We start from the raw sequence: 114,265 nt of genomic DNA, 5'->3' as shown, positions 1-114,265 counted from the left end.
CGGGACGCCCTGCCCGCACCCGACGGCGCCACCGGCGCCCTGCTGCGGTCCCTGCTCGCACCCCGCCGTGCCCGGGTCGTCCTCGCCGCGCTCCTTCTGCTGCTCCAGCAGGCCGCCGCCCAGGCCGGTCCGCTGCTCGTCGCGTACGCCATCGACAGCGGTGTTCCGGCGCTGCGCCGGGGCGACCACGGGCCGCTCGTGGCCGTCGGCGCCGGATACGCCGTGAGCGCGGTCGCCTCCGGCGCGTTCCAGTACGCCTTCATCCGCGCCGCGGCCCGCGTCAACCAGGACGTGCTGCTCGATCTGCGCGGCCGTATCTTCCGGCACGCGCAGGCCCTCAGCGTGGACTTCCACGAGCGGTACACCTCTGGCCGGCTGATCTCCCGCTCCACCACGGACGTCGAGTCCCTGCGCGAGCTCCTCAGCGAGGGGCTGCAGGAACTCGTCGCGGTGATCCTCGCCTTCGTCTACATCTCGGCGACGCTGCTGTGGCTCGACCCCGGCATCGGCGGTCTCGCGGTTCTCAGCTTCGTACCGCTGTATCTGCTCATCCGGCTCTACCAGCGCCGCGCCGCCGTGGTGTTCGCCGAGCGGTCCACCGCGATCGCCGCCGTCATCGTGAAGTTCGCGGAGACGATGAACGGCATCCGCCCGGTGCGCGCCTTCCGCCGGGAGCGCGCCAACGACGACCGCTTCCGCGCCCTCAACGACCGCCACGCCCGCAGCAACGGCGACGCGCTGCTGGAGATGGCCCGGTACGTCATCGGCTCCCGGCTGGTCGCCAACACCGCCGTGGCTGGGATCGTCCTGTGGGGCGCCTACCGTGTCACAGAGGGGACGCTCGCTCTGGGTGTGCTGGCGGCTGCCGTGCTGTATCTGCGGCGGCTGTACGACCCGATCGACCGGCTCGGCATGTTCCTGAACTCCTACCAGTCGGCGGCCGCCTCGCTGGAGAAGATCGCCGGGCTGCTGGCCCGGACGCCGTCCGTGCCGGAGCCGGACCACCCCGCAGGGCTGCCCCGGCGCGCCGGGTCCGAGCCCGGCCGGGGCGTGGTCTTCGAGGACGTCAGGTTCGCCTACCGCACCGGCGGGGAGGTGCTGCCCCGCTTCGGCCTCACGATCCCGGCCGGCCAGACCGTGGCGGTCGTCGGCTCCACCGGCGCGGGCAAGTCCACGCTCGCGAAGCTGCTCGCCCGTTTCTACGACCCCACCGAGGGCCGTGTCCTCCTCGACGGCGTCGATCTGCGCGACCTCGCCGTGCCCGAACTGCGGCGCGGGGTGGTCATGGTGACGCAGGAGGCGTTCCTGTTCTCCGGAACGGTCGCGGAGAACATCGCGATCGGCCGGCCGGACGCGAGCCGCGAGGACATCGAGCACGCCGCGAAGGCGATCGGCGCGCACGACTTCATCAGCGGACTGCCGGACGGCTACGACACGGACGTACGCAAACGGGGCGGCCGGATCTCGGCCGGCCAGCGTCAGCTCGTCGCCTTCGCGCGGGCGCTGCTGGCCGACCCGGCGGTGCTGATCCTCGACGAGGCGACGAGCTCGCTGGACATCCCGGGTGAGCGGGCGGTGCAGCGGGCGATGGAAACGGTGCTGCGCGGCCGTACGGCGGTGGTGATCGCGCACCGGCTGTCGACCGTGGAGATCGCGGACCGGGTACTGGTCATGGAGCACGGCCGGATCGTTGAGGACGGCGGCCCGGCCGAACTCATCGGCGGTGAGGGCAGGTTCGCGGACCTGCACCGGGCGTGGCGGGACAGTCTGGTCTGACTCGGCACGCGAAGTGTGCGTTGCCCTCCGGGCCCCGAGGACAACCGGTCGCCAGTGCTGTGACCGGAAAGGTTCACCGGCTCGCGACTCCCCCGGTGCTGCGCCTGGGAGGTCTCCCCTGGCAGGCACGGCACCGCACCTCGCGACGTGGGCGGTGTTGCCGTCAGTCGCCCGAGTACGCCCCGCGACCGCCCGGCGCCCGGCCCACCGCAGCTCCACGACCCCGGGCTCGGGGCGCAGCTGTGGGAGCTCGCAGAACGGCTGACGGCTCCCCGGGACACGGGGCCGCCGGAGTGCGGGTGGTCGGCGGAGTGCGGGTGACCGGCGGAGTGCGGGTGACCGGTGGCGGACCCTCTGCCCGACGGCGCCCCTCGCCCCACCAGCGGCTTCCTGTGCAAGGGAGCGCCGATCCGGGTGTGGTGGAGTGGGCCCATGACGACGACTGACGCGATCGTGGTGCCGGAGCTGTACGTCGGATACGCCGGTGTGGCCTTCGGCGGCTATGTCGCCGGGGTGCTCGCCGAGCGGACCGTGGCGAAGACCGTACGGGTGGACTTCCGGGGGCCGGTGCCGGTGGGTGTGCCGGTGCGGATCGCAGAAACGGCCGACGGGGGCGTGGAGTTGGGGCCCGGTGACCGGGCCCTGGCGACGGCGACCCCGGCCGGCGGGACTCCTGAAGCACCCGGAGCACCTTCCTGGGAGGAGGCGGTGTCCGCCGCACAGGCGTTCCGGGCGGCGCCGCCGCCGGGTCTGGTCGACTGCTTCGGCTGCGGGCTGGACCGTACGCCCGACCGGGGCCTGCGCCAGCACTGCACCCCGGTGCCGGGCCGTGAGGTCGTGGCCTCGGCCTGGGTGCCGTCCCCCGCCCTCGCCGGGCCCGACGGCCTGCTCCCGCCCGGGCTCGTGTGGGGCGCGCTCGACTGCCCCGGCAACTGGGCGGGGCGCATGCTGGGTACGCAGCGGCCTGGCGCGGTCACGGCGTCGCTGACAGGAACCCTGCTCCGCCCGGTGTTCACGGGCGAGCCGCACATCTCGTACGCGTGGCTCCTCGCGGAGTCGGGCCGTAAACACACGATGGGAGTGGCCCTGGCCAGGGCGGACGGCGAGCTGTGCGCGGTGGCGCAGGCGCTGTGGCTGGACCCCAGGGCCTGATACCCAGGCCTCGCGTGCCCCCGGCGTCGAGGGGATTCCCGGGCCGGCGCCCCGCCCTGGCGTGCCCCGGACCGCGGTGCCCGGCGTCCTGCGCGGCCAAACAACGAACCGCGCCGGATGCGGCAGAACGAGCCACACCTCGGGCGGATCGCGGAGGGTGGCGCGTACCCTCCGGTCCCTTCTCCGGCCGGCGGGGGCGACTTTGCGCGCGATCCCGGCACTCTCTTCACATTCGGCCTGGCCCGGCCGCCCGATGGCGGCCCGGGGGTGATCGGTGAAACGTCCGCTTAACGAACATGACTTTTCGGGGAACGGACGGTTTCCGGCCAATCTCTTGACGCGCTCCTGACAGGGAGCTTCTTCTCCTGCCACGCTTCCCACGATCCACGCACCACATGCTCCGTAGCTCTGCAGCTCTGCCCGGACGGCCCCACCCAGCCGCCGGTACCCCCCTCGCAGAAGGAGTTCGCGTGAGACCCACGCCCAGACGTCGCCGTGCCAGCGCGACCGGCGCTCTGCTCGCGACCGCGGCACTGCTCGCCGTCGGAGTCCAGTCCGGTTCCGCCACCGCCGGCACCCCGGCCGCCGCCCCGAAGAACCAGGCCGCTTCGGCGGCCGACCCCGGCGCCCTGCCGGTGCAGCTCAGCCCCGCCGAGCGGGCCGAGCTGCTGCGCGAGGCCAATGCCACCAAGGCCGCCACCGCGAAGGAACTCGGCCTCACCGCCCAGGAGAAGCTCGTCCCCCGAGACGTCACCCTGGACCGTGACGGCACGACCCACACGCGCTACGAGCGCACCTACGCCGGACTCCCCGTCCTCGGCGGCGACCTCGTGGTCGCAGAGACGAAGGCCGGAAGGACCGAGTCCGTCGTCAAGGCCTCCCCGGCCGCGCTCAAGAACGTCGATACCAGCGCCGAACTCGCCCCCGCCGCCGCCGAGAAGCAGGCGGTCGCCGCGGCCCGCGCCGAGGGGTCCAAGAAGACCACCGCCGACCGCGCCCCGCGCAAGGTGGTCTGGATGGCGCAGGGCAAGCCGACTCTCGCGTACGAGACGGTCGTCGGCGGAATCCAGCACGACGGCACGCCCAACGAGCTGCACGTCGTCACCGACGCCGCCACCGGCAAGAAGCTCTACGAGTGGCAGGCGATCAACGAAGGCACCGGCAACACGCAGTACAGCGGCCAGGTCACGCTCGGCACCGCGCCGTCGTACACCCTGACCGACACCGGCCGCGGCAACCACAAGACGTACAACCTCAACCGCGGCACCTCCGGCACCGGCACGCTCTTCACCGGCGCCGACGACATCTGGGGCGACGGCACCGCGGCGAACGCCGAGACGGCCGGCGCCGACGCCCACTACGGCGCCGCGCTGACCTGGGACTACTACAAGAACGTGCAGGGCCGTAGCGGGATCAAGGGCGACGGCGTCGGCGCGTACTCCCGGGTCCACTACGGCAACAACTACGTCAACGCCTTCTGGTCCGACAGCTGCTTCTGCATGACCTACGGAGACGGCTCCGGCAACAGCAAGCCGCTGACGTCGATCGACGTGGCCGCGCACGAGATGACGCACGGCGTCACCGCCGCGACAGCGAAGCTCGTCTACAGCGGCGAGTCGGGCGGTCTCAACGAGGCGACGTCCGACATCTTCGCCGCCGCCGTCGAGTTCTACGCCAACAACGCCCAGGACAAGGGCGACTACCTCGTCGGCGAGAAGATCGACATCAACGGCGACGGCACACCGCTGCGCTACATGGACAAGCCCAGCAAGGACGGCGCGTCCAAGGACTCCTGGTACTCGGGCCTCGGCGGCATCGACGTCCACTACTCCTCCGGCCCGGCCAACCACTGGTACTACCTGCTCTCCGAGGGCAGCGGCGCCAAGACCATCAACGGCGTGAACTACGACTCGCCGACCTCTGACGGTCTGCCGGTCACCGGTATCGGCCGCGACAAGGCCTCGCTGATCTGGTTCAAGGCCCTCACCACCAAGTTCAACTCGACGACCAACTACGCGGCCGCCCGCACGGGCACCATCGCCGTCGCCACGGAGCTGTACGGAGCCAGCAGCCCCGAGGTCAAGTCCGTCACCGACGCCTGGGCCGGCATCAACGTGGGCGCCCGTCCCGGCGGTCCCGACCCCGGCGGCAAGTCCTTCGAGAACACCGCCGACGTGACCATCCCGGACCTCGGTACGGTCACCTCGTCGGTCACCGTCTCCGGCATCACGGGCAACGCCCCGGCCGCCCTCAAGGTCGGCGTCGACATCGTCCACACCTGGCGCGGTGACCTGGTCATCGACCTGGTGGCCCCGGACGGCACGGCGTACCGCCTGAAGAACTCCAGCGGAAGCGACTCGGCGGACAACGTGGTCGAGACGTACACGGTGAACGCGTCGAGCGAGGTCGCCAACGGCACCTGGAAGCTGAAGGTCCAGGACGTCGCCCGCTACGACACCGGGTACATCAACAGCTTCAAGCTGACGTTCCCGTAAGCACGGACCGCATGCGCCGCCCGGGGGAACTCCGGTTCCCCCGGGCGGCTTTGCGTATCCGCGCTGCCGGGTACGCCGGTCCCTCGGCCGTCCCCGGTCACCGGGCCGCGTCCCCGGTCACCGGCCCGAGTCACCGGCCCGCGTCCCCGGCCACGGTTCTCGGTCACGGCGCGCGGGGTGTCAGCGCATCAGCACCCCGGCCCCCTCCCCCGTCGCCTCGGTCGGCAGAGCTACCAGCCCCAGCTCGGCGCCTGAGGCGAGGAGCCGGTGGGCGGGCAGCACCCGTACGGTGTAGCCGAAGGGCCCCGTGCGGTCGAGGGCGAGCGGGCCCTCGTAGACCCGGCGGCCGGCCTCGTCCGGCCCCCCGGCGACCGGCTTCAGCGGAAAGACCTGGGCGTCGGCGATCCCGTCCTCCGAGTCGACCCGGCCCGCCACCGCCTGCACCTCGACGTCGTCCGGCAGGAGTTCGCCGAGCGCGATGCTGACCCGCAGTGCGAGCGTGGAGCCCAGTTCCGCCGTGCCGAGAGCCGTGTCCGCCTCGACGTGGTCGACGGCGACGCCCGGCCATGCCGCGCGCACCCGGCGTTTCCAGGACGCGAGCTCCCGGGCCGCTTCCGGGTCCAGGCCGAGGGCCCGGTGGGCGAGCGCCGCGGGCGCGTACAGCCGGTCCACGTACTCGCGCACCATCCGGCCCGCCAGGACCTTCGGGCCGAGCGCGGTCAGGGTACGGCGGACCATCTCGATCCAGCGGCCGGGAAGTCCGTCCTCGCGACGGTCGTAGAAGAGCGGCGCGATCCGCTCCTCGATCAGCCCGTAGAGCGCGGCGGCCTCCAGGTCGTCGCGGCGGTTGTCGTCGTGGGCCGCGGACTCGTCGGCGGTGGGCACTGCCCAGCCGAAGTCCGGCTCGTACCATTCGTCCCACCAGCCGTCCAACACCGAGAGGTTGAGGCAGCCGTTGAGCGCCGCCTTCATCCCACTCGTTCCGCACGCCTCCAGCGGACGCAGCGGATTGTTGAGCCAGACGTCGCATCCCGGATAGAGCGTGCGCGCCATCGACATCCCGTAGTCGGGCAGGAAGACGATGCGGTGGCGCACCCGCGGATCGTCGGCGAACCGCACCAGCTCCTGGATCAGCCGCTTTCCGCCGTCGTCCGCCGGATGGGCCTTGCCCGCGACCACGATCTGCACCGGACGGGTGGGGTGCAGCAGCAGTTCCAGCAGCCGGTCGCGGTCGCGCAGCATCAGAGTGAGCCGCTTGTACGCCGGGACGCGCCGGGCGAAGCCGATGGTGAGGATGCCCGGGTCGAGCACCCCCTCGATCCAGCCGAGTTCCGCGGTGTCGGCGCCACGCTGGCGCCACGACGTGTACAGCCGCTGCCGTACTTCCCGCACCAGCTGTTCGCGCAGTTCCCGCCGCACGTTCCAGATCTCTGCGTCGCCGGTCTCCGCGACGGTGTCCGCGCCGCCGAGGCGGGACACTTCGGGAGCCACCCAGGTCGGGGCGTGCACCCCGTTGGTGATCGAGGCGATCGGGACCTCGTGCGCGTCGAAGCCCGGCCACAGACCGGCGAACATCTCGCGGCTGACGGCGCCGTGGAGGGTCGAGACACCGTTGGCGCGCTGGGCGAGCCGCAGGCCCATCACGGCCATGTTGAGGACGTTGGCGTCGCCGCCCGGATAGCTCTCCATGCCGAGCCGCAGCAACTGCCCGGCGTCGACCCCCGGCAGTTCGCCGTCGTCGGCGAAGTGCCGGGCGACGAGCTCGCGGTCGAAGCGGTCGATGCCGGCGGGGACGGGGGTGTGCGTGGTGAAGACGGTCCCGGCCCTGACCGCTTCCAGAGCGGCGTCGAAGTCGACTCCGTACGGGATCAGTTCACGGATGCGCTCCAGGCCGAGGAATCCGGCGTGGCCCTCGTTGGTGTGGAACACCTCGGGCTCGGGGTGACCGGTCAGTGCGCAGTACGCGCGGACCGCGCGCACCCCGCCGATGCCGAGGAGCATCTCCTGCAGCAGCCGGTGCTCGCTGCCGCCGCCGTACAGCCGGTCGGTGACATCACGCTCGCCCGGCGCGTTCTCCTCCACGTCCGAGTCGAGGAGCAGCAGCGGTACGCGGCCGACCTGGGCCTGCCAGACCCGGGCGCGCAGCGAGCGGCCCCCGGGGAGGGCGAGAGCGACCTGCGTCGCGGTGCCGTCGGCCTCCCGCAGGAGGGTGAGGGGCAGCTCGTCGGGATCGAGGACGGGGTAGTGCTCCTGTTGCCAGCCGTCGCGCGACAGGGACTGGCGGAAGTAGCCGTGGCGGTAGAGGAGTCCGACGCCGATCAGCGGAACACCGAGGTCGCTGGCCGCCTTGAGGTGGTCCCCGGCGAGTATGCCGAGGCCGCCCGAGTACTGCGGCAGTGCGCCGGTGATGCCGAACTCGGGCGAGAAGTAGGCGACCGCGGCGGGCAGTGGCCCGCCGTCCGCTTCCTGTTCCTGGTACCAGCGGCGGCCACCGAGGTAGTCGCCGAGGTCGCGGTCGGCGTCGGCCAGCCGGTGGAGGAACTGCCGGTCCCCGGCGAGCACGGCGAGCCGCCGGGCGGACACGGCGCCGAGCAGCCGTACGGGGTCGCCACCGGCTGCCCGCCACCCTTCGGGGTCGACGTCCCGGAAGAGTTCCCGGGTCCGGGTGTGCCAGGACCAGCGCAGATTGCGGGCCAGCTCGCTGAGCGGGCCGAGGGGTTCGGGGAGGACGGGGCGGACGGTGAATCGACGAATGGCCTTCACAGGTCCCACCTTCGCAGCGGAGGTACGCATCCGGGGACGCACAACGCTGGGCGCCCGATGAGGATGTTGCCTTCGCTCCCCGACGGTAGTGGTGTCCCGCCTCATCATCCACGGCGCGAGAAGGGCGCATCGTGACGGCAGTACCCCGGCGCGGCCCGGCCGGTGGAACGACGGCGGCGCAGCCCTCGCACCGTCCCCGTCCCCTCCCCGCACGACAGGTATGACCGATTCCGCCCCCTCGTGCGACCTTGTGGCGATCGAGGGTGCACGAGAGGCTGGCGGCCGGCGCGCCTGTGTCCGACGGGGTCCTCGGTTCCTTCCCGACTCCGTACGGAGCGCGCCCGGTTGAGGAGGGAAACGCAGCGCATGAGACTGGAGCGACCACACGCAGGGCGGGCGGCACTGACCGCCCTCTCCGTGGCGGCAGTCCTCTCCGCCGTCGCACTGCCCGCCGCCAGGGCCGCACCGCCCGAGGGCCGCATCGTGGGCGCCGGAGCACCCGGCGCCGTCGGCGACAGCTACATCGTGACGCTCAGACCGGGACCGGACGGCGTCAGAGCCCCGTCCGGTGTGACCAAGGACCTCGCACGCAAGTACGGGGCGAGCATCCGGCACACCTACGGCTCGGCGCTCAACGGCTGTGCGGTCCGCGCCGACGCCGCCTCCGCGAGACGCCTCGCGGCCGACCCCCGGGTCGCCTCGGTCGTCCAGGACACGGCGGTGCGTCTGGAAGGCGCCCAGCCCTCCCCGCCCTGGGGGCTGGACCGGACGGACCAGCGGACCCTTCCGCTCGACGCCTCGTACAGCTGGCCGAAGGGCGGGGGCCGGGGCACCACGGTGTACGTCATCGACACCGGTGTCCGCACCTCGCACCGCGACTTCGGGGGCCGGGCCCGCAGCGGCTGGGACTTCATCGACGGTGACGCCACCGCGCAGGACGGCAACGGCCACGGCACCCATGTCGCCTCCATAGCCGCCGGCACGTCGTACGGCGTGGCGAAAGGGGCGGACGTCGTCGGAGTGCGGGTGCTGGACCACGCGGGTGCGGGCACCACGGCGCAGGTGATCGCCGGGGTCGACTGGGTGACGAAACACGCGCGCAGGCCCGCGGTGGCGAATCTGAGCCTGGGCGGGTACGCCAACCCCCAGCTCGACGCGGCCGTCCGCAACTCCATCGCCTCGGGAGTCACGTACACCATCGCCGCCGGCAACGCGGGGCTGCCGGCCCGGCTGTTCTCCCCGGCGCGGGTCCGGGAGGCGATCACGGTCGGCGCGACGGACGGCCGGGACAGACGGGCGGGCTTCTCCAACTGGGGCGCGGGCCTTGACCTGTTCGCCCCCGGCGTCGGCATCACCGCGGCCGCGCACACCGGTGACACCGCCTCGCAGACCCTCTCCGGTACGTCGATGGCGTCCCCGCACGCGGCGGGCGCGGCCGCGCTGTATCTCGCCGGCCATGCGCGGGCCACTCCGGCCGACGTGGTCAGCGCCCTGACGGACGGCGCGTCAGAAGGCCGCGTCACACGTCCGGGACCGGGCTCCCCGAACCGGCTGCTGCAGGTGACCGGCTGACCCACCCTGCCGCAGCCGCCGAGAACCGGTCCCGCCGCACCGGCGGGGCCGGTTCTCCTTTCCGGCCCGGCGGCCACAGGCTGCACGGAGTCCCGGGGCGCGCGCGTCCTGTCCGCTCCGCCACCTCCCGGCAGTGCTGCACCCTCCGGGGGACCCCATCGGACCCCCGGCGGAGAAGCCCGGGGGCGCGCGTGTCTTGTCCGCTCCGCTACCTCCTAGTAGTTAACGAACCACCGGATTGCCCCCCGGTTGTGCGTGGGAAGGCTCCCCCGGTACCCACCGACGCTCACGCATACACACGCATCTATTCGAGTGAACGCGGACAGGAGCGGCCATGCCCGCAGCCCGCCAGTCGTCGACGGAGCAGTTACAAAGAACTCCCGCACCCCGTGAAGCGGACCCGCCCGCTCCACCCGCCGTGCCCGCTCCACCCGCCATGCCTGCTCAGCCCGCCATGCCCGCACAGCCACCAGGTGATGCCGTGAAACCGCTGATTGGCCGCATTCCCGTCCTGGACGTACGTCCGCTCGTCGACTGCGGCAGAAGGCCCGCCAAGGCGGTGACCGGCGAGACCTTCCAGGTCTCCGCCACGGTCTTCCGAGAAGGCCATGACGCGGTCGCGGCCAACGTCGTGCTCCGCGACCCCGGCGGGCGGTCCGGCCCCTGGGCACCGATGCGCGAACTCGCGCCCGGCACCGACCGCTGGGGTGCCGACGTCACTCCCGACGCCGAGGGGTCGTGGACCTACAGCGTCGAGGCGTGGAGCGATCCGCTGGCCACCTGGCGCCATCACGCCGGCATCAAGATCCCGGCCGGTATCGACACCGAGCTGGTGCTCGCCGAGGGCGCCGAGCTGTACGAGCGGGCCGCCGCGGGCGTACCGAAGCAGGACGGCCGGGAAGCGGTCCTCGCCGCCGCGGACGCGCTCCGCGACGAATCCCGGGCGCCCGGGGACCGGCTCGAGGCCGCGCTCTCCCCCGAGGCCGCCGCCGCGCTCGCGCGGCACCCGCTGCGTGAACTGGTCACCGCCTCCGACCCGTTGCCGCTCCAGGTCGAGCGCCCCCGTGCGCTGTTCGGGTCCTGGTACGAGTTCTTCCCGCGCTCCGAGGGCGCCAGGGTCAGGCGTGGCAGGCTCGTCCCCGGCACCTTCAGGACGGCGGCACAGCGGCTTCCCGCCATCGCCGCCATGGGCTTCGACGTCGTGTATCTGCCGCCGATCCACCCCATCGGCACCACCTTCCGCAAAGGCCCCAACAACTCCCTCGAAGCGGGCCGCGACGACGTCGGCGTGCCCTGGGCGATCGGCTCGCCCGAGGGCGGTCATGACGCGGTCCACCCGGATCTCGGCACGCTCGAGGACTTCGACGCGTTCGTGCGCTGCGCCCGCGATCTGCGGATGGAGGTCGCCCTCGACTTCGCGCTGCAGTGCTCGCCCGACCACCCGTGGGTCCAGAAGCACCCGGACTGGTTCCATCACCGCCCCGACGGCTCCATCGCCTACGCCGAGAATCCGCCGAAGAAGTATCAGGACATCTATCCGATCGCCTTCGACAAGGACATGGAGGGCCTGGTCAAGGAGACCTCGCGGGTGCTGCGGCACTGGATGGACCACGGCGTGCGGATCTTCCGCGTGGACAACCCGCACACCAAGCCGGTCGTCTTCTGGGAGAAGGTGATCGGCGAGATCAACAGCACGGACCCCGATGTGATCTTCCTGGCCGAGGCGTTCACCCGGCCCGCGATGATGCACACCCTGGCGGCGATCGGCTTCCAGCAGTCGTACACGTACTTCACCTGGCGCAACACCAAGCAGGAGCTCACGGAGTATCTGACCGAGCTTTCCGGCGACGCCGCCGCCTGCATGCGCCCCAATTTCTTCGTGAACACCCCGGACATCCTGCACGCCTACCTCCAGCAGGGCGGTCGCCCCGCCTTCGAGGCGCGGGCGGTGCTCGCCGCGACACTGGCCCCCACATGGGGGGTGTACGCGGGCTACGAGCTGTGCGAGAACACTCCGCTCAAGCCGGGCAGCGAGGAGTACCTGGATTCGGAGAAATACCAACTGCGGCCCCGCGACTGGGAGTCGGCCGAGCGCGAGGGGCGCAGCATCGCCCCGCTGATCAGCAAGCTCAACCGGATCAGGCGCCGCCATCCGGCGCTCCAGCAGCTGCGGAACCTCCACTTCCATCACGCCGACAACGACGCCGTGATCGTGTACAGCAAGCGATCGGGTTCGAACATCGTTCTGGTGGTCGTCAATCTCGATCCCCACCACACCCAGGAGGCGACGGTCTCGTTTGACATGCCGGTGCTCGGCCTCGACCGGCACGAGACCGTACCGGTGTGCGACGAGCTCACCGGCGAGACCTATCACTGGGGCAGGGCCGCCTATGTGCGCCTCGAGCCGGGCGTCACGCCTGCGCACATCGTGGTCCTGCGACCGTCCCCGCCGATCGGAGGGTCACCCACATCATGATCGTCAACGAGCCCGTCCACGACCTCTTCGAGGACACCCCCGCGAAGGACCGGGATCCCGACTGGTTCAAACGCGCCGTCTTCTACGAAGTGCTCGTACGGTCCTTCCAGGACAGCAACGGCGACGGCATCGGCGACCTCAAGGGCATCACCGCCAAGCTCGACTATCTGCAGTGGCTGGGCGTCGACTGTCTGTGGTTGCCACCGTTCTTCAAGTCGCCGCTGCGTGACGGTGGTTACGACGTCTCCGACTACACGTCGGTGCTTCCGGACTTCGGCGACCTGGCCGACTTCGTGGAGTTCGTCGACGCGGCGCACCAGCGCGGTATGCGGGTCATCATCGACTTCGTCATGAACCACACCAGCGATCAGCACCCGTGGTTCCAGGAGTCCCGCAAGGACCCGACCGGGCCCTACGGCGACTACTACGTCTGGGCCGACGACGACAAGCAGTTCCAGGACGCGCGGATCATCTTCGTCGACACCGAGACCTCCAACTGGACCTTCGACCCCGTCCGCAAGCAGTACTACTGGCACCGCTTCTTCTCCCACCAGCCGGATCTCAACTATGAGAACCCGGTGGTGCAGGACGAGATCATGGCCGCCCTGCGCTTCTGGCTCGACCTGGGGATCGACGGCTTCCGCCTCGACGCCGTGCCGTACCTCTACCAGGAGGAGGGCACCAACTGCGAGAACCTGCCGGCCACCCACAACTTCCTCAAGCGCGTCCGCAAGGAGATCGACGCCCACTACCCGGACACGGTGCTGCTGGCCGAAGCCAACCAGTGGCCGGAGGACGTCGTCGACTACTTCGGCGACTTCCCGGCCGGCGGCGACGAATGCCATATGGCGTTCCACTTCCCGGTGATGCCAAGGATCTTCATGGCGGTACGACGCGAGTCCCGCTATCCGGTCTCCGAGATCCTGGCCAAGACCCCGGAGATCCCGCAGAACTGTCAGTGGGGCATCTTCCTGCGCAACCACGACGAGCTCACGCTCGAGATGGTCACCGACGAAGAGCGCGACTACATGTACGCGGAGTACGCCAAGGACCCGCGGATGCGCGCCAACATCGGCATCCGGCGCCGCCTCGCGCCGCTGCTCGACAACGACCGCAACCAGATCGAGCTGTTCACCGCTCTGCTGCTGTCCCTGACGGGGTCTCCGATCCTGTACTACGGCGACGAGATCGGGATGGGCGACAACATCTGGCTGGGCGACCGGGACGCGGTACGGACGCCCATGCAGTGGACCCCCGACCGCAACGCCGGCTTCTCGTCGTGCGATCCCGGCCGTCTCTATCTGCCGACCATCATGGATCCGGTCTACGGCTACCAGGTCACGAACGTCGAGGCGTCGATGGCATCGCCGTCGTCGCTGCTGCACTGGACCCGGCGCATGATCGAGATCCGTAAGCAGAATCCCGCCTTCGGGCTCGGCTCCTACACCGAACTGCCCTCGTCGAACCCGGCGGTGCTGGCGTTCCTGCGGGAGTACAAGGACGATCTCGTCCTGTGCGTGAACAACTTCTCGCGGTTCGCCCAGCCGACGGAGCTGGATCTGCGGAGGTACAACGGCCGTCATCCGGTCGAGCTGATCGGCGGGGTGCGCTTCCCGGCCATCGGTGAGTGGCCGTATCTGCTGACTCTCGCGGGCCACGGCTTCTACTGGTTCCGGCTGCGCAAGGAGGCGGTGAAGGACGCCGTGGTGAACGAAGCCGTGGTGAACGAAGCCGCCGTGAAGGCCGCCACCGCGTCGGCCGCGTCCGGGAAGGGCGGCGACGGGGCAGGTCCCGGCGCAGGTCCCCGCGTGAAGAAACCGGCAGCGAAGAGGGCCAGGCCGAAGAAGGCCTGATTCCGGCACATGCCATGTCGTGTGCGGGGCGGTTGCATCGCCCCGCACGGGGCACGCTCCCCTTCATATCGAGTCCGTACGGACCATCCTCGCCCGACACTCCTGGTGCCTACGGCGGGGGGACCCCCATGCACAGCCCGGACAGCCTATATTTACCGCAATCCGGGACACTCTTCGCATCCTGTGGTGTGCCCGGGGAAAGGACGCGATGCCATGTCGGAGGCTGCATCCACCCGGACCCCGGTGGCTCTGCTTCCCTCGCTCACCCCGCTGCTGCTCCAATGGCTGCCCAGGCAGCGCTGGTTCGCGGGCAAGGGACGCCCCGTCGCCGGCTTCTCCCTGGTATCGGCGGCCGAGCTGCTGCCGGTCGACTCGGTGAGCCCCGGTCTGCTGCATCTGCTCGTCCGCGTCCAGCAGCCCGGACCGCCGGGCGGAAAGGGAGCCGCCGGGGAGAGTGCCGACTGCTATCAGCTGCTGATCGGCGTGCGGACCACCCTGCCGCCCCATCTCGCCCCCGCCCTGATCGGCCGCGTACAGCGCGGCCCACTGGCAGGCCGGACCGTCTACGAGGGCCTGCACGACCCCCGGCTCGCCGCCCTGCTCCTGGAGCGGCTGCGTACTCCCGGCAGGTTCGGCACGCTCCGCTTCGACGCGACCGTGCCCGTGCACGGTGGACTGCCCGCCCGGTTCCTGGACACGGAGCAGTCCAACTCCTCACTGGTGTTCGGCGATTCGTACATCCTCAAGATCTTCCGCAGGGTGTATCCGGGCACCAATCCCGATCTGGAGCTGCCGCTCGCACTCGCGCGCGCCGGCTGTGACCGGGTGCCGGCACCCGTCGCCTGGTACGAATCGGCCACCGCTCAGCCCGCGACGCTGGGTGTGCTCCAGCCCTATCTGCGCGGTTCGCGGGACGGCTGGCAGCTGGCACTGAAGGCGCTGGCCGCGGATCGCGACTTCACCGATGAGGCGAGGGCCCTCGGGCGGGCCACGGCCGAGGTGCACACCGCGCTGGCCGCGGCGCTGCCGACCATGACCCTGAGCCGGGCGCAGACCGAGCATCTGGCGACCGCCATGAACGAGCGGCTGGACGCCGCCGTACGGGCGGTTCCCACGCTGCTCCCCTACGTACGGGGCCTGCGCGCCGCCTTCGACGGGATCGCAGAGGCGGGGCTCGACGGTGACGGGCACGCCCAGCGCATCCACGGTGATCTGCACCTGGGCCAGACCCTGCGCACCCCCGACGGGGGCTGGTCGGTCATCGACTTCGAGGGCGAGCCCGCCCGCCCACTGGCCGAGCGCCGCCGGATGCAACCGCCCGTCCGGGACATCGCGGGGATACTGCGCTCGTTCGACTACGCGGCCCGCTCGCACCGCCCGTGGAACCCCGCCTGGGCCGGGCGCTGCCGGGCGGCGTACTGCGAGGGCTACGCCGAGGCCTCTGGCACCGACCCCCGTGCCCAGCCGGAGCTGCTGCGTGCCTACGAGACCGACAAGGCCGTCTACGAGGTCGTGTACGAGGCCCGGCACCGGCCGGACTGGCTGCCGGTGCCGATGGCGGCGATCCAACGGCTTGCCGGGCCGGGAGCCTGACGCCCCGAACCCCACCGCCCTTCCCCCAACACGCCAAGGAGGCCGCCCCCGTGACCCCCCGCAAGCCCGCCGCCCAGCCCCCCGACAAACGACCCGCACCCGGCACCCCTTCCACCGCCGCACCGGCGGCCTCTCCTGCCAGGAAGGCGTCGGCGGGCAGCCACGGCGTACGTCCGGCGAAGCCGCTCGGCGACACCGACCGGGAGCGACTGCTCAGCGGCACGCACCACGATCCGCACGCGCTGCTCGGCGCTCACTCGGTGCGCGGCGGGGTGGTGATCCGGGTACTGCGCCCCTATGCCGAGTCGGTAACGGTCCTGGCCAAGGGGCTGCGCGCGGAGCTGCACGAGGAGGGTGAGGGCTTCTTCTCGGGTGTGCTGCCCCTGCGTCAGGTGCCGGAGTACTCGCTGCAGGTCGCGTACGAGGACGCCACGGTCGAGTTCGCGGACCCCTACCGGTTCCTGCCCGCGCTCGGCGAACTCGATCTGCATCTGATCGGGGAGGGCCGGCACGAGGAGCTGTGGCAGGCTCTCGGCGCCCGCCCGATGACCCACCAGGGCGTGACCGGCACCCGCTTCACGGTCTGGGCGCCGAACGCCCGTGGAGTGCGGGTCGTCGGTGACTTCAACCACTGGGACGGCACGGCCTGTCCACTGCGTTCGCTGGGCTCGTCCGGGGTGTGGGAGCTGTTCGTACCGGGGGTCGGCGAGGGGGCACTGTACAAGTTCGACATCGCCCGGCCCGACGGTTCCCACACGCTGCGCGCCGACCCGATGGCGCGGCGAACCGAGGTTCCGCCCGCCAACGCCTCTGTCGTCACCGAGGCCCACCATGTGTGGCGTGACGACGAGTGGATGGCACGCCGCGATGACCGGCCGGTGCACGAGGCCCCGTTCTCCGTCTACGAGGTACACCTCCCGTCCTGGCGACCCGGACTGACCTATCGTCAGCTTGCCGCGCAACTTCCGTCGTATGTGCGTGACTTGGGTTTCACGCATGTGGAGCTGATGCCGGTCGCCGAGCATCCCTTCGGGGGTTCCTGGGGCTATCAGGTCACCGGCTTCTACGCCCCGACGGCCCGGATGGGTTCCCCCGACGACTTCCGGTATCTGGTCGACGCCCTCCACCGGTCGGGCATCGGGGTCATCGTCGACTGGGTCCCGGCACATTTCCCCAAGGACGACTGGGCGCTGGCCGAGTTCGACGGCCGGCCGGTGTACGAGCACACCGACCCGGCACGGGCCGCGCACCCGGACTGGGGCACGCTCGAGTTCGACTACGGCCGCAAGGAGGTGCGCAACTTCCTCGTCGCCAACGCCGTCTACTGGTGCCAGGAGTTCCACATCGACGGGCTGCGGGTGGACGCGGTCGCCTCCATGCTCTATCTCGACTACTCGCGTGAGCACGGCGAATGGAGCCCCAACGAGTACGGCGGCCGGGAGAATCTGGACGCCGTCGCCTTCCTGCAGGAGATGAACGCGACCGTCTACCGGCGCTGTCCCGGCGTCGTCACGATCGCCGAGGAGTCCACGGCCTGGGACGGCGTCACGCGGGCCACCCACCATGTCGGCGAAGGCGGCTTCGGCGGTCTCGGCTTCGGCCTGAAGTGGAACATGGGCTGGATGCACGACTCGCTCGGCTATGTCGAGCACGAACCGGTGCACCGCAAGTTCCACCACAACGAGATGACCTTCTCGATGGTGTACGCGTACAGCGAGAACTACGTGCTGCCGATCTCGCACGACGAGGTCGTGCACGGCAAGCGGGCACTGGTGTCGAAGATGCCCGGCGACTGGTGGCAGCAGCGCGCCGATCACCGGGCGTACCTCGGCTTCATGTGGGCGCACCCCGGCAAGCAACTCCTCTTCATGGGGCAGGAGTTCGCCCAGGGCGCCGAATGGTCGGAGGGCCACGGTCCGGACTGGTGGCTGCTCGATCCGTCGTACGACGCCGAACCGGACCACCGTGGCGTACGGGACCTGGTACGCGAGCTCAACACCGTGTACGCGGCGACCCCCGCGCTGTGGCAGCGGGACACCGTCCCCGAAGGCTTCGCCTGGGTCGACGGCGGGGCCGCCGAGGACAACGTCTTCGCCTTCCTCCGGTTCGACGCGCAGGGCACGCCGTTGCTCGCGGTGTCCAATTTCTCGCCGGTGGTCCGCCACGAGTACCGGCTGGGCGTGCCGTCCGCCGTCTCCGCGTGGGCGGAGGCGCTGAACACTGACGCCTCGCGCTTCGGCGGCAGCGATGTCCTCAACGCCGACCCGCTGAAGCCGGAGTCCGTCGCGGCCCATGGTCACCGGACCAGCATCCAGCTCACTCTGCCGCCGCTGGCGACGGTGTGGCTGAAGCCTGTGTGAGGGCGGCGACCGGCATGGCGGCTGCCGGGGCCGGCGACCGACGGCCGCCTTCGCGGACGGCTGCGCCCCAGGGCGATCCGGCGACCCTGTGCCGGCTCCGGGGGCCCGGCCTGACCCTGGGGTGCGCCCTGGCCCGCAAATAGAGGTGCCGGGGGACAGCGGCGCGGGTTAGCTTCCGCACATGCCTCCCCGTCATGCCCTGCGCCCCTTCACCGTCGGCGACATCGAGACCGCGGCCGCGCTGCTCGCGGCCCGCTGTCCCGGTCTCGCCGGCCCCGCCGACCTGCTGCGACGCGCCTGGGAGGACGGTGCGCGGGGCGCGATCACGGAGAACGGCTATCTCCTGGCCCGGCCGGGCGACGGGGAACGCGGCCGCCATGTGTGGACGGCGGCGGAGTGTTCCGCCGGGGAACCGGACGCGTTGCGCCGGCTGTACACGCATCTGGCGGCCGGCTGGCTCGCGGACGGCCGGGGCCATCACTACGTGCTGGCGCCGGTCGCGGACGTACCGGTGTGGCAGTCGCTCTGCTTCGCCTACGAGCAGGTGCACGGGGTGCGGGAGCTGAAGGCTCCGGAGGCGGGCGCCGACGGGACGGCGACCGCCGGCCCCGGGCAAGGGGCCGCCGGAGCGGGGGGATTCCGTATCCGGGCCGCCGGACCCGATGATCTCGACCGGCTTGCGCCCCTGTTCCCCCTCGTCGCGGAAGCGCACACCGCCTCCCCCGTCTTCGCGTACATCGAGAGTGACTTCCACGGGAACCTGCGCCCAGGCCATCTGGAGGCCCTCGAGGACCCGTCGATCGCGTACTGGATGGCTGAGGACCCGGGGGGCGAGGCACTGGGAATCGTCCTGATGAGGACGATCCCGGAGGCCGAGGCGTCCTGCCTCACCCCTGCCGGGTCCATCGAGCTGCTGATCGGGGCGACGGCCGTGAGGGTCCGGGGTACGGGCGTGGGCCGAGCGCTGACCGAGCACGCCCTGGCCGACGCGGCCCGCCGGGGTTTCCGGGCCTGTGTCACCGACTGGCGCGCCGCCAACCCCGAGTCCTCCGTCTTCTGGCCGAACCGCGGCTTCCGGCCGGTCGCCCACCGGATGCACCGCATTCTCGACCCCCGCCTGCTCAGCCCTTCGGCCTGAGCCCCGCGGGAAGCTCACCGGTGTGCACGAGGCCGAGGCGCTGGGTGGCCCGGGTCAACGCCACATAGAGGTCGCTCTCCCCGAACCACCCCGGCTCCACCACGATCACCGAATCGAATTCGAGCCCCTTCGCCTGACGCGGGTCGAGCAGCACGACCGCCCGGGTCAGATCGACCGTTCCCTCCCCCAGCGCCCGCAGCTTCCCGTGCAACGCCCGTGGCGCGATCACCGCCAGCCGCCCGTCCGGCGGCGTCTCGCGCTCCACCGCGGCCAGCACCGCCCGGGTCAGGTCCCGCTCCGGGACCCGCTCCGCCCATGGCTCGGTCCCGGTCGCCCGCACCGACTTCGGCGGCTCGAAGCCCGGATACGTGACCCGTCGCGCGGCCGCCGCCAGATCCATGATCTCCGCGGGCGTACGGTAGTTGACGCCGAGCCTCGCGTGCTCCCAGCGGTCACCCACGTACGGATCGAGGATCCTCTTCCAGGAACCGCACCCGGCCGCGTCGGCGGTCTGCGCCGGATCGCCGACCAGGGTCATGGAGCGGTTCGGGCTGCGCCTCATCAGCAGCCGCCAGGCCATGGCCGACAGTTCCTGCGCCTCGTCGACGATGATGTGCCCGAACGCCCACGTCCGGTCGTCGGCGGCGCGCTCCGCGGCACTGCGGTGGTCGGCCTCCTCCTGCCGCTCGGCCATGCGCTCGGCGTCGATGATGTCGTGGGCGGCGAGGACCTCCGACGCGTCCTCGTCGATGTCCTCCTTGTCCTCGAACTCATAGGTGCGGGAGGCGTAAGAGACGTCGAGAACGCCCTGCGCGTACGCGATCTGCCGGGCTCGCTCGGCCTCGGCTGCGGCCCGCGCGGCGGAGTCGTCCTCACCGAGGAGTTCGGCGGCCTCGTCGAGGAGCGGGACGTCGGCGGGTGTCCAGTCACCGTGCGGGCGCCGGATCAACTCGGCTTCGTCCTCCGCGAGATGGGTCGGGTCGGCCAGATAGTCCGCCAGGAACTCCTGCGGGGTGAGCGGGGGCCAGAGGGAGGCGATCGCCGCGTGTACGTCGGCGCTGGCGGCGATGCCCTTGCCGAGCTGGGCGATGTCGTCGGGACCGAGGAAGTTCGGACCGCCGTAGGGGTCGGCGCCGATGCGGTCGGCGAGCTGGGTGGTGAGATCGTCGATGATACGGAAGGCGAAGTAGGGACGGGCGAGATTGTGCGGCAGCCCGGTCTCCCAGGCCTTGTGCCGGGCCTCCACGGCCATGTCCCAGTCGAGGATCAGGTCCCCGTCGTCGTGCCGGACGACGATCGGCTCGCACTTGTCGGGAACCTGCTGCCGGTCGCGCACGGCCTCTGCCAGGACAGCGGCCATCTCGGCCCGGCCCTTGACGGCGACGGCCGCGGGGCTGTCGGTCCCGGTGGCGTGGACGCCGGGGAACAGTTCGCCGACGGTCGCCAGGAGTACGCCCGTCTCGCCGAGCGAGGGCAGCACCTCGCCGATGTAGCCGAGGAACGCCGGGTTGGGCCCGACGATCAGCACGGCCCGCTTGGCCAGCTGCTCGCGGTGCGCGTACAGCAGATACGCGGCCCGGTGCAGCGCGACGGCCGTCTTCCCGGTTCCCGGCCCGCCCTCCACCACGAGCACGCCGTGATGCGAGGCACGGATGATGTGGTCCTGCTCGGCCTGGATCGTCGAGACGATGTCCGCCATCCGGCCGGTGCGCGCGCTGTTGAGGGCTGCCAGCAGCACCTCGTCGGCGTCGTGCGACTCGTAGCCGGTGCGGGTGGTGTCGCTGAGATCCATGATCTCGTCGTGCAGCGCGGTGACGATGCGCCCCTGGGTGGTGATGTGCCTGCGCCGGCGCAGCCCCATGGCTTCGTATCCGGTCGCGAGATAGAACGGCCGCGCGACAGGCGCCCGCCAGTCGATGAGCAGCGGGGTGCGCTCGGTGTCGTCGCGCCGGATTCCGGCGCGGCCGATGTGGTAGGTGACGCCGTCACGCCGGTCGATCCGCCCGAAACACAGCCCGGTGTCCGCGGCATTCAGCGCGGCGAGCGTGGCGGAGTGCTCGACGACGGCGACATCCCGTTCGATGCGCGCCTGGCGCCCGGTCCCGTTCTGCCCCACGGCGGCGGACACGGCGGCTTCCGCCTCCGCTCTGAGCCGGTCCAGCCGCTCATGAACGAGGGAGACGAATTGTTGTTCCTGCCGCAATTCCTCGGTTGACAATTCAGCTCCTGACGCGATACAGTCCGCTTATTGAAGTTTCCTGCGTTTCCATTGTGCCCGCATGCGGAACCAATAAATATACGCGAAAAAATACCCCGGCCGTCAATTCGGTCCGGGGTTTCTTGTTTGCGGGCCGGTGCTCAACGCGGGACGGGTGCACCCTCGCCGAGCACGGCCCGCATCCGTGCGAGAACGACCCGCCATTCGTCGGCGTCGCCCGCGTCCACCCAGAGGTCCGCCAGTTCGGACTCGGGCGCGAGGATGCGGTCGATGGCCCGCACCGCCAACGCCTGACAGTCCGCCGGCAACGTCGGCACGGGCTCCTCCGGCCCGTACACGGGGTGGACCGGGTCTCCGCCCGGCAGCCCTGCCGCGACGAGCGCGGCGGCGGCAAGCGCCTCGTCCGCATCGGGCGCCTCGACGTACTCCGGCTCCTCCACGACCCGGAGCAGTGCGGCCCGGATGTGCCCGCCCCTGTCCTCCGGCGCGAGTTCGTCGAGATCACCTGCGAAATCCGCCGCCGTGTCGTTCTCGAACGGCCCCGTACCCCATGTGCCCATGGCGAAAATCCCCACCTTGTCGATCATCCTTGACTGCTGCATCGTGACAGGCGGCACTGACAGCGGGGGGAATCGGTCATGGCAGGGACGGTCGACGGAAGAGCGGAACGCGCGGACGCGCTGCTGCGGGCGTGCGGGGCCGGGCGAACGGACCATCCCGGCGGGACCCTGCTCGCACATCTGGAACGGGTGCGGGACCGGCTCGCCCAGTGGGGGGCGCGGCCGGAGCTGCAACTGGCGGGACTGTGCCATGCGTTCTACGGAACGGACGGGTTCGGCACGTCACTCCTGCCGCTGGAGCGGCGCGAGGAGTTGGCCGCCGCCATCGGGCAGGAGGCGGAGGAGCTCGTGTACTTCTACGCGAGCTGCGACCGCGAGGCCTCGTACGGCACGCTGACGTCGGACGACCCGGTGTTCCGGGACCGGTTCACGGGCGCGACGTCCACTCCGTCGCCGGGGCTGCGACGGGACTTCGCCGAGCTGACCGCCGCCAACGAGCTGGACCTCGCCGTGGTGAACGACGAGTTCCGCGCTCGTTGGGGCGGGCAACTCCTCATGCTGTTCGCCCGGTTCACCCCCCTGCTGAGCGAGGCGGCCCGCAAGGATCTGCGTACGGGACTGGACCCCGGCGGCGAGGCACGGGCCGCGTTTCTGCGGACCCTGGAAAAGGGCGAGGTCCGGCACGGGGTGGTGTCCGGCACCGAAAGCTTCGGCGTGTTCGTCGAACTGGGCGGCGGTGCCGACGGATTCATCAACTGCGCCGAGCTGACATGGTCCTCGGGAGGCTTCTCCCACACGTCCGAGATCGTGAGCGTCGGCCAGGAGATCACCGCCACGGTCCTGGACGTCGACCGGACACGCCTGCAGGCGCAACTGTCCCTCAAGGACCTTGAGCAGGACCCGCTGCGTGACTTCGCGCGCACGCAGCTGGGCCGGACCGTGCCCGGGGTCGTCACGCGGCTCCTGCCGATGGGAGCCTTCGTCCGCGTACATGACGGAGTCGTGGGCTTGGTCCCCGTCGCCGAACTGGCAGAGCCCTGGCCGCAGGTCGGCGACGAGGTCAGGGTCGAGGTGACCGGCGTCAACGTCACCCACCGCCGGGTCGGGCTGGCGCTGCGCCAGGCCGTGTCCTCGAACCGGTCCGTGACCGGAAAGGTCGCCGAGTAGCTCGCGGCGCCCGGTGCGGTGCATCGCAAGGCGATGGGGGCACCCCCGGCCGGAGGATGGGGGATCGCCCCCGTACGGGGCGTACTCGGGCGACTGACGACAACACCGCCGACGCAGCGAGTGCGCGTACCGGGGGCACCTCCCGGGCGAAGCTCCGGGGGAGTCGCCGGCCGGCGGGAGTTCCCGAACACGGCCCGGCCGTCAGATCACGTCCTCCAGTTCCTGCAGCAGCTTCCGCTTCGGCCGGGCGCCCACCATCGACTTCACCGGTTCGCCGCCGCGGAACACCATCAGCGTCGGCATGGACAGGACGCCGTACCGCATCGTGACCTCAGGGTTGGTGTCCACGTCGAGCTGGACGACCTTGACGCGGTCCGGCTCCTGCGCGGCCACGGCGCTCAGCACCGGGGCCAGTTGGTGGCACGGGCCGCACCAGGCGGCCGTGAACTCGACCAGGACCGGGAGCTCCGCGCCCAGCACCTCCGTGGCGAAGTCCGCGTCCGTCACCGCCGCGACGCCATCTGCCTTTGTCATCCGTCATCCTCCCCATTCGCACTGTGGGTCAGGGCCGCCCGGCACCTGGGCCTCGGCCCGCAAGAGCTGCGCTCCGACCTCCGCGCGCACCGCCTGGAGCTGGTCGATGAGCGCGTCGAGCTCCGTGAGTTTGCGCCGGTAGACGGCGAGCGAGGCGGGGCACGAGTCCCCCGCCGGGTGCCCGGCCCGCAGGCACTCCACGAAGGGTCTGGTCTCCTCCAGCTCGAACCCGAAGTCCTGCAGCGTCCTGATCTGCTGGAGCAGCCGCAGATCGTCCTCGTCGTACGTGCGGTAGCCGTTCACCGCACGCCGGGCGGGAAGCAGCCCGCGGGACTCGTAGTAGCGCAGGGTGCGGGTCGTCGTCCCGGCCCGCTCCGCCAGCTCGCCGATTCGCATGCCTTCGACCGTAAGCCTTGACGCCGGGGTCAAGGAAAGCCCGGCCGGAACGGGATAGGCCGCGGCCTCGTGCGTCGTCACAGGGCCGCTTCGGGCAGGATGCCCTCGTCATGACGCCCCACCTGGGCGGTTCGACCGCCGCAGGAACGACGGCAGCGGTCCCCGCACCGAAGCGAGGAGCAGCATCCGATCCGGCAGCGTCCGACCCCACCGCCGCAGTGACGGTCCGGCCGCCGCTCCCCTGCCGCCATCAGGGCGCGGGCTGTGCGGGCTCCGGGGCATCGGGACAGTCGCGGGGGGCGATGGTGGCGTCGGTGAGGTGCTTGAGGACGTCCGCGAGTGCCGGGACGAGGTCGGCGGGGATGTGGTCGAGGACCCGACGGCGGGCGCTGGCCAGGTGGGCGGGCTGCGCGGCCTTCACACGCCGGTCACCCGCGTCGGTCAGGACGGCGACGTTGCCGCGGGCGTCGGATCCGTGGCGTTCCTTGGACACCATGCCGTGAGAGCGCAGGGTGTCGACGACACGGGTGATGCGCGAAGGTGTCAGCCCGGTCGCGGCGGCCAGCTCGGACATGCGCATGCGCCGGTCGGGAGCCTGGCCGAGCGTGAGCAGGACGGCGAACTCGGTCATCGACATCCCGGAAGCCCGGCCCATGTCGTCCTCCAGCACCCTCGGCAGGGCGTGCACCAGTCGCCCCAGGGACTGCCACAGCAGCATCTCGTCAGGAGTCAGGGGCGGGGTGTCGTTCATGACCACCTACGATGCCCGAATTTATTTGACGAGGCAAGGAACCATGCTATTACTTGCCTGAGCAAGCAATAGTCGGGTCGGGGCGAGAACCTCAGCCGCCCGGCATGAGAGCCAGGAGGACGCCATGAGCAAGCCCCCGCTTCCCCCCGACGTGCCCGCGCCCGGCAGCGGCGTGCCCGGCATGGAGGGCTTCACCCACGAGTACGCCGTCGTGAACGGTGTGCGGCTGCACTACGTGACCGGCGGGCAGGGGCCTGCCGTCGTACTCGTCCACGGCTGGCCGTTCACCTGGATCGAGTGGCGGGCGGCGATGCCGCCGCTCGCCGAAGCCGGATTCACGGTGATCGCGCCGGACCTGCGCGGCTCGGGCGATTCCGGGAAGCCGGCCTCCCGCTGGACCAAGCGGGAGGAGGCGGAGGACCTGCACCGTCTGGTGCGGCACCTAGGTCTGTCCGAGGTCAATGTGGTGGGCACCGACATCGGCACGATGGTCGCCCACGCCTGGGCCCAGGCATACCCGGACGAGGTCCGCCGGGTGGTCCTCAGCGAGGCGTTCCTGCCCGGCTTCGGCCTGGAGAAGCACATGGACCCGGCCACCGGCGGCTCATGGCACTTCGGTTTCCACGCCCAGGTCGAGCTGGCCGCCATGCTGACAGCCGGCAAGGAGGAGCAGTACCTGGGCGGGTTCTGGTCGATGATGACCGCCGGCGGGCTGACCGGGGCGGACCGGGCCGAACTGCTGCGCGCCTACCGGGCGCCGGAGGCGATGCGCGGGGGCTTTGAGCACTACGCCACGCTCGTCGAGGACGGCCGGGCCGCCCGCACCGCCGGACGCCTCGCCATGCCGGTGCTCGTCCTCAACGGTGAGCACGGCCTGCCCCAGCAGATCCTGCTGGACGGCGCCCGCGAGGCGGCCACCGATGTGCGCGCGGACCTCGTGCCCGGCAGCGCGCACACCATCGGCGCCGACAACCCCGCCTGGCTCGCGGACCGACTGGCCCGCTTCTTCCGCCCAGGACCCCCCGCGTGACCGGGACGGGCAATCGCCCGCCACCGATCGACGCCGGATTCGTCGCCGCCCCACCGGCCAGGACGGAACACCGGGTCGCCGTGCCGTCCTGAACCACCGAAGAACCCCGAGAACACACGAGAACACAGGAGCACCACCATGAAGATCTTCGTCACCGGAGCCACTGGCTACGCCGGCTCCCGCGTGTCCGCCGCCCTCTCCCGCGCGGGCCACAGGGTGCTGGGCCTGGCCCTCGACGCCTCCTCGGAGGCCGCACAGGCCCTTTCCCGGTCCGAAGTGACCCCCGTCCAGGGGGACTTCTCCCGGCCCGAAACCTGGCGCGGCCACCTGGATGGGGTCGACGCGGTCGTCCACCTGCTCCTGGACATGGGCGACCCCCTCGGCTCGGACCAGCGCCTGTTCGCCGAACTCACCGCCGCCCAGGAGCGCGACGGGCGCCGCCGCCACCTCGTGTACACGACCGGCATCTCCTCCTACGGCCGTACCGGTCTGCCGCTGATGGACGAGAACACCCCCGGCAACCCCGACGGTCCGCTCGCCTTCCGCTTCCAGCTGGAGAAGGAGCTCGCCGCCACCGGCCTGTCCCACACGATCGTGCGCCCCGGCTTCATGTACGGCGGGGCCGCCACGACCTCGATGACCGGTCAGTGGTTCGCAGCCGCCGAGGCCGGCAAGCCCGTCTTCCACGGCGACACCGACAAGCGCTGGAGCTGGGTCCATGTCGACGACCTCGCCCGGGCGTACGTCCGCATCCTCGACAACCCCGCGGCCGTCGACGGCGAGACGTTCGTCATCGCCGACGACCAGCGTCTGCGCGCCCTCGACCTGCAGACCAGCGCGGTCCGCGCCGCCGGCTGCACCGCCGAGATCTCCCTGGAGACCGCCGAGGCCGGCGGCATGATGCAGATGGCCGCCGACCAGGACGAACTCGTCTCCAGCGCCAAGGCCCGCCGCCTGCTCGGCTGGACCCCGCACCACGCCTCCTTCACCGACGGTGCCGACATCCACTACCGCGCCTGGAAGGCGGCTCAGCCCGTCGAACGGCCCGTGTGATCGGTCGGCCGGGGCGGGGCCTCCCCCGCCCCGGCCGGCTCCCGGGACATGCCCCGCGATGCTTGGGAATAGGTTCATGACATGAGATCACCGCGGGCGGAAGTGCATCACTCGGTCTCCACCTGGCAGCAGCCGTGCCCCCCGGCGGCTTCCGCCGAACGCGGCGCCCTGGTCGAGGAGATCGCCGAGCGCGTCCAGGCTCTGGGGCGGGAACGTCTGCTGGTGGGGATCGACGGTTTCACCGCGGCGGGCAAGACGAGCTTCGGACATGAACTGGCCGAGTCGCTGAGCGCAGCGGGACGCCCCGTGCTGAGGGCGACCCTCGACGACTTCAAGAAGCCGTGGAGGGAACGGCACCTGTACGACCGGGAATCGGGCGAGGGCTACTACCGCAACGCGTACGACTACGAGGCGGTCAGGCGCCTGCTGCTCGACCCCTGCCGGTTGCCGGAGGCAGCGGCCTGTGCGCTGTGCAGCATCGATCCGCTGACGCAGCGGGATCACTCCACGGCGACCACACCCGTCCCGGCGGACGCGGTGCTGATCGTCGACGGCCTCTTCGCGTTCCGGCCCGAGATCAACGAGTACTGGGATTTCCGTGTCTGGCTGCGGGTGGACGCCGAACTGTCCGTACGGCGAGGGGCGGAGCGTGACCAGGACTGGGCCGGGTCAGAGGCGGAGTCCATCCACCGCGACAGATATCTCGTGGCGGAGGAGATCTATCTGCGGGAGGTCGACCCGCTGCCGATGGCGGACGTCGTCATCGACAACTCGGTGTTCGCCCGTCCGCGCCTCATGGCCTTGTGATGCGGTGCGGCGTCGCCGGAGCTGCAAGGTGACCGGCCCGCCGTTCGCGCGCAGGCACTCACCGGCGGGTGAACGCGCGGGTCACCGGTCTGCCGGCAGCAGAGGCTTGTGTCCGACCGGCGACGACAGCACGATCGACGTCGTCGTACGGCCGAACGCGGACGTCTGTTCCAGGACGTCCTCCAGATGCTCCGTGTCCGTCACGGCGACCTTGAGGATCCAGCAGTCCTCACCGACGACATGGTGCGCCTCGACGACCTCGGGGCGGGCAAGCAGCTCCATGGTCCTCGGGTGCTTCAGGGTGTAGCCGCCATGCGGGTTGACCCTGATGAAGGCCTGGATGCCGTAGCCGAGCCGGGCCGGGGACACATGCGCTCCGTAACCCGTGATCGCGCCGCATGCCTCCAGGCGGCGCACGCGCTCTGCGACGGCGGCGGGGCTGAGCCGTACCTGCCGGCCGAGTTCGCTCAGTTTGATCCGGCCGTCGGTCTGGACGAGCTCCAGGATCTGGCGGTCCACCCGGTCGTAGGCGGTCGCCGAGGTTTCGTCGGCGGCGGTGCGCAGATGCCGTGGTTCTTTCGGTGTGGCGGCCGGAACTCCCATGACTCCCCCTTCAGGACGCGGCCCGTCAACGTAACACTGGAGGTGCCGGCGGAAAACGCCGGGAATTCGGGGAGGAGTTGGCATGCGCGACGTGTGTGTCATCGGTGGCAACCGCTATTTCGGGAAGAGGCTGATCCAGCGGCTGCTGAATGCGGGAGTGCACGTCACCGTCGTCAATCGCGGCTCTTCCGCGCCGCCCGACGGGGCCGTCCATCTTGTGGCGGACCGCGATGTCGAGGCGGCCCTGGCGGATGCGCTCGGCTCGCGCACCTTCGATGTGGTCGTCGACCAGGTCTGCTACACCCCGCGCCAGGCGGAGATCGCCCGGCGTGTCTTCGCCGGCCGCACACGCCGTTATGTGATGACGTCGACCGTCGAGGTGTACGAGCACGAGGACTCCGCCGACCTGATCCGGGAGGACGCCGTCGACCCCCGTGACATCGCGGTCGATCTCGCGCTGCCCTGGGACGACACCGCTTTCCTCGAGTCGAACTACGGCGAGGGCAAGCGCCAGGCGGAGGCGGTCTTCGCGCGCGGGCCCGGGTTCCCCTACGCGGCGGTGCGGGTCGCCCATGTGCTGGGCGGGGACGACGACTTCACCGGCCGACTGGACCACTACGCGGAGCGTATCCGGGCGGGTGAGCCGATCGCCGTGCCTCTCGCGAATCGTTCGGCGACCTATGAGTACGTCGAGGAGATCGCCGCATTCCTGGAATGGGCGGCGGGCGCGGAATTCACCGGCCCGGTGAACGCGGCGGCCCATGGACGGCTCACCACGGCCGACATCTGCGCGGAGGTGGCTGCCCTGACCGGCGGCACGGTGGAATTCCGCCCGACGGAGTCGGGTCCGTTCTCGCCGTTCTCCTTCGACCGCTCGTACGGAATGGACAACTCCCTCGCCGAGAAGCTCGGATTCCGCTTCGGGCGCAGCAGGGAGTGGCTCGGGCGGGCCGTTGCCGAGACGGTCGGCCCGGGCACGGGGGAGGCGAAGTGACGACGGCGACACGGTCGGTCGGTGACATCCGGGTGGGTGCGATCGGGCTGGGCGCGATGCCCCTGTCCATCGAGGGACGCCCCGACGAGACACGAGCGAGGGCCACGATCCACACCGCGCTCGACGCGGGCGTCACCCTGATCGACACGGCCGACTCGTACCACCCGCCGGGCGAGGAGGCGGGCGCGGGTGAGCTGCTCGTCGCGCGGGCCCTCGCCGCGTACGGCGGCGGCACGGACGGGATCCTCGTCGCCACCAAGGGCGGCCGGGGGCGGACGGCCGACGGCGACTGGTCCGTCAACGGCGATCCACGCCATCTGAAGCGGGCCGCAGAGGCATCCGCCGGGCGCCTGGGTGTGGCGGCCATCGGGCTCTATCAGCTGCACAAGCCCGATCCGGCCGTTCCGTACGCCGATTCGCTGGGCGCGATCCGTGAACTGCTGGACGCGGGAACGGTCAGGCTGGCCGGGATCTCCAACGTCGACACCAGGCAGATCGGCCAGGCCCGGGAGATCCTGGGCGACCGGTTGGTGTCGGTGCAGAACCGCTACTCTCCTGCCGTCCGTGACAGCGAGGCAGAGCTGCGTCTCTGCGCGGAGCTGGGGCTGGCGTTCCTGCCGTGGAGCCCGCTCGGCGGGATCTCCCGCAGTTCGCTGGACGGGGCGGCGGCGCAGGGCGTGAAGCCCGCCTTCGCGGGCTTCCACCAGGTGGCGCGCGAGCGCGGGGTGAGCCCGCAGCGGGTGGCGCTCGCGTGGCTGCTGGCGAAGTCGCCCACGGTGATCCCCATTCCGGGAGCGAGCAGGCCGGAGTCGGTGAGGGACTCGGCGGCTGCGGGGGATCTCGTACTGGACGAGGCGGAACTGGCGCTCCTGGGCGCGGGGTGAGGGCCGGGCGAGGCGGAGCGAGGGACAACGCCGGGTGACGCCACGGCGGTACCGGCCGGCGTCGGCCGGTGCCGCCAACTGCTTTGCGGGTTCAGGAAGTTAAGACGGCGAAGTCATTGACGGCTGCACTGTCTCCATCTACAAAACTCTCTGAGAGCGCTCTCAAGCCCCCCTCGGCACCACCCTCACCGGAGGTGTTCCTTGAGCACGAGCCGCGTCCGAACAACTCCCCCCATCCCCCTGTTCACCGCGTTCCTCGCCATGGCCGTCGCCCTCGCCGGATTCCTCGCCCTCACCGGCGCGGGGACGGCGCGCGGCGCCGTCCCCACCCGGCCCGGCTGGAACCTGCAGTGGAGCGACGACTTCACCGGGCCGGACCGGGCCCTCCCCTCGTCCACCGAATGGCAGATCGACACCGGTCACGCCTATCCCGGCGGCCCCGGCAACTGGGGCACCGGCGAGATCCAGAACTACACGTCCAGCCCGGACAACATCTCCCTCGACGGCAACGGCAACCTCCGCATCACGCCGCTCCGCGACGGTGGGGGCAACTGGACCTCCGCCCGTGTCGAGACCCGTCGCGCCGACTTCAAGGCCCCGGCCGGCGGCACCCTGCGCATCGAGGGCCGTATCCAGATGCCGAATGTGACCGGTGACGCCGCACTCGGCTACTGGCCCGCGTTCTGGGCCCTCGGTGCGCCCTATCGGGGCAACTACTGGAACTGGCCGGGCATCGGCGAGTTCGACATCATGGAGAACGTCAACGGCATCAACTCCGTCTGGGGCGTGCTGCACTGCGGAGTGAACCCCGGCGGCCCGTGCAACGAGACGACCGGCATCGGCGCGAACCGCACCTGCCCGGGCGCGAGCTGCCAGTCCGCGTTCCACACGTACCGCTTCGAGTGGGACCGGTCCGTGTCCCCCAACGAGCTGCGTTGGTACGTGGACGACCAGCTCTTCCACAGCGTCGCCCAGAACCGCGTCGACGCCGGCACCTGGGCGAACATGACCGAGCACGCCGGGTACTTCATCCTGCTCAACGTGGCGATCGGCGGCGCGTTCCCGGACGCGCTGGCCGGGAAGACCCCGACCGCCGCGACCGTTCCGGGCCGCCCGATGCTCGTCGACTACGTCGGCGTGTGGACGCGGGGTGGTGGCACCACCCCGCCGGACCCGAGCGAGCCGCCCCCGTCCGGATCGTCGCAGCTGTATCTGCGCTCGGGCGGCGGCGCCGGTGACGCGACGGCATCGGCCTCCTCGGTCACCCTCGCCTCTGCGGGCGGCGCCAACCACGACGGCACTCCGCACGGTCCGCAGGTCTTCACATCCGGTCCGATCACCCGGACGTACAACGGAGGCCCGACGCAGTTCGACCTCTTCGTGGACGCGGGGTCGACGGTCGCCAACGGCCAGCAGGTGAGGGTGAGTTACGACCGCACCGGCGACGGCACCTGGGACCGTACGGAGACGTACCACTACTTCGCGACCGATCCCGTTCCCGGCTACGAGCACTACACGCAGGCGAGAGGTCTGCAATCCGCCACCGGGACGCACGGCGATCTGACGGGAGGCAAGGTACGGGTCGAGGTGTGGAACGCGATCGGAAACGGCGGCAGCACCCTCGGCACAGGCAATCAGTCCGTCGTCCGCATCCCGTTCGGCTGACGAGGAGAGGAAGGACACCATGTCGCCTTTCCTGCGCCGGTTGCTGGCGGGCGCCGCAGCCGCGCTGTTCCTCGCCACGGCGGGGTGCACGACCGACCGCGCCGGCGATGACGCTCACGCGGTCCACCACGCCGGGGTGAACCACAGGGCGCACGCGTACACGTACACCAAGGCCCAGGCCGCGGCGATCGCCGTCCAGGCCGCGGCCCCGCTGCGCGGGAGCGAGTTCCGCGCGGACTGCTTCTCCAGCCACCGGCGCGGCGACGATCCGATCGTCTTCCCGGGCCAGGCGGGACGCTCGCACATCCACGAGTTCTACGGGAACAGGACGGCGAACGCCTCCTCGACGCTGCAGTCACTGAGCGCAGGCACCACCAACTGCACCCCGGCGACCGACCTTTCCTCCTACTGGACGCCCACCCTCTACCGGAACGGGGCCGCCGTGGCCCCCGAGCGGGTCACCGTCTACTACCAGGGCATCACCGACCACACCCGCGCCGTGGCCCATCCGCGCGGACTGCGGTACGTCGTCGGCAACGCCCTGGCCACCTCGCCCGACCAGAATCCGGCCGCGCGCTGGTCCTGCGTCGGCAGGCCCGAATCCGGCCGGGACTTCATGAACTGTCCACCCGGCCACAAGCTGGAGAACTATCTCGACTTCCCGACCTGCTGGGACGGGAAGAACCTCGACAGCGCCAACCACCGCGACCACATGGCGTACGCCGTCGGGCAGACATGTCCGTCCAGTCACCCCGTGGTCGTACCACGCCTTGAGCTGCTGATCACCTGGCCGGTGACCGGCGGCGGGCTCACCCTGGCGGGCACCCGGGGCGGGGTGAACGTCACGGACGCGCCCGGCTACACCTTCCACGGCGACTTCTTCAACGCCTGGGACCAGGCGGAGCTGGAGCGCAGGGTGCGCGACTGCATCGTCGCGGGCTACATCTGCGGGACGGACGGACGGCCGATCCAGCAGTGATTCCCGGCCCGCACGCGGCGGGAACGCAGCGGGAGCAGCGCGGCGGGGGACCTCGGCCGGCGGCGGTGTGCGCCGGCCGAGGTCCTCTCGCCGCGCTGTGTGCTCCGGTACCCGGGGCGGGCGCGTCCGCGACCGGCCGGCTGAACCGGCCGGTCCGGCCCAGGTCCGCAGCCGGGGTCAGGCGCCCGGGGCCCGGAAGTCGACCGTCTTCCTCACCGCGGCGTCGATGTCCTCCGGGCTGAGCAGCGGAACGGCCCTGGACGTGACGGCGCCCGTGGCGCGCACCGCGATGGAGGTGGCGGCCATGGAGACGTCGTCGGGCATGTCGACGACGACGTACAGGTCGTCGTCGCCGAAGGCGAAGTACATCCACTCGAGGGTGCCCCCGCACGACCTGAGGGTCCTCTCCACGGCTTCCTTGCGGCCCGTACCGCCTTCGGCGACCAGGCCTCTGGTTCCCTCGGCTGTGTAACTGGCCTGGATCAGGTACTTCGGCATGTCCGTCTCCCGTTTCCGCTGCGCCGCCGGGTGCGACCTCGGTTTCACCCTTGGGCACCGGAGGCGGTAAGGCCATCCGGAGACCGCCGCTCGTGCACCCGGGTCCGGGGCCCGGGGTCGGTTCGCCGACCCCGCTGCCGGTCCCGCCCTATTCCGCTGCCGGTCCCGGTCCCGGCCTATTCCGCTCCCGCTCCCGCGTCCTGGTCCCGGGCCCGCCCGCGCAGGCTCGTCGCCGTCGTTCCCGCGCGGTTGCGGAGCAGAAGGCGCAGGGTGCCCGGATTCTCGTAGCCGACACGTCGGGCGATGGCGGGAAGCGACAGGGAGGTCGTCCGCAGCAGATGGCTCGCCTGCTCGACGCGCAGGTCCTGGACGAACCGGACCGGGGTGGTGCCCAGCGTGCGGGACACGGTCCGTTGCAGGGTGCGTTCGCTGATGCCCAGGGCGGCGGCGGCCTCTGACACGACGAGCGGCTCGTGCAGATGCTCGCGGGCCCACCGCTCGAAGGCCGAGACGGTCGGATCGCTCTGGGCGAGTGCGGCCGGGATGGTGTACGCGGCCTGGGACGGGCGGTCGTCGATGACGAGGTAGCGCGAGACGAGATCGGCGAGGGTGGGGCTGGCCTGGCGGACCACGGACAGGGCGAGGTCGAGATGGGAGAAGGCCGCGCCCGCCGTGGTGATGCCCCCGGACACCGTGACCATGGAGGTCTCGTCGAGCCGGACCGCCGGATAGCGTGCACGGAAGACGGGCGAGAGCCACCAGCTGGTCGTCGCCCGCTGCCCATCGAGCACCCCGGACTCGGCGAGCAGGAAAGTGCCCGTGCAGGCGGAGGCGATCGGGGTGTCCGCGGCCCGGATCGCGGCGAGCAGGCCGCGGGCCGGTCCGCTCGCGTTGCCGGAGACGTACGAGATCAGGGCTTCCGGGCGGCGCTCCGTGACGGCGGGCACGATCACCAGATCGCTGTCGTCGACGGCGCCGACCGGCTCGGTGGGCACCGTGTGGCCCACGCCGGTGGTGACCCGTCGGCGGAATCCGACGGTGCGGATGTCCCACTCGGGCGGGGGCTGCGGAAGTTCACCGCGCATGGCATTGGCGGAGTGCAGCACGTCGAGGATCGCGGACAGTCCGGAGCCGAAGACCCCGTCCAGCGCGAGAACCGCCACCTTCATGTCGGGAATCGTACCAACCACGTCGGATACGACACTCGCTCCCGCCAGGGACCGCTCCTAGATTCGGCGCATGAGCACAGACATCAGCAGCGACCGGACGCAGGCGACCCGGTCGCGTACACACACCTGGGGCGCGCCCGTGCCTCCCAGCGCCGACATCCTCAGGATGACGGGCCGGGAGATCCTCCAGGGCGGAATCGACGGCCGCTTCCCGTCCGCGCCGATCATGAGCACGCTCGGGTTCACCTTCGTGGAGGTCGGCGACGGGCTCGCGGTCTTCGAGACCGAGCACGGTGAGCACCTCTACAACCCGATGAGCAGCGTCCATGGCGGCTACATCGCGGCGGTGATGGACGCGGCGCTCGGCTCGGCCGTGATGAGCCGGCTGCCCGCGGGTTCCACGTACACGACGACGCAGCTCAATCTGAATCTGATCAGGCCCGTCTTCGCGGGCACCCCGCCGCTGCGGGTGACGGGCACGGCCCTGCACGTCGGGCGTACGACGGCGACGGCCGAGGCGCGGGTGGTGGGGATCGAGGACGGAAAGCTGTACGCGCACGGAACCACGACGTGCGCGGTGTTCTCGTTCCCGGTCGGCTGAGCGGGATTCGCCGTAGGCGGTTCGTGCGGGCCGAGCGGGGTTCGTGCGGACTGAGCGGGGGTTCGTACGGACCGAGCGGGATTTGCCGTAGGCGGTTCGTGCGGACTGATCGGGGTTCGTACGGACTGAGCGGGGGTTCCCGGCGGACCGAACAGCGCTCCCTGGGGCTGAACGGGTTCTCCGGCGGGCCGAGCAGATGAGTGCGGGGCCCCGGCCATATGGCCGGGGCCCCTCGGCGGTGGCGCTCAGACCTTCGCGGTCGTCTTCCCGTCCGCCGCGTCCTCGCGCTGTTCCGGTACGTCCACGGAGGCGCCGCCGCCCGTCGGGGCGTGGTCGTCGACGAGAGTCTTCTCGTCGAACGGAATCCGCCCGGCCAGGACCTCGTTCACCCGCTCCTTGTCGATCTCCTTCGTCCAGGTGCCGACGAGGACCGTGGCGACCGCGTTGCCCGCGAAGTTGGTGAGGGCGCGGGCCTCGCTCATGAACCGGTCGATGCCGACGATCAGACCGACACCGTCGACGAGTTCGGGCCGGTGCGACTGCAGGCCGCCGGCCAGGGTGGCCAGACCCGCGCCGGTGACACCCGCCGCGCCCTTCGACGCGACGATCATGAAGACGAGGAGCGAGATCTGCTCGCCGACCGAGAGCGGGTTGCCCATCGCCTCGGCCACGAACAGCGAGGCCATCGTCAGATAGATCGCGGTGCCGTCCAGGTTGAAGGAGTAACCGGTCGGGACGGTGATGCCGACGACGGGCTTCGAGACGCCCATGTGCTCCATCTTCGCGATGAGGCGCGGCAGCGCGGACTCGGACGACGAGGTGGAGAGGATCAACAGGAACTCGCGGCCCAGGTACTTCAGCAGCGCGAAGAGATTCACGCCCGCGACCAGGCGCAGCAGTGTGCCCAGCACGACGAAGACGAAGACGGCGCAGGTGATGTAGAAGCCGATCATGATGACCGCGAGGGACTTCAGTGCGTCCACACCGGTCTCGCCGACCACCGCCGCGATCGCTCCGAACGCGCCGACCGGAGCCGCCCACATGATCATGGCGAGGATGCGGAAGACGAGACGCTGGATGTGCCCGATGCCGCGCAGCACCGGCTCACCCGCCGTTCCCATGGCCTGCAGTGCGAAGCCCGCCAGCAGCGCCACGAGCAGCGTCTGCAGCACTTCGCCCTCGGTGAAGGCGGAGACCAGCGTCGTCGGGATGATGCCGAGGAGGAAGTCCGCGGTGCCCTCGCTCGCACCCGCCGCCTGCTTCTCGCCCGCGGCCTTCGCCGCCTCCGTGAGGTGCAGACCGGAGCCCGGGTCCAGGATGTTGCCCACGATCAGGCCGATGGCGAGCGCCACGGTGGACATCACCAGGAAGTAGCCGAGGGCGAGGCCGCCGACCGCGCCGACCTTGGCGGCCTTGCGGACCGAGCCGACGCCGAGCACGATCGTGCAGAAGATGATCGGCGAGATCATCATCTTGATCAGATTCACAAAGCCCGTGCCGATGGGCTTGAGCTCGACGGCGACCGAGGGGGCGGCGAAGCCCACGATGATGCCGAGGACGACGGCACCGATCACAGCGAGATACAGATAGTGGGTGCGGTCCCGCCTCGCGGCTGCTGTTGCGGTTGCCACAGGGATTCCTCCTCGGCCTGATGAGCGTCCACGTCCCGTGTGGACTGCCGCGACTATCCATCACCCTGTGACGCCGGTCACCCTTGCGTACGTTTCGTTCACACGAAATCGGCCAGGCAGACTTACGGCATGCACATACCGCGCCCCCGGAGCCTCGCCGGCCAGCTCTTCGCGATGCAGGTCGTGCTGGTCGCCGCGATCGTGGCCGGGTGCGCCGTCTTCGCCTATCTCACCGACCGCTCGCAGGCGGAGGAGACCGCGCGGCGGCAGTCGACGGCGACGGCCACGGCGGTGGCGGACTCGCCGTCGGTGGTGGCGGCGGCACGGTCCGGTAACCCGTCGGCGGTGCTCCAGCCGTACGCCGAGAAACTGCGGAAGGACTCGGGCGTCACCTTTGTGGTGATCATGGCTCCCGACGGGACGCGGTGGACGCATCCGGAGCCGGACGAGATCGGGCGTACCTATCTGGGGCACATCGACGAGGCGCTGCGTGGGCGTACGTTCTCCGAGACGCATCCGGGAGTGCTCGGGCCCTCCGTCCGTACGGTGGCCCCGGTGCGGGACGGTGACCGGATCGTGGCCCTCGTCAGTGCCGGCATCACCATCGACAAGATCAGTGAGCAGGTGCGCAAGCAGGTCACGGCACTGCTGGGGACGGCGGGCGCCGCGCTGCTGCTCGGCGGAGCGGGTACGTATGTGATCAACGCTCGGCTGCGGCGGCACACACACGGAATGAACGCCGGGGAGCTGAGCCGGATGCACGACTACCACCAGGCGACCCTGCACGCGGTGCGCGAAGGGCTGCTGATGCTCGACGGGCAGCGGCGCATCGCCCTGATCAACGACGGGGCACGGGAGCTGCTGGGGCTGGGCACGGACGTGGTGGGCCGCGGGGCGGACGAACTGGGCCTGCCGCCGGGGCTCACGGGCGCACTGCTGGCGAGCGAGCCGCGGGTCGACGAGCTGCATCTGACCGCGGACCGGGTGCTCGTCGTCTCCACACGGCAGGTGGTCGGCGGGGAGCGCCGGGGCACGGTCGTTACGCTGCGCGACCACACCGAACTCCAGTCACTCACGGGCGAACTGGACTCCGAACGCGGCTTCACCCAGGCCCTTCGCGCCCAGGCCCACGAGGCCGCGAACCGCCTCCACACCGTGGTCTCCCTCATCGAACTCGGCCGTACGGACGAGGCGGTCCGGTTCGCCACCGCCGAGCTGGAGCTGGCCCAGGCCCTCACGGACCGTGTGGTCAGCGCGGTTGGGGAACCCGTCCTGGCGGCACTCCTGTTGGGCAAGGCGGCGCAGGCCAACGAAAGCGGTGTGGAGCTGGTCCTTGCGGACGACAGCCGTATCGACGACGGCGTCCTGCCCGCCTGGCTTCCGCAGCGTGATCTGGTCACCGTGCTGGGCAACCTGATCGACAACGCGGTGGAGGCGGCGTCGACGCCGCCTACGGAGCAGAAGCCGGCCGGCGGGGACGTGAGGGTGCCCCACCCACGTGCGGCCGAGACCAGGCCGCGGGTCACCGTCACCGCCCGTGCGGACGACGGCGAGCTCGTCCTCCGCGTCGGCGACAGCGGACCCGGGGTGGGCCCCGGGGACATGGAGGCCGTGTTCGAGCGGGGCTGGTCGACCAGGGGGCCCGGCCGCGGGCTCGGCCTGGCACTGGTGCGCCAGGCCGCACACCGGGGACGGGGGACCGTGCAGGTGGGCCAAGGGCCCGACGGCGGAGCCGAGTTCACCGTACGGCTGCCGCTGCGTGTCCCGGAGGTGAGACGGTGACGCCGGCCGACGGCTCCGTCATCCGTGTGCTCGTCGTCGAGGACGACCCCGTCGCCGCCGACGCCCACGCCCTCTACGTCGGGCGGGTGCCCGGGTTCGCCGTCGCCGGGGTGGCGCACTCGCGGGCCGAGGCGTACCGGGCGCTGGAGCGCACACCCGTCGAGCTGATCCTGCTGGATCTCTACCTGCCCGACGGGCACGGTCTCCAGCTGCTCCGGTCGCTGCGCGCGGCCGGACACTCAGCGGACGTCATCGCCGTCACATCCGCCCGGGACCTCGCGATCGTCCGTGAGGGAGTGTCGCTCGGGGTCGTCCAGTACGTCCTCAAGCCCTTCACCTTTGCCACGCTCCGCGACCGCCTCACCCGGTACGCCGAGTTCCGCGCCACCGCGGGCGAGGCCTCGGGCCAGGACGAGGTGGACCGGGCGCTCGCCACCCTGCGCACGCCCCGGCCCGCCGCGCTGCCGAAGGGCCTCAGCGCGCCCACGCTGGAAGCCGTGACCCGTACGCTCCGCGACGCGTCCGCCGGGATCACCGCCGCCGAGGCCGGGGCCGCCGTCGGGATCTCGCGGATCACCGCGCGCCGCTATCTGGAGCATCTGGTCACCGAGGGCCGGGCCGACCGCAGCCCCCAGTACGGACAGATCGGCCGCCCCGAACTCCAGTACCGCTGGCTCCCGTCGGGCCGCTGAAAGCTACCGCCTGGTACGCTGCGCGCGCCGACCGGACGAGCCCGGCGACCGGATTCACGCCATGGCCATTTCTGGATATTCCTCCGATTTGTGACGTTGGGCAAACCCACCGTAGTCAGAACGCCCGGCCTCGCCCTACCGTGTGCGCGTGCACTCGACCCCGCCTTTCAACGCCCCTGCCGCCCGCCGTCTGCGTGAGGCGCTGGGGATGGCTCCCGGCCATGTCTCCTACGGCCTGCAGGCCCAGTACGGACTTCAGATCACCCCGGACACGGTGGTCGCCTGGGAGCGCGGGCTGCTGGCACCGAGCTCACAGGAGCTGACGGCACTGGCGGGGGTGCTGTGGTGTGCGCCGGGTGATCTGCTGGGCGCCGCCCGGACCCTGCGCGAGCACCGGATCGCCCGTGCCGTCACCGAGGAGGACCTGGCCCGCAGGGTGGGCATGGACGTGTCCGCGTACCGGCGGGTGGAGGAGTCGAACCGCTGGCGCGGCAACGAACGCCAGACCGCGGCGCTCGCCGTGGCCCTGTCGCTCTCACCGCGCGAGCTGCTCACCGCCACCGGCCGGAACGACGAGCTCGCGGACCTGCTGCGCAGCGCGGCGACGACCCGCTGGCAGGCGTATGTGCGCCCGGTCGGGAAGCTGCTGCCGATGCCGAAGGAGCGTCTCGAGAACGTACTGCAGCAGCTTCACGCCGACTATCAGGCCCGCATGGTCACGACGTCGAGCTGGGGTGACTCGGGCGGGTCGGGCGAGGCGGGCAGGGAGTTCCTGGAGCGGGTGGTCGAGCACTTCTGGGAGCTGACCATCCGCTGAGCCGCCCGTCCCACTGGGCCGCCCGTTCCGCTGAGCCTTCCGGGGCGTCCGGGACGGCGTCGGGCGGTGTCCCGGACGGGCGGCGGTCTTGTTCGATCCGGCCGGTCGACTCAACACTGGCTTCCGGCAACTACAGCCGGGAGGTGCGGCCTTGACCGTCCACGGGGGAGGCGGTCAGGGTCGCGGCCGTCTCCGGGGCGCGGCCGGTGTCGTCCCGCCGGTTCCTCGATGCCGCACACCGTCACGCAGGCCGCACACCATGTGCACGGTCGGCCGCGGGCCGCCCTGCGGTCAGAAGACGGACTCGGCCTCCAGCACCCGGTCCCCGGGCACCGTCTTGAGGCGCGTGACCGCATCCGCCAGCGGCACGAGCTTGATCTGCGTGCCGCGCAGCGCGGTCATCATGCCGAACTCACCGCGGTGCGCTGCCTCCACCGCCTGCCAGCCGAAACGGGTCGCCAGAACACGGTCGTAAGCGGTCGGAACTCCACCGCGCTGCACATGACCGAGGATGACGGGCTTGGCCTCCTTGCCGAGCCGGCGTTCGAGTTCAAGGGCGAGACGGTTGCCGATACCCAGGAACCGCTCATGGCCGTACTGGTCGATTGCGCCCTTCTTGTAGTCCATGGACCCCTCGGCAGGGTGCGCGCCCTCGGCGACGCAGATGACCGCGAACTTCTTGCCGCGGGCGAAGCGTTCCTCGACCATCTTCACCAGGTCGTCGACGTGGAAGGGCCGCTCGGGCAGGCAGATCCCGTGGGCGCCGCCCGCCATTCCGGATTCGAGGGCGATCCAGCCCGCGTGCCGTCCCATCACCTCGACGACCATGACCCGCTGGTGCGATTCGGCGGTCGTCTTGAGACGGTCGATCGCCTCGGTGGCCACCATGACCGCGGTGTCGAAGCCGAAGGTACGGTCGGTCGACGAGATGTCGTTGTCGATGGTCTTCGGTACGCCCACCACGGGCATCCCGGCATCCGCGAGCATCCGGGCGGCGGTCAGCGTGCCCTCGCCACCGATCGGGATGAGGACGTCGATGCCGTAGCGGCGCGCCAACTCGCCGCTGTTCTCGGCGGCTTCGCGCAGCCGGGAACGTTCGAGCCGGGCGGAGCCGAGGATCGTGCCGCCGCGGGCGAGGATGCCGCTCACCGCGTTGAGGTCGAGGGGGCGGTAGTGGCCGTCGAGCAGGCCCTTGAATCCGTCCTCGAAGCCGATGACTTCATCGCCGTAGCCGGTCATGGCCCGGTGCACGACCGACCGGATCACTGCGTTCAGGCCGGGGCAGTCGCCGCCTGCGGTGAGAATTCCGATACGCATCGCGCTGTGTCTCCTGCTCGCCGGTGATACATGTGAGCGCTTTCGATTCTTCCACGTGGGGACCGGGCCGCGCCCTTCCTGCCGGTCCGCGACACCTGACGGACGCAGCGGGCGCCCTACCCACCCCCAGGGGTATTGTCAAGAGGACAGCGCCACCCTATCGGGGGTTCTTCAAGCACACGAGCTGACAATGAGCAGCTCAGGGCCGGGCCCGGCACCCGGGACACTCAGCGCCGGGACCAGGGTCCGGCGGTTCGGGCACGCGCCGCAGTACGCACGGCACACGACACAGGACAGGAGAGCACGCGTGACGCGCAGCGTGTACGTGACCGGGATCGACCGCGGAGACGGTCGCCAGGTGATCGAACTGGGGGTCATGGAGCTCCTGACCCGTCAGGTCGACCGGGTGGGCGTGTTCCGGCCACTGGTCCACGACGGACCGGACCGGCTCTTCGATCTCCTCCGTGCCCGTTACCGGCTCTCCCAGGACCCGGCGTCCGTGTACGGCATGGACTACCACGAGGCCGCGGCGCTGCAGGCCGAGAAGGGCACCGACGAACTGGTGTCGCGGCTGGTCGACCGCTTCCTCGCGGTGGCGCGCGACTACGAGGTCGTCCTCGTCCTCGGCACGGACTTCCACGCGACCCAACTCCCCGACGAACTCGCCCTGAACGCCCGTCTGGCCAACGAGTTCGGCGCCTCGGTGATACCCGTGGTGGGCGGCAAGGGCCAGCCCGCCGAGTCCGTGCGCGCGGAGACCCGCAACGCGCACCGCGCCTACGAGGTACTCGGCTGCGACATCCTCGCGATGGTGGTCAACCGCGTGGCGCCGGACGACCGCGAGGTGATCGCCGAACGGCTGGCCGCCCGTGTGCCCGTCCCCTGCTACGTACTCCCCGACGAGCCCGCGCTCGCCGCGCCCACGGTCGCCCAGGTCACCCATGCCCTGGGGGCCACCGTGCTGCTCGGTGACGACGCGGGGCTCGCCAGGGACGCGCTGAACTTCGTCTTCGGCGGCGCGATGCTGCCGAACCTCCTGAAGGCCCTGACCCCCGGCTGCATGGTCGTCACGCCCGGTGACCGCGCCGATCTGGTGGTGGGCGCGCTCGCCGCGCACTCCGCGGGCACCCCGCCCATCGCCGGGCTGCTGCTCACCCTCGACGAGCGCCCCGCCGAAGCGATCCTGACCCTGGCCGACCGGCTCGCTCCCGGCACACCGGTGATCTCGGTGCCCGGCGGCTCCTTCCCCACCGCGGCGGAACTCTTCGCGATGGAGGGGAAGTTGAACGCGGCGACCCCTCGTAAGGCAGAGACGGCGATCGGCCTCTTCGAGCGCCATGTCGACACGGCCGGACTGCTCGCGCGGGTCGAGGTCGCGCGCACCGGCCGGGTCACCCCGATGATGTTCGAGCACGATCTGCTGGAGCAGGCCCGCGCCGAGCGCCGCCGTGTCGTGCTGCCCGAGGGCACCGAGGAGCGGGTGCTGCGCGCCGCCGACGTACTGCTGCGCCGTGACGTCTGCGACCTCACCCTGCTCGGCGACCCCGACGTGATCCGCAAGAAGGCCGCCGACCTCGGCATCGACCTCTCCCCCGTCCAGCTGATCGACCCGGCCACCTCGGAGCTGCGCAGTGGCTTCGCCGAGCGGTACGCGGAGCTGCGCGCGCACCGGGGAGTGACGGTGGAGCTGGCGTACGACGTCGTCGCGGACGTGAACTACTTCGGCACCCTGATGGTCCAGGAGGGCCTGGCGGACGGCATGGTCTCGGGCTCGGTCCACTCGACCGCGGCGACCATCCGCCCCGCCTTCGAGATCATCAAGACCAGGCCCTGGGGCACCTCCCAGGGCGAAGCCTCTCGGGGAGCCTCGATCGTCTCCTCGGTCTTCTTCATGTGCCTCGCCGACAAGGTGCTCGTGTACGGCGACTGCGCGGTCAACCCGGACCCGGACGCCGAGCAGCTCGCGGACATCGCCGTGCAGTCGGCCGCCACGGCGGCCCGGTTCGGCGTCGAGCCGCGGATCGCGATGCTGTCGTACTCCACCGGCACCTCGGGATCCGGAGCGGACGTGGACAAGGTGCGCGAGGCCACCAAGCTGGTGCGCGAGCGCCATCCCGAGTTCAAGATCGAGGGCCCGATCCAGTACGACGCCGCGGTCGCGCCGTCCGTCGCGGCGACCAAGCTCCCCGGCTCCGAGGTGGCGGGCCAGGCCACCGTACTGATCTTCCCCGACCTCAACACCGGCAACAACACCTACAAGGCCGTGCAGCGTTCGGCCGGCGCGGTGGCCGTGGGACCGGTGATGCAGGGGCTGCGCAAGCCGGTCAACGACCTCTCGCGCGGCGCGCTGGTCAGCGACATCGTCAACACGGTCGCCATCACCGCGATCCAGTCCCAGGGGCAGGAGCTTCCCGCATGAGCGCATCCCGCACCGGCGCCGCCCGCGCCGCCGGCCGTGTCCTCGTCCTCAACTCCGGGTCCTCGTCGCTGAAGTACCAGCTTCTCGACATGCGCGATCGCGCCCGTCTCGCCATGGGTCTCGTCGAGCGGATCGGCGAGCGGACGTCCCGGCTGGTGCACACCCCGCTGGTCGGCGGAGGCGGGAAGCGTGAGCGCACGGGCCCGGTCCCGGACCACGGCGCGGCGCTGAAGGCCGTCGCCGAGGAGCTGGCACAGGACGGCCTCGGGCTGGACTCCCCCGAACTGGCCGCGATCGGCCACCGGGTGGTGCACGGCGGGCTGAAGTTCACCACGCCCACCGTGATCACCGACGAGGTGCTGGCGGAGATCGAGCGCCTGGTCCCGGTGGCGCCCCTGCACAATCCGGCGAACATCACGGGGATCCGTACCGCCCGGGCCCTGCGCCCCGACCTGCCGCAGGTCGCGGTCTTCGACACGGCCTTCCACGCCACCATGCCGGAGTACGCGGCCCGGTACGCGATCGACGTGGAGACCGCGGACGCGCACCGCATCCGCCGCTACGGCTTCCACGGCACCTCGCACGCGTATGTCTCGCGCAAGACCGCCGAGCTGCTGGGCAAGGCTCCCGAGGACGTCAACGTCATCGTGCTGCACCTGGGCAACGGCGCCTCGGCATCGGCGGTCGCCGGCGGCCGGTGCGTCGACACCTCGATGGGACTGACCCCCTTGGAGGGGCTGGTCATGGGTACGCGCTCCGGGGACATCGATCCCGCGGTCACCTTCCACCTGAAGCGGGTGGCGGGCATGGACACCGACGAGATCGACGTACTGCTCAACAAGAAGAGCGGCCTGGTCGGGCTGTGCGGCGACAACGACATGCGCGAGATCCGGCGGCGGATCGAGGAAGGTGACGAGCGGGCACAGCTCGCCTTCGAGATCTACATCCACCGGCTGAAGAAGTACATCGGCGCCTATTACGCAGTACTCGGCCGGGTGGACGCGATCGTGTTCACGGCGGGTGTCGGTGAGAACGCCGCTCAGGTGCGGGAGGCTGCCATCGCCGGTCTGGAGGAGCTGGGAGTCGTGGTGGACGCGGACCTGAACGCCGTACGGTCGGACGAGCCACGGCTCGTCTCGCCGGACTACGCGCGGGTGGCGGTCGCCGTGGTGCCGACGGACGAGGAACTGGAGATCGCACAGCAGACCTTCGCGCTCGTCGTCGGAACCCCCGAGGGATTCTCCGACGGAGAATCCGGAGAAATGTCCACCGAACAGGCTCACGCCTGAGCGGCGGGGCGCCCATTTGTACTTTCCACCAGACGGAATATTCCGCCTAGAAACAAACCCGATAGGATCCGCCTCATGCGCCGTTCCAAAATCGTCTGCACACTGGGCCCCGCCGTCGACTCCTACGAGCAGCTGAAGGTGCTTCTCGAGGCCGGCATGAACGTGGCCCGATTCAACATGAGCCACGGGACCCAGGCAGAGCACCAGGAGCGGTACGACCGTCTCCGCAGGGCATCGGAGGACACCGGCCGCCCGGTGGGCGTGCTCGCCGACCTCCAGGGCCCGAAGATCCGCCTGGAGACCTTCGCCGAGGGGCCGGTCGAGCTGGTCCGCGGCGACGAGTTCACGATCACCGTCGAAGACGTCCCCGGTGACAAGCACATCTGCGGGACGACCTACAAGGGCCTTCCCGCCGACGTCTCCAAGGGCGACCCGATCCTCATCAACGACGGCAACGTCGAGCTGCGGGTCGTCGAGGTCGACGGACCGCGGGTGAAGACCATCGTCGTCGAGGGCGGTGTCATCTCCGACCACAAGGGCATCAACCTGCCCGGCGCGGCGGTCAACGTCCCGGCCCTGTCCGAGAAGGACGTCGAGGACCTGCGCTTCGCGCTCGGGATGGGCTGCGACCTGGTCGCACTCTCCTTCGTGCGCGACGCCAACGACGTCAAGGACGTCCACAAGGTGATGGACGAGGAGGGCCGTCGGGTCCCGGTCATCGCCAAGGTGGAGAAGCCGCAGGCCGTCGAGCACATGGCGGATGTCGTCATGGCCTTCGACGGTGTGATGGTGGCCCGTGGCGACCTGGCCGTCGAGTACCCGCTGGAGCGGGTACCGATGGTGCAGAAGCGGCTCATCGAGCTGTGCCGCCGCAACGCCAAGCCGGTGATCGTGGCGACCCAGATGATGGAGTCGATGATCACCAACTCCCGTCCCACCCGCGCCGAGGCTTCCGACGTCGCCAACGCGATCCTGGACGGCGCGGACGCGGTCATGCTGTCGGCCGAGTCGTCGGTGGGTGCGTACCCGATCGAGACCGTCAAGACGATGTCCAAGATCGTCGTCGCCGCGGAGGAGGAACTCCTCTCCAAGGGCCTCCAGCCCCTGGTCCCCGGCAAGAAGCCGCGCACTCAGGGCGGTTCGGTGGCCCGCGCGGCCTGCGAGATCGCCGACTTCCTCGGCGGCAGGGCCCTGGTCGCCTTCACCCAGTCCGGCGACACGGCCCGCCGCCTCTCGCGCTACCGTGCCGAGCAGCCGATCCTGGCGTTCACGACGGACGAGTCCACCCGCAACCAGCTCACCCTGAGCTGGGGCGTGGAGCCGTTCATCGCCCCCTTCGTGGAGACCACGGACGCGATGGTCGACCTGGTGGACGCGGAACTGCTGAAGCTCCTGCGCTTCAACGAGGGCGACGTCATGATCATCACCGCGGGCTCCCCTCCGGGCGTTCCGGGCACGACCAACATGGTGCGGGTGCACCACCTGGGCGGCGCCAAGCGCGGCTGACGCGTCCGCGTGCACGGAGGGCGGTGCCCCGGTTCCCAGGAACCGGGGCACCGCCCTCGGGCTTTCTGTCCGCCGTTACGACGAGCCCGCAGGGTCGATCCCACGCCCCCGGGAGTCCCGGACCCGCATGATCCCGGGCCCCTCAAGGCCGACCGCGGAACCCTGACGGAACCCATGGCGGTGGGTCGCTACCTGGTCCCGATCAGTGAGTCACAGCATCGCCGGTACGGCGAGCTGGGAGAGAGGTTCGGCTACAACGAGTCCGTCGTGGACGACGGCACTCTCCAGCGCCTCCCTCGCACCCACTGACGGCTGAGCACCAGACCGAGGGCGGTATCCCGGACTTCACGGGATACCGCCCTCGGTCGCGTTTCCTCCGCTGCCCTGTTCACAGGCGAAGACCTGGGTCCGGGACAGGGCCGGGTCGCCGGGCCGCAGATACCGGCGCCCCCGGGCGGGCAGCAGCACCGCCGCCCCGGCTCCAGGGCGATCGCCGAGCAACTCGGCTGCAGCAAGGAACACATGGACGAGCGGATGCCCCTCACCCGTCATGATCCGTGGCAGAGGGCACCCCTCGCCACCTACCGGTGCCGCACCCGCCCGACGCTCGGGCCGAGCCTCCCCGCGGGCCCGTTCAACCACCGTGCGGAAGCGCCGTGTCCTCCCACCCCAGCGGATACGCGTCGGCCCCACTCGTCGGCATCGACGGCTCGCCGCCCGCCGCGTTGAAGGCGCTCAGGGCGTTGATCAGCGCGGCCCGCTGCCGCGCGGCCATCCGTTCCACGATCTCCGAGACTTCCCGCCACGACGGTCCTTGCATCGCTGGAGCAGGTCATCACCCGGGTCGACCCTGACCTCGGATTCCGGTTGTTCCTGCGAGTACTGGTGGTGCTGTCCGTACCGCTGACCGAGGAGCAGTACGCCCGGTACGAGACCCTCGGTGCACGATTCAGTTACGGCGAGTACCACGTCTTCCAGGAAGAAGACCTGATTCACCACGACTGACACCATCGATCGCGACAAGGACCGATCCGAGGGCGTCCCTCCCACCTGGAGGGGCGCCTACTACGCGGGTGCGGACGGAGTCCCACGACTGCTTCCCTCGACACCTATGCCGGATCTGTCGGGGCTGAAGGGAGATCTCGGCCCTGTGAAGCCTTCCTTCTCCGACCAGTGCCGCTGCTAGGAATCAACTGTGGAAACCCATTGGAGAGACCTGTATCCGGACGTGACCGCCGCGGGCGGCCTCGTACCGGCGATCAAAGAGGCCGCGAAGCTGAGCGAAGGAGAAATCTGGCCGGCACCCCCGGCCACCGACGCCGTCATTGTCGAGACGGCAAGGGGGCTCCTGTCGGTCGATCCCGCGACGGAGGAGCGGCTGTTCCGGGTGCGTGTCCATATTCCCGGGTTCACCTGGGACATTCCGGGGTTCACCTGGGGGATCGGCTCGACAGACGACCTCGGGTCGCTCGTGGAGGCGGTCGCCGCTTGGCGGGAAGGTGTGCCATTCGACAAGTTGGCGGTGAGGTTCACGTTCCTGGAGCTCGACGAATTCGCCGGGGCGCTGGAGAGGGGAGAGCCCACTTCCGCGCAGTGGGCCGACCTTCTGTCGTCCGAATTCCACCGGAGGCAGTGGAACCTTCTGCGTCGCCTCCACGCGGACGAGGTGCTGCGGGACATGTTCCCGACGATCTCGCACAGCGCCGTCCGCCTGCGCGTGGATCTGTTCGACGGAGCGAGCCGACAGGCCCTGGTGCACGAGCTGGACGGCGAGCGCTATGAGGTCGTTCGCGTCGGGGTACCCGGGGCCGACTGGGTCGAGGTGCCGACCGATGAGCTGATCGCCTACCTGCGGGCTGCCCTCAACGACCGGTGACCCCGTCGGATCGATGAAGTCGAAACCCTGCCAGGTAATCCCTGGCGGGGTTTCCTCGTGTCTGTCACACGCGGCCCGAATGCGGCGGAACTTCTTGAACTCCTGGGCCCGGTATCGGCGGTGCCAGGGAGCCGATCACCTTGCCGGTGGCGACCTCCAGCGCGGCCAGTGTTGTTGTGCCTGCGCGCACGCAGCGTGTTCTCCTCCTGGTCACCGCGGCGGCAACCTGCTCGTCGGCAACCGTTCGTCGGCCCGCCGGGCCGACGCCAAGACCAACCGAGTCACTAGCTCCCTTGTACTGAATGGGCAGACGACTACGGCAGCGGAAGTCATGGGGTGATGAGTTCTATCGACGGCGATGGGATCCTGAATCTCTCGCTAAAGAGAGCAAGACTCCAGCTGGCAGCGTCATGATTGACGACGGCATGGAAAGATCGGCGGAAACGCAAAGGGGATTCGAGGCACCTGGCTGGGCCGTGGCGACATTAAGGGCAAACTGGACAGCTTCCATGCTGGATGCAGAGTCTCATGCTGAGCGGGGAGGAAGCAGCACGACTGACTTTCACCGGCAAGATGGCCGCCAGATACGGATCCAGTGGGAAAGTTGAGATCGTGACAAGGGAGAGCACTCCCGGTAATTACGCGAAGGTTGAGATGGTGTTTCGGAAATGAAGGATCCCAAGTTGATTGCGCTCGGCGTTCGTGAGCGTGCGATGCGCGGTGTCGACACGGTGGATATTGCCCTGTGGGTGAAAACGGAACTAGGGGGCGAAGCTACCTTCTTCGCTTTTGCCAGCTGCTTCTTCCATGGACTGGGAGTTCCTGTCCACGCGATGAGGCAACTTGAGGGATGGAATGGTGTAGGGGGAAATCGAGAGGTGTCGGACTCCGACGTGCGAATGAGTCTCGATCCCTATGTCGTGCCACTCCGGCAACAGCGGTAACGGCAACTCAGGCGGCCGGTAGCGGCCATTCGCTGCAAGCCTCAATACCAGTGACTTAAGGGACTGGGTCCCAGGCGATCGGGAGAGCACCGGGGGGCGCTTCAGGATCTCCAGGGGCGCCGGCGACCCGTGATACAGAGACACCATGAGTTTTGACATCTTCGTGTGCCGGTTCGAGAAAGGCGAGCCAGCACCGCTGGACATGAGTGCCGCGCACGAGGTCCTCGGCCCCCACGTGGTGACGCGGGACCCCGAATTGAACTTCCTCCAGGTGAGCACTGGGGAGGGGGAGGCAGCGGACGTCTACCTCAGCAGCCCCACCAATATCACCTTCAACCGCTTCGGAGGGGAAGGGGTCATGGACCTCCTCGCCGGGCTGCTGCGGCGGCTCGACGCGGTGCTCGTCGTCCCGGGCGGGACCGTCGTCCTCCAGCAGGAGGAGGACCAAGAGCGGCTGCCATCAGCCCTGAAGGACGGATACACCGTGGTCGTCGCCCGCACCGGCGCTGAGATCACCCAGGCGATCCGAGCCTCCTGAGCGAACCACGAAGGGGGCCGTCCCTGGTGCCGGGCACCGGGGACGGCCCCCTTCCCATGCGGACGAGGCGAGCAAGGAGGCCTTCAAGGCCCTCGTGGCTTCAGCCGGGCCGTTTCGTTTGGATCATCGAAGATGACAGCAACGGTCTCTGAAGAACCGCTCGCCAGTCCGTCGAACGACGCCGCTGACGGCCTCATCGCATGCCCCAGCTGGACTCCGCCTTGCCGGACGAAGTGCTCCACACGGCGTGGCCGGCGGCTTCGCGCCAGCGCTTCGATCCGGTCGATCACCGAATGGACATGCGTGCGTGGCTGGCTGCGCCGGCTTGCCGATCTGTACCCGGCTCGATCCCGGAAGAAGGTTGACCGCCCACTGGCTCGCACCGCCCCGACCGGACATGGACGAGGAAAGACTGTGCGAAGCCGTCGTCATGGAGGTACGTGCCTCTGCGGCCGGGTTGACGTCCGCGATGGCGATGAGTGACCGGTCTGCCTCGCGTCCGGCGAGGCCGGGAACGACTGTGGGCCCGCACCCCCGAGGGGTGCGGGCCCACAGCCTTCTGCGGCTCCCGGAAAGTCAGTTGTCCGTGCTAGCCGGTGATGTAGTTCTGCAACCCGGGCACGGTCAGCGTGCCGCCGAACTGGCCGGCCTGGGTGACCTTCACGTCGGTGAAGAACGCGAACGGTACATTCAGCGGCGGCGGGGTCTTCGGGCTGAAGGTGACCGGGATGAGTCCGAAGAGGTTGCCCTTCAGCTCCTCCGTGTACATCGTCACTTCGCCGTTGCGGATGGTCGACGTCAAGCCCTTGGCCCCCTGGACATGCGCGGTCTTGCCGTCGGGGTAGACGACCAGCTGGTGCAGGTCCTTGATGTCCAGCGACGACGCGGTGAACTTCAGGACCTTCTTGATCTTGCCGCTGCCCGTCTTGACCTCGACGATGCCCTTGTAGTCGAGCCCGTTCAGGGTGAGCTTGGAGCTCTCCAGCCGCCAGGGGTCGTCCGGCAGCAGCGGGATGCCCGGCTCGAGGTCCGCGGCGGCCAGTGCCTTCGGGTCGGAGGTCGGGCACGGGAAGCGCGGCTTGCCGTCGGCGCCTTCCGGGATGTCCTCGTCCTTGACCGGGTCCAGGCCCTTGACCTTGTCGTCCAGCTCCTCGACCTCGGCACCGGCCTTGTCCGCCGCGTCCTTGATGGCGTCCTTGGCCTTGTCCGTGGTCCCGTCGGCCTTGTCCGCGACCTCGTCCGCGACCTCGTCCTTGGGCTCGGCAGGCTTGGCCGAGGTATCACCGGACGGCTTCGACGGCTCGTCCGACGGCTCGTCAGCAGGCTTCTCGGCCGGCTCCTCCGACGGATCGTCGGCGTTGTCCGTCGGCGTGGCCGTCGGCTCCTTGTCGGGGCCGTCGAAGATGTCCTTGATCGCGTCACCGAGACCCAGCGGGTCCAGCGGGTTCGTGGTCTTGCTGGGCTCGGGCGCGGGAGCCTGCTGACCGGCAGCCTCACCCGCTGAGTCGGAGTCGGAGTCGGAGTCGGAGTCCGATCCGGATCCGGCGGCCGAACCGACCGGGGACCCCGGAGCCGACGGGCTCTCGCCCGGCTCCGGCTTCTGCTCCTCGTCACCCGACGAGTCGCCACTGGCGGACGGGTCCGGCTTTCCGGATTCCTCGTCCGACGGCTTCTCCGAGGGCTTCGGCGACTCCGTGGCGGACGGCGACGCCGACTCGCTCGGCTCGTCCGAGCGGGTGACGCAGGGCCCCGGAGCGAAGGGGATGTCCTTGCTGTCCTCGGCCAGTGCGAGCCTCGGGGTCAGACCCATGCCGACGAACACAGCGGTGGGCACGGCGGCTATCGCCATCGCCTTGCCGGCGGGTATGTGCAGCTTCGTGAACAGGCCTTTCCGGGGAGCCGCGTGACGCGGCCCCTTTCTCGCCCACCCGTCGTAACTGCCGTCCGTCACCGACTGTGCTTCGTCACCCCGCACTGTTCCTCCCGCCATCGGCGTGGGCAGTCGTCTTCGTCATGCTCGGGCCCTCCCCGAACTGCGGACCGGGGACCAGGGGAACGTCGGCCTCGTCCTGCGGCGCGGAGGCCGGCAACGGTTCAGCGGTGCCCTCGGCCGACTCGGCAGGCTTCCCGGGCGCCCAGGAGATGGAGAGCGCCCCACCCGTCAGGGCGAATGCGAAGCCGATCACAAAGCCTCCGAAGTTGGAGACCGGGAGCGAGACCAGCGCCAGCATGATCGAGGCCACACCGGCGAACACACGGACAATGTGGTGGAACCACATCGTCAGTCCCAGCGTCACCAGCAGTACGCCGATGATCAGCGAACCGGCGCCCGCGGTGGTCGCCATTTGCAGCGACAGATGGCCGAGCGTGAGGCTTGCATACGGCAAATAGGCGATCGGCACGCCGCCGATCATGGTGAACAGGCCGGCCCAGAAGGGTCGCTGGCCCCGCCAGTCGCGGAAGCGGCGTCGGATGACGCGGATGTAGTGCTCGTTCTGCTGCCCCGGAGACTCGGCGCTCATGGAAAACAGCTCCCTGGAACCGGTGTTGCTGAGAAAAGAAGTAGAGGATCGGGCGGGCGGGGCCGCAAAAGGCGCTCCCCACCCGCCCGGACAAGTGCTTAGTAGCACTCCTTGGGGGCACCCGTGTGCAGCTTCATGTTGAGACCGCTCAGCTTGAAGGTGCCGGCAGTGGTCGCCCACGCCGTCTGCTTGACCTTCTTCAGGTGAGCTTCCTTGGCCCGCTGGGCGAAGCCGTTCGGGTTCACCGGCACCTTGCTGCCGGGCTGGACGCTGCCAGGCCTGTTGGACGGGTCACCCGCCGCGACGCCGATGTCGATGTCCTTGAACGTCGCGTCTGCCTCAAGGCTCTCGACATCCAGGTACAGGTCCGTCGCGTCGACCTTGTCGTGACCCGGGCCGCCGGCCCTCAGCTCCAGGCTGACGTTGCCGAAGAACGGTACGTCGGGAGTGACGACCGACTGGCACATGTTGGTGATCGTCGCGTGACTGAACGACGACACCGCGACCGCGTGGGCTTCCTTCTTGCCCTTGAGGTCGGTGCCCGTCGCGAGGCTTCCGTACTGGAAGAAGTCCTCACCGTCGAGCGCGTCCGCCGTCACCTTGAAGCTCTGGCCGGAGACGCTGAACGACGCGGCCAGCGCACCCTGCGCCAGGGCGACGCCTATCGCGGCCGTGGCGGCCACGGACGGCACCATGACGACCGCGAACCGCTTCCATCTGGTCCCACCACGAACCTGGGACATATCTGTTCCTCCTTCTCGGACGTACATCTCCGAGTACGGACCGAGGAGGTCCGTCCTGGGATGGGAGAAGTGCTACGTCCTCGGGAAGGAGAGCGCCGTGCCTCAGGCGCTAGCCGCGTCCGAATCACCGGCGATCACCCCCGAGCGACAACCACTGGCCACGCCTTCGCGCAACCGCAATGGACAGGCCCTGCCGCTCGGCAGGAACCCCCCTGTCCACGGCCGGCGCCTCTGCCGCCGACCCACTCGGTGGGGACCCAGGACCGCGAACGCGGCTGGCTGCCGGGCTGGTGCGGTGATGGACCGAGCGTGGCCGATCGTGGTGCATTACGCGCCGGGGCACAAGGGGGTTCGTTACTCGCTAGTAACGGAGCGATAACCACGCCACGACACCGAGATGTCGACCGGCCACAGAGGGTGCCTCAGGGCCGATCGACACAAGGGGATATTGGCGTGAAAAACGGGACAGAACAACGACGTTGATGTACTCCGAGTAACAGCGGCCGCGTTTACCAAGTTTTGGTAAAGCGCGGCCGCACTTTGTCACTCTGTCGCCAAATCGGCGACCGCTCCGGCCCTACCGGAACAGCGTCGTCAGGGTCGTCAGAACAGCACCCGCGCCAGCGCGGTGCGTGCCGCGGTCACGCGCGGGTCGTCAGGACCGACCACCTCGAAGAGCTCCAGCAGTCGCAGCCGTGCGGCATCGCGGTCCTCGCCCACCGTGCGCTTCACCGTGTCGACCAGCCGGCCGAAGGCGTCCTCGACATGCCCGCCGACGAGATCGAGGTCGGCCGCCGAGATCTGCGCCCGCACATCGTCCGGCTTCTTCGCGGCATCGTTGCGCACGGCATCGGGATCCATGTCCTGCACCCGTGCGAGCAGTTCCGCCTGGGCGAGGCCGAGCTTGGCCTCGGTGTTGCCCGGGTCGTCGGAGAGCACGTTCTTGTACGCCTGCACCGCACCGCCGAGGTCACCCGCGTCCAGCGCCTGGACGGCCGCCTCGAGCAGCGCGTCGTGCGGTCCGGCGGGGGCCGGGGCCGTGGCCTCTGCGGCCACGTCGGCGTCCGGGTCGACCGTGATGCCGGTGAGCCCGAAGCGCTCCTCGCCGACCTGGATCAGCTGGTCGAGCGTCTGGCGGATCTGCGGTTCGGGCGCCAGGCCCTGGAAGAGCGGCAGCGCCTGACCGGCGACGACCGCGAAGACAGCCGGGATGCCCTGGATCCCGAACTGCTGCATCAACATCTGGTTGGCTTCGACATCGATCTTGGCGAGCACGAAGCGGCCGTTGTACTCACCGGCCAGGCGCTCCAGCACCGGGCTCAGCTGCTTGCACGGCTCGCACCACTCGGCCCAGAAGTCGATGACGACCGGGACCTCGACCGAGCGCTGCAGGACATCGCGCTCGAAGCCTGCCTCGTCGACATCGATCACCAGGCTGGAGGGGGACACCGCACCCGCGCCGCCCTGTCGGGCGGCCTCGGCGCGAGCCTGCTCCGCCTTGGCCTTGGCCTCACCGGCCGCCTTCACCGCGGCGAGGTCGACGACGCCGCTCATGGACATGTTCCTAGGCTGCATGAGTACATCCTCCCCCCTCCGCGCGCACGAGTGAAAAGCCCAGCGGAAGTCCTGTGTCCGCCGGTCCCGCGTCCTGCGATTCGTTCTGTGGTGCCGGTCCCCACCGGACACCTGTGGTCGTCGCTCAGCTCTCGCTTTCGCTACGAGTCGTAGCGTAACTGGAATACCACGCGACCGGGAAGACTCACCCGGTGAAGTGCCTCACAAGGATTCACCTACTGGCCGGTATGGTCGCCGTCATGTGTAGCCGCAGCCGTCCGAAAACGACCCGTACCGGCCGCCCCCGCAGCGCCGAGGCGGACGCCGCCATCCTCGACGCGACCAGGGCCGCTCTGGTCGAGCTCGGCTGGTCCAAGCTGACGCTCGGCGATGTCGCGACGCGTGCCGGTGTGGCCAAGACGACCCTCTACCGACGGTGGGCGGGCAAGAACGAACTTGTCGTGGATGCGGTCGCCGTTCTCTTCGACGAGCTGGAGCTCCCCGACCGCGGCTCTCTCGCCGCCGACATAGAGGGCGTCATCCTCCAGTTCGCGGAGTTGCTCCAGCGCCCGGAGGCCAGGAGCGCGCTGATGGCGGTGGTCGCCGAGTCGACGCGCGACGAGCCGCTGCGCGAGCGGATCCGGGTATCGATCGTGGACCGCCAGAAGCGGCTGGTCCTGGAGGGCCGCGCGCGGGCCCAGGAACGTGGCGAACTCCCGGTGGAGACCGACCCGGAGGCGGCTGCCCGCACCGCGGACCTGATCTACGACGTGATCGCGGGTGCGGTCGTGCATCGCGCCCTGGTGAGCGCCGAACCCGTCGACGAGGACTGGGTCCGCCGCTTCACAGCGGTGCTGCTGGGCGGGCTCGGTGCAGCGGCCCAGATGTGAGGCGCCCAGGGCGACCCGCCGGGCACGGTCGGGGCAGGCGCCCACCGTCCACCGCCCACCCACTGAACTTCAGCCTCCCTGGCCCCCCTTGGGCCCCGGCTTGGCCGGCCACGTCACCTTGGTGAGCCGCTCCGCCTCCTCCGCCGGCAGCAGTCCCGCGGCGACCAGCGCGGCGCGGCCCGCCATCCGTCCCGCCGTCTTGAAGCCGAACTCGGAGGAGTCCACCTCGTGGTGGCGTCCGGCCGTGACAACTACGGCCGCTGCGACGCCCCCGAGCCCTTCCTCGATGCCGTTCCTGAGCGCCGGCCCGTACTCCGCGGGCAGCTTTTCGTCCGGCACCACGTTCGTGAACTCGGGCTCACCGCCCGCACCGGGCGGGTAGAAGTCCACGGTGATGTCGGCGAAGGGGCCACAGCCCGCGACGTGGCGGAGGCGGACGCGTACGCCGTGAACGGGAACAGGAAGACCGGCCATTGCGCCACCGTAGGGGCTCAACAGCCGGTCGTTCCAAAGGTTTCCGGGGCCTGATCAGAAGCCAGGCGGCTCCGTGTACGTCCCCCACTCGTCCCGCAGGACATCGCAGATCTCGCCGAGCGTGGCCTCGGCACGGACCGCCTCGAGCATCGGCTCGATCATGTTGGAGCCGTCGCGCGCCGCGGCCAGCATGGCGTCCAGCGAGGCCCGTACGCGCGCGTCGTCGCGCCCGGACTTGCGATCGCCGAGGATGCGGACCTGCTCCCACTCGACCTCGTGGCTGACGCGGAGGATCTCCAGGTCGCCGGTGACCGAGCCGTGGTGGACGTTGACGCCGACCACGCGCTTGTCGCCCTTCTCCAGGGACTGCTGGTAGCGGAAGGCGGACTCCGCGATCTCGCCGGTGAACCAGCCGTCCTCGATGCCGCGCAGGATGCCGGAGGTGATGGGCCCGATGGGGTGCTTGCCGTCCGGGTGGGCGCGCAGTCCGCGCTCCTTGATCTGCTCGAAGATCTTCTCGGCGTCGGCCTCGATCCGGTCGGTGAGCTGCTCCACGTACCAGGCGCCTCCCAGCGGGTCGGCCACGTTGGCGACGCCGGTCTCCTCCATCAGCACCTGCTGGGTGCGGAGGGCGATCTCGGCGGCCTGCTCCGACGGCAGCGCCAGCGTCTCGTCGAGGGCGTTGGTGTGCAGCGAGTTGGTGCCGCCGAGAACGGCCGCGAGGGCTTCGACGGCCGTCCGTACGACGTTGTTGTACGGCTGCTGGGCGGTGAGCGAGACCCCGGCGGTCTGGGTGTGGAAACGCAGCCACTGCGCCTTGTCGGTCTTCGCGCCGTAGACCTCCTTCATCCAGCGGGCCCAGATGCGACGGGCCGCGCGGAACTTGGCGATCTCCTCGAAGAAGTCGAGGTGCGCGTCGAAGAAGAAGGACAGTCCGGGCGCGAAGACGTCCACGTCCAGGCCCCGGCTCAGGCCGAGCTCGACGTAGCCGAAGCCGTCCGCGAGCGTGTACGCCAGCTCCTGCGCGGCCGTCGCACCCGCCTCGCGGATGTGGTAGCCGGAGACGGAGAGCGGCTTGTAGGCGGGGATGGACCTGGCGCAGTGCTCCATCAGATCGCCGATGAGACGCAGATGGGGCTCGGGCTGAAAGAGCCACTCCTTCTGCGCGATGTACTCCTTGAAGATGTCGGTCTGCAGCGTGCCGTTGAGCACGGCCGGGTCGACACCCTGCCGCTCTGCGGCGACGAGGTACATGCAGAAGACCGGCACGGCGGGGCCGCTGATCGTCATCGAGGTCGTGACGTCGCCGAGCGGGATGCCCTTGAAGAGGACCTCCATGTCGGCGGCCGAGTCGATGGCGACACCGCAGTGGCCGACCTCGCCGAGGGAGCGGGGGTCGTCGGAGTCGCGTCCCATCAGGGTCGGCATGTCGAAGGCGACGCTGAGCCCGCCGCCGCCGGCGGCGAGGATCATCTTGTACCGCTCGTTGGTCTGCTCGGCGTTGCCGAAGCCGGCGAACTGGCGGATGGTCCAGGTGCGGCCGCGGTAGCCGGTCGGGTACAGCCCGCGCGTGAACGGATACTCGCCGGGCCAGCCGATCCGCTCGAAGCCGTCGTAGGTGTCCCCGGGCCGGGGCCCGTAGACCGGCTCGACCGGGTCACCGGAGAGCGTAGTGAAGTCGGCGTTCCGCTTCTTTGCGGAGTCGTAGCGGGCCTGCCAGCGATGGCGGCCCTCCTCGATGGCGTCAGCGTCCATACCCTCGAATTTACTAGGACGTCCTAGTAAATGTCGATGGGGGGCCGCCGTACGTGTGTACGTACGGCGGTGTGGTCGCGCGATTACGCCTTGACGACGGCCGGAGCCGCGTCCGCGATGAGCGGCTCGACCTCGCGGACGACCTTGCGCTCGACGAAGAAGGCGGCGGTCGGGATCGTTCCGGAAACCAGCACCCACAGGAGCTTGCCGAACGACCACTTTGCCTTGGAGCCCAGGTCGAAGGCGAAGATCAGATAGATGATGTAGAGGATGCCGTGGGCCTGGGAGACCGCGAAGGTGAGGTCCTCGCCCTTGTCGAACCCGTACTTGAACACCATGCAGGTGCACAGCACGAGCAGCATGACGGCGGTGACATAGGCCATCACCCGGTAGCGGGTCAGCACGCTCTTCTTCATGGCGATGAGCGTAACCGCCCGCTTTGGGCGATCTCCCACGGGGTCGCGAGACGCGGGTCACGTCCGGGACGGGGAGACGCGGTGGCCGACCCGCTTCGGGCGCGACGCGCCCTGCCTTCCCCTCCAGGCGTCACTTCTCGTCGAAGTCGTTCGCGGAGACCCTCAGTGGCCGCAGCAGCGCGAAGATCTCCCCGCACTCCTCCGAGTCGTACGCCCCGAGCCCGAAGTCCATCGCCATCAGATCGCGGGTGGCCGCCTCGACGACCTCGCGGCCCTTCTCGGTGATGGAGGCGAGCGTGCCACGACCGTCGTTGGGGTTGGGCCGCTTCGCGACCAGGCCGGACTTCACCAGCCGGTCCACCGTGTTGGTGACCGACGTGGGGTGCACCATCAGGCGCTCGCCGATCTTGGACATGGGCAGCTCCCCGGCCTTGGAGAAGGTGAGCAGCACCAGCGCCTCGTAGCGCGCGAAGGTCAGTCCGTACGGTTTGACGACGGAGTCGACCTCTGCGAGCAGGATCTGGTGCGCGCGCATGATCGAGGTGATCGCGGCCATCGAGGGCACGGGGCCCCAACGCTGCTGCCAGAGCTCGTCGGCTCGGGCGATGGGGTCGAAGGGGAGGCTGAGCGGCTTCGGCACGGCACGACCTTACCCACTGGTCATATGCTGGTCAGCCCTGTCTCGAAGTTCGGTCCTCCGTCTTGGGCCGGGACATGGCGGAGGCGGTACCGGCCGCGTCTCAGCGGCGGACCGTGCGCCGCAGCCGGTGCCGGGCGGCGCGCTGCGCCACCGGGCCCGGCTCGTCGGGGCGCCCCCGGCCCGGCGGCGGGCCAGGGGCTCTCCCGTGCGGCGGGTCAGGCGGACAGGTGCCGCTCCACCGTCTCGACCTTGCTGGTCAGTCCGTCCGTGACGCCGGGCCTGATGTCGGCCTTGAGAACGAGGGAGACGCGCGGCGCCCGTGCCTCCACGGCGGCGACGGCGCGCTTGACGACGTCCATCACCTCGTCCCATTCGCCCTCGACGGAGGTGAACATGGCGTCCGTACGGTTGGGCAGTCCTGAGTCGCGGACGACGCGGACCGCGTCGGCGACGTACTCCCCGACGTCCTCGCCGACGCCCAGCGGGGTCACGGAGAAGGCGACGATCACGCGTCCACCTTGCCCTCGCGGCGGGCGCGGGAGGCGATGACGGCGTCCTCGGCCGCGCGCTTGAGCTTGCGGTCGGCGAAGAAGCCGCCGAAGGGCAGCACGGAGAGGACGAAGTAGACCGCGGCGGTCCTGAAGTCCCACTTCGTGCGGTTCCAGGCGTCCAGCCAGAAGATCACGTACAGGATGAACAGCACACCGTGGATCGCGCCCATGACCGGGACCGCGTTGAACTCCGTCGTGCGCTTGAGCACCGAGCAGACGAGCAGCAGAAGGAACGAGACGGCCTCCGGCGCGGAGACGAGCCGGAGGCGGTGAAGGGAGGAGGCTGTCCTGATGTCCACGAAAGGCACCTTCGGTGGGATTCGGCGGGTGGCGGGCGACTGTCTTGTGAACGCGCGCACAAGCGATGCCATTGTGTCACCGCTCTTTCCCGGTCTTTACCCGGGTGGCCTCGGGGTGGTCTCGGGGTCAGGTTCATTCCGGGGGGCCTGTCCCGGAACGTACCCCGCCCAGTACCTTCACCTCGTGGCAATGTTCCGACTTCAAGGCAGCAAGGTGCTCGCCGTCGACATGACCGGGGACGCCGTCAAGGCGAAGAACGGGTCCATGGTCGCGTACGACGGCCAGATGGCATTCAAGAAACTGTCCGGCGGCGGTGAGGGTATCCGCGGCATGGTGACCCGCCGTCTCACCGGCGAGCAGATGACCATGATGGAGGTGAAGGGTCAGGGCACCTGCTACTTCGCCGACCGCGCGTCCGAGATCAATCTCGTCTCGCTGCACGGGGACAAGCTGTTCGTCGAATCGAGCAATCTGCTCTGCACGGACGGCGGGCTGCGCACGGGCACCAGCTTCACCGGACTGCGCGGCGGCGCGACGGGCAACGGCCTGTTCACGACGACCGTCGAGGGCACGGGCCAGGCCGCGATCATGTCGGACGGTCCGGCCGTGGTGCTGCGGGTGACGCCCCAGTACCCGCTCTCCGTCGACCCCGGCGCGTACATCGCCCACCAGGGCAACCTGCAACAGAACTTCCAGTCCGGGGTCACCTTCCGCACGCTCATGGGCGAGGGCGGCGGCGAGGCCTTCCAGATCCGGTTCGAGGGCGACGGACTCGTGTACGTACAGCCGAGCGAGCGGAACACCATCGGAGGGGACGTCTGATGCCGTTCCGCGAGGTCAACTCGAAAATGGTCGAGGCGACGGTCGTCCCCGGCCAGAAGATGTACAGCCAGCGTGGCGCGATGCTCGCCTACAAGGGCGAGGTGTCCTTCACCCCGAACATGGCGGGCGGCCAGGGCGGCCTGATGTCCATGATCGGGCGGCGGGTGGCCGACGAGGCCACCCCGCTGATGACGGTCGAGGGCTCCGGGACCGTGATGTTCGGCCACGGCGGCCACCACATCCAGGTCATCAGTCTGACCGGCGACACCCTCTGCGTCGAGGCCGACCGGCTGCTCGCCTTCGACGGCACCCTGCAGCAGGGCACGATGTTCATGGGCTCGCAGGGCGGGGTCATGGGGATGGTGCGCGGCCAGGTCACCGGGCAGGGACTCTTCACCACCACCCTGAAGGGGCACGGTGCGGTCGCGGTCATGGCGCACGGCGGAGTGATCGAGCTGCCCATCACTCCCGGCCGGCCGGTCCATGTCGACCCACAGGCGTACGTCGCGCACCACGGCGACGTACGGAACAAGCTCTCCACCGCGCTGGGCTGGCGCGACATGGTGGGGCGGGGCTCGGGCGAGGCGTTCCAGCTGGAGCTGAGCGGCAATGGTGCGGTGTACGTCCAGGCGTCGGAGGAAAAGCTGTGAGCGCGCCCGTGATTCATGACCCGATGACGCTTCCGAGCGACGACAACGTCAACTCGTACACCTTCTGCGTGGAGCTCAAGGGCTCCCAGTGGTTTCTGCAGAAGGGCAAGATGATCGCCTACTACGGGCAGATCGACTTCAACGGCATCGGCCACGGCCGGCTGGACCGGCTGATGCGTACGAGCTTCCACTCGCCGCTGCACGCGAGCGACTGGGTGGTGGCCGAGGGCAGCGGCAAGATGCTCCTCGCGGACCGGGCCTTCGACGTCAACTCGTACGACCTGGACGAGGGCAATCTGACGATCCGGTCCGGGAATCTGCTCGCCTACCAGCCGTCCCTCGCCCTCAAGCAGTCCATCGTGCCGGGGTTCCTGACGCTGATCGGCACCGGAAAGTTCGTGGCCGCGTCGAACGGCCCCGTGGTCTTCATGGAGCCGCCGATCCGGGTCGACCCGCAGGCACTGGTGGGCTGGGCGGACTGCCCTTCACCCTGCCATCACTACGACCACGGCTACATGAGCGGTGTCATGGGCGGACTGCGCCAGCTCGCCGGTATCGGCGGGGCATCGGGCGAGGAGCACCAGTTCGAGTTCGTGGGCGCGGGGACGGTGCTGCTGCAGTCGACCGAGACGCTCATGCCCGAGCAGGCGACGGGCGCGGTCCCGCACGCGGACGGGGTGCCCGGCGGGGGTCCCGGGGGGCATGCGCCTGGTCAACACGGGTCCGCCCCGCGCCTTCCCGGCCAGCTTGGGGACCTCCAGCGTCGCTTCGGGCTGTGAACGGTAGTCTGCGGAGTGTGACGTCGAACGTCTGCACCCTTGAGCGGGGGCCGGAGTGCAGGGACGTCACACTCCCAGACTTCGTCCGGAATTCAACTTCTTAGGGTAGCATCCATATATGGAGACCGAGACTGCCACGCGCTGGCTGAGCGACGCGGAACAGTGCGCCTGGCGCACCTATCTGGATGTCAACAGGCTGTTGACGTACCAGATGGAAAAGGATCTGCAGCCGTTCGGCCTGACCAACAACGACTACGAGATTCTCGTGAACCTGTCCGAGTCGGCCGACAGGCGCATGCGAATGAGCGATCTGGCCGCGGCCACGCTCCAGTCCAAGAGCCGGCTCTCCCATCAGATCACCCGCATGGAGAACGCGGGCCTGGTCCGCAGGGAGAACTGCGAGTCCGACCGCCGGGGCCTGTTCGCCGTCCTCACCGACGAGGGGATGGAGACCATGCGGAAGGTGGCGCCGCATCACGTCGAGTCCGTGCGCCAGCACTTCATCGATCTGCTGTCGTCGGAGGCGCTGGCCGGACTGAGCGAGTCGCTGAAGCCGGTCGCCGACCATCTGCGCGGCCGCCGCGGCAAGGTCTGACGAGGCCGTTGGCCCGGGCCCGCACAGGCGCGGGCCCCGGCGGCCCGCCGCTGCCCGCGGCCACGCCCGCGGAGCAGACCTGCGGCCGCCGCGCCCGGTGTGTTCGGCATGTCCGGCGGCCCCGGACGGTCCACACCCACCTGCCGTTCCCGATGGCAGATCGGGCAAGACACGTCCCGCACATGCCACGCTCAGCCCGGACGCCACACACCCCCTGCGCACCACACACACGACTCGCCCCGCGCCGACGAGGCCCTGGAATGATGCCGGGCCGGGCCGCCGACCGCCCCACGGAGGCGGGCGCGAGGGGTACAGGGGCACGAAGGAGCAGGGGCGCGGAGGGGCAGAGGCGCGGAGGGGCAGAGGCGCGGAGGGCGCGCCCAGTCAACGCCCCCCGCCGCACCACGCCGGCCCGGCCGCACGCGCCAGCGCCGCCTGGCCCGGCCCCGGAGCTACTCCCCCGTCAGTCCCGCCACCAGTTCGTCCGCCGCCGCGTACGGGTCGAGCTCGCCGGCCACGATGCGGGAGGCGAGGGAGTCAAGGCGGCGGTCGCCGTGCAGGTCGCCGATGCGTTCCCGCAGGCGGGTGACCGCGATCGTCTCGACCTCGTGGGCCGCGCGGCGGGTGCGGCGCTCGGTGAGGACGCCGCGCTCCTCCATCCACGCCCGGTGCTTCTCGAGAGCCTCGACCACCTCGTCGATGCCCTGGGACCGTGCGGCGACCGTCTTCACGATCGGGGGCCGCCAGTCGCCCGGGGAGCGGGACTCGCCCAGCCCGAGCATGTGATTGAGCTCGCGCGCGGTCGCGTCGGCACCGTCGCGGTCCGCCTTGTTGACGACGTACACATCGCCGATCTCCAGGATGCCCGCCTTCGCGGCCTGGATCCCGTCGCCCATACCGGGCGCGAGCAGCACCACCGACGTGTCCGCCTGGGAGGCGATCTCGACCTCAGACTGCCCGACGCCCACGGTCTCGACGAGGACCACGTCGCAGCCCGCCGCGTCCAGCACCCGGATCGCCTGGGGCGCGGCCCAGGCGAGGCCGCCCAGATGGCCGCGGGTGGCCATCGAGCGGATGTAGACGCCGGGGTCGGAGGCGTGCTCCGACATCCGGACGCGGTCGCCGAGCAGCGCCCCGCCGGAGAACGGCGAGGACGGGTCGACGGCGAGCACGCCGACCCGCTTCCCCGCCCGCCGGTACGCCGTCACCAGCGCGGAGGTGGACGTCGACTTGCCGACACCCGGCGAACCGGTCAGCCCCACCACATAGGCGCCGCCGGTCAGCGGAGCGAGCTCCGCCATGACCTCGCGCAGCTGCGGAGCCGCCCCCTCGACGAGTGAGATCAGCCGGGCCACGGCCCGCGGCCGGCCCTCCCGCGCCTGGGCGACCAGCTGGGGGACGTCCACCATCACGCTGCTCCGTTCTCCGCGCTCCGAAGGGCTACTTGACCGGGACGCGAACGATCAGCGCGTCGCCCTGACCGCCGCCGCCGCACAGCGCCGCCGCGCCGACCCCGCCCCCGCGCCGCTTCAGCTCCAGCGCCAGGTGCAGGACGATCCGCGCACCGGACATGCCGATCGGGTGCCCCAGGGCAATCGCGCCACCGTTGACGTTCACCTTTTCCGGGGATACCCCGAGGTCCTTCATTGACTGCACGGCGACCGCGGCGAACGCCTCGTTGATCTCGATGAGGTCGAGGTCGGAGACCTCGAGGCCCTCCTTCTTCAGGGCGTGGGCGATCGCGTTGGACGGCTGGGACTGCAGCGAGTTGTCCGGTCCCGCCACATTGCCGTGGGCGCCGATCTCGGCGATCCAGTCCAGGCCGAGCTCCTCCGCCTTCGCCTTGCTCATGACGACGACGGCGGCGGCACCGTCCGAGATCTGCGAGGAGGTGCCGGCGGTGATCGTCCCGTCCTTGGCGAACGCCGGGCGCAGCTTGCCCAGCGACTCCCCCGTCGTCTCGGCGCGGATGCCCTCGTCCTTGCTGAAGACGACCGGCTCGCCCTTGCGCTGCGGGATCTCCACGGGCGTGATCTCGGCCTCGAAGAGGCCGTTCTTCTGCGCGGCGGCGGCCCGCTGGTGGGAAAGGGCCGCGATCTCGTCCTGCTCGGGCCGGGCGATGCCGAGCCGCGTGTTGTGCTTCTCCGTCGACTCGCCCATGGCGATGTTCTCGAAGGCGTCGGTGAGACCGTCGTGCGCCATCGCGTCGAGCATCTCGATCGCGCCGTACTTGAAGCCCTCGCGGGACTTCGGGAGGAGGTGCGGCGCGTTCGTCATGGACTCCTGGCCGCCGGCGACGATCACGTCGAACTCGCCCGCACGGATCAGCTGGTCGGCGAGCGCGATCGCGTCGAGTCCGGAGAGACAGACCTTGTTGACGGTCAGCGCGGGCACGTTCATGGGGATGCCGGCCTTGACGGCGGCCTGGCGGGCCGGGATCTGGCCCGCCCCGGCCTGGAGCACCTGGCCCATGATCACGTACTGGACCTGGTCGCCGCCGATCCCGGCGCGGTCGAGCGCGGCCTTGATCGCGAAGCCGCCGAGATCGGCACCGGAGAAGGACTTCAGCGAGCCGAGCAGCCGGCCCATGGGAGTACGGGCACCAGCGACGATCACGGAGGTGGTGGTGTTCGTTCCAGACATGAGAGGGGATCCCCTTCCAGCACGGCGGCTGAGGAGTGAACGAGGGTTTACTTGAACTGTACTGAGCGGTATGCGTTCGGGTCACCGGGCAGCCGGTGTGACGGCGCGCACGTTGCGTAACCATCACACGGGCGCTCCACTGGAGCCATGCTGACGCGAATCGACCACATCGGGATCGCCTGTTTCGACCTCGACAAGACCGTCGAGTTCTACCGGGCCACGTACGGCTTCGAGGTCTTCCACAGCGAGGTCAACGAGGAGCAGGGCGTACGCGAGGCCATGCTCAGGATCAACGGGACCTCCGACGGCGGCGCCTCCTACCTCCAGTTGCTTGAGCCCACCCGTGAGGACTCCGCGGTCGGGAAGTGGCTGGCCAAGAACGGTGAGGGTGTGCACCACATCGCCTTCGGCACCGCCGACGTGGACGGTGACGCGCAGTCGATCCGGGACAAGGGTGTACGGGTCCTCTACGACGAGCCGCGCATCGGTTCGATGGGCTCCCGGATCACGTTCCTGCACCCCAAGGACTGCCACGGCGTGCTGACGGAACTCGTCACGTCCGCGGACCCGGCCGACCCGTCCTCTACGGAGCACTGACCTCCGGATTCCTGGCCCGGTAGAGTGGGCGGCTCCGGGCCGGGGCCGGAACGGGGCCGCGCCACGTCCCCGTCTGTGATCTGACACCATTCCCCGGGGGGCCGTTCGCCGGCGAACGGTACTCGTCTGTACAGAGTTGCGACCAGGGGACGGATGGGACGGCGCAGTGCGGGGCTACGAACGCCAGGAGAGCCACCGAGCTGACGACGACCATCTCTCGCGGTTCGAAGCCGAGATGGACCGGCTGAAGACCGAGCGGGAGAAGGCCGTCCAGCACGCCGAGGACCTCGGGTACCAGGTCGAGGTGTTGCGTGCCAAGCTCCACGAGGCGCGCCGCACGCTGGCGACCCGTCCCGCGTACGACAACGCGGACATCGGCTATCAGGCCGAGCAGCTGCTCCGTAATGCCCAGATCCAGGCCGACCAGCTCCGCTCCGACGCCGAGCGCGAGCTGCGCGAGGCCCGGGCCCAGACGCAGCGCATCCTCCAGGAGCACGCCGAGCACCAGGCGCGGCTCCAGGCCGAGCTGCATGCCGAGGCCAATCAGCGCCGCCAGCGCCTCGACCAGGAGCTGGCCGAGCGCCGCCAGACCGTCGAGGCGCATGTCAACGAGAACGTGGCGTGGGCCGAGCAGCTGCGGGCCCGTACCGAGTCGCAGGCCCGCCGGCTTCTCGACGAGTCCCGCGCCGAGGCCGAGCAGTCCCTGGGCGCCGCCCGTGCCGAGGCCACCCGGGTCGCCGAGGAGGCACGTCATCGGCTCGGCGCTGAGGCCGAGGCGGCCCGCGCCGAGGCGGAAGCGATCCTGCTGCGGGCCCGCAAGGACGCAGAGCGGCTGCTGAACGCCGCTTCCTCGCAGGCGCAGGAGGCCACCAGCCACGCCGAGCAGCTGCGTTCCTCGACCACCGCCGAGTCCGACCAGGCCCGCCAGCAGGCCGCCGAGCTCAGCAGGGCCGCCGAGCGGCGGATGCAGGAGGCGGAGGAGAAGCTGCGCGAGGCGCGCGCGGAGGCCGAGAAGGTCGTCACCGAGGCCAAGGAGACGGCGGCCAAGGCGCTCACGAGCGCCGAGTCGGCGAACGAGCAGCGGGCCCGCACCGCCAAGTCGGAGATCGCCCGGCTGGTCGCCGAGGCCACCAAGGAGTCCGAGAGCCTCAAGAGCGAGGCGGAGCAGGCGCTCGCGGATGCCCGCGCCGAGGCCGAGAAGGTCCTCGCGGAGGCCGCCGACAAGGCCCGTACGGTCGCCGCGGAGGACTCCGCCGCACAGCTCGCGAAGGCCGCCCGTACCGCCGAGGAGGTCCTGAACAAGGCCTCCGAGGAGGCCAAGGCGACCACCCGGAAGGCCACGGAGGAGGCCGAGCGGATCCGCCGCGAGGCGGAGTCGGAGGCGGACCGGCTGCGGGCAGAGGCCCATGACACGGCCGAGGAGCTCAAGGGCGCCGCGAAGGACGACACCAAGGAGTACCGCGCCAAGACGGTCGAGCTGCAGGAGGAGGCCCGTCGGCTGCGCGGTGAGGCCGAGCAGCTGCGCGCCGATGCGGTCGCCGAGGGCGAGCGCATCCGCAGCGAGGCGCGCCGCGAGGCCGTCCAGCAGATCGAGGAGGCGGCCAGGTCCGCCGAGGAACTGCTGACGAAGGCGAAGGCGGACGCGGACGAGGCGCGTTCCGCGGCGACCTCGGACAGCGAGCGGGTCCGTACGGAGGCCATCGAGCGGGCCACGACCCTGCGCCGGCAGGCCGAGGAGACGCTGGAGCGCACCCGCGCGGAGGCGGACCGGCTGCGTACCGAGGCCGAGGAGCAGGCGAACGAGGCCAGGGCCGCCGCGGAGCAGGCCGCCGACACGCTGCGCGAGGACACCGAGCGCGCGATCGCCGCACGGCAGGCCGAGGCCGCCGACGACCTCACCCGGCTGCACACCGAGGCGGAGTCGCGTCGCGAGGCCGCGGAGGCGGCGCTGTCCGACGCCCGCGGCGAGGGCGAGCGGATCCGCCGGGAGGCGGCAGAGGAGACCGAGCGGCTGCGCGCCGAGGCCGCGGAGCGGATCCGTACGCTCCAGGCTCAGGCCGAGCAGGAGGCAGAGCGGCTGCGGACAGAGGCCGCGTCCGACGCCTCAGCGTCGCGCGCCGAGGGCGAGGCCGTGGCCGTACGGCTGCGGACCGAGGCCGCCACGGAGGCGGAGCGGCTCAAGACGGAGGCGCAGGAGACCGCGGACCGGGTCCGCGGCGAGGCCGCCGCCGCCGCCGAGCGGGTGGCGCAGGAGGCCACCGAGGCGCTGGCCGCCGCGCAGGAGGAGGCGAGCCGGCGCCGCCGGGAGGCCGAGGAGATCCTCTCCGCGGCCCGTACGGAGGCGGACGGGGAGCGCGAGCTGGCCCGCGAGCAGAGCGAGGAGCTGCTGGCCTCCGCCCGCAAGCGGGTAGAGGAGGCTCAGGCCGAGGCCCAGCGGCTGGTCGAGGAGGCGGACCGGCGCGCCACGGAGATGGTGTCGGCCGCCGAGCAGACCGCCCAGCAGGTACGGGACTCCGTGTCCGGTCTGCACGAACAGGCCGAGCAGGAGATCACCGGGCTGCGCAGCGCGGCCGAGCACGCCGCGGAGCGTACGAGGACCGAGGCGCAGGAGGAGGCGGACCGGGTACGCGCCGACGCGTACGCGGAGCGGGAGCGGGCCACCGAGGACGCCAACCGGATCCGCGCCCGTGCCGGCGAGGAGACGGACGCCGCCAAGGCCCTCGCCGAGCGGACCATGGCCGACGCGATCACCGAGAGTGAACGACTGCGCTCGGAGGCCGCCGAGTACGCGCAGCGGATGCGTACGGAGGCGTCGGACGCGGTCGCGTCCGCGGACCAGGACGCGGCGCGGGCCCGCGCAGAGGCCCGGGAGGACGCGAACCGGATCCGTTCCGAGGCCGCCGCGCAGGCCGACCGGCTGGTGGGCGAGGCGACGAGCGAGGCCGACCGGCTCACGACCGAGGCGGCGGAGCTGCTGTCGGTCACCGAGGAGGACGCCGTACGGCTGCGCGCCGAGGCCGAACAGGTCAAGGCCGAAGGCGAGGCCCAGGCCGAGGACCTGCGCGCGGCTGCCCGCGCGGACGGCGAGAACGTGCTGGACGAGGCCAGGAAGGCCGCCGACAAGCGCCGGGCCGACGCCGCGGAGCAGGCCGACAAGCTGATCGCCGATGTGTCGGCGGAAGCCGAGCGGCTGCGCGCCGAGGCGGCAGAGACCGTCGGCTCCGCGCAGCAGACCGCCGAGCGCATCAGGGCCGAGGCCGAGCGGCTGCGCGCGGACACCGAGCGCGCGGCCGAGCAGATGCGCGCGAAGGCCCGCGAGGACGCGGACCGCACACTGGACGCTGCCCGTCAGGATGCGGCGAAGCGGCGTGCGGACGCGGCCGAGCAGGCCGATCAGCTCATCGCCAAGGCCCAGGAGGAGGCGCTGCGCGCCACCACAGAGGCCGAGGAACAGGCCGACACGATGGTGGGCGCGGCCCGCAAGGAGGCCGAGCGGCTGGTCGCCGAGTCGACCGTCGAGGGCAACACCCTGGTGGAGAAGTCCCGTACGGACGCGGACGAACTGCTGGTGGGCGCGCGCAGCGATGCGACCGCCATCAGGGAGCGCGCGGACGAGCTGCGCAGCCGTGTCGAGAGCGAGATCGAGGAACTGCACGAGCGGGCGCGCCGGGAGTCCGCCGAGCAGATGAAGGCTGCGGGCGAGCGGTGCGATCAGCTCGTCAAGGCCGCCACCGAGCAGCAGGCCGAGGCGGCCGCGAAGGCCAAGGAGCTGATGTCGGAGGCCAACTCGGAGGCCGGCAAGGTGCGGATCGCCGCGGTGCGGAAGGCCGAGGCGCTCCTGAAGGAGGCAGAGCAGAAGAAGGCCGAGCTCGTCCGTGAGGCCGAGCAGGTCAAGGCGGAGGCGGACCGTGAGGCCGACCGCATGATCGCGGACGGCAAGCGGGAGCTCGATGTGCTCGTCCGCAGGCGCGAGGACATTCAGGCCGAGATCTCCAGGGTCCAGGACGTGCTCGAGGCGCTGGAGTCGTTCGAGGCGCCGGGCGGTGGCAAGACTGCGTCCAACGGCGGTTCCGCCGCGGGCGGGGTCAAGGCGGGGGCATCGGCAGGGGTTACACGTTCGAGTGGCAAGTCGTCGGAGAGCTAGCCACCCGAAAGGCTGGACATTCTCCATATCAAACGGGCATCTGCTCGATGACACGCCGCTTCGGCGCCTAGGATTCCCCCTAACACCTCACCGGTCTCATTCGACAGGAACCCCATGAGCGACACTTCCTCCCCCTTCGGCTTCGAGCTCGTGCGGCGTGGGTACGACCGCGGTCAGGTGGATGACCGCATTACCAAACTCGTCGCCGATCGTGACAGTGCTCTCGCACGGATCAACTCTCTGGAAAAGCGCATCGAGGAGCTCCACCTAGAGACGCAGAATGCCCAGGCCCAGGTCAACGACGCAGAGCCGTCGTACGCGGGACTCGGTGCGCGTGTCGAGAAGATCCTCCGCCTCGCCGAGGAGGAGGCGAAGGACCTTCGCGAGGAGGCCCGTCGGGCCGCCGAGCAGCACCGCGAGCTCGCGGAGTCGGCCGCCCAGCAGGTCCGCAACGACGCGGAGGCGTTCGCGGCCGAGCGCAAGTCGAAGGCCGAGGACGAGGGCGTCCGGATCGTCGAGAAGGCCCAGAGCGAGGCGAACACGCTGCGCGCGGAGGCCCAGAAGGACGCGCAGTCCAAGCGCGAGGAGGCGGACGCCCTCTTCGAGGAGACCCGCGCGAAGGCCGCCCAGGCCGCCGCGGACTTCGAGACGAACCTGGCGAAGCGCCGCGAGCAGTCGGAGCGTGACCTGGCGTCGCGTCAGGCGAAGGCGGAGAAGCGCCTCGCGGAGATCGAGCACCGGGCGGAGCAGCTGCGCCTGGAGGCCGAGAAGCTGCGTACGGACGCGGAGCGCCGTGCCCGTCAGACGGTCGAGACGGCGCAGCGCCAGGCCGAGGACATCGTCGCGGACGCGAACGCAAAGGCGGACCGGATCCGCAGCGAATCCGAGCGGGAGCTGGCGGCGCTGACGAATCGTCGCGACTCCATCAACGCCCAGCTGACCAACGTCCGCGAGATGCTGGCCACGCTGACGGGTGCGGCGGTCGCGGCGGCGGGCACGCCGGCCGAGGACGAGCCGATCTCCCGCGGTGTCCCGGCCCAGCAGACTCGCTGACGCGACTGCAGACAAGCCTCCAGGGGCCTCCACCCGTGCCCGGTGCCTTCGAAGGCGCCGGGCACGGGTCTTTGCGTTTGCGGTGACGGGTACGGGTACGGGTACGGGAGTTGCGGTGCCGCCGCGGGTGGCGGCTGCCGCCACGGTGCGAGTGCGGCCGTGGCCGTGGCCGCGCCTCCCGACGCCGGCCGGTTTCACGCCATCTGACGGCAGGTGGTTCGTCCCGGTCCGTTGGCCGAATATGGTGGCGCAGGCCACCGGGCGCCCGTAGCGTGAACGCATGATCGAGCTCGAGGGTCTCACCAAGCGCTTCGGCGCCAAGGTCGCGGTCGACCATCTCTCGTTCCAGGTCCGCCCAGGTGTGGTGACCGGCTTCCTCGGGCCCAACGGCGCGGGCAAGTCGACGACCATGCGCATGATGCTGGATCTGGACAACCCCACCAGCGGGACGGTCCGGATCGACGGCAAGCACTACCGGGACCTCAAGGAACCGCTCAAGTACATCGGGGCACTGCTCGATGCCAAGGCGATGCACGGTGGCCGGACCGCGTACAACAACCTGCTCTGCCTCGCGCAGGCGAACCGGATCCCGCAGAGCCGGGTGGCCGAGGTCCTCGACCTTGTCGGGCTGACCGCGGTAGCCAGGAAGAAGTCCAAGGGATTCTCGCTCGGTATGGGACAGCGGCTGGGAATCGCGTCCGCCCTGCTCGGCGACCCGCAGGTGCTCCTCTTCGACGAACCGGTCAACGGACTGGATCCCGAGGGAATTCACTGGATCCGCAATCTGATGAAACTCCTCGCGTCCGAAGGGCGGACGATCTTCGTCTCCTCGCATCTCATGAGTGAAATGGCCCTCACCGCGGATCACTTGATCGTGATCGGCCAGGGCCGGCTCCTCGCGGACACATCGATGGCCGATTTCATCCACCAGAACTCCCGCAGTTATGTGCGGCTCCGCTCACCGCAGCAGGAGCGGCTGCGCGATGTCCTCCATGAGCAGGGCCTCACGGCGATCGAGTCGGGCAACGGCACGCTGGAGATCGACGGCGCCACGACCGAGAAGGTCGGCGAGCTGGCCGCACAGCACCGGATCGTGCTGCATGAACTGAGCGCCCAGCGGGCCTCGCTGGAGGAAGCGTTCATGCAGATGACAGCAGGCGCGGTCGAGTATCACGCGCACTCCACCGCCCCCGGCGCCCCGCAGTGGGCCCCGCGCGACAAGGGAGCCTGACGATGGCATCGGTACCCGCCGTTCTGCAGTCCGAGTGGACCAAGATCCGTACGGTCTCCTCCACCACCTGGACGCTGGTCAGCGCGTTTGCCGTGACGGTCGGCCTGAGCGCCGCGCTCTGCGCACTGATGTCCGCGACCTTCGACGATCTGCCGGAGCTCGAACGGGCCACCTTCGACCCCACGCTGATCAGCTTCTCCGGCATGGTGCTGGGCCAGCTCGCGATGGTCGTCTTCGGCGTGCTGGTGGTCGGCACGGAGTACAGCTCCGGGATGATCCGCACGTCACTCGCGGCCGTGCCGCAGCGCGCCACCTTCCTCTTCAGCAAGATCGCGGTGGCCGGGCTGCTCGCGCTCGGGGTGGGGATGGCGACGAGCTTCCTCACCTTCTTCCTCGGGCAGGCCCTCCTCGGCGATCACGGTACGACCATCGGCGAGGAGAACGTCCTGCGTGCCGTGATCGGCGCCGGCCTCTACATGGGCCTGATCGCGATCTTCTCGATGGGTGTGGCGGCGATGCTGCGCAGCTCGATGCTGTCGCTCGGCATTCTCATGCCGTTCTTCTTCCTGGTCTCCCAGATCCTGTCCGCGGTGCCGCACGCGAAGGACGTCGCCCGGTACTTCCCGGACCAGGCCGGCTCGAAGATCATGCAGGTGGTCCCCGACGCGATGAACAGCGACCCGGCACCGTACGGACCGTGGGGCGGTCTCGGCATCATGCTGGGCTGGGTCGCGGTGGCGCTGCTCGGCGGATATGCGGTGCTCAAGAAGCGGGACGCGTGACGAAAACCAGCGTCACGGACACGACGCGACGGACACGACGTACCGGACACGGGGCGACGGAACGGGCATGACCGACCAAGGAGGACGCCCGGCGAATACATACGCCTTGGCCGGAACCGTCAAGCGCTGGATATCCTCCTAACTCTTACGGGGGCGTGCGGCCCGACGGTCCGAGCCCCGACGACCTGACCTGTCGATGGGGCTGGAGCATGATCGAGGCAATCGGCCTGACAAAGCGCTACGGCGCCAAGACGGCCGTGCACAACCTTTCCTTCCAGGTGCGGCCCGGTGCCGTCACCGGATTTCTCGGCCCCAACGGCTCGGGCAAGTCGACGACCATGCGCATGATCCTGGGTCTCGACCAGCCGACTTCCGGCCATGTCACGATCGGCGGCCATCCCTTCCGGCAGCTGCCGAACGCGCCACGCCAGGTCGGGGCGCTGCTCGACGCCAAGGCCGTGCACGGCGGCCGGAGCGCACGGAACCATCTGCTGTCGCTCGCACAGCTCTCCGGGATCCCGGCCCGCCGGGTCGACGAGGTGCTGGGAGTCGTCGGCCTGCAGGACGTCGCGAAGCGGCGTTCCAACGGTTTCTCGCTCGGCATGGGGCAGCGGCTCGGTATCGCCGCGGCGCTGCTCGGCGACCCGCAGGTGCTCCTCTTCGACGAGCCGGTCAACGGACTGGACCCCGAGGGCATCCTCTGGGTGCGCAATCTGATGAAGGCGCTGGCGGCCGAGGGCCGTACGGTCTTCGTCTCCTCGCACCTGATGAGCGAGATGGCCCTCACCGCCGACCATCTGATCGTGATCGGACGGGGCCAACTGCTCGCGGACATGAGCATCAGGGAGTTCATCGCGGCCAACTCGGCCGGCTTCGCACGGGTGCGTACGCCGGAGCCCGAGCCTCAGCAGCGGGAGAAGCTGACGGCCGTCCTCACGGAGGCCGGCGGCCAGGTCATGCCGGAGAAGGACGGGGCACTGCGGGTGACCGGTCTCGCACTGCCCGCGATCAGCGATCTGGCGCATGGCGCCGATGTCCGGCTGTGGGAACTGTCCCCGCACCAGGCCTCGCTGGAGGAGGCGTACATGCGGATGACGCAGGGCGCCGTGGACTACCGGTCGACGGACGACCGGAGGGCCGGGCTGATGCAGCAGCAGCCGATGGGGTACGACCCGTACCAGCAGCCTGCTGTCGTCCCCGACGTGCCGCAGCAGGGCTGGTACGCCCCGCCGCCGCCCGGACAGAACCCGTACGCCACGGGTCCCTCCGCGCCCACGCCCGCCATGCCCGCCATGCCTGCGGCACCGGCGCCCGCGACCGCCACCGACCCGAACCAGTCCGAGGACGCCCGATGACCGCCCCCGCCCCCTACCAGCAGCCGGGCGCCGCCTACGCCTCACCGATCCCGGTGCGCAAGGCCCACCTCGGAGACGCCCTCGCCTCCGAGTGGACCAAGATCCGTTCCGTGCGCTCCACGATGTGGACGCTCGGCGTGATGATCCTGCTGATGGTCGGCATCGGCATGTCCGTCGCCGCGCTCGTCGCGGCCGCCGGTGAGGCCGGCGTGCAGCAGACGCCCGCCCTCGCCCTGGGCTTCTTCGGCGTGCTGCTCGGGTCGATCTGCGTCATCACCCTCGGCGTGCTCACGATCGCGTCCGAGTACAGCACGGGCATGATCCGTACGACCCTCACGGCGTGCCCCAGCCGGGCCAGGGTGCTGACCGCCAAGGCGATCGTCTTCTTCCTGCTCGTCTTCACGATCACCACGGTGACCGCCACGCTCGTCGCGGCGGTGCAGACGGCGTTCGTGGACGCCCCGTCCGCCTCGGCCTCCGAGTGGCTGCGCGCGACCGTGGGCATCGGTGCCTTCATCGCGCTGCTCGGGCTGCTCGCCCTGGCCGTCGGGGCGATCATCCGCCACTCCGCCGGCGCGATCACGATCATGATCGGCGTCATGCTGCTGCCGCTGGTGGGCGCCATCTTCATGTACTCGGAGTCGCTGGCCGAGCTCCAGGAGTTCCTGCTGAACTACTCGATCCCGAGCCAGATCATCGCGCTCTACGGCGAAGGGCCGCAGGGGAACGGGCCGACGGGCTGGGACTCGCTGCTGATCATGCTCGGGCTGTCGGCGGTCGCGATGGGCGGCGCGTACCTCACCATGCACAACCGCGACGTCTGACCACGCACGGGCCGCTCGACGGACCCGCGCGGAGCCACCCCGCGCCACGGGACCCTCAGTACCGCGGTGCGTTCCGGGACCGCTGCACCCGCGAGGTGCGGCGGTCCTTCGCGTTCCAGCACGCCTTGTGCCAGTGCCGGCGGTCGTCCACGCCTCCGTGCTCCGGCCAGGCCACCACGTGCGGCATGCCGGAGGGGATCTCCTGGTCGCAGCCGGGGCAGCGGTACCGCTTGCCGGCGGCGCTCGCTCCGGCCACATGACGTACGGCCCAGTTCTCGCCCTGCCAGCTCTCGGTCCGCTGCACACCGCCGTATCGGTCGCCCATGTCGCCTGCGGGATCGGTCGGCTTCTCGCCGCCACGGGGGCGGTTGCGGCGCGGGGACACGAAACACCTCACGGGGCAGACCGGACAGTTCCCTTCCAGCCTACGGTCCGTGGCAGTGGGTACACGCTCCGGACGGCGCGATACTCCGGCACCCACAGGGGCCAGTTACCGGAAAATCGCAACAACTTCACGAATGGCCGTGCCTTTGGCACGTGTCAGACGTTGTTGCCTGTGTGGGGGGAATGCCGCGTCGGCCGCAAGGAGGCATAAGGCGATGCGCGTTGGAGCTTTTGTACTGGCGGCCCAGTTTCCGGGCCAGGGCCAAGGGGAGGCACTGCACCGGGCCGTACGGTCCGCGGAGGCCGCGGAGGCGGCCGGTCTCGACTCGGTGTGGCTCGCCGAGCACCACTTCGTGCCGTACGGGGTCTGCCCGTCGGCCGTGACCCTGGCCGCGCTGCTGCTCGGCCGCACCGAGCGGATCCGTGTGGGCACGGCGGTGAGCGTGCTGCCGACCGCCCACCCCGTGGCGCTCGGCGAGCAGGCGGCGCTGCTGCACCTCACGTCCGGCGGGCGGTTCTCGCTCGGCGTCGGCCGTGGCGGACCATGGGTCGATCTGGAGGTCTTCGGCTCCGGACTCGCGTCGTACGAGCAGGGCTTCCCCGAATCGCTCGATCTGCTGCTGCGCTGGCTGCGCGAACCGCGCGTGTCGGCCCGGGGCGAGCGATTCACCTTCCGTGAAGTCGCGGTCGTGCCGAGGCCGGACGAGCTGCTCGACTTCAGCGGTGGTGAGAGCCGGGGCACCGAGGGACCGGAGGTCGTCGTCGCATGCACCTCCCCGGCGAGTGTCCGGCTCGCGGCCGAGAGGTGCCTGCCGATGCTTCTCGGCATGCACTGCGGCGACGACGACAAGGCGGAGATGGTCGCGCTCTGGCGCAGGCACGCGCTCGCGACGGGTCACTCGCCGGACGACGTCGCGGGCGCCGGGCATGTGTCGGCCGGTGTCGTCCAGATCGCGGACGGCCGCGCGGAGGCCGAGGAGACCCTGGTGAAGGCGATGCCGGGGTGGCTGAAGAAGGGGCTCGACGCCCATGTCACCGTCGACGGCCGACAGCGCTCGATGCGTGATCCCGTGGCGTACACGGAGCTTCTGTGCGGGCTGCATCCGGTGGGCCCGCCACGGCTCGCGGCCGACCGCCTCGCGGCGACCTCGGAGCGCACAGGCATCACACGCTTCGCACTGCTCGTCGAAGGATCCGGTGATCTGGCCGCGACGGAGGAGAATGTCCGGCGGCTCGGCGCCGAGGTCCTGCCCCTGCTTCCCTGAGGGTGCGGGCCGTACCTCGCGTACGGCCCGCACCCCCCCGCGCCGGCCCGTCGTTCCGGCGGATGCTGCCGCCCCGGCATCCATGGTCCACGAGATGTTCCGGGTGATGCGGAGCGGCAGCAAAGACCATCAGCAGTCGCGCAGTTCGTCCGACTGATTGAGCAGCTGGGCCCTTACGGAAGTGAAGCGGGCGAGCCGCTCATCCACCGAGGGGTCCAGCGGGAACACCGCGACGCGGTGGCAGTTCTGGAATGCGAGCCGTACGCCGAAGTGCCGCTGCAGGGCCCCCCGGATGGCGTCACTGGCGAGCGCGCGCAACAGCTGACCACGTGCCTGCTCGTCCGGCGGCGGCGTCTGGTTGTCGGCGAAGTCGCCGCCGTCCACCTTCAGCTGAGCCACCAGAGAGCTGATCATCTCCCACGCAAAGGGCAGGGAGGTCCGGACGCAGTCGACGAATGCAGCTTCGTCGACCTCGCCTCGCTCGGCCTGTTCCAACAGCGCCGGTGAGACGTCGAGCGACATGGGTTCTCCTCTCGCGACCCCGGGGCGACCGGGGTCTTACGGGCAGGGAAAGAGGACGACCGGACGTGACTGACCACGACTGATCATGACGACGCAGAGTGCACGGCCGACAACCTCCTGCTTCCACGTTAGGCGCGCTGTCTGGTCCGCACCAGGAGAATGGGAACACAACCGGCCAATAACGTAAGGGGACAAGAGGGGCGACCTGGCAGGTCCCGAACGGGAGTGACAGGGGGCGACAGGTGGGAGAATCGCGCGGAACCGGGTGCGTCGAGTAGCGTTGCCGACCATGCGTCTCGTCATCGCCCGCTGTTCCGTGGACTACGCCGGCCGGCTCACCGCCCACCTGCCCTCCGCCCCCCGGCTGATCCTGGTCAAGGCCGACGGCAGTGTCTCCATCCACGCCGATGACCGGGCCTACAAACCACTGAACTGGATGTCCCCGCCGTGCTCGTTGAAGGAAGGCGGCGAAGGCGGCGAGAACGTCTGGACCGTGATGAACAAAGCGGGCGAGAAACTGATCATCACGATGGAGGAAGTCCTCCACGACTCGTCCCATGAACTGGGCGTCGACCCGGGTCTCATCAAGGACGGCGTGGAAGCCCACCTCCAGGAGCTCCTCGCGGACCGGATCGAGACACTCGGCGAGGGCTACAGCCTCATCCGCCGCGAGTACCCCACGGCGATCGGCCCGGTGGACATTCTGTGCCGTGACGCGGACGGCGCCACGGTGGCGGTCGAGATCAAGCGCCGGGGCGAGATCGACGGCGTCGAGCAGCTCACCCGCTATCTGGAGCTGCTGAACCGCGACCCCCATCTGGCCCCGGTCCGCGGTGTCTTCGCGGCCCAGGAGATCAAGCCCCAGGCCCGCGTCCTCGCGACGGACCGCGGGATCGGCTGCGTGGTCCTGGACTACAACGCGCTGCGGGGCATCGAGGACGACAAGCTGCGCCTGTTCTGACAGGCGGCTGCGGGCGGCCTGTTCCGCGGGGTGGCGATTCCCCTTCCCCGGGAGCGCCTCCCAGGTGCTGAGCTCGTACCCGGCCGTGGGCGATCGATGGGAAACGGGCAGTCCGGGTTACGCGTCACACCCGCCTGCCCTCCATGGCCGCCCCTGTGCGCATGGCGCGAAGCCGTGCCGCCGGGCGTCCGGGCAAGGCCCGGCTCCCCGGCCGGGCGAGCCGGCCGGGGTGGTGACGACGCAGCGCCGACAGGGATGCGGGCAGCCGCCGGCGCTCCGCGCAGCGAACATCGTCTCCTGCTCGCCCGCCACGGTGGCAGCGCCGAATCCCGGCCGGACAATCGTTCATCCGGCCATCGCCGTCACCAGGTCGAACGTCAGCGGACGGGGAGGCCGGTGAGGCCGCTCAGCCCGAGGCGCTGCTCACGCTCGGCGCGCCCGAGGTCGTGCCGCCGCCCGAGCCCTCCGACGTACCGCCGGCCGCGGCCGCGCCTCCGCTCCCTGATCCGGTCGTCGTGGCTCCGCTCGACGTCGGACCACCGCTCGTCGGCGACGGGCTGGTCGGGGTCGAACTCCCGCCCGTGGACGGCGATGGACTGCCGGTGGGCGTGCCGCTGCCACCGCTCGTCGGCGACGAGCTCGGCTTCGGGCTGCCGCCCGTGCTCGACGAGGAGCCGCCGGTCGTCGAGGGCCGGCCACCCGTCGTCGAGCCCGAAGAGCCCGTGCCGCCCCCGCTCGTCGAGGTGCCACCGCCCGTCGTGGACGGTGAGCCCGCCGAACCGCTCTCCCCCGGGTCGGCCTCGCGCGACGGGCCCGGCTCTGCGGGCTCGCTTGCCTTGGTGTCGTCGGGGCTGCCGGTCGAGTCGTCCGCCGGTACGTCGGCGTTCAGGCCGTCCCCGCCGTCGTCCTCGTTCGCCGACTGCTCGTTCGTCACACGGTTCACGGGTTCGTCGTTCCCGGATGTCGCGCCCAGCGTCACCACCGTGCCGAGGACGGCCGCCAGCAGCGCACCGGCGCCGGCCGCGACGACGTTGCGACGGGTTCCGACGAGGGTCGAGCGGCGGACGCCCGCGCCCGCCGGGGCCTGCGTCTCACGACGGGTGACCAGGGTCTCCCTCAGCGGCACCACCGCGGGGACGCCCCCGGGCGGGGACGCCGACTCCTCGTGGCGCGCGGCCGGGACCTCCTCGCCCGCCGGCGACCTTCCGCCGGCAGCGAGTCCCCCATGGCCTCCGGCGTGGGCGGGTGTCCCCCCGGCGGAGCCGGGCGGAGTGGCCCCCTCACGGTCGGCGACCAGTGCCAGCGCCCGCCGCCCGGAGACCGTCCCGCGCTTGTCGGCGAGCGCGCCGCGCATCGCGATGGAGGCTTCGAGCTCTGCGCGGGCGCGGTCCAGGTTCCCCGTGCACAGCGCGAGTACGCCGAGCTCGTGGTGGAAGTAGGCCTCCTCGGCCACCTCGCCGGCGATACGGGCGGCCTCCTGACCGCTCCGCAGGGCCCGTTCCCAGGCCCCCCAGTGCAGCCCCGACGCGAAGGCGGGCGCGGCACTGCGGGCGAGGAGCACCGCCGCGCCGGTGTGCGTCTCCCCGTCCCCCGGGACCAGTGCGGTCATCGACGCGAGGACGGCATCGGCCTCGGCGACGGCCCGATCGGGCCCGACCGAGGGGTGGTTCGTCCACCAGGCGTAGTGCTGGGCGGCAGTGTGCGCACGCTCCACCGCACCCTCGCCGTAGCCCGCGTTCTCCAACTGCGCCACGACACCCGCCGCGAGCCGGTAGCGCGAGCCGACCGGGGTCAGCAGCCCGCAGCTGGTCAGCTCGCCGAGCGCGGCATCCGCATGGGTGTCGCCGACCAGTGCCGGCAGATGAGCCTGGTGCGGCACCTCTCCGCCGAGCGCGAGGGCGAACCGCAGCGTGTCACGGGCCGACTCGCTGAGCCGGGAAGCGAGCAGCGCGGCGGGCGCGGCACCTTCTCCCAGCGTCGGCAGCGGTGCGTCGTGGCCGTCGGCGAAGACGTTGTCCTCGTCGTCGTCCGGGTCCGGTTCAGGGGTCCGCAGCGCGTCACGCTGCCGCAGCAGCGCCCCCGCCTGCACGAACCTCAGGGGCCGTCCCTCGGACTCGAACCACAGGTCCCCCGCCCAGTTCGCCTCGTCGTCCGTGAGGGGCCGGCCCACCGCCCGCTCCAGCAGCTCCAGGGCGGCGCCGCGACCCAGCCCCTGGAGGAAGACCTCTTCCAGAGGGGAGTCCGACGACGGCGCCGCGACATCCGGCGTGGCCGCGAGCAGGAAGGCGCATTCGGGTGTGGCGTCGAGCAGCTCGTCCAGCGCGCTGCCGCCGAAATCGAGGTCGTCGACGACGACGACGGCACCGATGTCACGGACCAGTTCCAGCAGTCGGGTCCGGCCGGGGCGGTGCAGCGGTGCGCTGTGGACGGCGGCGAAGAGCTCGTACAGCAGCTCGGTCGGCGTGCGGTGGTAGCCGGACAGACGTACGACACCGTCGGGCGCGAGCCCCGCGCAGTCGGCGGCGACGGCGTCGAGGAGGGTCGTCCGGCCGGAGCCGGCGGGACCGGTCAGCCGGACCGAGCGGCCGTGGCCGAGCAGCCGCACCAGGCGGTCACGCTGCTCGTCGCGCTCGAGGAGCGGCAGCGGAGGTGCGGCGGGGCCGGCCGGAACCGGCGGATGGGCGGCGCGCCGCAGCTCCTCGCGCTCCTCTGCGCTGTGCCGGACGGGCGTGGGGGAGGGCTGCTCTCCCGGCGGACACGGTTCTATCTCGCTGCCGTCGACGGGGTTGACGGTGAGCAGGAGGTCGCCGGAGACGAGCTGGACGGTGCGTGCGGGCGCGGGCGCCTTCTGCCCCAGCTCGGGAGTGATCGCGTCACGCGGCGGCCGCTGCGTGCCGTCGTCGCGATCGCCCTTCTCGAGGCGGTCGTTGTTGTGGCCGTGGCCGTAGTCTTCCGGTTCCCGGTTCATCGGGTCCATGGTCAAAGCCCCCCAGATGGCGTCTCGTGCGGAGGTCCCTCCCGGCCTGTCTGCACGCTCCGCTGTCGCTTCCGGTCCGGTGCCCGCCGCAGGGGTTCGTCAATCGGCAGGCGACCGAACCCTAGACCTTCGAGCAGTATCCGGGAACAGCCGGGGTACCGGGCCGCCCAGGACATCACGGTCTCGTGAGGATTGTGCGTCCCTGCCCGGGTGCGGCCGGCTCAGGCCCGAGGCAGGGACTCTGCGGCGATTCCGCCCTCGATGGCCAGGATCCGGTGCAGCCTGGTGGCCACCAGGAGGCGTTGCATCTGAGGAGGTACGCCGCGCAGGACGAGCCGCCGGCCGCAGCGGCCGGCCCGCCTGTGCGCGCCCATGATGACCCCGAGTCCGGTGGCGTCCCAGGAGTCGAGGTCGGTCAGGTCGAGCACCAGGTCGCCGACTCCACGGTCGACGGCCGAGTGCAGGACCGTGCGGGCGTCCGCCGCGCTGCGGACGTCGAGGCGCCCCCCGACGACCAGCTCGGCGTGGTCGCCCCTGATGTGCATATGCGCTCCCCAAGAGTGCGTTTGTCCGTCAGGTCTCACTGCTGTCCGCGTTTTTCTTTGCAACAAACTGACTGCCCTACGGGCAGAGAAGTTGCCGCCTGTAAGCGAACCGATACCGAATTCACCCGTGGGGGTGATGGTGCGCGGGCGATTGCGGCCAGTGCTGAGTCAGTGCTTGTAGAAGCCCTGCCCGCTCTTGCGCCCGATGTCACCGGCGTCCACCATCCGGCGCATCAGCTCCGGGGGCGCGAACTTCTCGTCCTGGGACTCGGTGTAGATGTTGCTGGTGGCGTGCAGCAGGATGTCGACGCCCGTGAGATCGGCGGTGGCGAGCGGGCCCATGGCGTGGCCGAAGCCCAGCTTGCACGCGACGTCGATGTCCTCGGCGGTCGCGACGCCCGACTCGTACAGCTTCGCGGCCTCGACGACGAGCGCGGAGATCAGGCGGGTGGTGACGAAGCCGGCGACGTCACGGTTGACGACGATGCAGGTCTTGCCGACCGACTCGGCGAATTCGCGCGCGGCGGCAAGGGTTTCGTCGCTGGTCTTGTAGCCGCGGACGAGCTCACAGAGCTGCATCATCGGGACGGGCGAGAAGAAGTGCGTGCCGACGACGCGCTCCGGACGCTCCGTCACCGCCGCGATCTTCGTGATCGGGATGGCGGAGGTGTTGGAGGCGAGGACAGCGTCGTCCCGTACGAGCTTGTCGAGCGTCCGGAAGATCTCATGCTTGACCTCGAGCTTCTCGAAGACCGCCTCGACGACGATGTCCGCGTCGGCGACGGCTTCGAGGTCCGTGGTCGTGGTGATGCGCGCCAACGCCGCCTCGGCGTCCGCGGCTTCGAGCTTGCCCTTGGCGACGAACCTGTCGTACGACGCCTTGATGCCGTCGGTGCCGCGCGTCAGTGCCGCGTCGGTCACATCACGCAGGACGACGTCCCAGCCCGCCTGGGCGGAGACCTGCGCGATTCCGGACCCCATGAGTCCGGCTCCGATGACGGCGAGCTTCCCAGCCACTGCTGCACCCCTTAACACACGCTTACTTTTCTTCTCTCCGGCGGAGGTTAGCGCTCGTGAGGGGCCGTGTGGCGGTGAAGAGATGCGCGTCACGTCTCGGATGACGGACATCACACCGGTGTTGGGAGACGCAGGGCCGGGGCCCTCCTCGCCCGTCGCCGCGGACCTCGCCGGGGAAGCTGCACGAACGAGGCCGCGCACCCCGTCGCGAGCGTCGCCGGGGACCTCGTCGCGAACGCTCCGCGGGACGCGCTCGTCGTGACGACCGGCACAGGGGTCCGGCGGACGGCCGGAGCTGGAGCCTGGCCGTCGGGCCCAGGGCGTGCCTTCCGGATCAGGCCGGATCAGGCCGGATCAGGGAGCGGGGTCCGGTGCGCGCAGATGCACGGCGGAGGCTGGGGGTCCCCCGCCGAAGGCAGGGGGAGAAGGGAGAAGTCGACGAGTGGAGGCACCACCCGTGCCCGGAGGGCTGCGGGTGGGTCGGCGACCGACGACAGCGCACTTTGATGTGCGCGCCGGGGCACGCGAGCCCGGCAAGATCCGGAAGTCACGGCCTAGGCTGGCCGCATGGTCAATCTGACGCGTATCTACACCCGCACCGGTGACAAGGGCACGACGGCTCTCGGTGACATGAGCCGCACCGCCAAGACCGATCTGCGGATCTCCGCCTACGCCGACGCCAACGAGGCCAACGCGGTCATCGGTACGGCCGTGGCACTCGGCCGGTTGCCGGAGGAGGTCGTGAAGGTCCTCGTCCGGGTCCAGAACGATCTCTTCGACGTCGGGGCGGACCTGTCGACGCCGGTCGTCGAGAACCCCGAGTACCCGCCGCTGCGCGTCGAGCAGTCGTACATCGACAAGCTGGAGGCGGACTGCGACCGCTTCCTGGAGGACCTGGAGAAGCTGCGTTCCTTCATCCTGCCGGGAGGCACGCCCGGTGCGGCGCTGCTGCACCAGGCGTGCACGGTGGTGAGGCGGGCCGAGCGCTCGACGTGGGCGGCGATCGAGGTGCACGGCGAGACGATGAACGTGCTGACGGCGACCTATCTCAACCGGCTGTCGGACCTACTGTTCATCCTTGCCCGTACGGCCAACAAGGAGGTCGGGGACGTGCTCTGGGTTCCGGGCGGGGAGCGCTGACGCGGGCACCTCACCGGCCGGCGCCTTCCTCGGCCAGAGCACGTAGCTGAGCGCGACCAGACCGTGGAACGCCACCGCCCGCCAGGCGAAGCCCATCCAGCTCTGCAGCGACTCGGTTCCTGACGCGTCGCCGACGTACCACATGGCGATCAGCAGCAGCGCGGAGGCGACGGCCGCGGCCACGAGGGTGCCGAGCCACACCGTGCCCTCGTGCCTGGCGCGGGCCATTCCGTACTGCGGAGGCTTCACGGCCGGCGGGCCGCCGGCGAAGCGGTGCGCGGCGTGCCCGTCGAGCCACCTGATGGTGCGGTGGCCGTGGCCGACGGTGTAGCCGATGTAGAGGGCGGCCAGCCCGTGCGTCCAGCTGGGGTCGGCGCCGCTCTTGAGGTCGTACGCGGTCACGACGAGGAGGACCAGTTCCAGCAACGGCTCGCACAGGAGGATGGCGAGACCGGTCCGCGGCATTCTCAGCAGATAGCGCACTGCCAGGCCGGCGGCCAGCAGCACCCAGAATCCGACCTCACAGATCACGATCAGGGTGACGATCACGGCTGCGTTTCCTTCCCTCGGGCACTCGGCACTTCTCCATGCTCTTGGCCGGAAGCGGTGAAAACGTCGGCGGGCCGAAGGAAACCGGACTGCACACTTCGGTGTACCGGGACCGTGTCGTCGTTCGTCCGGCGGGCGGAGGACGGGCCCGTGCGGCGTTCCTAGGCTGGAGAGCACGATCCGGCTGCGCGGACAGCGCGCACGCCGCCCGACGTGCTGAGATGAGTCCATGCCACCGCCCCCGCTCCCCCGTCCGCACCGTCTCGACGCCGCGATCGCGGCCACCGGGCTGACCGGTGGGCTGCTGCTGTGGTCGCTGGACCTGAACGTCACCCCGGAGCGGGATCTGCTGCCCTCCTGGGTGACGCTGGTGCCGCTGGCGGTGATGGCGCTGCTGGAGCTGAACCGCAGGACCATGCCCAGGACCGGGCTCGTGATCGGCACGATCGCGGTCGTGGCGGACCAGTTCACCCAGGGCAACCTGGTCACGATCGTGATGTTCACGGACCTCGTGTACGCCGCCGTGATCTACGGACCGCCCGCGACCGCGCGCCGGGTCCCGGTCACCACGTTCCTGGTCACGGTCGCCGCGACGATCGGCTTCCTGGCCTGGTTCCGCAATCCGGCAGGGCTGCTGCTCGGCATCATCATCGGACTGGTCTCGTTCGCCCCCGCCACGACCGGGGCGATCGTCCGCAACCATCGCGAGGCCGCCGACGCGGCACGGCTTCGCGCCGAGCAGACCGCACTGCTCGCGGAGATGGACCGTGCGCAGGCGGTGGTCGCGGAGCGCGCCCGGATGGCCCGGGAGCTGCACGACATGGTCGCCAACCACCTCTCGGCGATCGCCATCCACTCCACCGCCGCGCTCTCCCTGGACGAGCCGGCCACCACCCGGCAGGCGCTCACGGTCATCCGGGAGAACAGCGTGGCGGGACTCTCGGAGATGCGCCGGCTGATCGGACTGCTCAGGGACAGCAGCGACGACACGGAGCCGGCTGCCGCGCCCACTCTTGCCGGGCTGGAGTCACTGCTCGCCCAGGCCCGGAGGAACGGCCAGGCGAGCGGGCTCAGCTTCGTGCTGGACGACGCGCGGGATCAGGACGAGTCCCTGCCCGCGCCGGTGGAGCTTGCGGCGTACCGGATCGTGCAGGAGTCGCTGACGAACGCGCTGAAGCACGCGGCTCCGGGCGAGGTCTCTGTGCGCCTCGTGGGGGCGCCGGGGGATGCGCTGACCGTGACGGTGGACAGTCCGTTCGGCAGCAGCCCGGGGCCGCGTGCTCCCGGTTCCGGCGCCGGTCTGGTGGGGATGCAGGAGCGGGTGGCCCTGCTGGGCGGGGACTTCGGGGCCGGTCCGGTCGAAGGGCCGCCGGGCGGAGCGGCGAAGGTATGGCGGGTGCGGGCGGTACTGCCCATGGAGAAGGACAAGGAGCCGACGGCATGAGCAGCCTGATCCGGGTGGTGGTCGCGGAGGACCAGAGCGCCGTGCGGGCGGGGCTGGTCCTCATCCTGGGCAGTGCCACGGACATCGATGTGGTCGGTGAGGCCGGGGACGGTGAGGAGGCGGTGCGCCTCGCCCGGGAGCTGCGACCGGATCTGGTGGTGATGGATGTGCAGATGCCGAAGCTGGACGGGGTGTCGGCGACCCGGCAGGTGGTCGGCGAGGGCCTCGCCGACGTCCTCGTACTGACGACCTTCGATCTCGACGAGTACGTCTTCGGGGCGCTGCGCGCCGGGGCCGCGGGCTTTCTGCTGAAGAACACCGACGCCAAGGGTCTGATCGAGGCGGTACGGGCGGTGGGGCGCGGCGAGGGACTGATCGCTCCCGCTGTGACCCGGCGGCTGATCGCGGAGTTCGCGTCACCCACGGCGCCGTCGCCGGACGCGCCGGACCGTTCGGTGCTCGAGGCATTGACGCGGCGTGAGCGCGAGGTGCTCTCCTGTCTCGGCGAGGGGCTGTCGAACGCCGAGATCGCTGTGCGGCTGAGGATGGCGGAGGCCACGGTGAAGACCCATGTGAGCCGCTTGCTGGGGAAGCTGGAGCTGCGCAGCCGAGTTCAAGCAGCCGTACTGGCCCAGGAGTTGGGCATCTGAGCGGCCCTGGCACGCCACGACCTCCGACTTTGGTCTGGACCTATTGACGATTGGTCCAGACCTTCCTACTCTCGCCGCACGGCACTGCGCGGCGAGCCCCGCGGAGTGCTCTGCACGGACCGACCCCGCTTTGTCCGTCCGCAACTCGAGGAGCATCCCTTGAGCACGAGTACGCCCCCCACCAGAAGCAGATTCAGATCGAGAGCGACGGCGGGGCTCACTGCCCTGCTGCTGCCCCTCGCCGCGATGGTCGGCCTCGCCACACCCGCCGAGGCCGCCACATCCGCCACCGCCACCTACGCCAAGGTCCAGGACTGGGGGTCCGGGTTCGAGGGCAAGTGGACGGTGAAGAACACCGGCACCACCTCGATCGCCTCGTGGTCCGTCGAGTGGGACTTCCCCTCCGGTACGTCCGTCACCTCGGCCTGGGACGCCGACGTGACCAGCTCCGGCACCCACTGGACCGCCCGCAACAAGAGCTGGAACGGCACCCTCGCCCCCGGGGCGTCCGTCTCGTTCGGCTTCAACGGCGCGGGGCCGGGATCCCCGTCCAACTGCAAGATCAACGGTGGCTCCTGCGACGGAGGAACCGTCCCCGGCGACAACCCGCCCTCCGCCCCCGGCACCCCGTCCGCGAGCAACATCAGCGACACCTCGGTGACGCTGAGCTGGACCGCGGCCACCGACGACAAGGGCATCAAGAACTACGACGTCCTCCGCGACGGCACGAAGATCGCCACGGTCACCGGCCTCACGTACACCAACACCGGTCTGACCGCCGGCACGGACTACTCGTACACGGTCCAGGCCCGTGACACCGCCGACCAGACCGGCCCGGCCGGCGGCGCCCGCGCCGTCCGCACCACCGGCGGCGGCCCCGACCCGCAGCCCGGCGGCAAGGTCAAGCTGGGCTACTTCACCGAGTGGGGCGTCTACGGGCGCAACTACCACGTGAAGAACCTGGTGACCTCCGGCTCGGCGTCGAAGATCACCCACATCAACTACGCCTTCGGCAACGTCCAGGGCGGCCGCTGCACCATCGGCGACGCCTACGCCGACTACGACAAGGCCTACACCGCGGACCAGTCCGTCGACGGCGTCGCGGACACGTGGGACCAGCCGCTGCGCGGCAACTTCAACCAGCTGCGCAAGCTGAAGAAGGCGTACCCGCACATCAAGGTGCTCTGGTCCTTCGGCGGCTGGACCTGGTCCGGCGGCTTCCCGCAGGCCGCGGCGAACCCCGCCGCCTTCGCGGACTCCTGCTACCAGCTGGTCGAGGACCCGCGCTGGGCGGACGTCTTCGACGGCATCGACCTGGACTGGGAGTACCCGAACGCCTGTGGACTGTCCTGCGACACCAGCGGCCCGGCAGCGTTCAAGAACATGATGCAGGCCATGCGCGCGAGGTTCGGTACGAACAATCTGGTCACCGCCGCCATCACGGCGGACGCCAGCAGCGGCGGCAAGATCGACGCCGCGGACTACGCGGGCGCGTCGCAGCACGCCAACTGGTTCAACGTGATGACGTACGACTTCTTCGGCGCCTGGGCGGCGCAGGGCCCGACGGCCCCGCACTCACCGCTCACCTCGTACGCCGGAATCCCGCAGGCGGGCTTCAACTCCGCCGACGCCATCGCGAAGCTCAAGGCGAAGGGCGTGCCGTCCGCCAAGCTGCTGCTCGGAATCGGCTTCTACGGGCGCGGCTGGACGGGCGTGACCCAGTCGGCACCCGGCGGTACGGCGACCGGGGCGGCCCCCGGCACGTACGAGCAGGGCATCGAGGACTACAAGGTCCTGAAGAACTCGTGCCCGGCGAACGGCACGGTCGCGGGGACGGCGTACGCCCACTGCGGCTCGAACTGGTGGAGCTACGACACCCCGTCGACGATCAACGGAAAGATGAGCTGGGCGAAGAACCAGAGCCTGGGAGGCGCGTTCTTCTGGGAGTTCTCCGGTGACACGGCGAACGGTGAGCTGGTCAGCGCCATCAACAGCGGCCTCGGATAGCGGTCGCGGGTCTCAGTCGACCCGTACGTCCGCATGCCGCACCACCCGGACGCGGTCGCCGTCCCCCACGACGGCGACCGCCGCCCGGTAGCCCTCACCCGTGTCAAGATCCTCGAGCCGCACCGGAAGGTGCGGCTCGGGGCGTTCCCGCCATTCCAGCAGCCGGGCGGGCGCGCCCGGCGCGCTCACGGTCAGGGTGGCGGGGTCGGCCATCAGTCCGTCGCCGGTGGCCTTGAGGACGGCCTCCTTGCGGGCCCAGTAGCGGGTGAAGGCACCGGCCCGCTCCGAAGCAGGGAACCGGTCCAGCTCGGCCAGCTCGGTCCTCGAGAGCACGCTGAGCGGTAGGTCGGCGCGCACGACGACCTCCTCGATGTCCACGCCGACCGGCCCGGCGGTCGTCAGCGCGACCATCACATGGCCCCCCGAATGGGACAGCGAAAGCTCCAGTGAGGTGCCCGGCAGGGTCGGTTTGCCGTGCGGTCCGTCCTGCGCCCCGTGACAGTGCTTGCACACGGGTACGACGACCACGTCGCGCGGATCGACGGACAGCTGTGCGGCGACGACCCGGCGGGCCAGGACATGAGCGGTCAGATAGAGCGCCCTGGGTTCCTCGCGGCGGAACTGCGCGCAGCGCCGGCGTTCGTCCGCGTCGAGCACGTCGAGCAGCTCGGGCACCCAGTGGGCCTCCGCGGACCAGACATGGCACTCCCCCGGCCCCACCACGGAGATGCCGGCTGTGCCGTCGCCCCTCACGCGACGTTCACACGCTGCCCGGGAGGCGCGGCCTCCAGCCAGGCGAGGAAGCCTGTGAGCGCGTCCTCGCTCATGGCCAGCTCCAGACGGGTGCCCCGGTGGAGACAGCCGAGGATGACCGAGTCGGAGAGCAGCGCCAGCTCCTCCTCGCCCTCCGGCAGCCGCCGCGCCAGCACCTCGATCGCCGCGCGCTCCAGCACACGGCGGGGGCGCAGGGCGTACGAGAAGACACGGAACCACTCGATCCGGTCACCGCTGTAACGGGCGACCCCGTACACCCACCCCTTGCCGGAGTGATCGTCCTTCTCCGGTACGTTCCAGCGCAGGCTGCAGTCGAAAGTGCCGCCCGAGCGCTGGATCAGTCTGCGGCGCAAGCCGAAGACGAAGAGTCCGATCACCACCAGTGCGACGACCAGGCCGCTCACAAGCAGAGCGAGGAACATCTCCACCGACCTCCTCGCTTCGTCCCGTAGCGGAATACAACCTGCACCTGCACCTGCACCTGCACCTGCACCTGCATCGCCTCAGCCGCGACCCGGTCTGGTGAAGTCCAGCCGGGGCCGCGGCTGAGGGTGGTCCATGGGCGGGGTGCGCTCAGCGCACCGCCAGCGCACGCAGTCGGACGTCGGCGCGCCGCTCGGCGGCGGCGTCGTCGTCGGACTTCGCACGCTCCAGCGCACGCTCGGCGCGCTGCTGGTCGATCTCGTCCGCCAGCTCGGCGATTTCCGCCAGCAGCGACAGCTTGTTGTCGGCGTACGAGATGAAGCCGCCGTGCACAGCGGCAACGACCGTTCCCTCGCTCGTACGGATGGTCACAGGGCCCGACTCCAGCACACCGAGCAGCGGCTGGTGACCGGGCATGACGCCGATGTCGCCGGACGTGGTGCGCGCGACGACCAGGACGGCCTCGCCGGACCAGACCTGGCGGTCGGCGGCGACCAGCTCGACGTGCAGCTCAGCAGCCAAGGGTGGCTCCTCGGGTCACCACCCGGCGGTTCTGCCGGGTGTTGGCTCATAAGTCTAATAGCGCTCCGGACGCCGAAGCGCCGGGGCTCACCCCCATGCCTCCCGGCCGGGGGTCCGGGGGTCACCCCCCGGAAACATGCAGCGCGCTCCGGACGCCGAAGCGCCGGGGCTCACCCCCATGCCTCCCGGCCGGGGGTCCGGGGGTCACCCCCCGGAATGGGCGTACGAAGGGAGGCGGGACGGAACCCGCCCCCCTTCATGAGTCACGGGACTCAGGAGACGCCGAGCTCCTTGGCGTTGGCCTTGAGGTCCTCGATGCCACCGCACATGAAGAACGCCTGCTCGGGGAAGTGGTCGTACTCACCGTCGCAGATCGCGTTGAACGCGGCGATCGACTCCTCGAGCGGCACGTCCGAACCGTCCACGCCGGTGAACTGCTTGGCGACGTGGGTGTTCTGCGACAGGAAGCGCTCCACGCGACGGGCACGGTGGACAACCAGCTTGTCCTCCTCGCCCAGCTCGTCGATACCGAGAATCGCGATGATGTCCTGGAGGTCCTTGTACTTCTGCAGGATTCCCTTGACGCGCGTGGCGCAGTCGTAGTGGTCCTGCGCGATGTAGCGCGGGTCCAGGATCCGGGACGTGGAGTCCAGCGGGTCCACGGCCGGGTAGATGCCCTTCTCGGAGATCGGACGGGAGAGAACCGTCGTCGCGTCGAGGTGGGCGAAGGTGGTGGCCGGGGCCGGGTCGGTCAGGTCGTCCGCGGGGACGTAGATCGCCTGCATCGAGGTGATCGAGTGACCACGCGTCGAGGTGATGCGCTCCTGCAGCAGACCCATCTCGTCGGCCAGGTTCGGCTGGTAACCCACCGCGGACGGCATACGGCCGAGCAGGGTGGACACCTCGGAGCCGGCCTGGGTGTACCGGAAGATGTTGTCGATGAAGAAGAGCACGTCCTGCTTCTGCACATCGCGGAAGTACTCCGCCATGGTCAGACCGGCCAGGGCGACACGAAGACGGGTGCCCGGCGGCTCGTCCATCTGACCGAAGACCAGCGCGGTCTTGTCGATGACGCCGGACTCGCTCATCTCGTCGATGAGGTCGTTGCCCTCACGGGTACGCTCACCGACGCCCGCGAACACCGACACACCGTCGTGGTTGTTGGCGACGCGGTAGATCATCTCCTGGATCAGAACGGTCTTGCCGACACCGGCACCACCGAACAGACCGATCTTTCCACCCTTGACGTACGGGGTGAGAAGGTCGATGACCTTGACGCCGGTCTCGAACATCTCGGTCTTGGACTCGAGCTGGTCGAAGGACGGCGCCTTGCGGTGGATCGCCCAGCGCTCGCCGATGTTGGCGTTCTCCTCCGGCTTGTTCAGCACCTCACCGAGAGTGTTGAACACCTTGCCCTTGGTGAAGTCGCCGACCGGGACGGTGATGCCGTCGCCCGTGTTGGTCACCGGGGCCTGGCGGACCAGACCGTCGGTGGGCTGCATGGAGATGGCGCGGACCACGCCGTCACCGAGGTGCTGTGCGACCTCGAGAGTCAGCGTCTTCTTCTTGCCGTCCTCAGCCGGGTCGGCAACCTCGACGGTCAGCGCGTTGTAGATGTCGGGCATCGCGTCGACGGGGAACTCCACGTCGACGACCGGGCCGATGACCCGGGCGACGCGGCCCGTGGCGGCGGCCGTCTCAACAGTGGTCGTCATTACTTGTCACTCCCCGCGGTCGCGTCGGCCAGGGCGCTCGCGCCACCGACGATCTCGCTGATTTCCTGGGTGATTTCGGCCTGGCGGGCCGCGTTGGCAAGCCGGGAGAGGCTCTTGATGAGCTCCCCGGCGTTATCGGTCGCCGACTTCATCGCGCGGCGGGTGGCGGCGTGCTTGGAAGCAGCCGCCTGCAGCAGCGCGTTGTAGATCCGGCTTTCGACGTAGCGCGGCAGCAGGGCGTCGAGGACGTCCTCGGCCGACGGCTCGAAGTCGAACAGCGGAAGGATCTCGCCCTTCGCCTCGGAGTCCTCGGCAGCCGCCTCCAGGCTGAGCGGCAGCAGCCGGCTCTGCACGGGAGTCTGCGTCAGCATCGAGATGAACTCGGTGAAGACGATGTGGAGCTCGTCCACCCCGCCCTCGGCCGTGTCCTTCTCGATCGCCTCGATCAGCGGACCGGCGACAGCCTTGGCGTCCGCGTACGTCGGGTTGTCGGTGAAGCCGGTCCACGACTCCGTGACCTTGCGCTCACGGAAGCCGTAGTACGCCACACCCTTGCGGCCGACGATGTACGCGTCGACCTCCTTGCCCTCGCCGCGCAGACGCTCGGTGAGCTGCTCCGCTGCCTTGATGGCGTTCGCGGAGTAGCCGCCGGCCAGACCACGGTCGCTCGTGATGAGCAGGATCGCGGCCCGGGACGGGTTGTCCGCCTCGGTGGTCAGGGCGTGCTTGGTGTTCGACCCGGTCGCCACCGCGGTCACCGCGCGGGTGAGCTCAGTCGCGTACGGCGTCGACGCCGCCACCTGGCGCTGCGCCTTGACGATGCGCGAGGCGGCGATCATCTCCATCGCCTTGGTGATCTTCTTGGTCGCGGTGACGGATTTGATGCGACGCTTGTAGACCCGGAGCTGGGCTCCCATGAGTCAGGTCCCTTCCGTCGTCACTTGGTGGCGCTGACCGGCGCGTCTTCGCCCAGAAGCTTGCCGTCCGAGGTCTCGAACTGCTGCTTGAAGCCGGCGATCGCGTCAGCGACGGACTGAAGGGTGTCGTCCGACATCTTGCCGCCCTCGGCGATGCTGGTCAGCAGGTCCTTGCGCTCACGGCGCAGGTACTCGAGCAGCTCGGTCTCGAAGCGACGGATGTCGTTGACCGGGACGTCGTCCATCTTGCCGGTGGTACCGGCCCAGACGGAGATGACCTGCTCCTCGACCGGCATCGGCTGGTACTGGCCCTGCTTCAGCAGCTCGACCATGCGCTTGCCGCGTTCCATCTGCGCCTTGGAGGCCGCGTCCAGGTCGGAACCGAAGGCGGCGAACGCCTCCAGCTCGCGGTACTGGGCGAGGTCCACGCGCAGACGGCCGGAGACCTGCTTCATGGCCTTGTGCTGGGCGGAACCACCGACACGGGAGACCGAGATACCGACGTTCAGGGCCGGACGCTGGCCGGCGTTGAACAGGTCGGACTCCAGGAAGCACTGGCCGTCGGTGATGGAGATGACGTTGGTCGGGATGAACGCCGACACGTCGTTGGCCTTGGTCTCGACGATCGGGAGGCCCGTCATCGAACCGGCGCCCATGTCGTCGGACAGCTTGGCGCAGCGCTCCAGCAGACGCGAGTGCAGGTAGAAGACGTCACCCGGGTAGGCCTCACGGCCCGGCGGGCGGCGCAGCAGCAGCGACACGGCGCGGTAGGCGTCGGCCTGCTTCGACAGGTCGTCGAAGATGATCAGGACGTGCTTGCCGTCGTACATCCAGTGCTGGCCGATGGCCGAACCGGTGTACGGCGCCAGGTACTTGAAGCCGGCCGGGTCGGACGCCGGGGCGGCAACGATCGTCGTGTACTCGAGCGCACCGGCCTCCTCCAGCGCGCCGCGCACGGACGCGATGGTGGAGCCCTTCTGGCCGATGGCGACATAGATGCAGCGGACCTGCTTGTTCACGTCGCCCGAGCGCCAGTTGTCGCGCTGGTTGATGATCGTGTCGACGGCGAGGGCGGTCTTGCCGGTCTGACGGTCACCGATGATCAGCTGACGCTGGCCACGGCCGATCGGCACCATCGCGTCGACGGCCTTGTAGCCGGTCTGCATCGGCTCGTGCACCGACTTACGCGCCATGACGCCCGGGGCCTGCAGCTCGAGGGCACGGCGGCCCTCGGTCGCGATCTCGCCGAGGCCGTCGATCGGGTTGCCGAGCGGGTCGACGACGCGACCCAGGTAGCCCTCACCGACACCGACGGAGAGGACCTCCCCGGTGCGCTGCACCGGCTGCCCCTCCTCGATACCGCTGAACTCGCCGAGGACGATCGCGCCGATCTCGCGCTCCTCGAGGTTGAGGGCGAGACCCAGGGTCCCGTCCTCGAACCTCAGCAGCTCGTTCGCCATGGCCGAGGGAAGACCCTCGACCCTCGCGATGCCATCGCCGGCCATGCTGACCGTACCGACCTCCTCGCGCGAGGCCGCGTCCGGCTTGTACGACTGGACAAAGTTCTCCAGCGCGTCCCGGATCTCCTCCGGCCGGATCGTGAGCTCCGCCATCTGAGTTCCCTGCTCTCCTTGTTGGGCCCGAAGTTTCATTGGGGGTCTGGGGGCGACCCCCAGGAATCTTCTGCAATCTCTGCACGGCCCAACCGGGCCGTTAGCTGATGCTTGTTGTATTGGTGGCTGTCAGCCGGCCAGTCGCCGGGCGGCCTCTTCGAGGCGCTCCGCGATGGTCCCGTCGATGGCCTCGTCGCCGATCCGCACCGAGATACCGCCGAGGACCTCGGGGTCCACGTCCAGGTTCAGGTGCATCTCGCGGCCGTACAGCTTCGACAGTACGGCTCCGAGGCGCTGCTTCTGCCGGTCACTGAGCGGCACCGCCGTGGTGACGACGGCGACGACCCTGTTCCGGCGCGCCGCGGCGAGCTTGATGAGGGCGTCGAGGCCCGCTTCCAGGCTACGTCCCCGGGGCACGGTCACAAGACGGACCACAAGACGCTCGGTGACGGCGTTGGCCTTGCCCTCGAGCAGGCTGCGCAGCAGCTCGGTCTTGGCGGAGGCCGCCGCGGAGCGCTCGGTCAGCGCGGACCGCAGCCCGGGGCTGGAGGCGACGATCCGGCCGAACCGGAACAGCTCGTCCTCCACGTCGTCCAGAGCACCGGCCTGCTGGGCGGCGGTGAGGTCGGCGGTGGCCGCCAGCTCCTCGATGCCGTCCACCAGGTCACGCGACTGGGACCAGCGGGAACGGACCATGCCGGAGACCAGGTCGACGGTCTCGCCGCCCACCTGACCGCTCAGCAGTCGCGTGGCCAGCTCGGCCTTGGCCTCACCGGCCTGCGCCGGGTCGGTCAGGACCCGACGCAGCGACACCTCGCGGTCGAGCAGCGCGGTGACGGCGGCCAGCTCCTCGGCGAGCTTCGCCGCGTCGACCGACGTGTTGTCGGTCAGCGCGTCGAGACGCTCACGTGCGGCAGCCAGTGCCTCGCGGCTCGCTCCGTTCATCGGGCGGCCCCAGTCGACTCCGCCTGCTCCTCGAGCTCGTCGAGGAAGCGGTCGATCGTGCGGCTCTGGCGGGCGACGTCCTCGAGGGACTCACCGACCAGCTTGCCGGCCAGTTCGGTGGCGAGCTTGCCCACGTCCTGACGCAGCGCCGTGGCCGCAGCCTTGCGGTCGGCCGCGATCTGGGCGTGACCGGCGGCGACGATCTCCTCGCGCTGCCGCTGGCCTTCCGCCCTCATCTCCTGGATGATCGCGGCGCCCTGCTCCGTCGCCTCCTGGCGCAGACGCGCGGCCTCGTGACGGGCCTCGGCCAGCTGGGCCTTGTACTGCTCGAGGACACTCTGGGCCTCGATCTGGGCCGCCTCGGCCTTCTCGATGCCGCCCTCAATGGCCTCGCGACGCTGCTCCAGAACCTTGTTGATGTTCGGGAGGAGCTTCTTGGCGAGGAAGCCGAAGACGATGACGAAGGCGATCAGGCCGATGACGAGCTCGTCGAGATGCGGGAGAAGAGGATTCTGAGGCTCCTCCGCCGCCGCAAGGAACAGAGCGTTCACATCAGTGCCTTCCGTGAAAGGGGTTGGGCTGTCGGTCCGGCTTACTGGTAGACGAAGCCCATGACGATGCCGATGAGGGCGAGCGCCTCACAGAAGGCGAAACCCATGATCTGGTTGGTGCGGATCAGGCCGGCGGCCTCGGGCTGACGGGCGAGCGCCTGGGTGCCGTTACCGAAGATGATGCCGACGCCGACGCCGGGGCCGATCGCAGCGAGGCCGTAACCGATGGAGGCCACGTTGCCGACGACGTTCTCCTTGGCGCCGGCGGCGAGGTTGACCATCTCGAGAGCAGCGGACATGCCGTTACTTCCTTCTCTTTCAATGACCCGGTGGGGGTTGGCCACCGGACGTCTTCTGGGTGTGGAGGGGGCCGGGCCGAAGCCCCTGGCTCAGTGGTGCTCGGCGAGCGCGCCCTGGATGTAGCTGGAGGCCAGGAGCACGAAGACGTACGCCTGGACGGCCTGGATGAAGAGCTCGAAGGCGGTCATCACGATGACCATGACGAACGAGGCGCCGGCGTAGACGAAGCCGATTCCGTTCATCAGGTACCAGGTCGCGAGGGTGAACATCACGATCAGCAGGTGACCGGCGAACATGTTCGCGAACAGACGGACCGCGTGGGTGAAGGGCCGGATGATCAGGTTCGAGAAGAACTCGAGGAGCATGATCAGCGGCAGAATCGCGCCGAGCGACCTGTCGTAGCCCAGGATGTTCTTCCAGCCGCCGACGAAGCCGTGCTTCTTGAAGGTCAGGCTGACCCACAGCACGTACACGATCAGCGCCAGACCTGCCGGGAAGGCGATCAAGGAGGTGACCGGGAACTGGGCGAGCGGGATGATGGACCAGAGGTTCATGATCCACACGAAGAAGAACAGCGAGACCATCAACGGCACATACTTCTCGCCGTCCTTCTTGCCGATGATCTCGTAGACGATGCCCCGGCGGACGAAGTCGTACCCGGCCTCACCGACCATCTGGAGCTTGCCCGGAACCATCCTGGGCTTGGCGAATGCGGCCCAGAAGAACCCGACGACCACGATCGAGCTCAGCAGCGCGAGCAGCATCGGCTTGTTGAACTCGAAGCTGCCCACGGTGAAGATGGGCTCGTAGACGAACGTGTGCAGGCCCGGCGCTGGGAACCCGCACCCGGTGAAGATGTGGCAGCTCGCGTCGAAGGCAAGCGTCTGATCAGCACTCACCGCGGGCTCCTTCAGCGTGGCGCATAGGTACGGCAACCTCGTTGTGTCGGCGCGGCACGCAGCCGCGGGTCGGCACTGGACTGGTGTTTCGGGTAAGGGGGCGGCGGTTCGGCATCGAGCCTCGCGCTGGGACAGGCGTCAGCTCGGATGCCCGCGCCCGCAGTGCCGCAGTTGGCACCGGACGATAGCAGGAACCCGAACGGGCATTTATCCCGGCCCTACCCCTCATGCTGACGACCCCGTCCTCTCGGGCCTTTCGGCCTTCGAGGACTCGGGGTCGACATAAAGGATCTTGGCCTTCATATAGGCACGTGCCTGCGCGGACACCCAGACGATGGTTGCCGCGAGCAGGGTGAAGGCCATGGCCTTCGGGTCGAACAGCGTCGTGTCACGGAACGAGGCCATGAACATGAAGAGCAGCAGCAGCTGAGCGGTGTAGAGCAGGAGCCCCATCGCCTGGAACAGGTGCGGCATGGACTTCGCGGTGCGCTGCAGCACCACCAGCCCGAGCCCCATGAAGAGAAGCACCACCAGGGTGCCGACGACTGCGCCGATGGCTCCCTCGCCGCCGGCGACCACTCCACTGATCACGGCGGCGATCGCGCCGACGGCAGCGGTGGGCACAGCAGACTGGAGGAGAGTGCGGACGTCGTTGGACGGCATGGCGGCAGCTCCGCTTACGTGGTGGGGGCAAGTGGTGTCGTCATGGACGAGCGTAGAGCCGGTTCGAGGTGTGTCTCGCGGCCGACGGACCGTCGCACTGCGGTCCTTCAGCTCTGTCGCCGGTTCTCGTGAACGGTATCACAAACTATTTGAATAGGTCTTTACCCGGGGGTGTGCCAACTCTCACACATGAGAGTGACCCCGCGCGTGTGTGCATAGCACCGGAGCGCTTTGTCTGGTATTGGCCGCGAATGCGACCTCGTCACGCGCAGGCCGTCAACTCGGGGTTCCTGCCTTACGCCGGTCCGTGAAGCGCGAACGGGCACCGATCGCCGTCGCTCCGTTGATGCCCGCAGGCACCGGAACCCGCTCCTCCGGCATATCGCCGGTCATGCCGTCCTTCATGTCGTCCGTCATGTCGTCCGTCATGTCGCCGTGCGGCATCGTCGCTACCGGCTGCGGACGCCGGCGCCGGTAGCGCGGCGGGACGAAGGCCTCTGCCCAGCGCGGTGCGCGCGGGGTGAAGCGCGGCAGCAGCAGGAGCACCAGGCCGACGGCGCTCAGCACCACGATCGCGAAGACGATCCACATGGAGGCGCTGTGCACCGAGTACAGCACGACGCCGAAAGCGATGAGCGCGGACCAGAAGTACATGATCAGCACGGCCCGGCTGTGCGAGTGCCCGATCTCGAGCAGTCGGTGGTGGAGATGGCCGCGGTCGGCCGCGAACGGCGACTTTCCGCTCCAGGTACGGCGGACGATCGCCAGAAGCAGATCCGCGACCGGGATCGCGATGATCGTCAGCGGGAGCAGCAGCGGGATGAAGACCGGCAGCGCCGCGTGCGTGGCCTCGCGGGTGCCGCCCTCGAAGAGTTTCAGGGCGTCCGGGTCGACCTGGCCGGTCACCGAGATCGCGGACGCGGCCAGCACCAGCCCGATCAGCATCGAGCCCGAGTCGCCCATGAAGATCCGCGCCGGATGCATGTTGTGCGGGAGGAAGCCCAGGCACATGCCCATGAGGATGGCGGCGAAGAGGGTCGCGGGGGCGGCGGCCTCGATGCCGTAGCTGAACCAGATGCGGTACGCGTACAGGAAGAAGGCGGAAGTGGCGATGCAGACCATGCCGGCCGCCAGGCCGTCCAGCCCGTCGACGAAGTTCACCGCGTTGATGGTGATGACCACGAGGGCGACGGTGAGCAGAGTGCCCTGCCACTGGGTGAGGGCGACCGTGCCGATGCCGGGGATCGGAAGCCACAGGATCGTCAGACCCTGCACGACCATCACGCCCGCGGCGATCATCTGCGCGCCGAGCTTGATGAGTGCGTCGATCTCGAACTTGTCGTCCAGGACGCCGATCAGCCAGATCAGCGCGGCGCCCGACAGCAGTGCCCGGGGCTCGTTGGAGAGTTCGAAGACGCTGTTGAGATTGCTCAGATGGTCGGCGACGAGCAGCCCCGCGCACAGTCCGAAGAACATGGCGATGCCACCGAGTCGCGGTGTCGGCTCTCGGTGCACGTCGCGGGCGCGGATCTCCGGCATCGCTCCGGTCGCGATGGCGAACTTCCGCACCGGACCGGTGAGCAGATAGGTCACCGCGGCCGTGACACAGAGCGTCAGCAGGTAATCACGCACGGGCTGCCCCACAGGTTTCGCTGGCCATCTCAGCCCCACACCCTAGCTTTGTTGGCCCCATGCATGAGGACATACGTACGGCACGGACGGTTGCATCCTGTCCTGTCCGGCCTCAATAGGGCGGAAATCTCCCGGCCAGTTCGCGCACCTCTTCGCGTACGCGTCTGGTGTCGTCGCCCTCCGCGCGCAGCGCCGCGGTGAACAGTCCGGCGATCCTGGCCATCTCCGCCTCGCCCATGCCCTGGGTGGTGACGGCGGCGGTGCCGAGCCGCAGGCCGCGTCCGTCGCCGTACGGCAGCGCACAGGTGTCCAGGACCATTCCTGCGGCCGCGAGCCGGCCGCGGGCCGTGCGGCCGTCCAGGCCCAGTGGGCCGGGGTCCGCGGTGATGAGGTGGGTGTCGGTGCCTCCGGTGGTGATCGAGAAGCCCTCTGCGGCCAGCCCTTCTGCGAGGACCGTCGCATTGGCCACGACCCTGCGGGCGTAGGCCGCGAAGGCGGGTGTGGACGCCTCGCCGAAGGCGACGGCCTTGGCGGCGATGGTGTGCATCTGGGCGCCGCCCTGGGTGAAAGGGAAGACCGCGCGGTCGATGCGCTCCGCCAGATGGCTGCCGCAGAGGAGCATTCCGCCGCGAGGACCACGGAGCACCTTGTGGGTCGTCGCGCACACGACATCCGCGTACGGGACGGGGCTCGGCGCCACTCCCGCCGCGATCAGGCCCATCGGATGCGCGGCGTCGGCGATGAGATAGGCGCCGACCTCGTCGGCGATCTCGCGGAACGCGGCGTAGTCGGGGTGGCGGGGGTACGAGATCGAGCCGCAGACAATGGCTTTCGGACGGTCCTCGCGGGCGAGCCTGCGCACCTGGTCGTAGTCGAGGAGGCCGGTCTCGGCGTCGACGCCGTACGAAACGAACTCGAACCAGCGCCCGGAGAAGTTGGCCGGGGAGCCGTGGGTGAGGTGTCCGCCGAAGGCGAGGCCCATCGCGAGGACGGTGTCGCCGGGGCGCAGCAGCGCCGCGTACGCGGCGAGAACCGCGGACGAGCCGGAGTGCGGCTGCACATTGGCGTGCTCGGCGCCGAAGAGGGCGGTCGCCCGCTCGACGGCGATCCGCTCCGCGGCGTCGACCAGTTCGCAACCGCCGTGGTGCCGGGCGCCGGGGTAGCCCTCTGCGTACTTGTTGGCGAGCTGGGAGCCGAGGGCGGCGAGGACGGCGGGTGAGGTGAAGTTCTCCGCGGCGATCAGCTGAAGGCTGTCGGCCTGCCGGCCCATCTCGCCGAGGACCACCTCGGCGATCTCGGGGTCCTGGCGGCGCAGGACGTCGACGTCCGGCGACGTGGCAGAGGGAAGGGTCGATGCGGGGGGTGCCTCGCTGCTGCTGACCGGCATCTCGGGCTCCGGGCCTCGGAAACGGGTGCGTGCGACCAATGTAGGCCGCTGTCGCGCCGCCTGCGCGCTGATGGGGCCGCGCAGGACCGGCGGGGGCCCCGGAGAGCTGTCGACGCCGCGTGGGCGCCTTCTCGGCGCCGTGACCACCGGCTCGGACACCCTGGTTGAGCCCCTTCCCGGCGTGACCTCCGCGCCGCTTCGCCCAGGGTCTTTCGTCCGGACCGGGCCGGATCGGTGAGCGGGATCCGGCGGCGTGACTCGCAAGGCGGGCGAAGGAATCCACGCGATGGGGGCACCTCCCAGCGGTGGCCGGGGGACGTCGGCGACCGACGACAACGCGGCGAGGCGCGACGAGGCGCGGCGCCAGGGCACACGAGCCCGGCAAGATCCGAACGAGAGGCCCGAGGAGTCCCGGCGGCGGCGGTCGCCGCACCGGACTCCGTCCGGGCGGTCAGGTGCGGGAGCGCACACCCGTCAGCGCCGTGACCACCGGCTCCAGCGCCTGGTTGATCTCGTCGCCGATCGACTGGAAGAACGTGATCGGCGCACCGTACGGGTCGTACACCTCGTCCGCCTCCGCACTGGGCGCCAGCAGCCATCCGCGGAGCGCGGCGGCCGCCCGGACCAGGGCGCGGGCACGCTCGACCACGCCTTCGGTCAGGGGGTCCGGCAGCGTGGCCGGGTCTATGGCACGGACGAGGCGGGTGAACTCCTTGAGGGTGAAAGTGCGCAGCCCGGCGGAGTGGCCCATGGAGATCACCTGCGCACGGTGGTCGCGGGTCGCGGTCAGCACCAGGTCGGCGCGGATGACGTGCTCGTCCAGCAGTTCCCGGCCCACGAAGCCGCTCGCGTCCACGCCGAAGTCGGTCAGGACCGCTTCGGCGTTGGCCTCCATGGGTGCGCCTTCATGGCCCCAGGTGCCCGCGCTCTCCACGATCAGCCCGCCGATGGGGCTCCCCCCGGCATAGCCGGGAGGAGGGTCGCCCAGGCGGTGGCTCAGGGCGTGGCGGGTCAGCCGCTCGGTGATCGGCGAGCGGCAGACGTTGCCGGTGCTGACGTGGAGGATTCTGAACGTGTCGCCGGTGACGGCCGCACCTATGCCACGCCCCTCAGGGGCAGTCAACTGGCCACCTCGAGGTCGGGTACGACCTTGCGGAGCTCGTCCGCGTCGAGTGCGCCCGCACGCAGCAGCACCGGGACCTTGCCGGTGACGTCGACGATCGAGGACGGGACGATGCCGGGCGTCGGGCCGCCGTCGAGGTAGACGGAGACCGAGTCACCGAGCATGTCCTGCGCGGCGTCGCAGTCCTCCGGCGACGGGTGCCCGGTGAGGTTCGCGGACGACACCGCCATCGGCCCGACCTCGGTGAGCAGTTCGATCGCGACCGGGTGCAGCGGCATCCGGATCGCGACCGTGCCGCGGGTGTCACCGAGGTCCCACTGGAGCGACGGCTGGTGCTTGGCGACCAGCGTCAGCGCGCCCGGCCAGAACGCGTCCACGAGCTCCCACGCCTGCTCCGAGAAGTCCGTGACCAGGCCGTGCAGTGTGTTCGGGGAGCCGATGAGGACGGGCGTGGGCATATTGCGGCCACGCCCCTTCGCCTGCAGCAGATCGGCGACGGCCTCCGAGCTGAACGCGTCCGCACCGATGCCGTAGACGGTGTCGGTGGGCAGCACGACCAGCTCGCCGCGGCGGACGGCCGATGCGGCTTCGCGCAGACCGGTGGTTCGATCCGTCGCATCGTTGCAGTCGTATCGCCGAGCCATCAGCGGGCCTCCTTCTTTTCGAGCACTCGGTTCTCCCCCTGGCCTTCGGCCGGGGGGACCCCCACCGAGGCGCTCAAGCGTGCGTCGACAGTCGATCGTGCTCGGTCCCGGGTTCCTCGGGACCTGCGCGCGGTCTCCCTTTCGCTGTGCCTCTCGAGCGGCCTCCGGACGCGGACCGCGCGCCTCTTCGGCTCACTCGTGCCGGGACGGTACGACGCCCTCACGGCATGGCCTTGCGGGCGGTCGCGAACCGCGGCCGGTTGTTCAGGTCGGGGTGGTCGGCCGCGTCGGCCCAGCCGGCCTCCTCGTTGAAGATCCACGGGACCTGGCCGCCCTGGGTGTCGGCATGTTCGACGACGACGAGGCCACCGGGCCGCAGCAGCCGGTGGGCGGTGCGCTCGATGCCGCGGATCGTGTCGAGGCCGTCCTCGCCGGAGAAGAGGGCCATCTGCGGGTCGTGGTCGCGAGCCTCGGGGGCGACGTACTCCCACTCGGTGAGCGGGATGTACGGCGGGTTGGAGATGACCAGGTCGACCTGGCCGTCGAGCTCGGGGAGGGCGCCCAGCGCATCCCCCTGGTGGACGGTGACCCTGGATCCCTCTGCGTTCTTGCGCGTCCAGCCGATCGCGTCCTCCGACAGCTCCACCGCGTGCACACGGGAGCGCGGGACCTCCTGCGCGACGGCCAGGGCGATGGCCCCGGAGCCGGAGCACAGATCGACGACCAGCGGCTCGACGACGTCCATCGCGCGTACGGCGTCTATGGCCCAGCCGACGACCGACTCGGTCTCGGGACGCGGCACGAAGACGCCCGGACCGACCTGCAGCTCCAGATAGCGGAAGAAGGCCCGCCCGGTGATGTGCTGCAGCGGCTCCCTGGCCTCACGGCGGGCGATGGCCTCCCAGTAGCGGGCGTCGAAGTCCGCGTCCTTGACCAGATGCAGCTCGCCGCGCTTGACGCCGTGGACGAACGCGGCGAGTTCCTCCGCGTCGAAGCGGGGCGAGGGTACGCCTGCGTCGGCCAGTCGCTGGGTGGCCTGTGCCACCTCGGCGAGCAGCAAGGAGCGGGGGTGCGGGGGTCGACCCCCGGGGAGCGACTGCACGCTGGTCCTCCGGGCTGGGCGGTTCGGTCTTACACGGCTTGCACGCCTCGTACCGCTTATGCGGCGGCGAGCTTCGCGGCGGAGTCGGCGTCGACGCAGGCCTGGATCACGGCGTCCAGTTCCCCGTCGAGCACCTGGTCCAAGTTGTACGCCTTGAAGCCGACGCGGTGGTCCGAGATCCGGTTTTCCGGGAAGTTGTACGTACGGATCTTCTCGGAGCGGTCGACCGTGCGGACCTGGCTGCGACGCGCGTCCGCCGCTTCCTGCTCCGCCGCCTCCTGGGCCGCCGCGAGCAGCCTGGAGCGCAGGATACGCATCGCCTGCTCCTTGTTCTGGAGCTGGCTCTTCTCGTTCTGGCAGGACGCGACGACACCGGTCGGCAGGTGCGTGATGCGCACCGCGGAGTCGGTCGTGTTGACGGACTGGCCGCCGGGGCCCGACGAGCGGTAGACGTCGATGCGCAGATCGTTCATGTTGATCTCGACGTCGACCTCCTCGGCCTCCGGGGTCACGAGGACACCCGCGGCGGAGGTGTGGATCCGGCCCTGGGACTCGGTGGCGGGCACCCGCTGCACACGGTGCACACCGCCCTCGTACTTCAGCCGCGCCCAGACGCCCTGGCCGGGCTCCGGCGTCGCGTTGCCCTTGAGCTTGACCGCGACCTGGACGTCCTTGTAGCCGCCCAGCTCGGACTCGGTGGCGTCGATGATCTCGGTCTTCCAGCCGACGCGCTCGGCGTAGCGCAGATACATCCGCAGCAGGTCACCGGCGAAGAGCGCCGACTCGTCGCCGCCCGCGCCCGCCTTGATCTCCAGGATGACGTCCTTCTCGTCGCTGGGGTCGCGCGGGACCAGCAGCAGCCGCAGCCTGTCGGTGAGCTCCTCGCGCTGCTTCTCCAGCTCCTTCACCTCGGCGGCGAAGTCCGGGTCGTCGGCGGCGAGTTCGCGGGCCGTTTCGATGTCGTCCCCGGTCTGCTTCCAGGCGCGGTACGTACCGACGATCGGGGTGAGCTCGGCGTACCGCTTGTTGAGCTTGCGCGCGTTCGCCTGGTCGGCGTGGACCGAAGGGTCGGCGAGCTTCTTCTCGAGATCGGCGTGCTCGCCGATCAGTTCCTCGACCGCCTCGAACATCGGGGGCTCCTGGTTTCGTACACGAAGGTGGCTGCTGGGCTACGGGGCCGCGCGAGACGGCAAAGCGCCGGTCCCGGCCGCCCCGCGCAGGGGCAGCCGAAGACCGGCGCAGTGGCTCGCTACTTCTTGGCGGAGCCGGCAGCCTTGCCGAAGCGGGCCTCGAAGCGGGCCACACGGCCACCGGTGTCGAGGATCTTCTGCTTGCCCGTGTAGAACGGGTGGCACTCGGAGCAGACCTCGGCGCGGATGGCGCCGCTCTCGATCGTGCTGCGGGTGGTGAACGACGCGCCACAGGTGCAGCTCACCTGGGTCTCGACGTACTCGGGGTGGATGTCGCGCTTCAAGGTGTCTCCTAGTTTCGGGAGGGCACCGGGTCGCAGGCGCGGGATGCGCGTACGTGAACCGGGGCCGACGTACCAGTCTGCCAGGACCGGCCGTATCTCCCAAAACCGGGGGCGGTCCTCAGGTATTCCTGACCGCCCGCCGGGGTGCGGCAGGCGGCGCGCGGCTACTTCACGACCCCCTCGGCCTGGCCGTCGGCAGTGCCCTTCTTCGCGGAGGCGGGGACCGGCAGGTCCTTCGCCAGAGCCGTCCAGACCTGCTTGGACTGCTTCTCGAGCGGCACCACACGGTTGGGGTCGATCTTGTCGTAGTCGACCGGCATCGTGATCATGTCGACGTCGTCGGCGCCGAGCTGCTTGAGGCCGTTCGCGAAGCCGATGAGCTCCTGGACCGAGTCGAGTTCGGAGTCGGGCGTGATCGCCCTGGTGGCGCTGTCGGCGAGGTCGTACAGCTTCTTCGGGCTGGTGAACACCCCGACGTCCTTGACCTGCTGGATCAGCGCCTTGATGAAGGCCTGCTGAAGCTGGATCCGGCCGAGGTCGCTGCCGTTGCCGACGGCCTTGCGGGTGCGTACGAGACCGAGGGCCTGCTCGCCGTCGAGGGTGTGGGTGCCCGGCTCGAGGTCGAGATGGCTCTTGCGGTCGTCGATCGCCTTGGTGGTGGTGATCGGCACCCCGCCGAGCTCGTCGATGATCTTCTTGAAGCCGGTGAAGTCGACCTCTATGTAGTGGTCCATGCGTATGCCGGACATCTTCTCGACGGTCTTGACCGCGCAGGCGGGGCCGCCGACCTCGTACGCCGTGTTGAACATGGCCCGGCTCTCGCCGTCGACCGCCTTGCCGTCGCTGTCGGCGCACTGCGGCCGGTCCACGAGGGTGTCGCGGGGGACGGAGACGACCGCGGCCTTCTTGTGGCCTTCGTATATGTGCACGATCATCGCGGTGTCGGAGCGGGCGCCCCCCTCGTCGACCCCGTACTTGCCGTTCGCCCCGGAGCGGGAGTCGGAGCCGAGGACCAGGATGTCCATGGAGCCGTTGTCGACGTCGTCCGGGCGGTCGGTGCCGAGCTGGGCATTGATGTCGACGCCCTGGATGTTGCCGTTGAGCTTGAAGTACACGTAGCCGATTCCGGATCCGCCGACCAGTACCAGACCGGCCGCGGACCAGGCTGCGACCGTTGCGGCGCGGCGCCCCGTGGGGGGCCGCTTCCGACGCCTGCCCGTGGCACGTATTCGACTGCCCTTGGTCTCGTCGGCCATATCTCCTCAAGCCCTCATAGGTCCTGTTGCCCCCGGCCGCCGCGTTCAGGCACGGTTTGTCCAACCTGTCAAGCTTTGTTACGCCAAGTGAGACGGCGGAGCGCCCTGAAGGGTTGCACAGGGGCCTGAGAAGTCGGTGAGAAAAGGGATGCGCCCACCGTGGCTGACACGGTGGGCGCATCCCTTGCTTCACCTGCTGTTTCGTCCCGGTCGCCGGTTCGACCGCAAGGGCCGTGGGTGTGACCGAGATCTCCTGCCGGTCGCCGCGGCCGGGAGCTCTGGACTCCCGGCCGGGCGGATCAGCCGAAGAGGTTGTAGCCGGAGTAGCCGGTGCCGGCCTGGACCGGCGCCCGCAGCGTGCCCGTGGTGGTGCCGTTGCCGCGGTGGAGCTGGAGGGCACCGCTGGAGGTGCGGGTCACCACGTCGGGCTTGCCGTCGCCGGAGACGTCACCGGGCGTGACGATGGTGTTGTACGTACCCCACGAGGAGGCCACCAGGACCGGGGCGCCGAACGGCGCGGAGGCGCTGCCCGTGCCGGGGACCAGGTACAGCGCGGTGCTGCTGCTGTTACGGACGATCAGGTCGGTGCGGCTGTCGCCGTTGAAGTCACCATGACCGCGGACCGCGTTGTACTTCTGGTAGCCGGAGCCGATGACCTTGAGCGTGCCGACACCGCCGGCGCCGTTGCCCGGCAGGACCACGAGCGCACCGGAAGAGGAGACGCCCACGACGTCGGGGTTGGCGTCGCCGGTCACGTCACCGGGTGCAAGGATCGCGCGGTAGGTACCGAAGCCCGAAGCGATCTTGCCGGAGACGTACGTGGACGAGGTGGCGCTGCGGCGGACCCAGCGGAGCTCGCCGTTCGACGTCTGACGGGCCACGAAGTCCTCGTAGCCGTCACGGTTCAGGTCGGTCTGCGCCACGACGTTGTAGCCCGAGTACGTCCCGGAGAACGCGGCCTTGTTGGCGAAACCGGCGCCGTTGGAGGTGAAGCTGTAGTCCGCGCCGGCGGAGGTGCGGGCGAACAGGTCGGCACGGCCGTCACGGCTGAGGTCCGCGTCGTCGATCCGCGGCTGGGCCGCCGACTTCAGGTTGGCGACGTGGGCGAACGCCTCGTAGGCACCGGCGACGTTGCAGAGCTGCTTGCCGTCCGCCGAGTTGATGCCCCACGAGACGACACCGACGACCTTGCCCTTGACGAGGACGGGACCGCCGGAGTCACCCGGGCAGGTGGTCTTGCCGGTGGCGTCGTTCCCGGTGCCCGGCTGACCCGCGCAGAACATGGTGCCGTTGTCCTGGAAGAACGGGTTGAGGTTCTCCACGCACTCCTGGTTGGAGCGCAGCGGCAGCGCGACCTGCTGGAGCGTGCTCGCCAGGGTGGCGGTGTCGGCGTCGGAAGAGGTCAGACCCCAGCCGAGCGTGACACCGTTGGTGCCGGCCTTGTACGACGCGAGGTCGTCGGGTCCGGCGAGCGGAAGCGGCTTGTACGGCAGCGGCTTGCTCAGCGTCAGGACCGCGATGTCGTTGCTGAACGTCTCGGTGCTGTAGCCGGGGTGGACCCACTGGCGGCTGACCTTGACGTCGGTGCCCTCGGAGTTCGAAGGGCCGCCGACGAGCTTGGAGGTACCGGCCAGGACCAGGCCGTCCCGCGCGAAGTTCAGCGGTGCGCCGGCGTCGTCCGTGACGCAGTGCGCGGCGGTGAGGACCTTGTTGGGGGCGACCAGCGTGCCACCGCAGTTGAAGTAGTAGTAGCCGTCGCCGTCGAAGGCGTACAGCAGCTGCACCATGTACGGGGCGGTGCTCGACGAGGTGGTCGTGCCGCCGATGATGCGCGGCGCGGGCGTCCCCTTCGCAGGTGACGCGTCGGCGACCTTGAAGCCCTTCGGGGGCAGGAACTGCGGGTCGGTGTCGTCCGCCTGGGCGCTGAACGCGAAGGCGCCGGCCGCGAGGGAGAGTGCGGCCGCACCGGCCGCTATGAGCTTGCGGACCCGGCGGACGGGTCTGCCATGGCGCGATGCGCGCACGCGTGTCTCCAGAATGTGGGTGAGAACGAAGAAGGAGGCCGCGTGGGGGAACGGCAAGTTAAGTAGGGGTGGCCGTCGCGTGGGGAACCGGCTGACCGATATTACAAACAGAGGGCCCGTTCCGTCACTCGCGTAACGAAACGGGCCCTCATATGTATGGAGTTGTCCGGAATCAGTCGTTGCCGTTGCCCGGCATCGGCGTCGTCTTCTGGATCTGCAGCAGGAACTCGGCGTTCGACTTCGTCTGCTTCATCTTGTCGAGCAGCAGCTCGATCGCCTGCTGCGAGTCGAGTGCGTGCAGCACCCGGCGCAGCTTCCAGACGATGGCGAGCTCATCGCTGCCCAGCAGGATCTCCTCCTTGCGGGTGCCGGACGCGTCCACGTCCACCGCCGGGAAGATGCGCTTGTCGGCGAGCTTCCGGTCGAGCTTGAGCTCCATGTTGCCGGTGCCCTTGAACTCCTCGAAGATCACCTCGTCCATGCGCGAGCCGGTGTCGACCAGCGCGGTGGCCAGGATGGTCAGCGAGCCGCCGTCCTCGATGTTGCGCGCCGCGCCGAAGAAGCGCTTCGGCGGGTAGAGCGCGGTCGAGTCGACACCACCGGACAGGATGCGGCCGGAGGCCGGGGCCGCCAGGTTGTACGCACGGCCCAGACGGGTGATCGAGTCCAGCAGGACGACCACGTCGTGACCCAGCTCGACGAGACGCTTTGCGCGCTCGATGGCCAGCTCGGCGACCGTGGTGTGGTCCTCGGCCGGGCGGTCGAAGGTCGAGGAGATGACCTCGCCCTTGACCGACCGCTGCATGTCGGTGACCTCTTCAGGACGCTCGTCGACGAGGACGACCATCAGATGGCACTCGGGGTTGTTGTGGGTGATCGCATTGGCGACCGCCTGCATGATCATGGTCTTACCGGTCTTCGGCGGGGCCACGATCAGACCACGCTGGCCCTTGCCGATCGGCGACACGAGGTCGATGATCCGCGTCGTCAGCACACCCGGGTCGGTCTCCAGACGGAGCCGGTCCTGCGGGTAGAGCGGGGTCAGCTTGTTGAACTCCGGGCGGCCACGGCCGGATTCGGGCGCCATGCCGTTGACGGAGTCGAGGCGGACGAGCGCGTTGAACTTCTCGCGGCGCTCGCCTTCCTTGGGCTGGCGGACGGCGCCGGTGACGTGGTCACCCTTGCGCAGGCCGTTCTTGCGGACCTGGGCCAGCGACACGTACACGTCGTTCGGACCGGGCAGGTAGCCGGAGGTCCGGATGAACGCGTAGTTGTCGAGGATGTCCAGGATGCCCGCGACGGGGATCAGGACGTCGTCGTCGGCCACCTGCGGCTCGCCGGCGCCGAACTCCTCGCGGCCACGGCGGCCACGGCGGTCACGGTAACGGCCGCGGCGTCCGCGCCGACCGCTCTCGTCGTCGAAGTCGTCCTGCGGACCGCCGCCCTGGCGCTGCTGCTGGCCGCCGCCCTGCTGCTGGCGCCCGCCGCCCTGCTGGTCGTCGCCCTTGCCGCCACGGCGGTCGCGCCGGCCGTCGCGCTGGCGGTCGCCGTCACGCTGACGGTCGCCCCGCTCACCGCGGTCGCGCTGACGGTCGCCACGGCGGCCCTCTGCGGTGTCGGCGGCGGCCTCGGCCTTGGCCTCCGGCTGCGCCTCGGTGCGGGCCTCGGCCTTGGGCTCGGCCCGGACCTCGGTCTTGACATCGCCCTTCGGCTCGGCCTTGGCGGCCTCGCCCTCGGGGCTGCCGGCGGGCGCGGTGGCCCGGCGACGGCGACGCTCGCCCGCGGGGGCGTCGTCGCTGGCCGGCTGGCCGGGGATGTCGATCTGCTGCTGAGCGACGGCCTTCTCGGCCTTCGGCTCTGCGGCCGCAGCGCTGTCCCCCGTACGGGCCTTGGAGGTGGCGCGCCGCTTCGGCTTGGCCTCGGCAGCACCCGCGTCGGCGCTCTTCGCCGGCGCGGAGCTTCCTCCGGCCTGCGCCTCCTTGATGACCTCGATCAGCTGGCTCTTGCGCATACGCGCGGTGCCCCTGATGCCGAGGCCGGACGCGACCTGCTGCAGCTCGGCCAGGACCATGCCCTCGAGGCCGGTGCCGGAGCGGCGGCGCCGTGAGGTGGTGCCAGTGGCAGCACCTGCGGCGGGCGCGGTGGTGTCGACGTTGTTGTCGGCAGTCACGCCCATCAGATCGGTGGTGTCGCTCACGAAGGGTCCTTCCCTGGAGCGGACGTCGGCCTTCTGGCTCGGCGACCGTTTGTGCTGTCCGACGTCGGTCTGGATCTTGCGGATCGCGAACCGATGCCGGGGCGGTGGTCCCGCCGGGTACGGCGGAAGAGATGTACGTGCAAAGTCCGGCCCGAGTTCCCCCTGCTCGGCCCTCTCCTGGGAAAAGCGAGGGGTGTCGTGCCGTCTCCGGAGCGTGCTCGAAACTGCTCAGGCAGGCTGCTCAGGCAGTTGGGGAGGCTCCCGGAAGAATGGGTGGTCCCGGATGGGGACACAAAGCACCGCACCACAAGAATGTGGGCTGCGTACTTGAGGTTAACACTACCGGCTCCAACAAACATTCCCCCTCTCCATCACCGGCAATCCCGTGTCGCTACGAGGCGAGCGGCAGAACACTCGCGCCCGCGGCGTCGAGGGCCAGCCTGTTCGCCGCCCAGCCCTCGCCCGCCAGCCGCGCGACCTTGTCGGCCGCACCGTCCTCGGCCAGCGCGAGCACCGTGGGGCCCGCGCCGGAGATGACCGCGGGGACGCCGTCCGCGCGCAATCGGTTGACCAGGGCCACGCTCTCCGGCATCGCGGGGGCGCGGTACTCCTGGTGGAGGCGGTCCTCCGTGGCGGGCAGCAGCAGCTCGGGGCGCCTGGTCAGGGCCTCGACGAGCAGTGCGGCACGGCCCGCGTTGGCCGCCGCGTCGACGTGCGGAACCGTGCGCGGCAGCAGTCCGCGCGCGGTTTCCGTGAGCACCGGCTTCGACGGCACGAAAACCACCGGAACGATGGAATCCGACGGGTCCATCCTGATCGCGCGCGCCGCGCCCGCGTCGGTCCAGGCAAGGGTGAAACCGCCGAGCAGACAGGCGGCGACATTGTCCGGGTGTCCCTCGATCTCGGTGGCGAGCTCCAGCAGGGCCGCGTCGTCGAGGCGGGCGTCGCCCCCTATGGTCACCGCGCGGGCGGCGACGATGCCGGCGCAGATGGCGGCGGAGGAGGAGCCCAGGCCGCGGCCGTGCGGGATGCGGTTGGCACAGACGACCTCGAGGCCGCGCGGCTGCCCGCCGAGCAGGTCGAAGGCCGTGCGCAGCGAGCGTACGAGCAGATGGCTCTCGTCGCGGGGCAGCGACTCGGCCCCCTCACCCGCGATGTCGATGTGCAGGCCGGAGTCCGCGACCCGGACGACGACGTCGTCGTACAGCCCCAGCGACAGACCGAAGGCATCGAAGCCCGGTCCGAGGTTGGCGCTGGTGGCGGGGACGCGCACCCGGACGGCGGCGGCGCGGAATGCGGGACCGGCCATCGCTCGACGACACTCCTTGGTTCTGATCCGTGTGATCTGTTCTGATCGGCGAGATTGACGAGGCTTGACGAATGTACGAAGACCCGTGGCCATAACGGCGGCAACACCGCGGCATATGCGGCGGGGCGGGTCCCCACAGCCTATCGAAGGAAGGTTCAGCGGCGACATAGGGCGCAGGGGAGGCGCACGATGCGTGTCGTGCGCCCACCCTTCTCCGCTACCACCCGTCCGAGCGCTTGACGCGCCCCGAGGCGCCTATGCGAGCCCGAGCCGCTCCGCCGCCGCGGCCGCGTCCACGGGCACGGTGACCGGCTGAGGAGCGCCGGCGACGGCCCAGTCGGGGTCCTTGAGGCCGTTTCCGGTGACCGTGCAGACGATCCTCTGGCCGCGCTCGACCTTCCCGTCCTCCGCGGCCTTCAGCAGACCGGCCACCGACGCGGCCGACGCAGGCTCGACGAAGACACCCTCGCGCGAGGCCAGCAGCTTGTAGGCGCGCAGGATCTGACGGTCGGTCACCTCGTCGATGAAGCCGCCCGACTCGTCCCGGGCCGCCAGCGCGAACTGCCAGGACGCCGGGTTGCCGATCCGGATCGCGGTGGCGATGGTCGCCGGGTCCTTGACGATCTCGCCGCGCACGATCGGGGCGGAGCCGGAGGCCTGGAAGCCCCACATCCGGGGGGTGCGCGTCGAGAGCCCGTCCGCGGCGTACTCCTTGTAGCCCTTCCAGTACGCCGTGATGTTGCCGGCGTTGCCGACGGGCAGCACATGGATGTCCGGCGCGTCGCCGAGTGCGTCGACGATCTCGAACGCCGCGGTCTTCTGGCCCTCGATACGGACCGGGTTGACCGAATTGACCAGCGCCACCGGGTAGTTCTCTGACAGGCCGCGGGCCAGCACCAGGCAGTCGTCGAAGTTGCCGTCGACCTGGAGGATCTTGGCGCCGTGGACCAGCGCCTGGCCCAGCTTGCCCATGGCGATCTTGCCCTGCGGGATCAGGACGGCGGAGACCATTCCGGCCCGGCCGCCGTACGCCGCGGCGGACGCGGAGGTGTTTCCGGTGGAGGCACAGATGACGGCCTTCGCGCCCTCCTCCTTGGCCCTGGTGATCGCCATGGTCATGCCGCGGTCCTTGAAGGACCCCGTCGGGTTCGCACCCTCGACCTTGAGATACACCTCACAGCCCGTGGCCTCCGAGAGGGTCTGGGCGTGTACGAGCGGCGTGCCGCCCTCGCCGAGCGTGACGACCGGCGTCGTGTCCGTGACCGGGAGACGGTCCCGGTACTCCTCGATGATGCCGCGCCACTGGTGAGTGCGAGTGCTCATGGGTGTTTACTCTCCTTCAACCCGCATGATGCTGGCGACACCACGCACGGTGTCGAGATTGCGCAGCGCCTCGACGGTCCCCGAGAGGGCGGCGTCGGGCGCGCGGTGGGTGACGACGACGAGCGATGCCTCGCCGTCCTTGCCCGTCTGGCGCACCGTGTCGATGGATACGCCGTGCTCGGCGAAGACCGTCGCGACCTGGGCGAGCACGCCAGGCTTGTCGGCCACGTCGAGGCTGATGTGGTACCGCGTCACGACGTCGCCCATGGGGCTGACGGGCAGCTGTGTGTACACGGACTCGCCGGGCCCGGTGGCCTCCGCGAGCTTGTTGCGGCAGACCGCGACCAGGTCGCCGAGGACCGCGGACGCGGTCGGGGAGCCGCCGGCGCCAGGGCCGTAGAACATCAGCCGTCCGGCGGCCTCGGCCTCGACGAAGACCGCGTTGTACGCCTCGCGGACCGATGCCAGCGGGTGGCTGAGCGGGATCATCGCGGGGTGGACGCGGGCCGTCACCGACTTCCCGTCCGCGGCCCGTTCACAGATCGCCAGCAGTTTGATGGTGCAGCCCATCTGCCTGGCGGAGGCGAAGTCGGCGGCGGTCACCTCGGTCATGCCCTCGCGGTACACGTCGTCGAGGCGTACGCGGGTGTGGAAGGAGATTCCGGCGAGGATCGCGGCCTTGGCCGCGGCGTCGAAGCCCTCGACATCGGCGGTCGGGTCGGCCTCCGCGTACCCGAGGGCGGTGGCCTCGTCGAGCGCCTCGGAGTAGCCGGCACCCGAGGTGTCCATCTTG

The 114,265-nt window shown here is 70.1% G+C and carries 101 protein-coding genes and 2 pseudogenes (2 of these 103 only partly in view); 48 read left to right on the top strand and 55 right to left on the bottom strand.

Annotation, left to right across the window (positions count from 1 at the left end; translation table 11 throughout):
* The 3 genes from ACFU5O_RS12025 to ACFU5O_RS12015 form a co-directional block, all read left to right on the top strand.
* On the top strand, positions 1-1,776 hold the 3' portion of the coding sequence (locus ACFU5O_RS12025) for an ABC transporter ATP-binding protein (RefSeq protein ID WP_384239228.1). 27 nt of this gene lie to the left of the window's left edge; only the last 1,776 of its 1,803 coding nucleotides appear in the window; the start codon falls outside the window, past its left edge; its stop codon occupies positions 1,774-1,776.
* 432 nt (positions 1,777-2,208) lie between these two features.
* A complete protein-coding gene (locus ACFU5O_RS12020) occupies positions 2,209-2,928 on the top strand; it encodes a PaaI family thioesterase (protein WP_384239226.1) in 720 nt (239 codons plus the stop codon).
* A 470-nt stretch (positions 2,929-3,398) separates the two neighbouring features.
* Positions 3,399-5,423: a M4 family metallopeptidase gene (locus ACFU5O_RS12015; RefSeq protein WP_384239224.1), complete on the top strand. Its 2,025-nt coding sequence runs from the start codon at positions 3,399-3,401 to the stop codon at positions 5,421-5,423.
* A 180-nt stretch (positions 5,424-5,603) separates the two neighbouring features.
* Here the strand turns inward: ACFU5O_RS12015 and glgP are convergent, their stop codons facing one another.
* Positions 5,604-8,186: an alpha-glucan family phosphorylase gene (glgP, locus tag ACFU5O_RS12010; protein ID WP_384239222.1), complete on the bottom strand. Its 2,583-nt coding sequence runs from the start codon at positions 8,184-8,186 to the stop codon at positions 5,604-5,606.
* Positions 8,187-8,552: 366 nt separating this feature from the next.
* Between glgP and ACFU5O_RS12005 the strand changes: the two genes are divergently transcribed.
* The 6 genes and pseudogenes from ACFU5O_RS12005 to ACFU5O_RS11980 all read left to right on the top strand — a co-directional run bounded on the left by ACFU5O_RS12005 (position 8,553) and on the right by ACFU5O_RS11980 (position 19,178).
* Entirely contained in the window at positions 8,553-9,758 is a 1,206-nt protein-coding gene (locus ACFU5O_RS12005) for a S8 family peptidase (protein WP_384239220.1), read from the top strand.
* A 490-nt stretch (positions 9,759-10,248) separates the two neighbouring features.
* A complete protein-coding gene (locus ACFU5O_RS12000) occupies positions 10,249-12,234 on the top strand; it encodes a maltotransferase domain-containing protein (protein ID WP_384239672.1) in 1,986 nt (661 codons plus the stop codon).
* Positions 12,231-13,925 (top strand): annotated as a pseudogene (gene treS, locus ACFU5O_RS11995) (maltose alpha-D-glucosyltransferase); the annotation flags it as partial. The gene ACFU5O_RS12000 and the pseudogene treS, both read left to right, overlap by 4 nt.
* 375 nt (positions 13,926-14,300) lie before the next feature.
* On the top strand, positions 14,301-15,680 hold the full coding sequence (locus tag ACFU5O_RS11990) for a maltokinase (RefSeq protein ID WP_384239218.1): 1,380 nt from the start codon (positions 14,301-14,303) through the stop codon (positions 15,678-15,680).
* 50 nt (positions 15,681-15,730) lie between these two features.
* The gene (gene glgB / locus ACFU5O_RS11985) at positions 15,731-18,040 is read left to right on the top strand and encodes a 1,4-alpha-glucan branching enzyme (RefSeq protein ID WP_384239216.1); all 2,310 of its coding nucleotides are present in this window, start codon (positions 15,731-15,733) and stop codon (positions 18,038-18,040) included.
* 181 nt (positions 18,041-18,221) lie between these two features.
* Entirely contained in the window at positions 18,222-19,178 is a 957-nt protein-coding gene (locus ACFU5O_RS11980; protein ID WP_384239214.1) for a GNAT family N-acetyltransferase, read from the top strand.
* Here ACFU5O_RS11980 and ACFU5O_RS11975 read toward each other — a convergent pair.
* Both ACFU5O_RS11975 and ACFU5O_RS11970 read right to left on the bottom strand, forming a co-directional pair.
* A complete protein-coding gene (locus ACFU5O_RS11975) occupies positions 19,162-21,396 on the bottom strand; it encodes a HelD family protein (protein ID WP_384239212.1) in 2,235 nt (744 codons plus the stop codon). The two genes, ACFU5O_RS11980 and ACFU5O_RS11975, sit on opposite strands and share 17 nt — an antisense overlap.
* A gap of 140 nt (positions 21,397-21,536) precedes the next feature.
* Positions 21,537-21,983 carry a DUF4259 domain-containing protein gene (locus tag ACFU5O_RS11970; RefSeq protein WP_384239210.1) on the bottom strand — a complete coding sequence of 149 codons (447 nt, stop codon included), beginning with the start codon at positions 21,981-21,983 and terminating at the stop codon, positions 21,537-21,539.
* A 51-nt stretch (positions 21,984-22,034) separates the two neighbouring features.
* On the opposite strand from ACFU5O_RS11970, the pseudogene ACFU5O_RS11965 reads away from it, so the two are divergent.
* Positions 22,035-22,577, top strand: a pseudogene (locus ACFU5O_RS11965) (DUF6817 domain-containing protein); the annotation flags it as partial.
* A complete protein-coding gene (locus tag ACFU5O_RS11960) occupies positions 22,563-23,123 on the top strand; it encodes a S1 RNA-binding domain-containing protein (protein WP_384239670.1) in 561 nt (186 codons plus the stop codon). The pseudogene ACFU5O_RS11965 and the gene ACFU5O_RS11960, both read left to right, overlap by 15 nt.
* Positions 23,124-23,324: 201 nt before the next feature.
* Here the strand turns inward: ACFU5O_RS11960 and trxA are convergent, their stop codons facing one another.
* From trxA to ACFU5O_RS11945, 3 genes are all read right to left on the bottom strand, one after another.
* Entirely contained in the window at positions 23,325-23,657 is a 333-nt protein-coding gene (gene trxA, locus ACFU5O_RS11955; RefSeq protein ID WP_384239208.1) for a thioredoxin, read from the bottom strand.
* A 3-nt stretch (positions 23,658-23,660) separates the two neighbouring features.
* Positions 23,661-24,053 carry a MerR family transcriptional regulator gene (locus ACFU5O_RS11950; protein ID WP_384239207.1) on the bottom strand — a complete coding sequence of 131 codons (393 nt, stop codon included), beginning with the start codon at positions 24,051-24,053 and terminating at the stop codon, positions 23,661-23,663.
* Positions 24,054-24,303: 250 nt separating this feature from the next.
* Entirely contained in the window at positions 24,304-24,804 is a 501-nt protein-coding gene (locus ACFU5O_RS11945; protein WP_384239205.1) for a MarR family winged helix-turn-helix transcriptional regulator, read from the bottom strand.
* A 124-nt stretch (positions 24,805-24,928) separates the two neighbouring features.
* Here ACFU5O_RS11945 and ACFU5O_RS11940 point away from each other — a divergent pair, with 124 nt between their 5' ends.
* From ACFU5O_RS11940 to ACFU5O_RS11930, 3 genes are all read left to right on the top strand, one after another.
* On the top strand, positions 24,929-25,834 hold the full coding sequence (locus ACFU5O_RS11940) for an alpha/beta fold hydrolase (RefSeq protein ID WP_384239203.1): 906 nt from the start codon (positions 24,929-24,931) through the stop codon (positions 25,832-25,834).
* A 138-nt stretch (positions 25,835-25,972) separates the two neighbouring features.
* Positions 25,973-26,887: an NAD-dependent epimerase/dehydratase family protein gene (locus tag ACFU5O_RS11935; RefSeq protein WP_384239201.1), complete on the top strand. Its 915-nt coding sequence runs from the start codon at positions 25,973-25,975 to the stop codon at positions 26,885-26,887.
* An 81-nt stretch (positions 26,888-26,968) separates the two neighbouring features.
* Positions 26,969-27,694 (top strand): uridine kinase, encoded by a 726-nt coding sequence (locus tag ACFU5O_RS11930; protein WP_384239199.1) that lies wholly within the window; start codon positions 26,969-26,971, stop codon positions 27,692-27,694.
* 81 nt (positions 27,695-27,775) lie between these two features.
* On the opposite strand, the gene ACFU5O_RS11925 is transcribed toward ACFU5O_RS11930, so the two are convergent.
* A complete protein-coding gene (locus ACFU5O_RS11925) occupies positions 27,776-28,297 on the bottom strand; it encodes an Lrp/AsnC family transcriptional regulator (protein ID WP_384239197.1) in 522 nt (173 codons plus the stop codon).
* Between the two features lie 82 nt (positions 28,298-28,379).
* Here ACFU5O_RS11925 and ACFU5O_RS11920 point away from each other — a divergent pair, with 82 nt between their 5' ends.
* The 4 genes from ACFU5O_RS11920 to ACFU5O_RS11905 all read left to right on the top strand — a co-directional run bounded on the left by ACFU5O_RS11920 (position 28,380) and on the right by ACFU5O_RS11905 (position 32,819).
* Positions 28,380-29,291 carry an NAD-dependent epimerase/dehydratase family protein gene (locus tag ACFU5O_RS11920; protein WP_384239195.1) on the top strand — a complete coding sequence of 304 codons (912 nt, stop codon included), beginning with the start codon at positions 28,380-28,382 and terminating at the stop codon, positions 29,289-29,291.
* The gene (locus tag ACFU5O_RS11915; protein ID WP_384239193.1) at positions 29,288-30,175 is read left to right on the top strand and encodes an aldo/keto reductase; all 888 of its coding nucleotides are present in this window, start codon (positions 29,288-29,290) and stop codon (positions 30,173-30,175) included. The genes ACFU5O_RS11920 and ACFU5O_RS11915 overlap by 4 nt, the downstream gene beginning before the upstream one ends.
* 201 nt (positions 30,176-30,376) lie before the next feature.
* The gene (locus ACFU5O_RS11910; protein WP_384239192.1) at positions 30,377-31,840 is read left to right on the top strand and encodes a glycoside hydrolase family 16 protein; all 1,464 of its coding nucleotides are present in this window, start codon (positions 30,377-30,379) and stop codon (positions 31,838-31,840) included.
* A 19-nt stretch (positions 31,841-31,859) separates the two neighbouring features.
* Complete coding sequence (locus ACFU5O_RS11905) at positions 31,860-32,819, top strand: DUF1996 domain-containing protein (RefSeq protein WP_384239190.1); 960 nt, start codon at positions 31,860-31,862, stop codon at positions 32,817-32,819.
* 177 nt (positions 32,820-32,996) lie between these two features.
* Here ACFU5O_RS11905 and ACFU5O_RS11900 read toward each other — a convergent pair whose 3' ends face one another.
* Positions 32,997-33,317 carry a GYD domain-containing protein gene (locus ACFU5O_RS11900; RefSeq protein WP_384239188.1) on the bottom strand — a complete coding sequence of 107 codons (321 nt, stop codon included), beginning with the start codon at positions 33,315-33,317 and terminating at the stop codon, positions 32,997-32,999.
* Positions 33,318-33,493: 176 nt separating this feature from the next.
* The gene (locus tag ACFU5O_RS11895) at positions 33,494-34,486 is read right to left on the bottom strand and encodes a GlxA family transcriptional regulator (protein ID WP_384239186.1); all 993 of its coding nucleotides are present in this window, start codon (positions 34,484-34,486) and stop codon (positions 33,494-33,496) included.
* A gap of 70 nt (positions 34,487-34,556) precedes the next feature.
* On the opposite strand from ACFU5O_RS11895, the gene ACFU5O_RS11890 reads away from it, so the two are divergent.
* Positions 34,557-35,087 (top strand): PaaI family thioesterase, encoded by a 531-nt coding sequence (locus ACFU5O_RS11890; RefSeq protein ID WP_384239184.1) that lies wholly within the window; start codon positions 34,557-34,559, stop codon positions 35,085-35,087.
* 245 nt (positions 35,088-35,332) lie between these two features.
* Here ACFU5O_RS11890 and ACFU5O_RS11885 read toward each other — a convergent pair whose 3' ends face one another.
* Positions 35,333-36,718 (bottom strand): cation:dicarboxylate symporter family transporter, encoded by a 1,386-nt coding sequence (locus tag ACFU5O_RS11885; protein WP_384239182.1) that lies wholly within the window; start codon positions 36,716-36,718, stop codon positions 35,333-35,335.
* A 129-nt stretch (positions 36,719-36,847) separates the two neighbouring features.
* Here ACFU5O_RS11885 and ACFU5O_RS11880 point away from each other — a divergent pair, with 129 nt between their 5' ends.
* The 3 genes from ACFU5O_RS11880 to ACFU5O_RS11870 all read left to right on the top strand — a co-directional run bounded on the left by ACFU5O_RS11880 (position 36,848) and on the right by ACFU5O_RS11870 (position 40,009).
* Positions 36,848-38,500: an ATP-binding protein gene (locus ACFU5O_RS11880; RefSeq protein WP_384239180.1), complete on the top strand. Its 1,653-nt coding sequence runs from the start codon at positions 36,848-36,850 to the stop codon at positions 38,498-38,500.
* Positions 38,497-39,192, top strand: coding sequence for a response regulator (locus tag ACFU5O_RS11875; RefSeq protein ID WP_384239178.1), 696 nt, complete (start codon positions 38,497-38,499; stop codon positions 39,190-39,192). Before ACFU5O_RS11880 ends, ACFU5O_RS11875 begins: the two co-directional genes overlap by 4 nt.
* A 208-nt stretch (positions 39,193-39,400) precedes the next feature.
* Complete coding sequence (locus tag ACFU5O_RS11870; RefSeq protein ID WP_384239669.1) at positions 39,401-40,009, top strand: helix-turn-helix domain-containing protein; 609 nt, start codon at positions 39,401-39,403, stop codon at positions 40,007-40,009.
* A gap of 291 nt (positions 40,010-40,300) precedes the next feature.
* Here ACFU5O_RS11870 and ACFU5O_RS11865 read toward each other — a convergent pair whose 3' ends face one another.
* Positions 40,301-41,326 carry a 6-phosphofructokinase gene (locus tag ACFU5O_RS11865; RefSeq protein WP_384239176.1) on the bottom strand — a complete coding sequence of 342 codons (1,026 nt, stop codon included), beginning with the start codon at positions 41,324-41,326 and terminating at the stop codon, positions 40,301-40,303.
* A 307-nt stretch (positions 41,327-41,633) separates the two neighbouring features.
* Between ACFU5O_RS11865 and pta the strand changes: the two genes are divergently transcribed.
* The 4 genes from pta to ACFU5O_RS11845 all read left to right on the top strand — a co-directional run bounded on the left by pta (position 41,634) and on the right by ACFU5O_RS11845 (position 46,849).
* Entirely contained in the window at positions 41,634-43,745 is a 2,112-nt protein-coding gene (gene pta, locus ACFU5O_RS11860) for a phosphate acetyltransferase (protein WP_384239175.1), read from the top strand.
* Complete coding sequence (locus tag ACFU5O_RS11855; RefSeq protein WP_384239173.1) at positions 43,742-45,034, top strand: acetate kinase; 1,293 nt, start codon at positions 43,742-43,744, stop codon at positions 45,032-45,034. Before pta ends, ACFU5O_RS11855 begins: the two co-directional genes overlap by 4 nt.
* A gap of 75 nt (positions 45,035-45,109) precedes the next feature.
* Positions 45,110-46,540 (top strand): pyruvate kinase, encoded by a 1,431-nt coding sequence (pyk, locus tag ACFU5O_RS11850; protein WP_384239171.1) that lies wholly within the window; start codon positions 45,110-45,112, stop codon positions 46,538-46,540.
* Between the two features lie 174 nt (positions 46,541-46,714).
* Complete coding sequence (locus ACFU5O_RS11845) at positions 46,715-46,849, top strand: hypothetical protein (protein WP_384239169.1); 135 nt, start codon at positions 46,715-46,717, stop codon at positions 46,847-46,849.
* A gap of 36 nt (positions 46,850-46,885) precedes the next feature.
* Here ACFU5O_RS11845 and ACFU5O_RS11840 read toward each other — a convergent pair whose 3' ends face one another.
* A complete protein-coding gene (locus tag ACFU5O_RS11840; RefSeq protein WP_384239168.1) occupies positions 46,886-47,092 on the bottom strand; it encodes a hypothetical protein in 207 nt (68 codons plus the stop codon).
* 82 nt (positions 47,093-47,174) lie between these two features.
* The gene (locus ACFU5O_RS11835; protein ID WP_384239166.1) at positions 47,175-47,360 is read right to left on the bottom strand and encodes a hypothetical protein; all 186 of its coding nucleotides are present in this window, start codon (positions 47,358-47,360) and stop codon (positions 47,175-47,177) included.
* A gap of 47 nt (positions 47,361-47,407) precedes the next feature.
* Between ACFU5O_RS11835 and ACFU5O_RS11830 the strand changes: the two genes are divergently transcribed.
* The 4 genes from ACFU5O_RS11830 (at position 47,408) to ACFU5O_RS11815 (ending at position 49,898) form a co-directional block, all read left to right on the top strand.
* Positions 47,408-47,545, top strand: coding sequence for a hypothetical protein (locus ACFU5O_RS11830; RefSeq protein ID WP_384239164.1), 138 nt, complete (start codon positions 47,408-47,410; stop codon positions 47,543-47,545).
* Positions 47,546-47,735: 190 nt separating this feature from the next.
* A complete protein-coding gene (locus ACFU5O_RS11825; protein WP_384239162.1) occupies positions 47,736-48,416 on the top strand; it encodes a hypothetical protein in 681 nt (226 codons plus the stop codon).
* A 668-nt stretch (positions 48,417-49,084) separates the two neighbouring features.
* On the top strand, positions 49,085-49,360 hold the full coding sequence (locus ACFU5O_RS11820) for a hypothetical protein (RefSeq protein WP_384239160.1): 276 nt from the start codon (positions 49,085-49,087) through the stop codon (positions 49,358-49,360).
* A gap of 145 nt (positions 49,361-49,505) precedes the next feature.
* The gene (locus ACFU5O_RS11815; RefSeq protein WP_384239159.1) at positions 49,506-49,898 is read left to right on the top strand and encodes a hypothetical protein; all 393 of its coding nucleotides are present in this window, start codon (positions 49,506-49,508) and stop codon (positions 49,896-49,898) included.
* A gap of 589 nt (positions 49,899-50,487) precedes the next feature.
* On the opposite strand, the gene ACFU5O_RS11810 is transcribed toward ACFU5O_RS11815, so the two are convergent.
* The 4 genes from ACFU5O_RS11810 to ACFU5O_RS11795 all read right to left on the bottom strand — a co-directional run bounded on the left by ACFU5O_RS11810 (position 50,488) and on the right by ACFU5O_RS11795 (position 54,738).
* Positions 50,488-51,873 (bottom strand): hypothetical protein, encoded by a 1,386-nt coding sequence (locus tag ACFU5O_RS11810; protein ID WP_384239157.1) that lies wholly within the window; start codon positions 51,871-51,873, stop codon positions 50,488-50,490.
* Positions 51,863-52,420, bottom strand: a complete 558-nt coding sequence (locus tag ACFU5O_RS11805) for a DUF6114 domain-containing protein (RefSeq protein ID WP_384239156.1) — start codon at positions 52,418-52,420, stop codon at positions 51,863-51,865. Before ACFU5O_RS11805 ends, ACFU5O_RS11810 begins: the two co-directional genes overlap by 11 nt.
* 98 nt (positions 52,421-52,518) lie before the next feature.
* On the bottom strand, positions 52,519-53,163 hold the full coding sequence (locus ACFU5O_RS11800) for a DUF6230 family protein (RefSeq protein ID WP_384239154.1): 645 nt from the start codon (positions 53,161-53,163) through the stop codon (positions 52,519-52,521).
* Between the two features lie 603 nt (positions 53,164-53,766).
* On the bottom strand, positions 53,767-54,738 hold the full coding sequence (locus tag ACFU5O_RS11795) for a tetratricopeptide repeat protein (protein WP_384239152.1): 972 nt from the start codon (positions 54,736-54,738) through the stop codon (positions 53,767-53,769).
* A gap of 239 nt (positions 54,739-54,977) precedes the next feature.
* On the opposite strand from ACFU5O_RS11795, the gene ACFU5O_RS11790 reads away from it, so the two are divergent.
* Positions 54,978-55,607 carry a TetR/AcrR family transcriptional regulator gene (locus tag ACFU5O_RS11790; RefSeq protein WP_384239150.1) on the top strand — a complete coding sequence of 210 codons (630 nt, stop codon included), beginning with the start codon at positions 54,978-54,980 and terminating at the stop codon, positions 55,605-55,607.
* A gap of 69 nt (positions 55,608-55,676) precedes the next feature.
* Here the strand turns inward: ACFU5O_RS11790 and ACFU5O_RS11785 are convergent, their stop codons facing one another.
* The 6 genes from ACFU5O_RS11785 to ACFU5O_RS11760 form a co-directional block, all read right to left on the bottom strand.
* Positions 55,677-56,081 carry a hypothetical protein gene (locus ACFU5O_RS11785; protein WP_384239148.1) on the bottom strand — a complete coding sequence of 135 codons (405 nt, stop codon included), beginning with the start codon at positions 56,079-56,081 and terminating at the stop codon, positions 55,677-55,679.
* A gap of 54 nt (positions 56,082-56,135) precedes the next feature.
* Positions 56,136-57,836 carry a methylmalonyl-CoA mutase gene (locus ACFU5O_RS11780; protein WP_384239146.1) on the bottom strand — a complete coding sequence of 567 codons (1,701 nt, stop codon included), beginning with the start codon at positions 57,834-57,836 and terminating at the stop codon, positions 56,136-56,138.
* An 83-nt stretch (positions 57,837-57,919) separates the two neighbouring features.
* On the bottom strand, positions 57,920-58,252 hold the full coding sequence (locus ACFU5O_RS11775; protein ID WP_384239144.1) for a DUF3817 domain-containing protein: 333 nt from the start codon (positions 58,250-58,252) through the stop codon (positions 57,920-57,922).
* Between the two features lie 130 nt (positions 58,253-58,382).
* Positions 58,383-58,892, bottom strand: a complete 510-nt coding sequence (locus ACFU5O_RS11770; RefSeq protein WP_384239142.1) for a MarR family winged helix-turn-helix transcriptional regulator — start codon at positions 58,890-58,892, stop codon at positions 58,383-58,385.
* A gap of 215 nt (positions 58,893-59,107) precedes the next feature.
* Entirely contained in the window at positions 59,108-59,401 is a 294-nt protein-coding gene (locus ACFU5O_RS11765; protein ID WP_384239141.1) for an MTH1187 family thiamine-binding protein, read from the bottom strand.
* The gene (locus tag ACFU5O_RS11760) at positions 59,398-59,742 is read right to left on the bottom strand and encodes a DUF3817 domain-containing protein (protein ID WP_384239140.1); all 345 of its coding nucleotides are present in this window, start codon (positions 59,740-59,742) and stop codon (positions 59,398-59,400) included. Before ACFU5O_RS11760 ends, ACFU5O_RS11765 begins: the two co-directional genes overlap by 4 nt.
* A 190-nt stretch (positions 59,743-59,932) precedes the next feature.
* Between ACFU5O_RS11760 and ACFU5O_RS11755 the strand changes: the two genes are divergently transcribed.
* The 4 genes from ACFU5O_RS11755 (at position 59,933) to ACFU5O_RS11740 (ending at position 62,589) form a co-directional block, all read left to right on the top strand.
* On the top strand, positions 59,933-60,565 hold the full coding sequence (locus ACFU5O_RS11755) for an AIM24 family protein (protein WP_384239667.1): 633 nt from the start codon (positions 59,933-59,935) through the stop codon (positions 60,563-60,565).
* A complete protein-coding gene (locus ACFU5O_RS11750; RefSeq protein ID WP_384239138.1) occupies positions 60,565-61,215 on the top strand; it encodes an AIM24 family protein in 651 nt (216 codons plus the stop codon). Before ACFU5O_RS11755 ends, ACFU5O_RS11750 begins: the two co-directional genes overlap by 1 nt.
* Positions 61,212-61,994, top strand: a complete 783-nt coding sequence (locus ACFU5O_RS11745) for an AIM24 family protein (protein WP_384239136.1) — start codon at positions 61,212-61,214, stop codon at positions 61,992-61,994. The genes ACFU5O_RS11750 and ACFU5O_RS11745 overlap by 4 nt, the downstream gene beginning before the upstream one ends.
* A gap of 118 nt (positions 61,995-62,112) precedes the next feature.
* Positions 62,113-62,589: a MarR family winged helix-turn-helix transcriptional regulator gene (locus tag ACFU5O_RS11740; RefSeq protein ID WP_384239134.1), complete on the top strand. Its 477-nt coding sequence runs from the start codon at positions 62,113-62,115 to the stop codon at positions 62,587-62,589.
* 452 nt (positions 62,590-63,041) lie between these two features.
* On the opposite strand, the gene meaB is transcribed toward ACFU5O_RS11740, so the two are convergent.
* Entirely contained in the window at positions 63,042-63,998 is a 957-nt protein-coding gene (gene meaB, locus ACFU5O_RS11735; RefSeq protein ID WP_384239132.1) for a methylmalonyl Co-A mutase-associated GTPase MeaB, read from the bottom strand.
* A 31-nt stretch (positions 63,999-64,029) separates the two neighbouring features.
* Positions 64,030-65,232: an acetyl-CoA C-acetyltransferase gene (locus tag ACFU5O_RS11730; protein ID WP_384239130.1), complete on the bottom strand. Its 1,203-nt coding sequence runs from the start codon at positions 65,230-65,232 to the stop codon at positions 64,030-64,032.
* A gap of 147 nt (positions 65,233-65,379) precedes the next feature.
* On the opposite strand from ACFU5O_RS11730, the gene mce reads away from it, so the two are divergent.
* The 7 genes from mce (at position 65,380) to ACFU5O_RS11695 (ending at position 75,218) form a co-directional block, all read left to right on the top strand.
* Complete coding sequence (gene mce, locus ACFU5O_RS11725; RefSeq protein WP_384239128.1) at positions 65,380-65,829, top strand: methylmalonyl-CoA epimerase; 450 nt, start codon at positions 65,380-65,382, stop codon at positions 65,827-65,829.
* 166 nt (positions 65,830-65,995) lie between these two features.
* On the top strand, positions 65,996-69,973 hold the full coding sequence (gene scy, locus ACFU5O_RS11720; protein ID WP_384239126.1) for a polarized growth protein Scy: 3,978 nt from the start codon (positions 65,996-65,998) through the stop codon (positions 69,971-69,973).
* 114 nt (positions 69,974-70,087) lie between these two features.
* Positions 70,088-71,026 (top strand): cellulose-binding protein, encoded by a 939-nt coding sequence (locus tag ACFU5O_RS11715; protein ID WP_384239124.1) that lies wholly within the window; start codon positions 70,088-70,090, stop codon positions 71,024-71,026.
* Between the two features lie 280 nt (positions 71,027-71,306).
* Entirely contained in the window at positions 71,307-72,257 is a 951-nt protein-coding gene (locus tag ACFU5O_RS11710) for an ABC transporter ATP-binding protein (RefSeq protein ID WP_384239122.1), read from the top strand.
* A 2-nt stretch (positions 72,258-72,259) separates the two neighbouring features.
* Positions 72,260-73,039, top strand: a complete 780-nt coding sequence (locus ACFU5O_RS11705) for an ABC transporter permease subunit (protein WP_384239121.1) — start codon at positions 72,260-72,262, stop codon at positions 73,037-73,039.
* A 209-nt stretch (positions 73,040-73,248) separates the two neighbouring features.
* On the top strand, positions 73,249-74,394 hold the full coding sequence (locus ACFU5O_RS11700) for an ABC transporter ATP-binding protein (protein ID WP_384239119.1): 1,146 nt from the start codon (positions 73,249-73,251) through the stop codon (positions 74,392-74,394).
* A complete protein-coding gene (locus tag ACFU5O_RS11695) occupies positions 74,391-75,218 on the top strand; it encodes an ABC transporter permease subunit (protein WP_384239117.1) in 828 nt (275 codons plus the stop codon). Before ACFU5O_RS11700 ends, ACFU5O_RS11695 begins: the two co-directional genes overlap by 4 nt.
* 55 nt (positions 75,219-75,273) lie before the next feature.
* On the opposite strand, the gene ACFU5O_RS11690 is transcribed toward ACFU5O_RS11695, so the two are convergent.
* Positions 75,274-75,603 (bottom strand): ATP/GTP-binding protein, encoded by a 330-nt coding sequence (locus ACFU5O_RS11690; RefSeq protein WP_384239665.1) that lies wholly within the window; start codon positions 75,601-75,603, stop codon positions 75,274-75,276.
* Positions 75,604-75,817: 214 nt separating this feature from the next.
* Between ACFU5O_RS11690 and ACFU5O_RS11685 the strand changes: the two genes are divergently transcribed.
* Entirely contained in the window at positions 75,818-76,867 is a 1,050-nt protein-coding gene (locus tag ACFU5O_RS11685) for an LLM class flavin-dependent oxidoreductase (RefSeq protein WP_384239115.1), read from the top strand.
* Positions 76,868-76,996: 129 nt separating this feature from the next.
* Here ACFU5O_RS11685 and ACFU5O_RS11680 read toward each other — a convergent pair whose 3' ends face one another.
* Positions 76,997-77,389 (bottom strand): SCO5389 family protein, encoded by a 393-nt coding sequence (locus ACFU5O_RS11680; RefSeq protein ID WP_384239113.1) that lies wholly within the window; start codon positions 77,387-77,389, stop codon positions 76,997-76,999.
* Positions 77,390-77,678: 289 nt separating this feature from the next.
* Here ACFU5O_RS11680 and nucS point away from each other — a divergent pair, with 289 nt between their 5' ends.
* The gene (gene nucS, locus ACFU5O_RS11675; protein ID WP_384239111.1) at positions 77,679-78,350 is read left to right on the top strand and encodes an endonuclease NucS; all 672 of its coding nucleotides are present in this window, start codon (positions 77,679-77,681) and stop codon (positions 78,348-78,350) included.
* A gap of 406 nt (positions 78,351-78,756) precedes the next feature.
* Here the strand turns inward: nucS and ACFU5O_RS11670 are convergent, their stop codons facing one another.
* The 3 genes from ACFU5O_RS11670 to ACFU5O_RS11660 form a co-directional block, all read right to left on the bottom strand.
* Positions 78,757-81,327, bottom strand: coding sequence for an ATP-binding protein (locus ACFU5O_RS11670; RefSeq protein ID WP_384239109.1), 2,571 nt, complete (start codon positions 81,325-81,327; stop codon positions 78,757-78,759).
* A gap of 221 nt (positions 81,328-81,548) precedes the next feature.
* The gene (locus tag ACFU5O_RS11665; RefSeq protein ID WP_384239107.1) at positions 81,549-81,872 is read right to left on the bottom strand and encodes an STAS domain-containing protein; all 324 of its coding nucleotides are present in this window, start codon (positions 81,870-81,872) and stop codon (positions 81,549-81,551) included.
* Between the two features lie 168 nt (positions 81,873-82,040).
* Complete coding sequence (locus ACFU5O_RS11660) at positions 82,041-82,889, bottom strand: 3-hydroxyacyl-CoA dehydrogenase family protein (RefSeq protein WP_384239106.1); 849 nt, start codon at positions 82,887-82,889, stop codon at positions 82,041-82,043.
* Between the two features lie 567 nt (positions 82,890-83,456).
* Here ACFU5O_RS11660 and ACFU5O_RS11655 point away from each other — a divergent pair.
* The gene (locus ACFU5O_RS11655; RefSeq protein ID WP_384239104.1) at positions 83,457-84,029 is read left to right on the top strand and encodes a cob(I)yrinic acid a,c-diamide adenosyltransferase; all 573 of its coding nucleotides are present in this window, start codon (positions 83,457-83,459) and stop codon (positions 84,027-84,029) included.
* Here the strand turns inward: ACFU5O_RS11655 and ACFU5O_RS11650 are convergent.
* Complete coding sequence (locus ACFU5O_RS11650) at positions 83,955-84,578, bottom strand: hypothetical protein (RefSeq protein ID WP_384239102.1); 624 nt, start codon at positions 84,576-84,578, stop codon at positions 83,955-83,957. The genes ACFU5O_RS11655 and ACFU5O_RS11650 overlap by 75 nt on opposite strands.
* A gap of 229 nt (positions 84,579-84,807) precedes the next feature.
* Here ACFU5O_RS11650 and ACFU5O_RS11645 point away from each other — a divergent pair, with 229 nt between their 5' ends.
* From ACFU5O_RS11645 to ACFU5O_RS11635, 3 genes are all read left to right on the top strand, one after another.
* Positions 84,808-86,022 carry a sensor histidine kinase gene (locus ACFU5O_RS11645; RefSeq protein ID WP_384239100.1) on the top strand — a complete coding sequence of 405 codons (1,215 nt, stop codon included), beginning with the start codon at positions 84,808-84,810 and terminating at the stop codon, positions 86,020-86,022.
* Positions 86,019-86,672, top strand: coding sequence for a response regulator (locus ACFU5O_RS11640; RefSeq protein WP_384239098.1), 654 nt, complete (start codon positions 86,019-86,021; stop codon positions 86,670-86,672). Before ACFU5O_RS11645 ends, ACFU5O_RS11640 begins: the two co-directional genes overlap by 4 nt.
* 159 nt (positions 86,673-86,831) lie before the next feature.
* On the top strand, positions 86,832-88,679 hold the full coding sequence (locus ACFU5O_RS11635; protein ID WP_384239096.1) for a glycosyl hydrolase family 18 protein: 1,848 nt from the start codon (positions 86,832-86,834) through the stop codon (positions 88,677-88,679).
* A gap of 12 nt (positions 88,680-88,691) precedes the next feature.
* On the opposite strand, the gene ACFU5O_RS11630 is transcribed toward ACFU5O_RS11635, so the two are convergent.
* The 24 genes from ACFU5O_RS11630 to ACFU5O_RS11515 form a co-directional block, all read right to left on the bottom strand.
* A complete protein-coding gene (locus ACFU5O_RS11630) occupies positions 88,692-89,432 on the bottom strand; it encodes a 4'-phosphopantetheinyl transferase family protein (protein ID WP_384239094.1) in 741 nt (246 codons plus the stop codon).
* Entirely contained in the window at positions 89,429-89,875 is a 447-nt protein-coding gene (locus ACFU5O_RS11625; RefSeq protein WP_384239092.1) for a DUF2550 domain-containing protein, read from the bottom strand. Before ACFU5O_RS11625 ends, ACFU5O_RS11630 begins: the two co-directional genes overlap by 4 nt.
* Before the next feature lie 151 nt (positions 89,876-90,026).
* Positions 90,027-90,398: a F0F1 ATP synthase subunit epsilon gene (locus ACFU5O_RS11620; protein ID WP_384239090.1), complete on the bottom strand. Its 372-nt coding sequence runs from the start codon at positions 90,396-90,398 to the stop codon at positions 90,027-90,029.
* A gap of 272 nt (positions 90,399-90,670) precedes the next feature.
* Positions 90,671-92,113 carry a F0F1 ATP synthase subunit beta gene (gene atpD, locus ACFU5O_RS11615; RefSeq protein WP_384239089.1) on the bottom strand — a complete coding sequence of 481 codons (1,443 nt, stop codon included), beginning with the start codon at positions 92,111-92,113 and terminating at the stop codon, positions 90,671-90,673.
* The gene (locus tag ACFU5O_RS11610) at positions 92,113-93,030 is read right to left on the bottom strand and encodes a F0F1 ATP synthase subunit gamma (protein WP_384239087.1); all 918 of its coding nucleotides are present in this window, start codon (positions 93,028-93,030) and stop codon (positions 92,113-92,115) included. Before ACFU5O_RS11610 ends, atpD begins: the two co-directional genes overlap by 1 nt.
* A gap of 20 nt (positions 93,031-93,050) precedes the next feature.
* A complete protein-coding gene (gene atpA / locus ACFU5O_RS11605; RefSeq protein ID WP_384239085.1) occupies positions 93,051-94,643 on the bottom strand; it encodes a F0F1 ATP synthase subunit alpha in 1,593 nt (530 codons plus the stop codon).
* A gap of 129 nt (positions 94,644-94,772) precedes the next feature.
* Positions 94,773-95,588, bottom strand: a complete 816-nt coding sequence (locus ACFU5O_RS11600; protein ID WP_384239083.1) for a F0F1 ATP synthase subunit delta — start codon at positions 95,586-95,588, stop codon at positions 94,773-94,775.
* Entirely contained in the window at positions 95,585-96,139 is a 555-nt protein-coding gene (locus ACFU5O_RS11595; protein ID WP_384239081.1) for a F0F1 ATP synthase subunit B, read from the bottom strand. Before ACFU5O_RS11595 ends, ACFU5O_RS11600 begins: the two co-directional genes overlap by 4 nt.
* A gap of 41 nt (positions 96,140-96,180) precedes the next feature.
* Complete coding sequence (gene atpE / locus ACFU5O_RS11590; RefSeq protein WP_384239078.1) at positions 96,181-96,438, bottom strand: ATP synthase F0 subunit C; 258 nt, start codon at positions 96,436-96,438, stop codon at positions 96,181-96,183.
* Between the two features lie 90 nt (positions 96,439-96,528).
* Positions 96,529-97,338, bottom strand: a complete 810-nt coding sequence (gene atpB / locus ACFU5O_RS11585) for a F0F1 ATP synthase subunit A (RefSeq protein ID WP_384239076.1) — start codon at positions 97,336-97,338, stop codon at positions 96,529-96,531.
* Positions 97,339-97,563: 225 nt separating this feature from the next.
* Positions 97,564-98,001 (bottom strand): hypothetical protein, encoded by a 438-nt coding sequence (locus tag ACFU5O_RS11580; RefSeq protein ID WP_384239074.1) that lies wholly within the window; start codon positions 97,999-98,001, stop codon positions 97,564-97,566.
* A gap of 276 nt (positions 98,002-98,277) precedes the next feature.
* The gene (locus tag ACFU5O_RS11575; RefSeq protein WP_384239072.1) at positions 98,278-99,633 is read right to left on the bottom strand and encodes an MraY family glycosyltransferase; all 1,356 of its coding nucleotides are present in this window, start codon (positions 99,631-99,633) and stop codon (positions 98,278-98,280) included.
* A 112-nt stretch (positions 99,634-99,745) separates the two neighbouring features.
* Positions 99,746-101,020, bottom strand: a complete 1,275-nt coding sequence (glyA, locus tag ACFU5O_RS11570; protein ID WP_384239070.1) for a serine hydroxymethyltransferase — start codon at positions 101,018-101,020, stop codon at positions 99,746-99,748.
* Positions 101,021-101,471: 451 nt separating this feature from the next.
* Positions 101,472-102,143 carry a protein-tyrosine-phosphatase gene (locus ACFU5O_RS11565; protein ID WP_384239068.1) on the bottom strand — a complete coding sequence of 224 codons (672 nt, stop codon included), beginning with the start codon at positions 102,141-102,143 and terminating at the stop codon, positions 101,472-101,474.
* Positions 102,140-102,787, bottom strand: coding sequence for an L-threonylcarbamoyladenylate synthase (locus ACFU5O_RS11560; RefSeq protein ID WP_384239066.1), 648 nt, complete (start codon positions 102,785-102,787; stop codon positions 102,140-102,142). The genes ACFU5O_RS11565 and ACFU5O_RS11560 overlap by 4 nt, the downstream gene beginning before the upstream one ends.
* 220 nt (positions 102,788-103,007) lie before the next feature.
* Positions 103,008-103,889 carry a peptide chain release factor N(5)-glutamine methyltransferase gene (prmC, locus tag ACFU5O_RS11555; protein ID WP_384239064.1) on the bottom strand — a complete coding sequence of 294 codons (882 nt, stop codon included), beginning with the start codon at positions 103,887-103,889 and terminating at the stop codon, positions 103,008-103,010.
* A gap of 56 nt (positions 103,890-103,945) precedes the next feature.
* On the bottom strand, positions 103,946-105,019 hold the full coding sequence (gene prfA, locus ACFU5O_RS11550; protein ID WP_384239062.1) for a peptide chain release factor 1: 1,074 nt from the start codon (positions 105,017-105,019) through the stop codon (positions 103,946-103,948).
* Positions 105,020-105,138: 119 nt separating this feature from the next.
* A complete protein-coding gene (rpmE, locus tag ACFU5O_RS11545; RefSeq protein ID WP_338672974.1) occupies positions 105,139-105,363 on the bottom strand; it encodes a 50S ribosomal protein L31 in 225 nt (74 codons plus the stop codon).
* Between the two features lie 164 nt (positions 105,364-105,527).
* The gene (locus tag ACFU5O_RS11540; RefSeq protein WP_384239059.1) at positions 105,528-106,619 is read right to left on the bottom strand and encodes an LCP family protein; all 1,092 of its coding nucleotides are present in this window, start codon (positions 106,617-106,619) and stop codon (positions 105,528-105,530) included.
* Between the two features lie 299 nt (positions 106,620-106,918).
* The gene (locus ACFU5O_RS11535; protein WP_384239057.1) at positions 106,919-108,643 is read right to left on the bottom strand and encodes a trypsin-like serine protease; all 1,725 of its coding nucleotides are present in this window, start codon (positions 108,641-108,643) and stop codon (positions 106,919-106,921) included.
* Between the two features lie 172 nt (positions 108,644-108,815).
* Positions 108,816-110,840, bottom strand: a complete 2,025-nt coding sequence (gene rho / locus ACFU5O_RS11530) for a transcription termination factor Rho (RefSeq protein ID WP_384239055.1) — start codon at positions 110,838-110,840, stop codon at positions 108,816-108,818.
* Between the two features lie 391 nt (positions 110,841-111,231).
* Positions 111,232-112,149 (bottom strand): homoserine kinase, encoded by a 918-nt coding sequence (gene thrB / locus ACFU5O_RS11525; protein WP_384239054.1) that lies wholly within the window; start codon positions 112,147-112,149, stop codon positions 111,232-111,234.
* Positions 112,150-112,404: 255 nt separating this feature from the next.
* A complete protein-coding gene (gene thrC / locus ACFU5O_RS11520) occupies positions 112,405-113,472 on the bottom strand; it encodes a threonine synthase (RefSeq protein WP_384239052.1) in 1,068 nt (355 codons plus the stop codon).
* Positions 113,473-113,478: 6 nt separating this feature from the next.
* Positions 113,479-114,265, bottom strand: partial view of a homoserine dehydrogenase gene (locus tag ACFU5O_RS11515; protein WP_384239663.1) — the 3' portion only. It continues 503 nt past the right edge of the window; 787 of the gene's 1,290 nt are visible here — the last part of the coding sequence; its start codon lies off the right edge, out of view; its stop codon occupies positions 113,479-113,481.

This window comes from Streptomyces sp. NPDC057445, from assembly GCF_042802855.1.
GTDB lineage: Bacteria > Actinomycetota > Actinomycetes > Streptomycetales > Streptomycetaceae > Streptomyces.
This window is presented reverse-complemented; position numbering and strand designations above follow the sequence as displayed.

What these genes read in the sequence shown, in the direction of transcription:
- ACFU5O_RS12020 (WP_384239226.1), top strand. Translation starts at nt 2,209, where the DNA reads ATGACGACGACTGACGCGATCGTGGTGCCGGAGCTGTACGTCGGATAC.
- ACFU5O_RS12005 (WP_384239220.1), top strand. Translation starts at nt 8,553, where the DNA reads ATGAGACTGGAGCGACCACACGCAGGGCGGGCGGCACTGACCGCCCTC.
- ACFU5O_RS11990 (WP_384239218.1), top strand. Translation starts at nt 14,301, where the DNA reads ATGTCGGAGGCTGCATCCACCCGGACCCCGGTGGCTCTGCTTCCCTCG.
- ACFU5O_RS11980 (WP_384239214.1), top strand. Translation starts at nt 18,222, where the DNA reads ATGCCTCCCCGTCATGCCCTGCGCCCCTTCACCGTCGGCGACATCGAG.
- ACFU5O_RS11970 (WP_384239210.1), bottom strand. Translation starts at nt 21,983, where the DNA reads ATGATCGACAAGGTGGGGATTTTCGCCATGGGCACATGGGGTACGGGG.
- trxA (WP_384239208.1), bottom strand. Translation starts at nt 23,657, where the DNA reads ATGACAAAGGCAGATGGCGTCGCGGCGGTGACGGACGCGGACTTCGCC.
- ACFU5O_RS11950 (WP_384239207.1), bottom strand. Translation starts at nt 24,053, where the DNA reads ATGCGAATCGGCGAGCTGGCGGAGCGGGCCGGGACGACGACCCGCACC.
- ACFU5O_RS11945 (WP_384239205.1), bottom strand. Translation starts at nt 24,804, where the DNA reads ATGAACGACACCCCGCCCCTGACTCCTGACGAGATGCTGCTGTGGCAG.
- ACFU5O_RS11940 (WP_384239203.1), top strand. Translation starts at nt 24,929, where the DNA reads ATGAGCAAGCCCCCGCTTCCCCCCGACGTGCCCGCGCCCGGCAGCGGC.
- ACFU5O_RS11935 (WP_384239201.1), top strand. Translation starts at nt 25,973, where the DNA reads ATGAAGATCTTCGTCACCGGAGCCACTGGCTACGCCGGCTCCCGCGTG.
- ACFU5O_RS11930 (WP_384239199.1), top strand. Translation starts at nt 26,969, where the DNA reads ATGAGATCACCGCGGGCGGAAGTGCATCACTCGGTCTCCACCTGGCAG.
- ACFU5O_RS11925 (WP_384239197.1), bottom strand. Translation starts at nt 28,297, where the DNA reads ATGGGAGTTCCGGCCGCCACACCGAAAGAACCACGGCATCTGCGCACC.
- ACFU5O_RS11920 (WP_384239195.1), top strand. Translation starts at nt 28,380, where the DNA reads ATGCGCGACGTGTGTGTCATCGGTGGCAACCGCTATTTCGGGAAGAGG.
- ACFU5O_RS11905 (WP_384239190.1), top strand. Translation starts at nt 31,860, where the DNA reads ATGTCGCCTTTCCTGCGCCGGTTGCTGGCGGGCGCCGCAGCCGCGCTG.
- ACFU5O_RS11900 (WP_384239188.1), bottom strand. Translation starts at nt 33,317, where the DNA reads ATGCCGAAGTACCTGATCCAGGCCAGTTACACAGCCGAGGGAACCAGA.
- ACFU5O_RS11895 (WP_384239186.1), bottom strand. Translation starts at nt 34,486, where the DNA reads ATGAAGGTGGCGGTTCTCGCGCTGGACGGGGTCTTCGGCTCCGGACTG.
- ACFU5O_RS11890 (WP_384239184.1), top strand. Translation starts at nt 34,557, where the DNA reads ATGAGCACAGACATCAGCAGCGACCGGACGCAGGCGACCCGGTCGCGT.
- ACFU5O_RS11880 (WP_384239180.1), top strand. Translation starts at nt 36,848, where the DNA reads ATGCACATACCGCGCCCCCGGAGCCTCGCCGGCCAGCTCTTCGCGATG.
- ACFU5O_RS11870 (WP_384239669.1), top strand. Translation starts at nt 39,401, where the DNA reads ATGGCTCCCGGCCATGTCTCCTACGGCCTGCAGGCCCAGTACGGACTT.
- ACFU5O_RS11865 (WP_384239176.1), bottom strand. Translation starts at nt 41,326, where the DNA reads ATGCGTATCGGAATTCTCACCGCAGGCGGCGACTGCCCCGGCCTGAAC.
- ACFU5O_RS11855 (WP_384239173.1), top strand. Translation starts at nt 43,742, where the DNA reads ATGAGCGCATCCCGCACCGGCGCCGCCCGCGCCGCCGGCCGTGTCCTC.
- pyk (WP_384239171.1), top strand. Translation starts at nt 45,110, where the DNA reads ATGCGCCGTTCCAAAATCGTCTGCACACTGGGCCCCGCCGTCGACTCC.
- ACFU5O_RS11845 (WP_384239169.1), top strand. Translation starts at nt 46,715, where the DNA reads ATGGCGGTGGGTCGCTACCTGGTCCCGATCAGTGAGTCACAGCATCGC.
- ACFU5O_RS11840 (WP_384239168.1), bottom strand. Translation starts at nt 47,092, where the DNA reads ATGACGGGTGAGGGGCATCCGCTCGTCCATGTGTTCCTTGCTGCAGCC.
- ACFU5O_RS11835 (WP_384239166.1), bottom strand. Translation starts at nt 47,360, where the DNA reads ATGCAAGGACCGTCGTGGCGGGAAGTCTCGGAGATCGTGGAACGGATG.
- ACFU5O_RS11820 (WP_384239160.1), top strand. Translation starts at nt 49,085, where the DNA reads ATGAAGGATCCCAAGTTGATTGCGCTCGGCGTTCGTGAGCGTGCGATG.
- ACFU5O_RS11815 (WP_384239159.1), top strand. Translation starts at nt 49,506, where the DNA reads ATGAGTTTTGACATCTTCGTGTGCCGGTTCGAGAAAGGCGAGCCAGCA.
- ACFU5O_RS11805 (WP_384239156.1), bottom strand. Translation starts at nt 52,420, where the DNA reads ATGAGCGCCGAGTCTCCGGGGCAGCAGAACGAGCACTACATCCGCGTC.
- ACFU5O_RS11800 (WP_384239154.1), bottom strand. Translation starts at nt 53,163, where the DNA reads ATGTCCCAGGTTCGTGGTGGGACCAGATGGAAGCGGTTCGCGGTCGTC.
- ACFU5O_RS11795 (WP_384239152.1), bottom strand. Translation starts at nt 54,738, where the DNA reads ATGCAGCCTAGGAACATGTCCATGAGCGGCGTCGTCGACCTCGCCGCG.
- ACFU5O_RS11790 (WP_384239150.1), top strand. Translation starts at nt 54,978, where the DNA reads ATGTGTAGCCGCAGCCGTCCGAAAACGACCCGTACCGGCCGCCCCCGC.
- ACFU5O_RS11785 (WP_384239148.1), bottom strand. Translation starts at nt 56,081, where the DNA reads ATGGCCGGTCTTCCTGTTCCCGTTCACGGCGTACGCGTCCGCCTCCGC.
- ACFU5O_RS11780 (WP_384239146.1), bottom strand. Translation starts at nt 57,836, where the DNA reads ATGGACGCTGACGCCATCGAGGAGGGCCGCCATCGCTGGCAGGCCCGC.
- ACFU5O_RS11775 (WP_384239144.1), bottom strand. Translation starts at nt 58,252, where the DNA reads ATGAAGAAGAGCGTGCTGACCCGCTACCGGGTGATGGCCTATGTCACC.
- ACFU5O_RS11755 (WP_384239667.1), top strand. Translation starts at nt 59,933, where the DNA reads ATGTTCCGACTTCAAGGCAGCAAGGTGCTCGCCGTCGACATGACCGGG.
- ACFU5O_RS11750 (WP_384239138.1), top strand. Translation starts at nt 60,565, where the DNA reads ATGCCGTTCCGCGAGGTCAACTCGAAAATGGTCGAGGCGACGGTCGTC.
- ACFU5O_RS11740 (WP_384239134.1), top strand. Translation starts at nt 62,113, where the DNA reads ATGGAGACCGAGACTGCCACGCGCTGGCTGAGCGACGCGGAACAGTGC.
- meaB (WP_384239132.1), bottom strand. Translation starts at nt 63,998, where the DNA reads ATGGTGGACGTCCCCCAGCTGGTCGCCCAGGCGCGGGAGGGCCGGCCG.
- ACFU5O_RS11730 (WP_384239130.1), bottom strand. Translation starts at nt 65,232, where the DNA reads ATGTCTGGAACGAACACCACCACCTCCGTGATCGTCGCTGGTGCCCGT.
- mce (WP_384239128.1), top strand. Translation starts at nt 65,380, where the DNA reads ATGCTGACGCGAATCGACCACATCGGGATCGCCTGTTTCGACCTCGAC.
- ACFU5O_RS11715 (WP_384239124.1), top strand. Translation starts at nt 70,088, where the DNA reads ATGAGCGACACTTCCTCCCCCTTCGGCTTCGAGCTCGTGCGGCGTGGG.
- ACFU5O_RS11710 (WP_384239122.1), top strand. Translation starts at nt 71,307, where the DNA reads ATGATCGAGCTCGAGGGTCTCACCAAGCGCTTCGGCGCCAAGGTCGCG.
- ACFU5O_RS11705 (WP_384239121.1), top strand. Translation starts at nt 72,260, where the DNA reads ATGGCATCGGTACCCGCCGTTCTGCAGTCCGAGTGGACCAAGATCCGT.
- ACFU5O_RS11700 (WP_384239119.1), top strand. Translation starts at nt 73,249, where the DNA reads ATGATCGAGGCAATCGGCCTGACAAAGCGCTACGGCGCCAAGACGGCC.
- ACFU5O_RS11695 (WP_384239117.1), top strand. Translation starts at nt 74,391, where the DNA reads ATGACCGCCCCCGCCCCCTACCAGCAGCCGGGCGCCGCCTACGCCTCA.
- ACFU5O_RS11685 (WP_384239115.1), top strand. Translation starts at nt 75,818, where the DNA reads ATGCGCGTTGGAGCTTTTGTACTGGCGGCCCAGTTTCCGGGCCAGGGC.
- ACFU5O_RS11680 (WP_384239113.1), bottom strand. Translation starts at nt 77,389, where the DNA reads ATGTCGCTCGACGTCTCACCGGCGCTGTTGGAACAGGCCGAGCGAGGC.
- nucS (WP_384239111.1), top strand. Translation starts at nt 77,679, where the DNA reads ATGCGTCTCGTCATCGCCCGCTGTTCCGTGGACTACGCCGGCCGGCTC.
- ACFU5O_RS11670 (WP_384239109.1), bottom strand. Translation starts at nt 81,327, where the DNA reads ATGGACCCGATGAACCGGGAACCGGAAGACTACGGCCACGGCCACAAC.
- ACFU5O_RS11665 (WP_384239107.1), bottom strand. Translation starts at nt 81,872, where the DNA reads ATGCACATCAGGGGCGACCACGCCGAGCTGGTCGTCGGGGGGCGCCTC.
- ACFU5O_RS11655 (WP_384239104.1), top strand. Translation starts at nt 83,457, where the DNA reads ATGGTCAATCTGACGCGTATCTACACCCGCACCGGTGACAAGGGCACG.
- ACFU5O_RS11645 (WP_384239100.1), top strand. Translation starts at nt 84,808, where the DNA reads ATGCCACCGCCCCCGCTCCCCCGTCCGCACCGTCTCGACGCCGCGATC.
- ACFU5O_RS11640 (WP_384239098.1), top strand. Translation starts at nt 86,019, where the DNA reads ATGAGCAGCCTGATCCGGGTGGTGGTCGCGGAGGACCAGAGCGCCGTG.
- ACFU5O_RS11625 (WP_384239092.1), bottom strand. Translation starts at nt 89,875, where the DNA reads ATGTTCCTCGCTCTGCTTGTGAGCGGCCTGGTCGTCGCACTGGTGGTG.
- atpD (WP_384239089.1), bottom strand. Translation starts at nt 92,113, where the DNA reads ATGACGACCACTGTTGAGACGGCCGCCGCCACGGGCCGCGTCGCCCGG.
- ACFU5O_RS11610 (WP_384239087.1), bottom strand. Translation starts at nt 93,030, where the DNA reads ATGGGAGCCCAGCTCCGGGTCTACAAGCGTCGCATCAAATCCGTCACC.
- atpA (WP_384239085.1), bottom strand. Translation starts at nt 94,643, where the DNA reads ATGGCGGAGCTCACGATCCGGCCGGAGGAGATCCGGGACGCGCTGGAG.
- ACFU5O_RS11600 (WP_384239083.1), bottom strand. Translation starts at nt 95,588, where the DNA reads ATGAACGGAGCGAGCCGCGAGGCACTGGCTGCCGCACGTGAGCGTCTC.
- atpE (WP_384239078.1), bottom strand. Translation starts at nt 96,438, where the DNA reads ATGTCCGCTGCTCTCGAGATGGTCAACCTCGCCGCCGGCGCCAAGGAG.
- ACFU5O_RS11580 (WP_384239074.1), bottom strand. Translation starts at nt 98,001, where the DNA reads ATGCCGTCCAACGACGTCCGCACTCTCCTCCAGTCTGCTGTGCCCACC.
- glyA (WP_384239070.1), bottom strand. Translation starts at nt 101,020, where the DNA reads ATGCCGGTCAGCAGCAGCGAGGCACCCCCCGCATCGACCCTTCCCTCT.
- ACFU5O_RS11560 (WP_384239066.1), bottom strand. Translation starts at nt 102,787, where the DNA reads ATGGCTCGGCGATACGACTGCAACGATGCGACGGATCGAACCACCGGT.
- prfA (WP_384239062.1), bottom strand. Translation starts at nt 105,019, where the DNA reads ATGTTCGAGGCGGTCGAGGAACTGATCGGCGAGCACGCCGATCTCGAG.
- ACFU5O_RS11540 (WP_384239059.1), bottom strand. Translation starts at nt 106,619, where the DNA reads ATGGCCGACGAGACCAAGGGCAGTCGAATACGTGCCACGGGCAGGCGT.
- thrB (WP_384239054.1), bottom strand. Translation starts at nt 112,149, where the DNA reads ATGGCCGGTCCCGCATTCCGCGCCGCCGCCGTCCGGGTGCGCGTCCCC.
- thrC (WP_384239052.1), bottom strand. Translation starts at nt 113,472, where the DNA reads ATGAGCACTCGCACTCACCAGTGGCGCGGCATCATCGAGGAGTACCGG.